This is a genomic window from Streptomyces sp. NPDC059454, assembly GCF_042749965.1.
Taxonomy (GTDB): Bacteria; Actinomycetota; Actinomycetes; order Streptomycetales; family Streptomycetaceae; genus Streptomyces.
On the sequence record NZ_JBHYVC010000009.1, the window covers coordinates 55,302 to 154,056 of the forward strand.

The following is a 98,755-nucleotide window of genomic DNA, read 5'->3' on the forward strand; positions in this document are numbered from 1 at the left end:
GAGGAGGTCGTCGCCGCCAAGATCTCCGGCGAGGCCCTGCCCGAGGTGCCCGAACCGGAGCGCGGCGTCGAGGTCCTGGACCTGACGACGGCCCTGGAGCGGAGCGTCCGCGCGGCCCGCGGTGAGCCGGAGGAGGCCGAGGTCAAGCGGTTGCCGCAGCGCAGGACGTCCCGCTCGTCCGCCAAGGGGACCGGCGGGAAGTCCACGTCGACGGTGGAGAAGAAGACGGTGTCCTCGGCGCGGAAGCCGACGTCGAAGGCGGGCCGGGCCGAGAAGAGGACGACGGTGAAGAGCACCGCCGGGAACACGGCCAAGAGCACGGCCAAGAGCGCGGCCGGGAAGAAACCCTCGAAGAAGACCCCGGCGACGAAGACGGCCTCCCGCAAACGCTCGGCCTGACCCGCCACGGAAGCCGCCCGCACGCCGGCGCCCCGAGGACGGCGCGCGGACCACCGGCTCCACCTGCGCCACCTGCGCCACCGGCCTCGGCACCCGGCGCGCCCGCACCGTCACCGTCGACCATCGGCCGTCGCGGTGGCGTGTGCGTCGACGCGGACCGCGTCCGCCACCCGGCCCCCGAGTCGGCATGCGCGAGACGTCACGAACCACCCGCCCATCGCCCTGTCTCCCCCGCCAGCTCCTCCGCGTACTCCGTCGGGGACGGATCGCTCGGCAACTGCGCGGGCACGGTGGTGTTCTTCTTCGCGCCCGGCCGGTCGGCGAACAGCGCCACGGCCAGGGTGAGCCGGGAGTCGTACCCGACGGACCAGACGGTGCGCCGGGTGATTCCACCACCGGCCCCGGCGGTGAGGAACACGCCGCTGCCCTCCTCCCCGTCGGCCCGGGCGGCGACGGGAACGGTCTGCCCGCCGAATCCCTGCCGCGCCCGGGCCGTCACCACGAACGCGTCCTTCTCGTCCAGCACCCGCCGGGTCTCCGGGCGCGCGGTGTGAACGGTCCGCCCCTCACGGGTGATCCGGTCCACCGTGCGGGGCTTCGCGTACACGCCGTCCGCCGCCACGGCCGCGTACGCCGAGGCCAGCCGCAGCGGCGTCGGCGCCGCGGACCCGTGCAGCCCGCGCAGCGGACCGCGGAGCCGTACGCCGGCGAACGGATCGAGCGCCGAGCCCGCCTCCACCGCCCCGCTCACCGCGTCGTTGAACGGCTGCCGGGCGTAGTCCGCCCCGCCGTACAGCACCCGTACCGCCCCGTCGCCCGGTTCGATCCCCACCACCGCCGTGTGCACCCGGACACCGCCGTCGCCGGAGCCCTTCGTCCGGTCCTTCACCGACTCGGCGGTGGCGTCCTGCAACGCCAGGTCGAAGGTGGTGTGCACGGTGTAACCGCCGCGCGCCAGCTGGTCCTCGGTGATTCCGAGCCGGCCGGCGGCCTCCTTCGCGGCCACGTCGATCAGATACTGCCGCTGCCCCTCCGTCCCGCCCGGCGGATAGAACCGGAACGCCGGGAAACGGGCGGCCGCCCGCTGCCCGCCGGTGATGCCGCCGCCGGCCTCCATCGCGTCGAGCACCCACTCCCACCGGTCCCGGAGCGTCGCCGTCACCTTCGGGTCGGAGCCCGCCTTCTCGTAGTACGAGGGGATGTTGACGATCGCCGCCAGCGCCGCGCCCTGGGAGACGGTGAGGTCCTCCGGTGCCACGTCGAAGTAGTTCCGGGCGGCGGCCCGGACACCGGCGGCGCCCCGGCCGAAGTACACGGTGTTGAGATAGCCCTCCAGGATCGCGTCCTTGTCGCGCGTACGGTCGAGCTTGACGGCGATCAACGCCTCACGCGCCTTGCGCGTCAGCGACCGCTCCGGGGTGAGCAGGGCGTTCTTCACGTACTGCTGCGTGATCGTGGAACCGCCCTGCGGGGCGCCGCCGGACACCGTGGCCCACACCGCGCGGGCGACGGCGCGCGGGGACACCCCGGTGTCCGTACGGAAGGACCGGTTCTCCGCGGCGATCACCGCGTCCTGGACGTGCCGGGGCACCTGGGACAGCGGCACCTCCTGCCGGTCGACCGGACCGCGCCGGCCCAGATAGGAGCCGTCGGCGTCGACGAAGACCGTGCTCTGCACGACGGTCTCGGGATGCGGTTCGGGAATGACGGTCAGCCTGTACGCGACCACGGCCCCGCCGCAGACGAGGACGACGAGCGTGAGGCAGGTGACGAGCAGCCGCCGCAGCAGGCGCCCGCGGTTGCGGCGGAGGCGGATGCGGAAGGGCACGCGGGGACGGTCCGGGGCCCTGCGCGGGAGCCGGCCGGCGATCGGAGGCAGCCTCATGAGCGCCACGCCCCGACGCGCACCGGCCGTGCTGCCACCGAGGGCCCGAGGTCCGACCGCACCAGGACGTCACCGGACGCGTCGTACACGGTGACGGTCCGACCACCGCCGGCCGCGGTTTCCGCCGGCGACGTCTTCGCGTACCACACGCCCCACCCCGGACTGCCCGCCAGCATCAGGACGTTCGCGGTGACCGTCCTGCCGCCGGTACGGATCTCGACGCGGGCGGGGTCGGCGGACAGGCCGTGGTACACACCGGACTGGAAGTACGTGCCGTCGTCGAGTTCCTCGCCCTGGACAAAGACGCCCGCCCCGGTGCGGTCGAGGTTTCCGTCGTTCACCGGGCGGAACCGGTTCGACGCCTGCGGGGAGGACCAGTGCTGCCCGTCCGGAGTCAGCCAGACGTCCACACCCGGGGCGACGGCCACCCGCTCCCCGGGGGAGACGATCCGCACCGGCCCGGGCGCCGGACCGTCCGGCGCCTCCGACGCCCCGGTGGCGTCGCCGCCCCCGAGGGGACCGGCGGCGAGGACGGCCGGCGGGGCGAGCAGCAGGGCGCACCCCGCGGCGAGGACTCCCGCCCGCCGTCGGCGCCGCAGCGCGCCCTCCCGCCGGATGCCGTCGAGCGGAACGGCCGACGGCACGAAACCGGCGAGCACCGCGGCGAACTCCGCCCGCCTGTCGCAGGCCCGGACGCGCTTCCCCTCGCGCCGCAGCACCGCGCGCACGGCCCCCGCCGAGCACCCCAGCACCTGCGCGATCTCGGCCGCGCCCAGCCCCTCCCCGTACCGCAGCACCAGGACGACCCGGCGGCGGCCGCCCGTACGGCCCGCCTGCCCGCGCCGGTACAGCCGGACCAGGGACCGTCGTACATGGAAGTCGACGTCGCCGCGCGGAATCCGCCGCCACCGCGCGCACACCCGCACCAGCGTGCGCCGCGCCAACTCCTCGGCGTCCGGCGCGCTTTCGGTGAGCAGCCGCGCGGTGACCACCAGCCGCGGCCAGCGGTCATGCGCGTACTTGGCGAAGTCACCCTCGCCGGGCCGCACTTGGGGCGGACACGCCGGGCGGAGAGGGGAGTACGCCACGTCCGTGACGGCGGGGCGATGGATCCCGGCACCCGTGTTCAACGTCTTCCTCCAGGGGTGTGCTTCGATGTGCGCGACCTGCGGAACCTGTACGCATGGCGGGGACGGCCGGGTTGCACGGGAAATCCGAGACACCGGTGGAGGGCATGACCGAGGAAGAGTTCGACGCTTTCTACGCGACCGCGTTCCCCCGTCTGACCGGGCAGTTGTACGCCTTCACCGGGGACCTCGGCGAGGCCCAGGACGTGGTGCAGGAGGCCTTCGTACGGGCCTGGGACCGGCGTCGGAAGCTGCTCGCCGACGAGGCGCCCGAGGCGTGGATACGCACCGTCGCCATGCGCCTCGCGGTGAGCCGCTGGCGCCGTGCGAGACGCTGGCTGGAACTGGTGCGGCGCACCCCGCCGCAGGAGACGACCCCCGGCCCGGGCCCCGACCGCACCGACCTGGTCACCGCACTGCGCCAACTGCCGGAGCAGCAGCGCATGGCGATCGTCCTGCACCACCTGTGCGACCTCAGCGTCGAACAGGTAGCCTCCGAGACCGGTGCGCCCGTGGGCACGGTCAAGGCCAGGCTGTCCCGGGGACGGGCGGCGCTGGCCAGACACCTGGCGGTGGACGAGGCCGAGGAGCCGGCCTGGAGGGAGGGTGGCCGTGTCGGATGAACTCGCCGATGCCTTGCGCGAGTTGGCCGCACAGCACGAGACCCCGCCGCGCGTCGGCGCCGCGGAGGTCCGCGCCCGCGCCGGACGCCGCTCCCGCCGCCGCAGGGCGGCCGCCGCGCTGGGCACGGTGGCCACGGCGGCCTGCGTGCTGGCGGCCGTCGCGTTCACCCCGCACACCGGGGAACCCGGCCGGAACGGCCGGACCCCGGCCGCGGCGCCGGACGCGGCGTCGGACGCCCCCACCCCGGCCCCGAGCACGGCGGCCCCGGTTCCCGCCTCCGCCGGCGTCCTGGACCTGGGCCGCCACACCCTCACGGTCGGCGAGCGCGTCCTGCGCGTCGACTCGCACTCCTTCCGTCAGTTCCCGCCCGGCAGTCGGATGACGGTGGTCGCCAAGGCCGACGGCAAGCTGCTGCGGCTCGAGAGCGGCACCAAGTCCGGCGCCGAGATCAAGGTCCCGTACCTGGTGGAGCTGCGCACCCCCGACCGGCAACCGGTCTACGCGGGTGCCCTCGCCTTCGACACCAAGGCGCTCGCCGCCCTCTCCGCCGGGACGGGCTGGCTGGGCATGAGTCCCACGGACGCGGAGTGGTTCTACACCCGGGCACGGACGGGCGACCGCATCGAGATCACGTCGACGGTCACTCCGGGCGCGACGGCGACGACCACCACGCCGACGGGGGCGGAGACCGCACCGACGGGGGCGGAGAGCGCGGCGACTTTGGGGACCGCGGACCACGTCGGGCCCCCGGCGGCCGGGGGAGGCACCGACGGCTGACCGCTCTGTCGACCGACCCCCGCCCACTGCCGTATGCGACCCCCTCGGCATCCACCTGGGATTTCTCCCTCCGGCGGTCCGGTGCGGCGGGAGTCCTGCTTTTCGGAGCGACCTGCTGCGCCGCGACCTGATCGAGCGTGACATCACGCTCACCTGCGTCTCCAACGAGGTCGGCGGTCCCTACGCGGGCAACGCCCGCCGGATCGGCGTACGCCTGTTCGGCCTGCTCATCGAGTGCGGAGTGGTGAAGAAGGCCGGCCTGGTCGGCACCCTCAACAACGCCGAGAACATCACGGTGTCCGCGCCCACCGACGACGCCTTCGCGAAGATCCCGAAGGACACCCTGGACAAGGTGCCGGCCGACAAGGTGCCGGCCGACAAGGAGCAGCTGACGAGCATCCTCACCTACCACGTGGTGAGCCAGAGGCTCGCCCCCGAGGACCTGGGGAACGGCTCCTTCGAAACCCCGCAGAAGTCGAAGCCGACGACGTCCGGCGCGGACGGGGACTACACCGTCAACGACTCCGCGAAGGTGGTCTGCGGCAACGTCAAGACCGCCGACGCGAACGTCCACATCATTGACACGGTCCTGATGCCGGCCTCCTGACGCCACACCGGGCCCGTCCCGGGCGCCACGCGGCAAGGCGCCCGGGACGGGCTTCCGCGCCGGACAGGGCGGTCCCCGGCGTCAGACCTTGATGACGGTGGCGCGTGTTCCGCAGAACGCGGTGATGTCCTCCGGGTCCGAGGTGAGCACGGTGACGGGCCCGGGAGCGGCCAGGGCGGTCGCGCTGAGCATCGCGTCAATGGCGTGCTTGTGGCCGTGCAGTCCGGCGTCGGCGAGCAGGGCGGCGGCGTGGCGGGCGATCGGCTCGGTGACGGGTTCGACGACGAGGCGGGAAAGGGTCCAATCCAGGGCGGGGCGGTTGATGCGAGGGTGAACGACCTCCACGAGCGTGGCCGTGGACGTGATCACTCGCAGGTCGTCGGCACGGGCGAGGGCGAGCCAGGCGGTGACCGCGCGGTCGCGAAGGACGGCCTTGGCGAGCCCTTCGCTGTCCAGCACCAGCGTGCCGCCCGGGACAGCGGGGGAGCGGCTCACGCGGCGGTCGCTCCGCCCGGCGTCTGCTGCTGCCGGGCCTGGTGGAGCTGATCGCGCAGGGCCAGGATCTCGTCCTCGGTGACGGGCCCGTGCTCGGCTTCGGCAACGGCGATGAGCTCGTTGAGATTGTCGCGTTCGATCTGACGGGTGACAGCGGCGGCGACATAGGCGGACAGCCCCGACGGGCCGCTGCGGGCCTTGGCCGCTTCGGCGATGTCACGCGGCATGGTGATCGAGTACTTGCCGGTAGGCTCACTCATGCCACTCATCCTACCTCTGATCCTCCCGGCTGGGCCGGAATGTCAGGCGGGCTGGTCCTTCGCCCACCACAGGAACGCGGCGGCGTGCTGCTGATTGGCGAACCCTTCGCCGACCAGGGAACGCAGCAGGTCGTTGCTCCAGAGGATGAGCCGCCCGAGGGTCCGGTCCACCGACTCCGGTGCCGGCAACTCCAGCCCGTAGACCTGCCGGGCGATCTCGCGCTTGCCGCCCGCCTCCGTCGTGTACTTGAGGATCGTCAGGAACCGCTCGGGCTCGACCACGCACAACACCCGAGTGAGCAGTGCCTCCTTGAACCCGGTCATGGCGAACGGCTTGGTCCCGGACAGCAGATGGTGCAGCCGGTCCCCGAGCGGCACCTCGTCGGGCCCGTGCAGGAGGTACGCGATCGTCTCGCGGGTCGCCTCCCCGGCGGCGGTGTCACCCATGGCGTTCCAGGCGGAGTTGAAGGTCGCCTGGTTGCCCGGGTGGGCGCCGACCTCGGAGTTGGCGAAGTCCTTCAGACGCCGCGGATCGCACGTGCGCAGCCCGTCGGGGGAGAAGATTTTCCGGTACTCCGCCCAGTAGGCCGCGACCCGGCGGTCGAAGTCCGGCCGCACGGCGAGGTACTGCTCCTTGAGCCGGGCCACGTGCTCCAGCCTGCCGGGTTCGACGTCCTCGGCCTTCGGGAAACGTGCCGCGAGCTCGTCGAAGGAGTGGGGCGCCCGTTCCTTCTTCGGGACGGCGGGCGTCACGTGCTCCCATTCGTAGCCGCACCGGTGCCTGACGACCCGGCCCCCGCCCTCCAAGCTCCGGACCACCTCGATGTCCTCGTCGTCGCTGCACAGCGGACACATGACCAGGGCCATGCCCACCCCCCTTCCACCGCGGAGCCCGGGCCCCGCCACAAGCCGACGTACTCCCACCGGAGGGCCACCCTTCCACATCCGGCCCGCGGCGGCCGTACCGCTTCCTCCCCCTCGACCGCCTCCGACGCGAGCCCGGACGAACGATCGCAGCCGTGCGAGGGTGCCGACGGGCCCCGCAGGACGCCCTCGCACGGCACCATGTGCCGTATGGCCGAGAACCGGATCGTGAACACCCACCAGTCCGAGGCGTGGAACGGCTACGAGGGCCGGCACTGGGCCGACCACCAGTCGCGCTACGACGCCCTCAACGACCCCGCCAACACCCCGCTCCTGTCCGCCGCCCGCATCCGGCAGACGGACGGCGTCCTGGACATCGGCTGCGGCAACGGACACCTGACCCGGCTGGCCGCCCGCACCGCGGACCACGCCGTCGGAGTCGACCTGTCCGCACCCATGCTGGAACGGGCCCGCGCGAGCACCGCCGCGGACCGCCTCGCCAACGTCTCCTACCTCCAGGCCGACGCCCAGGTGCACCCGTTCGAGCCCGCCGCCTTCGACGTCGCCCTGAGCCGCTTCGGCGTCATGTTCTTCGCCGACCCGGTCGCCGCGTTCGCGAACATCGGACGCGCCCTGCGGCCGGGCGGACGCCTGGCCTTCGTCTGCCCGCGGTCCGTCGACCGCATGGACCAGTCGGTGATCTTCGCGGCGGTGGCCGAGCACGTGCCCCTGCCCGACTTCTCCGAGAAGACGGAGACGGGCCCCGCCGCCTTCGCCGACCCGGCACGCACCACACGCGTCCTGAGCGACGCCGGTTACGACGCGATCACCATCACCCCGCTCGAAGTGCCGCAGGGGTGGGGCACGGACGCGGCCGACGCAGCCGCCTTCCTCTTCGGCTGGGGCCCGATGCGCCACTGGCTGCGCGACGCCGCCCCCGAGGACGTCGACCGCGCCCGCCGGGCCGCCACCGACGCCTTCCGCCCGTACGAGACGGAGGACGGCGTACGCCTCACGGCCCGCCACTGGCTGGTGACGGCGACCTGGCCGGGCAGCCCGGACACCCCGGGGCCCGCGTGACCCCGCCGGGCCGCGCTCCTGCGACTCCGGCCGGTCGTCCTTCCCGCACCGTCCCCCAGTGGCCCGGGGCAACGACGGTCTCGTGCGGGGGTTGAGCGCTGTGCGGTCAGTCGGAGAAGTGCGACGGCATGGGGCTGGTGCTGGACTTCTCCTGGCGCACGGGACCGGCCTGCGGCGGTTCGACGGACCTCGCTCTGCGCGTCCCTGACTCCGCCGTCCCCCTCACTGCACCCGAGCCGTCCCCGGCGACGACCACCCCGTGATGCGCTCGCGCCTCGGGCGTCACCTACACGTGACCGGGCTCACCCGCTTTCCAGCGGGTGAGCCCGGTCACCTCCGGCACCGCCGGACCACCGTCACGGACGGCGGCCGGCTGCCTCGGGCCGCGCCATACCCCTGTCCGGGACCGACTCCGGACCGTCGTCCGGGCCGAAGGCCCCGTCGTCCCCGAAGTCCGGGGCGTGGAAGGGACGTGTCGTCGGATGCGGCGCTGCCGCGGAAGCAGGGCGAGGCGCCCCTTCCAGGGCGGAGAACTGCGAGGTCAGATCGATGAGGAAACTCCCATTCGTTACGGGTCCCGGTGGGACCCGGAGTGCTGTGACCGGGCACAGCGGTCCTACAGCTTGGTCATCTTGGAGTAAGGGCTCAGAATCCGCCGTTCCTCCGAGCCGAAATTCACGACCGCGGCGATCCCCTCCTCGATACCGACGACCCGGCCGAGGCCGTACATGTCGTGTGTGACCTGATCACCCACGGCGAACTGCTTGGGAGGCAGCGTGACCGGGGCCTTGAAGGGGCTCGTGGGCAAATGGCGCTTGGGTGCAGCAGACTTTGTCATTGCCCCCAGTATGCGCCTGCCGTGTCCGGCTTGCTGCGGTCCTGCGACGCCTGAACCGTCACACTCCCACAACGTCGTCGACCGGCCGATCTCCGCGATCCGGTGAGTGCGAGCGGCGCTGGGGGCACTGACCTGCGGAAAGGCACGCAGGAACACGGGGAACGGGCCCCTTCCGACGTCGTCGCCCCGGCCCGGGACGGGAGCGGACCGGCGGGACACCAGGCACGAACGGCACGAAGGCCCGGCTGTCGCGGAGGCCGGCTGTCGCGGAGGCCGGTGTCGGGGACGCCCACCCGGACCGGCGGCTCCGGGCCCACCAGGGCCCCCTCTTGTCCGGGTGCCCGCCGACCGCCCGGGCCTTCCACCTGTGCCGAGGCGGCTGCGCGGGGCCGGCGGGGGATCTGCGACGAGCATGTACTTCGACATCGGTGACGAGGTGCTGTGGAACCCGTCCGTACGTCACCCGGCCGGGCGGGCCGTCAGCCGTCGGACGCGGGACGCCGTCCCGGAACGGTTCCGGCTCCACCACCACACGATCGAGAAGCCGGCGAGGAGGCCGAGGACGGGACGGGTGGTGCGGCGGCGGCCGGCCGGGGAACGGCCGGTGGGCCGGGGCCCGGCCGGTGTGCCGGGGAGCCCGCCCGGCGGCGTCGCGGGGGACGGCGCGGTCGTCGCGTCCGCTCCGGTGAGCTCTCGCGCGATGCGCCGCCACACCCGCTCCGGAGGCGCGGCCGGGAGGTCCGGCTCCTCGACCCGGCGAGCGGCGGTGACGACACGGGTCACCAGGCTCAGTTCCTCCCGGCACCGCTCGCACCCGGCGATGTGCCGCAGGGCGCCGGCGTCGTCGTCCGGGGCGCCGTTCCCCAGGGCCAGTTCCACCATGTGCGCGGGGTCCACGTGCGGCACCGTCACCCTCCCGTCCCTGTGCTCGGTCGCCGGCCCACCCGCCCTTCCCGCACCGGTACCGACTGGTGACCGTGCACGGACGCACTCACCGCGGTCCAGGCGGTTCAGCCGGTCAGCGGTTCCGCGGTGACGATCAGATTGGCCCGGTAGCCGCCTTCCTCGGGGACGAACGGAGGGGCACAGGTGATGAGAGTGAGGACCGGCGGGCCGCTTCTGCGGAACGCCGAGGGCGGAAGGGCGTCCTTCGGCACCGTGGAGCGCGCGGTGACGCGGTAGCGGGCCGGTTCGGCTCCGGCTCGCCGCACCTCCACCCGGTCTCCTGGCTTCACGTCGTAGAGCGACGCGAACGCGCCGAGGGCTCCGGTGTCGTCGTCCACATGTCCGACCAGTACCGACGACCCCCGGGCGCTGCCGGGCGCCGGTCCGAAGCGGTACCACCCCGCGACGCCCGGATCGGACGGAACGGTCATGTCGCCGGCGTCGGTGACCCCCACCGGCCGGACCCGGGCGTCAAGCCCCACGGCGCGGACCAGAACGCGCTGGGGAGGATGCGGTCGCTGCGCCCGGGACGGGGGACCCGACCGCGCCGGGCCCGCACCGGAGGGCCGGTCGGGCGCGGTGGCGTACGGGGCGTCGGGGCGGCCGAAGCCGGGTGGGGACGGTGCCTGCTCCGACGAAGCCACCCCGAGGAACCCGAGGGACCCGAGGGACCCGAGGGACCCGAGGGACCCGAGGGAGAGGACCGCCGCCGAGACGGCGGTCGCCACGGTGAGGCCGGTGAGCCGTCGTACCACGTCATCCACGCCGGCCCGCGGCCCGGCGGATCAGCAGGGCCCCCGCCAGGGCGGCCACGCCGGCCGGGGCCGCCCAGGCCGGCCACGGGTCGGAGGGGTTCGGGCCGACGGCCGCGCCGTTGCCGCCCGCGTGGACGGCGTTCGGTGCGGATTCCATGCCGCTGAGCGTCTGCGTGGCCAGGGCCAGGTTCTTGTCGTCCGCGCTGCCCCAGGCGTAGACGATGGTGCTCGCGCCTTCCTCGAGGTTCAGCTCGGCCGGGCCGATCGCCACGGTGTCGGTGCCGGCGAGCACCACGTCGGCCGGGACGGTGCCCGCGTCGACCACCGTGGTCTCCTCCCCGGGGTTCTCCAGCCCCTTGAAGACCGGCTGCCCGCCGGCCCGGACGTCCACGGCCGGCGCGGCGGCCACGTGACGCACGGTCAGCCCCGCCTTTCCGGCGTCGACTTCGGAGGTGTCGTTGACGAAGGCGGTCAGCCGGGGCTCGCCGTCGGCGGAGAGGTGCGCGGCGATCGTCGCGTTCGCTCCGGCCGGCACCTTGATCTCCTTCTCGACGGCCGGGGTGCCCTCGGGTCCCTGACCGGCTTCGAAGACCTGGATGTCGTAGGTGCCGGCGTCGAGGGGCTGCGGGTCGGTCACCGTTCCGGGCTCGAAGTCGCCGAGGAGCTCCTCGCCGTTGGCGTAGACGTCGGCGGTCAGTCCCGGGACGCCGTGGAAGACGGACACCATGGCCGTGTCGTCACCTCCCGCGGCGGGGACGGCCGCGGCGGGCGCGGTGACGGCGAGCGCGACGGCGCAGGCTCCGGCCGGCACGCAGAGCAGGAGGGGGATTCGGGAGTTCATGGGAGTCGTCCCTTCGTCGAGGTCGCGCCGGTTGCGCGGTCTCGTCAGTGGTTCGTGCGAGGGTGTCGGCGCGGATGCGCGCGGCAGGGCGTTTTTACGGCGGCTACGCGGCGTCGACGTCGGCGCGGCCCTGCTCGATCCCCTCCCTCAGCCGGTGGAGGCCGCGCCGGGTGTGGCTCTTCACGGTGCCCAGGGGCATGCCGGTGCGCTCGGCGATCTGGACCTGGGTCAGGTCCTCGTAGAAGGCCAGGCACAGCACCTCGCGCTGGCTCCGCGGCAGCCGGGACAGCACGTCGACGAGGAGCACCCGGTCCAGGACCTCGTCGGGGCGTCCTTCGCCGGGCCGCCGCTCGTCGGCGTCGTGGGCCACGGTGTCGATCAGGGTGAGGCGCCTGGTCCTGGCTGCCAGCGCGTCGACGATCTTGCGCCGGGTGATGCCGACGAGCCAGCTGCCGAGCGGCCCCTTCTCCGGGCGGTAACCCTCCCTTCCGCGCCAGGCGCCGAGGAACACCTGCTGGGTCACGTCCTCGGCCTCGTACGTGTCGCCGAGCGAGCGGGTGGCCATCGTGTGGACGAGCGAGCCCCAGCGCCGGTAGACGGCCGCGAACGCGTTCTCGTCGGCGGCGAGCAGTCCACGGGCGAGTTCGTCCTCGTACCCGGTCTCCCGCGTGACCGGCGGCGGGCGGACATCCGTATGTGGCGTGTTCGAGGTCATGACCTGTTCCTCCTGCCGTCCGCGCCGCGCGGGGGGAGGGCCGCCCGCGGAGCGGGTCGTGACGGCGTCCGGGCCGCTGTCACCTTCTCGTGCGTCCCAGTGTCGGGAGAGGAAACGACGCACACAACATGCGTCGTTTGTGCGTCGTAAGGTGGAAGGATGGACATGCGCGGGGACGACGACGACGATGACGACGGTGCGGGCGGGCGGCGCGGTGGCGGGCTGACCACCGGCGAGGTGGCGAGGCGGCTGGGCGTGGCCCCGACGACGATCCGTTCCTGGGACCGCCGCTACGGACTCGGACCCGCCGCCCGCGACGGCGGCCGGCACCGCCGCTGGACCGCCCGTGACCTGGCCCGGCTGGAGCGGATGTGCGCCCTGACGGCGACCGGACTGCCACCCGCCGAGGCCGCCCGGCTGGCTCTCGACGAGCCGGGAACGGACACGCCGCCCCGGGCGGAGGGCCCCGCCGCGGCCCCCCGGCCCCCGGCCCGCGGACGCGGCCGGGCCGGAACGGGTCTGCGGCTCGGCGACGTGCGCCAGGAGTGCAAGGGAGTCGCCCGTGCTGCCCTGCGCCTCGACGCCGCCGCCCTCGACGCACTGCTGAAGGCCGCGATCGAGGAACACGGCCTGGTCGCGGCCTGGACGGAGGTGATCGTGCCGACGCTGCAGGCGGTCGGCCGCAAGTGGGAGAGCTCGGGGGAGCGGTACGTCGAGGTCGAGCACTTCCTCTCCTGGCACGTCTCCGGCGCGCTGCGCCGCCACGCGCCCCCCGTACCGGCCGATCGCCCGGGCGCCGTCACCGTGCTCGCCTGCGTGCCCGCGGAGAACCACACGCTGCCGCTGGAGGTACTGGCCGCCGCACTGGCGGAACGGAACCTCCCGGTGCGGATGTTCGGCGGCGCGCTGCCCGTCGAGTCCCTCGTGGCCGCCGTGCGCAGGACCGGGCCGGCCGCGGTGGGACTGTGGGCCCAGTCACGGACCACGGCCAGCCGGCCGCTGGCCCAGCACGTCTCGGGGATCGAGTGGGGCGTGCGCGGAGCACGCAGGAAACCGCTCGTCCTGACGCTCGGCCCCGGCTGGGCGGGACAGACCGCACCGGGGCTGCCGCACCCCTCCGGCCTGGCGGAGGCCGTCACCGCGGTGGAGTCCGCCGTACGCGGCTGAGCCGGCACCGCCCGGCCCTGTTCAGTTCGGTCGCGACCGCGGGCGTGCTTGAAGCGCGCCGGCCCGTCGGCGAGGTCGATCAGCGGCTCCGGGTGCGCATAGGGCGGCGGTCCGAACGGCACCTTGATGTGGACCGACGATCTCGACGGCGCGGATGCCGGCGAGGCGGTTCACGTGCCGCATGGATTGTCATACTGTCCGACTAGCCTTCGGCGTATGGGGCTTGGCGACATCAGGTACGAAGACGTCATCGCGGCGACCGAAGAGTTCCGCCGTCTGGGCCGGGACACCTTCCTCCAGACGTACGGCTTCGGGCGAGCCAGGTCGTACGAGATGGTCCTGGACGGTCTTCGCTACGACTCGAAGGCCATCGTCGGTGTCGCCCACGGGCATGCCACCGGCGACTTCCTGAGCCCGAAGGACTTCAGTGGCGGTGCGGCCACGGTGGCGCGATGCCTGCGCGAGCTCGGTTTCGTGGTGGAGACCGGGGAGGCATCCCGCGACCGTGCCGCCCTGCTGGAGCGTCTCCGCAAACTCAAGGTCTCCCGCGGCCCCGGACACCCGGCCCCCAGCCGTCACCAGCCGCTGAGCCTCCTGTGGGCGATATCCCGCGAAGCCGACGAGCGGCCCCGCCTGACCCCGTGGCCACAGTTCCGGGACGAGGTCGGCCCGCTCCTGGTCGAGTTCGGCCTCCCCAACGCAAAGGCCACGCCGGAGTATCCGTTCTGGCATCTCCGGGGCAGCGGACTGTGGGAGGTCCAGGGCATACCGACCGAACTGACCGAAAAGATGCCGAAGGTGAGCATCCTCGACGCGCACCACCCGCAGGCCGGCTTCCCGGCGGAGACCGCCGATCTCCTCCGGGACCCGGTGACCCGCCTCCACGCCATCGCCACGATCTGCGAGACGTATCTAGAGGACGTCGACCGCCAAGCTCTCTTCGAGCGAATCGGCCTGGGCGGATACACCACAGCCGGCAGCCTGTTGAGCCTGCCGGAGGACGAGAGCGGCGGTGCCGACGTGGACGACGAGCACGGGCGGGCGACCGGCCCCGCACCGCGCCGTGACGCGACCCGCTCCGTCATCGTCCGCGACGAGGCCCTGGCCAGGAGGGTCAAGGAGCTCGAGGACAACCGGTGCCAGATCTGCGGCACGACGCTCCGTCACCTGAACCGCCCGTACAGCGAGGCGGCGCACATAAGAGGCCTGGGCAGACCCCACCACGGCCCCGACGAACTGCGGAACCTCCTGTGCCTGTGCGCCAACTGCCACGTCCTCTTCGACGGCTTGGAGATCTATGTCGACCCTGACGGCCTGGTCAGGGGAACGAGGGGCGACAGAGAACCCCGCCCCCTCCGCCGCGACACCAGACACCCGATGGACGAGGCGCACATCGGCTACCACCGCGATCTCTGCACCCTCAATGCTCCTAAGCCCACCGTCGGCTGACTCGGCCCAGGGCCGGAGCGCTGCGGGCCCTACAGCAGATGGTCGGCTTTACCGGCCTTGATGTCGGTGATGAGGGTGCGCAGGGCTTCGAGGGAGTCGGTGAGAGGGGTCTCCTCCTGACCGGCGACGGCTATGTACCCGTTGCCGTCGGCATCGGTACCGAGACGGAAGCAGGAGCTGCCCTCGGCGCAGAACGGGGCTTCCCAGGTGATGTCGGGCATTGACACTCCTCATAGTTGGCGTGAGATGTCGCGGACGAAGTCTCTGGACTGCTCTGGCGACAGAGCCAGACTTTCCAACAGATCGAGCTGCGCCCGGTATTTCGCCAACTGACCTTCGGCGTGGAGGAAGGTGGGCCCGTGGGAGCTGTCCATCTGCACCGTATCGAGCTGCGGAACGGGCCCTTCGATGTGGACGACCGTCTGCCCGGCACCAGGGAAGGCGCCGCGGGCGAAGGGCAGAACGAGCACGGTGACGTTGTCCCGCTCGGACACCTCCAGCAAGTACTCCAATTGGGCACGGGCCACGTCGGCACCACCGAACTGCATCCGGAGTGCGGCCTCGTGGATGACCGCGACGTACGGGACCGCCCTGTCGCCGGTGATCACCTGTTGGCGTTCGGCACGCAGCGCGAGTCGCAGAGCAACCTCGTGCTCGGGCAAGGCGGGAACCGCAGCCCGGAAGATGGCCATCGCCTGTTCCGAGGTCTGGAGCACGCCGGGCACATGGACGGTGTTAGCGCCGCGCATGCGCACGGCGTGGCTTTCCGTCTCCGCGATGTCCAGCAAGCCCTGCGGCAGAATGCCCCGGTAGCGCTCCCACCACCCCGTACTCGCCTGAGCCATCTCGACGAGCGCCTCGATGTACGTCTCATCGGTCACGTCACAGTTGCAGGCCAATGTGCGCAGACGGTCGGCGCTGATACCCCGGACTCCGGACTCGATGTTGGAGATCTTGCCCCGGTCCACACCCAGCAGGCCTGCCGCGAACTCTGCGGACATCCCTGACGCAGTACGGATGCGCCGTAGCTCACTTCCCAGCCGCTTCTGCCGTTCTGTGGGAGTCGTCCTCGGGGGCATCGGGGTTCCTTCCATCCGGCAGAGGTCGCTCAGCGGCACTCGAAGGCCGCCGTACCTCTCCGTGGTGAATTCTTTTGAGCGCGTGGAAAATTTACCACCGGCTGCTCTACTGTCAGTATCGCGCAAGCTACACACTGCAATGCCGGAAGCGCACCGCGCGAGCATGCCCGCCTGCCCTGGGACGGGTGTGCCCGCGACCAGGGCGGTAGGCCACCGGCGAGCCCCAAACCCCTCACGCAGCACTGGAGTTCGTCATGCCCGAGATCCCCCTGGTACCCGTCCACTGGCACTTCCCCGCCCACCCCGCCTCCGTACGGAGGGCCCGTCACGCCGTCGCCGAATCGCTGCCGCACGTCCTCCGCCCGCACCTGGGCGACGACCTGGGCCTGCTGACCTCCGAACTGGTCACCAACGCCATCCGCCACGGGGCCTGCCGGGAGGACGAGGAACTCATCGAACTCGTGCTGTGGCCCGCCGACGGCCACTACTGGCTCGCCGTCTCCGACCCCGGCACGGGCAAGCCTGTCCTGACCCACCCGGCCGCGGACTCCGAGAACGGCCGGGGCCTCCTCCTCGTCGACCACCTTGCCACCGCCTGGACCGTCCGCCCCCGCCCCACACGCGGAACCTCCGTGGTCGCAGGCTTCTCTTTCCGTCAAGGCGATTGACCCGGCGGAGCGTTCGGCCAAGCCGGTCGGGCAGCACGGCCCTACCCGCGCTGCCCGACCGGCTGACCCAACTCGACGGCGTCGAAGTCGCCGAGCAGCACGACCGCCGACCAGGCGGGTCACCGCGAGTGCACACCGCGGCGATGGCTGCGGATTGACGTCCTGGGGAGGGTGAGGCAATGGCGCCGATGCCCCAGCCCTTCCCAGCTCTGTGATGGATGAGCTGGGGAGGGGGAGTGGCTTACCGTCCGGTGCGGCTTCGGCGCGTGCTGTGGCTCACTCGGTGAGGTCGTCGGCGGTGAGCGGGGCGGAGTCCTTCTGGGGCTCCTGGTCGGTGACGCCCTCGGGGCGGTAGTAGCGGGTGGCGCTCGCGTACTCCTCGGTCTTGTCATACATGATCACGTAGCCGAGGAGGGCGGTGATTTGCCACGAGGGCGGTATGGCGGCTCCGGCCAGGCGAAGCGCCTGGTCTGCGGTGATCGCGCCGGCCGGGACCTCGACCATGATCTCCGCAGCCCGTGGGGGCTCCACGTAGCGGAAGAGATACGGCAGACCGTCCTTGATGCTCTTCAGGAACTTCCGCAGGCTCGTTGTCCCGGCTCGCACTCCCTCCACGGGAGCGGCGAGGTTGATTGGGTACTGGACGTCGAAGTGGTCCTTTTTCAGAACGGTCGTGTCCCGCTTGCTGCCGGGGTCCCTGCTGCCGAACCCGCTGTTGTTCCAGGGCAGACCGCCCCGCTCGTTCTTATAGTGGTTTATGAGCAGTTGTTCGGGGCCGAGGGCGTAGAAGTCGTCGTCCACGTAGAGGCAGCTGAACGTGACCTCGGCGAGGTCGATGTTGAGGCGGCCGCCGATCTTACGCAGGTGGTTGCGGAGCCGACCTGGCAGGCCCTTAGTCTTCTGGTCTGCCTTGCCCACGTAGACGATCTGACCGTTGACGTACAACTGGTAGACACCTGGGCGCTCCTCCAGCTTCGCGAGGTTCTCCTCGCTGAGTTGGGCGGTGCCCAGGTTGTTGAGGGCCTTGGCGAGCTGGTCGCCAAGCGCCCTGGTGATGCTGAGCCGGAAGTCGTCGTGGAACTCGCCGCGGCCGTCGACTCCGCTGATCCCCGCCATGTGGTGTTCTTTCCCCTGGTTCACGCTGGTCAGAGCGCATCCTATAATCCCCCCACGCATTCGATCACTCGTTCGAGTGAATGATCCTGGCTTGCTGATACTCCGCGGTACGATTCCGGCATGGACGACCAGGCAGAAGACACCAAGATCCCGAGCGACCGCAAGAGCGTGGAGCTGTTCGCGGGAGGCGGTGGCCTTGCCATGGCGGTCCATCGGGCGGGGTTCCGTCCAGTGCTGTTCAACGAGTTCAACAAGAGGGCCTGCGAGACCCTGGTGGCCAACGCTGGCAAGACCCTCGGTGACGACGGGCTTGTGGTGATCCAGGACACTCAGCCTGTTCCCCCGGCCCCGGGGGAACCCGCCCCTCTCTACCCCGGTGACGTGCGGGACCTGGACCTCACGAAGTTCGCCGGGGAGGTCGATGTCCTCGCCGGCGGTCCGCCCTGCCAGCCGTTCAGCGCTGGAGGGGTCGCCAAGGGCGACGAGGACAAGCGGAACATGTTTCCCGCTGTGTTCAAGGCCGTCCGTGACATGAGACCGAAGGTCGTCCTCTGCGAGAACGTCCGCGGGCTGCTGCGGGACTCCTTCAGCGACTACTTCGCGTACATCCTCAATGAGTTGCGGCTGCCTTTCGTCGAGCGCAAGGACTCTGACACCTGGCAGCGGCATAACCAGCAGCTGCTCGATCGGTTTGGGGCCTTGGGTGTGACCGTGGAGGACCCGAAGGCCGTCAGGGCGCGCAAGGGACCGCTCCCCGAGGACAAGGATCTCGGCGGCCTCACCGAGTACGACGACGATGACGAGCACTACCGAGTCCTGCACTTCGAGGTCAACGCCGCCGACTACGGGGTTCCCCAGGTGCGGAACCGCGTGATCATCGTGGCCTTCCGCGCCGACCTCGGCGTTGATGTGGTGAGGGACTTCCTACGCCGGGTCAGGCCGACCCACTCCGAGACCGCCCTCCACCGCTCCATGCTCGTTGACGGGAAGGGGTACTGGGCTCGCCACCCAGAGGTCCCCGACTACGTCAAGGCGCGTGTCAAGGCGCGACTGACCAAGGGGAACCTCGAGGCCGACGGCCGCGAGCCATGGCTGACGTTTCGCGACGCCATCAAGGGGTTCGGCGGGGATCCCGAGCTGCCTGCCCTCCCGGACGTGGACCTGCGTCGCCTGGAGGAGAAGCACGACTTCGGCGGAATGCTGTTCCCCAGCCACATCGGCTGGCCCGGCGCCAGGATCTACAAGGGCCACACCCCGAACGAGCTCGACCGCCCCGCCAAAACCGTCAAGGCGGGCGTGCACGGGGTCCCCGGCGGCGAGTCCGTCATGCTGCTCGACAAGCGGGTCCCCGACCCCACGTCCCCCGACGGATGGCGACACCTGCACCGGTACATGACCGTCCGGGAGACGGCCCGTGTCATGACTTTCCCCGACGAGTGGGTCGGGTCCGGTCCGCGCGGGGAACAGATGCGGCAGCTCGGCAACGCCGTCCCCGTCGCCCTCGGCCAGTTCTTCGCCAAGGCCATTAAGGACGCCCTGGACGCGGTTGGGAAGTAGCGAGATGAGACGGCCCACCGAGCACGCCGGGCAATGGAAGAACAGCCTTCCCCCCGAGCGTGCCTACAGACGCCGAGCTGGCTCCGCCGCCCCGACCGTCGAGCAGGATCGGGCCGCTGGAGGACGGGAACGGCGCTGCGTGGCCCTCGACGACGGCCGCTACGCCCGCGCCTCGGTCGCTCTTAAGCTGTATCGGCGGACCCGTCGCATCCGTGCCTACTTGCGCTGGTCCCAGGATGGATCGACACGGGAACGTTACGTGTGCGAGGTCGACCACCCCACGCGCCGGGAGAACCTGGCCGAGGCATGGAGGCGGGCCCACGAGATGGGCCTGGCCTGCGAGCAGCCCCTACCGGACAGCTCCAAGGCATCCTCCAACAGCGTCCGCGCGGTGATGCGCGCCAACCGTGGCAAGGACACAGGGCCGGAACTCGCCCTACGTAAAGAGCTCTACCACCGCGGCCTACGCTACCGGGTCGACGCTCGTCCCATCCCGGACATCAGGCGTAGGGCCGACCTGGTGTTTTTTGGCGCCCGCGTGGCGGTGTTCGTGGACGGCTGCTACTGGCACGGCTGCCCGGAGCACTACCGGCCCGCGACCAAGAATGCCAAGTTCTGGCGGGGGAAGATCAACGGCAACCGCGACAGGGACCGGCAGACAAATGAGATCCTGCGCGCTGCGGGCTGGAGGGTCATTCGGGTCTGGGAGCACGAGGCCCCGCGGACTGCGGCGGATGTGATCTCCGAGGTGGTGCGGACCCGTAGGCAACGGACGCCCGGAAGGCGGGGAGCACGCGAAGCACTGGCCGCCCCGGACCTTGGCTAGACGGCGCGGGGTGGTTGTGGCCTGTGTGGACCGACCGGCCCGCCGGGATGTTCCCAAAAGGAGCGCCACAGCGCCGCCGCGGACGGCTCTGCCCCTGCGACCTTCGATCACGGGCGAGCGCGCCACCCTCGATTGAGGATGGCGCGCCCTCACCTGCTGAGGCTGTCCTGCCCCAGCAGGGCGTGCCAGGTTTTCAGTGCGAGCGCTGGTGGCACCCGTATGTAGGGACAGAGGTCAGCCGGTTCCGGTCGGAGGCGAGGAGTCGGTCGTTGTCCGAGCCGGGCACGCGCTCCACGCGCAGCCATGGCTAACCTGGGCGGTCCCGTCGACAAGGTGGAGCAGCAGCAGGAGCACACACCCTTCCACGGTCTTCAACTCCAAGGCGTGGCGGCGGAGGCTGGAGATTTGGGCGGTACTCGTGCCACGCCGGACGACCAGGGGCGCATGGCCTGCTGCGGTGGCGAATGTCCGACTCATGGGTGCTTGACGGAGGCCAAGGCGCCAGGTCAGCCAAGAGCTGACCCGGACTCCGCTGCCCCGAAGGACGTCCCGGTCGATGGTGATTCGGGCGCCAAGAAAGTCACCTTCCACGGCCATGGTGGCTGGTTGGGCGGGTTCCTCCTCCTCTATCGGTCGTGCTCCCCGAGAGACGAGGTCGATAAGACCTTGGTCGGTCTCGCCGATCTGATCACTGAGCAGACACTGGGTGAGCCGCCAGGCACTGACCGGGTAGATCTCTCGTACCTTGGCGAAGAGCGCCGCTCTGGAGAGGGGGCCGAACTCGGTGACTACACCGACGAGGGCCTCGACGGCGTTCTTATAAGGCGTGATACGCAGGTGTGACCATTCGGACAGTGCCCAGGTACCTTCGGGGCGCAGCTGCGTGAACCGGTCGTCACGCCGCAGTGCCTCTCGCGCCGCGGCGGCGGTCGCCACTGACATGGGGCCGACGAGTTCTTCCACCGGACACGGATGACCGATGTTCAACAGCCACAGATACGCGGCATCTCGCCCCCGGGCCTGGCGCCGGACCCAGTGTCCTTCCGCGCTCCGAGTGACCCCGGACTGAGGGTGGGCCAGGATCTCGGCCGACGGAATCCCGCTGGGCACGCCCGCCTCCGCGGCCGCGTCGTCCAAGTCGGAGTCGAGCAAAGGGACCTTGGTTGTCAGATCCTTGAGCGCCTTGTCGAGAGCGTCCAGGCGCACGGTCCACCAGCCGCGAAGCGGCCCTGCCCAGGTACGTGGCGCGCCAAGGCCCGCTTCGGCCAACAGCAGCTCCACGGCGAGGTGGTCCTTCAAGTTCAGAGTCGCCGCGAAAGATGACCTTCGCACGGCGGGGCTCTCGCCCAGGGCGCGCACCGTGTCACGCCAGCCCTTACAGAGGATGTCCGCGAAACTCGCGAGTTGGCGCTGTGTCTCGGCCATGATCTGGCGAACCCTCTCCCGGCTCACCTTGAGATCATTTCCGATGTCCTCGAGGGTGCGGCCCTCCGCCCGACCCTCGGCTATGGTTCTGGCCCGCTCGTCGACCACGGTCTGCCACGCCCGAATCAACCACTCGTCATCGTCCATGACCTCTCCTACATCTCGTCGAAGTAGACGACCCGCACGCCGAGGAACTTGGCCAGACGCGCGTGCTCGGCCTTCTGCTCACGGGTGAGCGGGTTGAGGAAGGGGTCGACGACACAAATGGTCCAAGGGGCGGTCTCTCCGTTGGAGCGATCGAGAATGGCAGGCCACACCAGGTGTTTGAACTGGGACGCCTGACCGGTCACGAAGTGCAGTTCCTCGTCTTCCCGGTCAACTCGTCGAACGGTGGCCCGGATGGGCTTTAGCTTCTTGGAGCCCGAGACGATCTTCCATTCGTCGCCGAGCGACCTCTCGATGATCTCCTCAAGGGTCGCGGCCTGCTGCTGGACGTACTGGGCGTACTTGCCCAGGCCTCGACGCGACCGCTCGTACTCCTTCATCGGACCGTCTTTGATCCAAGGTCTGATATTCGCGGGTTGGCCCAGGAAGGTGATCAGCCGGCCTCCGATGTCGGGGTCATCCGTCCACTCCTGGTAGAGACGGGTCCGGTCGGCGTCCTGCAGGTGGGTCCAGCGCTTCCTGCCAGCGTGCTCGTAGAGGCGCGTGACCACAGCCGCCTCGATAGCGGTGGGGATCTTGTAGTCGGTCACAGAATTCCTTTCGGGGCGGGAAACTGGAGACGGACCTCGTCCGCCGCGGTCTCGAGGTCGGCGGCGTCCTGGATCCACATGTCCATGAGGGAACCGACGGTCTCGTCCTGGAACTCGATTCGCGAGACGTGCGGGAGCTCCAGGTGCTCGGCCTCTTGCGCCTCGAGAGTGCGTCTGAGGTTCAGCGCTGCGGCGGCGCGGCGGATGTCGGTAACGAAGTCCAGTACTTTCAGGGCTTTTTTGGTGGGGCTGAGCCGCAGCCCACGCCCCAGCTGCTGTACGAAGATTCTTCGGCTGTGAGTGACTCGGAGGAAGGCGATGAGGTTCACGTCGGGGACGTCGACACCCTCGTTGAACACGTCAACACAGGTGATGACGGGGACACGCCCCAGGCGGAACTCGTTCAGCAGGACGTTTCGGTGTCGTTTTGCCAGGCCACTGTGGAGATAGGATGCCTTGGCCCACGCGGGGTCGGAGACCGAGAGGAGCTTTGCCATGTGCTCGGCGTGTTCGATGGTCTGACAGAAGACGATCGCCCGGGGCTCGACTGTCTCCCGCCAGGCCGTACGGAGGTGCTCAATGATCTCTTCGTCCCGCTGAGGCAGGAAGAGCCGGCGGTTGAGATCCTTGATGGAGTATCCGTGCCGACTGATCTCCTTGACCGCGTCCCAGTCCACACCGTCCGCGTACAACTTGTAGTCCACGGCGGACAGGAAGCCGGCGGCCATACCCTTGGCGATACCCATCGTGAAGCTCGGGTAGCCGAAGCGAGCCGTGATGTCAAACTTGTCACCGCGCCAAGGGGTAGCCGTGACTCCGAACTTCTCCGCAGTCGCACACAGATCGAGGAGTTCCGCAAACCTGCCGGTCTCGGCGACGTGATGCGTCTCGTCGATCATGATGAGATCGGGACGGTAGCCGGCGCGGACGGCCGCCAGCGCGGATTCAACGGTCGCGACCACCACACCATCTAGGTTCCGGGGCTTGTTCTCCCCAGTGAGCAAGCGAGTCGGGACGCTCTTGGGGATGTGCCTCCAGAGCGCCTTCTCGAGTTGCTCGACGAGATCTCGCATATGGGCGACCACGAGGATCTTGGCGTCGAGGCGGGATTTGAGCAGGTTTCCGATGACCTCTCCTCCGACGACCGTCTTGCCGAGTCCGGTCGCGAGGACGAGCAGTGCCGAACCTTCGGCGGCCAGGTCGCGTTCGATGGCTTCCACGGCCCGCGCCTGGTAGTCGCGAAGATCGTAGGAGTTCGGTACATGGTCCGGCATGAGCTCACCGATGGCCGCGAGCGTGGCACCGTGCCATAGCGTGATGTCGATGCCAACTCCCGCGAGGGCACGGATACGCTCTTCGGTCGATACGTTGATGTCGGTGTTGGTGGCCAGGACGGCCTTGTCTGCCCGGTAGTGGGTGCGCGCCCGCTCAAGGTCGTCAACGCCGGCTTGGTCCGCAACGCCATGCGCCTTCCACTTGCTCTGGAACACCCACTGCTCACGGTCCCGCACGGCCAACAGGTCGGCACCGTGGTCATGGGCGCCGTCGACGACACGTACGTCATGGAAGCCCAAGTGCCAGAGTGTGCGCTCCAGGGCTTTGGTCAGCCCGGACGGACCGCCGTCCCGCAGTTCGGCCGGTGAGAGGAACGCGGCTGTCATTTCTCACCGGCCAGTTCGTCCGTGAGCAGGGTGACGCTGAGGCGGGCCCGCTGGAGCTGAAGGGCGGTGGCTTCACTCGCGAAGGTGCCGATGGTCGCCACGTCCGCGAGGTAGCCCGTGACCCGAGCCAGGCTGAGGGATCGAGCGGAAGGCGACTTCACCTCGCTGTACGGCCCCCGGAAGACGTGTCCGTCCAGAAAGGCCTCAGGCATTGTCTCCACCAACCGAACAAGACTCAGGGCGGGAAGGTACGAGACGAAACCGGCGTCCTGTCCGAGGCGCCCGATCTGGCCGACTTGACCGGCGGCGATCATGGACTCTTCGACGGAGGTCCGATCTTCCTCACTGAGGCAGTCATAGGCCCGTCCGAACTCACTAGATCGATGAAGCTCGTCGACCATGCGACGGCGGACCTCGGTCAGCAGGTCGCGCGCTTCCGCTCCCACGGTCGTACCGTCCAACGCGCTCTCCTTGAGGGAGGAGGCACGGATGGCGGCAAGCATCTGAGACGGACTCCATTCGGAACGGCCTCGAACCTTGAGGAGAGGGGCCAGCTCGACAAGAAGGATGTCGGCGTAGTCCGCTCCGAATCGCCGGAACACCTCATGGGAAGGGTCGACGAAAGCCATCAACTCGTTGCCGGCGCGCTGGTCCAAGAGAACCGGAACGGCCTTCCCTGAATCATCGAGAAGGGAACTGCCGCTCTTGAGCACCCGCGTTTCGACGTTCAGGTGACCAAGGTCGGGGTGGCCGTAGGGGCGGGTGAGGTGCGAGTGGCGCGTAGACGCGGCCTCGTAGCGAGCGAGGCGCTCGCTACGCGTCTCGGCCTTCGGCTCCTTCACCGTGGTAACCGTGCCGTCGCCGGTCATCGCGACACTGGCTAGCGAGGCGGCACCGGAGGACGGCGCGTTGACGGGAACCTTCAGTGCCTCCATCACCGCCCGCGCGTCTGGCTGGCTCGGGACGCTGGCCGCCGTCTTGGTCTCCACACCTCTGCTCTTGATCTCCTCATGCTCGAGGACCGCCTGCCACCAACGCTCGTCCGTCTGGAATTCGGGGTTGCCCTTCTGGAACTCCTGCCCCCAACGACGGGTGGCCTCATGGAGAGGCTTACGGCCATCCCCCGGGACGAGGCAGCGGAGACCGGCATCGTTACGCCGGAACCCCTTGTACAGCAGGGCGAGAGGGCTCTCGTTCTCCTCATAACCCAACGCCTGGGCCCTCTTCGGCTGCAGAGGGGCAACGCCTCGCAGTATCTCCACTGCGCTACGCCAGCTGCGGTCTGAGTACTCGAAGGCGTCCTTCTGGTAAGTGACGGGAACATGATCGAGGTGAATCTCCCCGATGATCCGACCGCCCTGATGGGCGAGTTCGACGGGGTACTCGGGGTCCTCGTTACCTTCGGCGCCATCCGGATTGTTCCAGGTGAACAGCTGCTTATCCCAACGCAGGATCTTGCGGCCGTTGCGAAGGAAGTCGATCCCGTAATCGGTCTTGTGCAGGTACCGCTGGATGCCCAGCCAGCCCCAGATTCGGCGTCGCCGGACAGTCAGCTTCGCGCTCCCGCAGTCGAAGCAGATGTCCCCCTGTGTGAGCTGCCACTGACCACAGTCGGAGCAGGCCACTCCATCCTGCAGCTTCTGGTCGATCTCGATGTAGGCGGGAACACGTTCCTTGCCGTTGTAAAGCACATAGCGATCATCACCCCAGCGGCAGTGACGAACCGGCTTGACCTTGGTCCCGCCGATGTACAGCTCGAACCCGCGCTCGGCCAGGATCCAGGAGTACACCGACCCGAGAGCATTCCTGAGAGCCGCACCGTTCCGACGCAGCCAGTCGGCCCGGGTCCGGTTCAGTCGATCGATGATGATCTTCGTGCCGTGCTGGGCGGGATGACTCTTCGGCTCGGTGATGTCCGTTGCCTCGAAGTCATCGCCGATCTGGTCCAGGTCGATCTCAACGCCGATCCATTCAGTGTCACCAGGACGGGTCGTCAGCACTCGGGTGCGCTTGCCGAGCCGGGCGGTGGCGACATTGAAGCCCATGCCGAACAGGCCGAGCTTGTCGTGCATGTCGTTGCCGGACCAACCGGCTCGGACCGCACGCTCCAAGCGCTCGTACGTCATGCCTCGACCGGTGTCCGTGATGACGAGTTCACCGCTGGCCGAGGAGGGCAGCGAGACACTCACCATGAAGCCGTCAGGCCACTCCGTTCCAGAATGGACGATTTCACTGAAGTCGTCGAAGGAGTTGTCGACAAGCTCGGCCACACACTGCCACTCGTCGAACTCGATCTCGCCCAGCATGCGCAGCACGCGAGCGGAAGGGGTGATCTTCACTCTGGTGGAACCCTCCTGATGTCTTGCACGCCGACGACCGTCACCGGCGTGCAAGGGCACGACGAAGCGGCCTGGCGCGGTGAGCCATGCGTAACCGCGAGAGTACCGCGTACCTCTGACACTTCGTCCACTACTTGCGGAGACGCCGATGTTCATGGGAGCGTCCCGGCGAAGAGTCTGCCCTGAGACCTCCATCCAGCGTGCGACCACCTACCTACACGAGGGCGGGGCACAGTACGACTCATCCCGTCCTTCGGAGGGAGGATCCTTCGCAACGAACCAAGTCTGGCGGGAACGCTGCTCGCCTTCCACTGGAGTCCCGGTGTCATACAGGGTGTCGTGGACTGTGAACGCCCCTACACGCCGGCTCGCCAACTGCCCCTCTAGCGGCGTCACTGGCCTGCGCTGGTTCGGTCGCCCGTTGCGCCGCGGGCGGCACGAAAGCTGGACACGGTCGCCCCCTCCGTATTGGCGGAGCTTTCCAAGGACTATTCGCCGACGCCATCAGGAGTTGATTCAGTGCAGATACCCCCGAGTTAACGAAGTTATTTCAGCGGTTGAGTCAATGCATCATTCACTAGCTTTCAAGGGGGGTATCGAGGTAGTTAGGTAAATTCCACAATAGTTCCGCAGTGGCGCGCTCCAGGGAGGGTGTGACGCCGATATCTGCTGCCCAAAACTAGGCTTGACCTGCTGGTATGCGGAAGGTGCCTACGGGTTGCCAGTACTGAAGAAGGACCACACGAACGAACCGGCGGCCTCAAACGAGATTCGTCAAGGAGGATGCCACCCAGGGAGACGGGGAGGCCGGTGACATGCCATCAAGTTGGCTTTGCGGGCCGCGTTTTCAAGGAAATGAGATGTAGCCCACAAACGCCCTGATTGCGTTGGCATTCAGGTAGCGAACTACTCCAAGATGCACCACAGACAGAGGGCCCGTCGGCTCACCCACTACAGCGCGCCGACGGGCCCAACAGCAGCCCCTACTAGAACGGAGCGTGCTTTGGACAGTACACAGAACCTGCCCTCACGGCCCCTTGTTCCGAGGGCGATCCTCGTCACCATCCTCGCCCTCGGGGCTGCGGATGTCGGGTTCGCCTGCGGCATCCTCGCTGGTACTGCGGGAGACTTCTCCTTCTTCGGTGCCGCCACCCTCGGGGCCACGGCGTTCGTGACGAGCCTGATGTCGGCCATCATCGTCATGAAATACGTCAGAGGGGACGACTAGGTTCTCAGCGAGGTGCCATTCGGCGTGTGTGTTTCCCCGGACGCCACGCCGTAGGCGGCCCGGAGCTGGGATCTCTCTGCGGCTGTCGAAACGGACCACTCCCGCGGTTCGGGAGCTCATTCACCTGATCTGCGGAAGTGATCCGTTTCGACAGCCGAGCCGCCCTCGAGTGGCCAGTGACACTGACTCGAAAAGGGGACGGGCCGGCCGGTGACCGCGAACCTCCGATGCTCAGGCAGCCCGTGCGGGCGGCAGCTGGTGCCGTAGGGCGGCTGCTTCGGTGAGGTTGGCCACCCCCGCCTCGACGTCGCGTCGACGGATACGGGCGAGTGTAAGGTTCCCAGCGCGATCGCGCGTGACTTCCGTCTGTCCCGTAACTTCTCCGCCGTGCCGGCCGTACGAGACGAGGCCGGACCGTGTGGTCGAGAGGACCCGGAGTCGTTTCATGTCCGATGAGATCAGGCTGCGCCCGGTGACCGGCGGAGATCTCGATCTGTTCGAGCGTGAGTTCAGTGGGCCGGAGAGGGCCGACCCGTACCAGTGGTTCGGCTTCACGTCGTCGGCCGGCCTGCGTCGGCGCTTCGCGGAGACCGGCCTGCTCGGCCCCGATGGCGGTGTGCTCTCCGCGGCGGAGGCGGGCAGGACGGTGGGCCGGGTCGAGTGGTTCGCCGGTACCTGGTACCTGGGGGCGGCCCGCCACGTCTACCTGCTGGAGTCTGGCGATCGGTCTGGTGCCCGCCGCGCAGGGCCGCGGTATGGGCACCCGGGCGCAGCGACTGCTGGCCGGGTACCTCTTCGATCACACCAGGGCCGAACGGCTTCAAGCCTGGACGGACTCCGCCAACCTCGCCGAGTAGCGCGCGTTGGAGAAGGCGGGCTTCGTCAGGGAGGGCGTGCTGCGCTCCGCGCAGTGGCGCGGCGGCCGGTGGCACGATCAGGTGATCTTCTCTATGCTCCGCGCGGAGCGGCCCGGCCCGGCATAAGGCCGCCGCCTCGGATGGCATCCGCCTGCACATACGCGAAGACCCCGTTCTCAGCGTTTCCGCTGATGACGGGGTCTTTAGGCACCTTCTTTGAGGTGCCCCCGGCAGGATTCGAACCTGCGCACACGGCTCCGGAGGCCGTTGCTCTATCCCCTGAGCTACGGGGGCGTGTCCGTCGCGGTGATCGCGGCGACGGGTAGAACATTACCAGCTCCCGGGGGGTGGTCATGAACCCGTTTTCGCAGCGGACGGCAGCCGGGCGGGGGCGGTCCGGAGTGCGGGGTGTCGCCCGTGCGGAGTGGAAGTGGGGAAACGCCGGACGCGGTGGCCGGTGGAGACCTACTCTCGAGTTGTGCCAGGGGCGTCGGGCCGGGTTCTTGTTGTGGACGACAACAAGGTCATCCGGCAGCTGATCAGGGTCAACCTCGAGCTGGAGGGCATCGAGGTCGTGACCGCGGCCGATGGTGCCGAGTGTCTGGAAGTCGTCCATCAGGTGCGGCCCGACCTCGTCACCCTCGATGTCGTCATGCCGCGGCTGGACGGGCTCCGGACGGCCGCCCGGCTGCGTACCGATCCCCGTACCGGTCATCTCCCGCTCGTCATCGTCAGTGCCTGCACCCAGTACGAGATCGAGAGCGGGCTCGACGTAGGGGTGGACGCGTTCCTCGCCAAGCCCTTTGATCCCGCGGAGCTCGTCCGGATCGTTCAGCGGTTGATCCTGAGTCCCCTCGGGCGCGTGCGCGGGCCCGGGGACGTCGAGCCTGCCGCCGGGCACGCCGGCGGGTGAGACCGAGGGCCGTCCACATCTCGGGATCGTGGCCCAACTCATTCGTCTACCCACCCCCCTCCTCCCCTACGCTTGTCCCGTGACCCCCGTCGAGCTCTCCCGCACCGTGCTGCACGCGGTGCGCCGTGCCGTCGACGAGGGGGAACTGAGGGTGGAGGCTCTGCCCGAGCGGGTTCGCGTCGCGCCTCCGGGGCCCGGGGGGTGCGGGGACTACGCGACCAATGTCGCCCTTCAGCTCGCGCGGCCGGCCGGGCAGCCGCCCCAGCGGGTCGCCGAGATTCTCCGGCCTCGTCTTCTGCGCGCCCCCGGCATCAGTGACGTCGTCGTCACCGGGCCCGGGTTCATCAACATCAGCCTCGCCGACGCGGAAGGGTCCGTCGGGCTTGTCCGTGAGGTTCTGCGGTGCGGTTCCCGGTACGGGCACGGTGCCGCCCTGGGCGGTCACACCGTCCGGCTGCGGCCGGCCCGTGAGGTGCGTGCCGTCGTTCAGGCCGAGGCTCTCGTCCGTATTCTCCGGGCGCAGGGTGCCGTGGTTCACATCGACGACCACGACCACGACCACGATCGCGACGGCATCGTCGTCCGGCCCGTTCCAGCGCCCGCCGATCCCTTCCGCCTCGGGCCCGACGCCGCCCGCTGGGCCCTGCTGTACCCCGCTCCGCACGACCGGCCCCGGATCGGCGACGAGCACCTGGTGCAGCGGGAGGGCAATCCGCTGTTCCGGGTCCGCTACGCCCATGCCCGCACCCGGGCGCTCCTCCGTAACGCCGCCGATCTCGGATTCGGGCCCGAGCCCGGTCCCGTGGCGGAGGCCCCGTCGTTGTTCCAGGTCCTCGCCGACCACCCCCGTGTCCTCGCGGCCGCCGCCACCCACCGTGCGCCCGACCGGCTCGCCCGGCACCTCGTCGCCGTCGCCGACGCCGTGCCGCCCCTGCTTCCCGCTGTGCTGCCCCTCGGCGACGAGAAACCCTCGGCCGCCCACCGTGCCCGGCTCGCGCTCGCCGACGCCGCCGGGACGGTGCTGGCCGGCGGCCTGTCCCTGCTCGGCATCGACGCACCCGATCACCTCTGAGAGAGCCCAGAGAGAAGACCATGAGCCGTTCCGCACACCCCGCCGGGCCCCGTCACGCCGATGTCCTCCCCGAGGGGCACTACTCCGCACCGCCCACCGACCTCAACGCCCTCGACCCCAAGGTGTGGGCCGAGACCGTCACGCGGGACACGGACGGTGTGCTCACCGTCGGCGGGATCGACGTCAAGCGGCTGGCCGAGGAGTACGGCACCCCCGCCTACGTCCTCGACGAGCAGGACTTCCGGGCCCGGGCGCGGGCCTGGCGCACCGCCTTCGGCGGCGACGCCGACGTGTTCTACGCCGGCAAGGCGTTCCTCTCCCGGGCCGTCGTGCGGTGGCTGGACGAGGAGGGGCTGAACCTCGACGTGTGTTCGGGTGGCGAGCTGGCCACCGCGCTGTCCGCCGGGATGCCCGCCGAGCGGATCGCCTTCCACGGCAACAACAAGTCCGTGGCGGAGATCCGGCGGGCCGTCGAGGCCGGGGTCGGGCGGATCGTGCTCGACTCGTTCCAGGAGATCGTCCGGGTCGCGCACATCGCGCAGGAGCTCGGCACGCGGCAGCGGGTGCAGATCCGCATCACCGTGGGCGTCGAGGCGCACACGCACGAGTTCATCGCCACCGCCCACGAGGACCAGAAGTTCGGCATCCCGCTGGCCGGGGGGCAGGCGGCGGAGGCCGTGCGGCGGGCCCTGAAGCTCGACGGGATCGAGCTCATCGGGATCCACTCCCACATCGGGTCGCAGATCTTCGACATGTCGGGGTTCGAGGTGGCCGCGCACCGGGTGGTGGGGCTGCTCAAGGACATCCGGGACGAGCACGGGGTCGAGCTGCCCGAGATCGACCTCGGGGGCGGGCTCGGGATCGCGTACACCAGCGACGACGACCCGCGCGAGCCGCACGAGATCGCCAAGGCGCTGACCGAGATCGTCACCCGGGAGTGCGAGGCCGCCCGGCTCGCCACGCCGCGCATCTCCGTGGAGCCGGGGCGCGCCGTCGTCGGACCCACCGCCTTCACGCTCTACGAGGTCGGCACCGTCAAGCCGCTGGACGGGCTGCGGACGTACGTCTCCGTGGACGGCGGGATGTCGGACAACATCCGCACCGCGCTGTACGACGCCGAGTACAGCGTCGTCCTGGCCTCCCGGGTGTCCGACGCCGAGCCGATGCTGTGCCGGGTCGTCGGCAAGCACTGCGAGAGCGGGGACATCGTGGTGAAGGACGCCTTCCTGCCGGGGGACCTGGCACCCGGTGACCTCATCGCCGTACCGGCGACGGGGGCGTACTGCCGGTCCATGGCCAGCAACTACAACCACGTCCTGCGTCCGCCCGTCGTCGCCGTCAGGGACGGCGAGGCGCGGGCGATCGTGCGGCGCGAGACGGAGGAGGATCTCCTCCGGCTCGATGTCGGATGAGCGGCGACGAGGGAAGACCGTGGCCGGGTGACGGAAGATCTTCCGTCACCCCGGTCGTGAAAATGAAATAGATGTCTCACGATCCGGACATAACGCAGAAAGTCCCGTCCGGTGAGTGAGACTGGTGCAACCGAGACGGTAATCAGGAAACGAGGTCGGATGATGCGTACGCGTCCGCTGAAGGTGGCGCTGCTGGGCTGTGGAGTGGTCGGCTCAGAGGTGGCGCGCATCATGACGACGCACGCCGACGACCTCGCCGCCCGGATCGGCGCTCCGGTGGAGCTGGCGGGCGTGGCCGTGCGGCGGCCGGACAAGGTGCGCGAGGGGATCGACCCGGCCCTGGTCACCACCGACGCCACCGCGCTCGTCAAACGCGGCGACCTCGACATCGTCGTGGAGGTCATCGGCGGGATCGAGCCGGCCCGCACGCTCATCACCACCGCCTTCGAGCACGGCGCGTCCGTCGTCTCCGCGAACAAGGCGCTGCTCGCCCAGGACGGCGCCGCGCTGCACGCCGCCGCCGAGGAGCACGGCAGGGACCTCTACTACGAGGCCGCCGTCGCCGGCGCCATCCCGCTGATCCGCCCGCTGCGCGAGTCGCTCGCCGGGGACAAGGTCAACCGGGTGCTCGGCATCGTCAACGGCACGACCAACTTCATCCTCGACAAGATGGACACCACCGGCGCCGGCTACCAGGAGGCCCTCGACGAGGCCACCGCGCTCGGATACGCCGAGGCCGACCCGACCGCCGACGTCGAGGGCTTCGACGCCGCCGCCAAGGCCGCCATCCTCGCCGGGATCGCCTTCCACACGCGGGTGCGCCTCGACGACGTGCACCGCGAGGGCATGACCGAGGTCACCGCCGCCGACTTCGCCTCCGCGAAGGAGATGGACTGCACCATCAAGCTGCTCGCCATCTGCGAGCGGGCCGAGGACGGTGCGTCGGTCACCGCGCGGGTGCATCCGGCGATGATCCCGCTCAGCCACCCGCTCGCCTCCGTGCGCGGCGCCTACAACGCCGTGTTCGTCGAGTCGGACGCCTCCGGGCAGCTGATGTTCTACGGGCCCGGTGCGGGCGGTGCGCCGACCGCCTCCGCCGTGCTCGGGGACCTGGTCGCCGTGGGGCGCAACCGGATCAGCGGGACCACCGGGCCCGGCGAGTCCGCGTACGCCGCGCTGCCCGTCTCCTCGATGGGCGAGGTCGTCACGCGCTACCACATCAGCCTCGACGTGGCCGACAAACCGGGTGTTCTCGCCCAGGTCGCGACCGTGTTCGCCGAGCACGGTGTCTCGATCGATACGGTTCGCCAGCAGGGCAAGGACGGTGAGGCCTCCCTCGTCGTCGTCACGCACCGTGCGTCCGACGCGGCCCTCGGCGGGACCGTCGAGGCGTTGCGCAAGCTCGACACCGTGCGCGGTGTCGCCAGCATCATGCGGGTTGAAGGAGAGTAACCAGCAATGACCCACCAGTGGCGCGGAATCATCGAGGAGTACCGGGACCGGCTGCCGGTCTCCGACACCACGCCGGTCGTGACGCTCCGTGAGGGCGGCACGCCGCTCGTGCCCGCGCAGGTGCTCTCCGAGCGCACGGGCTGCGAGGTGCACCTCAAGGTCGAAGGCGCGAACCCGACCGGGTCCTTCAAGGACCGCGGTATGACCATGGCGATCAGCAAGGCCAAGGAGGAGGGGGCGCAGGCCGTCATCTGCGCCTCCACCGGCAACACCTCCGCCTCCGCCGCCGCGTACGGCGTGCGCGCGGGCATGGTCTCCGCCGTGCTCGTGCCGCAGGGCAAGATCGCGCTCGGCAAGATGGGCCAGGCGCTGGTGCACGGGGCGAAGATCCTCCAGGTCGACGGCAACTTCGACGACTGCCTCACGCTGGCCCGCGCGCTGAGTGACAACTACCCGGTGGCGCTGGTCAATTCGGTCAATCCGGTGCGTATAGAGGGGCAGAAGACCGCCGCCTTCGAGATCGTGGACATGCTGGGCGACGCGCCCGACATCCATGTGCTGCCGGTGGGCAACGCGGGCAACATCACCGCGTACTGGAAGGGGTACAAGGAGTACGCCGCCGACGGGGTGAGCACGAGGACGCCGCGCATGTGGGGGTTCCAGGCCTCCGGCAGCGCGCCGATCGTGCGCGGCGAGGTCGTCAAGGACCCGTCGACCATCGCCACCGCCATCCGCATCGGCAACCCCGCCTCCTGGGACTTCGCGCTCGCCGCGCGGGACGAGTCCGGCGGCGCCATCGACGAGGTGACGGACCGTGAGATCCTGCGCGCCTACCGGCTGTTGGCCTCGCAGGAGGGCGTCTTCGTCGAGCCCGCGTCCGCCGCGTCGGTCGCCGGTCTGCTGAAGGCCGCCGAGCAGGGCAGGGTCGACCCGGGGCAGAAGATCGTGTGCACCGTCACCGGCAACGGTCTGAAGGACCCGGACTGGGCCGTCGCCGGCGCCCCGCAGCCGGTCACCGTCCCCGTGGACGCCGCGACCGCCGCCGAGCGGCTCGGCCTGGTCTAGCACAGGCAGCCGGACGCGACCGGGTCCGCACAGCGGGCGTAAGGACGCGTCCACCTGGGGAAGTTCCCCACAGGGGGTGCACAGGGGGCTTGCGACACGCATCGTGCGCCTCCTGTGCGCCCTATGTCGCCACTGAACCTTCCTTCGATAAGCTGTACTGAACCCGCCCGCCGCATATGCCGCGGTATCGCGGCGTCTCCGTGGTCCGGAAAGCGGCCCGGAGTGGCCCGGAGCGGCCCGGAAAGCTGTCGGCCACCCCGGTCGGCGGCGATCCCAGGGGTTTCGCACGCCCCCGTATGTCCCTCGCATGTCCATCGAATGTCATTCGACAGTCACGCAGCTCAAGGAGAGTCTTCGAGCGATGGCCGGTCCCGCGTTCCGCGCCGCCGCCGTCCGGGTGCGCGTCCCCGCCACCAGCGCCAACCTCGGCCCGGGCTTCGACGCCTTCGGCCTCGCGCTGGGGCTCTACGACGACGTGGTCGTCCGGGTGGCCGACTCCGGGCTGCACATCGACATCGCCGGTGAGGGCGGCGAGACCCTCCCGCGCGACGAGAGCCATCTGCTCGTGCGCTCCCTGCGCACCGCCTTCGACCTGCTCGGCGGACAGCCGCGCGGCCTGGAGATCGTCTGCGCCAACCGCATTCCGCACGGCCGCGGCCTGGGCTCCTCCTCCGCCGCCATCTGCGCCGGGATCGTCGCCGCCCGCGCCGTGACCATAGGCGCCGAGGCCAGGCTCGACGACACCGCGCTCCTCGAACTCGCCACCGAGATCGAGGGCCACCCCGACAACGTCGCGGCCTGCCTGCTGGGCGGTTTCGCCCTGTCCTGGATGGAGGGAGGCGCGGCCCGGGCGATCAGGATGGAGCCCGCCGATTCCATCGTTCCGGTGGTTTTCGTGCCCGGGAAGCCGGTCCTCACCGAGACCGCGCGCGGCCTGCTCCCGCGCACCGTGCCGCACGTCGACGCCGCCACCAACGCGGGCCGTGCGGCCCTGCTCGTCGAGGCCTTGACCAGGCGCCCCGAGCTGCTGCTGCCCGCCACCGAGGACCGACTGCACCAGGAGTACCGCGCCCCGGCCATGCCCGAGAGCGCCGCCCTGGTGGAGCGGCTGCGGGGGGACGGGATCCCCGCGGTGATCTCCGGCGCCGGACCCACGGTCATGGCGCTGGCCGACGCGGACACCGCCGACAAGGTCGAAGCGCTGGCCGGCACCGACTGGGCCGCCAATCGGCTCGGTCTCGACGTGCGGGGCGCGAGCGTGCTTCCGCTCGCCACCTGACACACGGTCGCCGGATTTGGAGAGGGGGAATGTTTGTTGGATCCGGTAGTGTTAATCTCAAGTCTGCACCCGACCCCACCATGGCGAGGTGCCTCGTGTCCCCGTCCGGGACAGACATTCTTCCGGGAGCCCCCCAAGCCGCACTGTGTTCTCTGTGACGTACGCGGGCAGTACATCGCACGCGGACATTGAACGGCCCGCGGGGCAGGCTTCGGAACCGGTGCGACCACGCCACGTGACACTGGGTGCCACGGCTCGGGGAAGCGCCATCACCAGATATCTCTTCCGCCGCTCAGGCGGACAACCGCCCCGGCACGGTTCACACAGCAAGGACCGATGCCGGACAGCACAACCGGTCGCCGAGCCAGACAGGCCGACGTCCGCTCCAGGGAAGGACCCTTCGTGAGCGACACCACCGATCTGATGGGCGCACGTGTCGAGGAGACCGCTGCCGCGCCCGCCACGGACGCCTCCGCGCCTGCCACCGGTGCCGGCTCCCGGCGGCGCCGCGGTACCGGCCTCGAGGGCATGGTGCTGGCCGAGCTGCAGCAGGTCGCATCCGGCCTCGGAATCAGGGGCACCGCGCGGATGCGCAAGAGCCAGCTGATCGAGGTCATCAAGGAGGCGCAGGCCGGCGGAGGCGCCGCCGCCCCGGCCAAGGCCGAGTCCGCCGAGACCAAGCCCAAGCGCCGCGCCACCTCCCGGACCCGTACGGGTGAGACCGCCGAGAAGAAGGCCGACGCCAAGGCCGAGCAGGTCGCTGCCGAGAAGGCCGCGGCCCAGCAGCAGATCGAGATCCCGGGCCAGCCCTCCCCGAAGGCCTCCGGCCAGCCCGAGCAGGCCGAGGAGACCGCCCCCACCGAGCGCCGCCGCCGTCGCGCCACCGCCGAGGCGGGCGCCCCGGCCGCCGCCGCGACCGAGACGGTCACCGCCGAGGCGAAGACCGAGCCCAAGGCCGAGACCCCGGCCCAGCAGCAGGGCGACGCCAAGGCCGACCACGACGGCGGCGAGGGCCGCCGCCGCGACCGCCGTGAGCGCGGCCGCGACCGCGGTGACCGTGGCGACCGCGGTGACCGTGGCGACCGCGGTGACCGTGGCGACCGCGGTGACCGTGGCGATCGTGGCGACCGTCGCAGCAAGGGCGACGACCAGCAGCAGAACCAGGGCGGCCAGGGCCGTCAGCAGAACCAGCAGAGTGGCGGCGGCCGTCAGGACGACGGTTACGACGACGACGGCGGCCGTCGTGGCCGTCGCGGGCGCTACCGCGACCGCCGTGGCCGTCGTGGCCGCGACGAGATGACCTCCGAGCCGCAGATCACCGACGACGACGTCCTGATCCCGGTCGCCGGCATCCTCGACATCCTCGACAACTACGCCTTCATCCGGACCTCCGGCTACCTGCCCGGTCCGAACGACGTGTACGTCTCCCTCGCCCAGGTCCGCAAGAACGGCCTGCGCAAGGGCGACCACGTCACCGGCGCGGTCCGCCAGCCCAAGGACGGCGAGCGGCGCGAGAAGTTCAACGCGCTGGTCCGCCTGGACTCCGTCAACGGCATGGCGCCCGAACACGGCCGCGGCCGCCCGGAGTTCAACAAGCTCACCCCGCTGTACCCGCAGGACCGCCTCCGCCTGGAGACGGACCCCGGCGTCCTCACCACCCGCATCATCGACCTCGTCGCGCCCATCGGCAAGGGCCAGCGCGGTCTGATCGTGGCCCCGCCGAAGACCGGCAAGACCATGATCATGCAGGCGATCGCCAACGCGATCACCCACAACAACCCCGAGTGCCACCTGATGGTCGTCCTGGTCGACGAGCGTCCGGAAGAGGTCACCGACATGCAGCGGTCGGTCAAGGGCGAGGTCATCTCCTCGACCTTCGACCGCCCGGCCGAGGACCACACCACGGTCGCCGAGCTCGCCATCGAGCGCGCCAAGCGCCTGGTGGAGCTGGGTCACGACGTCGTCGTGCTGCTCGACTCGATCACGCGTCTGGGCCGTGCGTACAACCTCGCCGCCCCGGCCTCCGGCCGCATCCTGTCCGGTGGTGTCGACTCGACCGCCCTGTACCCGCCGAAGCGCTTCTTCGGTGCGGCCCGGAACATCGAGGACGGCGGCTCGCTGACCATCCTCGCCACCGCCCTGGTGGACACCGGGTCCCGCATGGACGAGGTGATCTTCGAGGAGTTCAAGGGCACCGGCAACGCGGAGCTCAAGCTCGACCGGAAGCTCGCCGACAAGCGCATCTTCCCCGCGGTGGACGTCGACGCGTCCGGTACCCGTAAGGAAGAGATCCTGCTCGGCAACGAGGAGCTCGCCGTCGTCTGGAAGCTGCGCCGGGTGCTGCACGCCCTCGACCAGCAGCAGGCGGTCGAGCTGCTTCTCGACAAGATGAAGCAGACCAAGTCGAACGCCGAGTTCCTGATGCAGATCCAGAAGACGACGCCGACGCCGGGCAACGGCGACTGACGTCACGCCTTCCACCGAAAGGGCCGCTCCCGCCTGGGAGCGGCCCTTTCGCGTGCGGTGGGGGATGCGGTGGGAGGCGCGGCGAGAGCTTCGCCACGACGACGTCCGTCGAGTCCGGGACCGAGAAGTACGCCCCCTCCGGTCGCCCCGCAGGTCAGCGGGGCGTTCGCCGGCTCCGTGCGGAATCGCTCACACCCGGTCGCGCACAGGCCCGGCACAGCTCGCCGTGCCACCCTGTCCCGCGTTTCCCCGTCCGCCCCGACGGCGGGACGATGGGTGTCGTACGGCTGTGCAGGCCGGGCCTGACACCGAGTGCGGGGGTAACCGACCGAGGACGATCCGAGGAGCACATGTCTGCCGAGAGCACACCGGGCCACCGGGGCAGGGGGCGCCGGCGCACCACGCGTGACAAGCGGCACCGGGGCCTGAAGGCCGCCGCCTGGACCGCCGCCGGCATCGTCGTCCTCGGCGGTACCGGCGCCGGATACCTCTGCTTCAGGCTCAACGGCAACATCGCGAGCGTCGACATCGACCAGGTCCTCGGCACCGACCGGCCCGAGAAGGCGGACAACGGCTCCGAGAACGTCCTCGTCCTCGGCTCCGACACCCGCTCCGGCGGCAACGAGGAGCTGGGCGGCGGCGCCGACGACGGAACGGCCCGCTCCGACACGGCGATGATCGTGCACGTGCACGAGGGCCACAAGAAGGCGAGTGTGGTCTCCCTCCCGCGCGACACCGTCGTAGACCGCCCCGAGTGCACCGACACCGACGGCGGCACCCACCCCGCGGCGAGCGGCGTGATGTTCAACTCCGCCTACGCCACGGGCGGGGCGGCCTGCGCGGTGAAGACCGTGGAGTCGATCACCGACCTGCGCATGGACCACTACCTGGAGGTCGACTTCACCGGCTTCCGGAAGATCGTCGACGAACTCGGCGGTGTCGAGGTCACCACCGGCGAGGACATCGACGACCCCGACAGCCATCTGAAGCTGGAGGCCGGCACCCACCGGCTCGACGGCGAACAGGCACTCGGCCTGGTCCGCACCCGGCACGGCGTCGGCGACGGCTCCGACCTCGGCCGCATCCAGCTCCAGCAGGCCTTCGTCAGGGCCCTGGTGCGGCAGGTCGGGGAGATCGGCGTCTTTACCGACCCCGAGAAGCTGTACGGCCTCGCCGACACGGCCACCAAGGCCGTCACCACCGACTCCGGCCTCGGCTCGGTGAACTCCCTGATGTCCTTCGCGAACGGCCTGAAGAACATCACCCCGGCCAACATGCGCATGATCACCCTGCCCGTCCGGTACGACCCGGCGAACGGCAACCGGGTCCTGGTGGAAGAGGCCAGGGCCCGGCAGGTGTGGACCGCTCTGAAGAACGACAAGCCGATCTTCAAGGGCGCCACAGAAGGAACGGCCACCGGTGAAGCGAGGGGCGTGGTGACTTCCTGAGGGGCGCGGGGCTGTACCGATGTGCGGCTCCGCCGCGTGGGCGCGGCCGGCCCCCACCGGCCCGCGGGGAATACACGACGCGAACCCCCGGTTTTGGGTGATGGCCCCGGTCCTGGCAGACTGGTACGTCGGCCCCGGTTCACGCTCCCGCACCCCGCGGAGGCGACCCGGCGCCCTCCCGAACCTAGGAGACACCTTGAAGCGCGACATCCACCCCGAGTACGTCGAGACGCAGGTCAGCTGCACCTGCGGCGCGTCGTTCACCACCCGCAGCACGATCTCCGGCGGCGCCATCCGTGCCGAGGTCTGCTCCGAGTGCCACCCGTTCTACACGGGCAAGCAGAAGATCCTCGACACCGGTGGCCGTGTGGCCCGCTTCGAGGCCCGCTTCGGCAAGGCCGCCGGCACCAAGAAGTAGCGAGCCCCATACCGCCGGTCCACGGCCGCGCCCCCGCCCGGGGGCGGGCCGGGACCGGCGTTTTTGGTCGTCCGCCCTTCACCCCGTACCAGCAGGAGCCCATGATGTTCGAGGCCGTCGAGGAACTCGTCGCCGAGCACGCCGACCTGGAGAAGAAGCTCGCCGACCCGTCGGTCCACTCCGACCAGGCCAACGCGCGCAAGCTGAACAAGCGCTACGCCGAGCTCACCCCGATCGTCGCCACGTACCGCTCCTGGAAGCAGACGGGCGACGACGTGGAGACCGCGCGCGAACTGGGCGCCGACGACTCCGACTTCGCCGCCGAGGTCAAGGACCTGGAGCGGCAGCGCGAGGAGCTCACCGAGAAGCTCCGCCTGCTGCTGGTCCCGCGCGACCCCAGCGACGACAAGGACGTCATCCTCGAGATCAAGGCGGGCGCGGGCGGCGACGAGTCCGCCCTGTTCGCCGGCGACCTGCTGCGCATGTACCTGCGCTACGCCGAGCGCGTCGGCTGGAAGACCGAGATCATCGACGCCACCGAGTCCGAGCTGGGCGGCTACAAGGACGTCCAGGTCGCCGTGAAGACCAAGGGCGGCCAGGGCGCCACCGAGCCCGGCCAGGGCGTGTGGGCGCGGCTGAAGTACGAGGGCGGCGTGCACCGCGTGCAGCGCGTGCCGGCCACCGAGTCGCAGGGCCGTATCCACACCTCCGCGGCGGGCGTCCTGGTGACCCCCGAGGCGGAGGAGGTCGACGTCGAGATCAACCCGAACGACCTGCGCATCGACGTCTACCGGTCCTCCGGGCCCGGCGGGCAGTCCGTCAACACCACCGACTCCGCCGTGCGCATCACGCACCTTCCGACCGGAGTCGTCGCCTCCTGCCAGAACGAGAAGAGCCAGCTGCAGAACAAGGAGCAGGCACTGCGTATCCTGCGCTCCAGGCTCCTGGCGGCGGCGCAGGAGGAGGCGGAGCGGGAGGCCGCCGACGCCCGCCGCAGCCAGGTCCGCACCGTCGACCGCTCCGAGAAGATCCGCACGTACAACTTCCCGGAGAACCGCATCTCGGACCACCGCGTCGGCTTCAAGGCGTACAACCTGGACCAGGTCCTGGACGGCGACCTCGCCGCGGTGATCCAGGCCTGCGTCGACGCGGACTCGGCCGCCAAGCTCGCCGCCGCGTAAATCCCGTAGACAGCCCCGGAGGACCGTCGTGAACCTGCTGCTCGCCGAGGTGGCCCAGGCCACCCAGCGGCTCGCCGACGCCGGCGTGCCCTCGCCGCGCACCGACGCGGAGGAGCTCGCCGCGTTCGTGCACGGCGTCAAGCGCGGCGAGCTGCACGGTGTGAAGGACGCCGACTTCGACGCCCGGTACTGGGAGGTCATCGCCCGCCGCGAGGCCCGCGAGCCGCTCCAGCACATCACCGGGCGCGCCTACTTCCGCTACCTGGAGCTCCAGGTCGGGCCGGGGGTGTTCGTACCGCGGCCCGAGACCGAGTCGGTGGTCGGCTGGGCGATAGACGCCGTCCGCGCGATGGACGTCGTCGAGCCGTGCATCGTCGACCTGTGCACCGGCTCGGGCGCCATCGCGCTGGCGCTGGCGCAGGAGGTGCCGCGCTCGCGCGTGTACGCCGTGGAGCTGTCCGAGGACGCCCTGACGTGGACCCGCAAGAACATGGAGGGGTCCAGGGTCGAGCTGCGTCAGGGAGACGCCCTGACGGCCTTCCCGGACCTCGACGGCCAGGTCGACCTGGTCGTCTCCAACCCGCCGTACATCCCGCTCACCGAGTGGGAGTACGTCGCCCCGGAGGCCCGCGACTACGATCCCGACCTGTCCCTGTTCTCCGGTGAGGACGGACTCGACCTGATCCGCGGCCTGGAGCGCACCGCGCACCGGCTGCTGCGGCCCGGCGGGGTGGTCGTCGTCGAGCACGCCGACACCCAGGGCGGACAGGTGCCCTGGATCTTCGCCGAGGAACGGGGGTGGGCCGACGCGGCCGACCACCCCGACCTGAACAGGCGCCCCCGGTTCGCCACCGCCCGCAAGGCGCTGCCGTGAGCGTCCCGCATACTTCATCCCCCCAGCAGCACCCGTACGAGGAGGCCCGCTAGATGGCTCGGCGATACGACACCAACGACGCGACCGACCGCGCGACCGGTCTGCGCGAGGCCGCGTCCGCCGTCCGCCGGGGCGAGCTCGTGGTGCTGCCGACGGACACCGTGTACGGGATCGGCGCCGACGCGTTCACCTCGGAGGCCGTCGCCGACCTGCTGGAGGCCAAGGGCCGGGGCCGCAACATGCCCACGCCCGTCCTCATCGGCTCCCCGAACACCCTGCACGGCCTGGTCACGGACTTCTCCGAACTGGCCTGGGAGCTGGTCGACGCCTTCTGGCCGGGCGCGCTGACGCTGGTCGCCAGGCACCAGCCGTCGCTCCAGTGGGACCTCGGCGACACCCGGGGCACGGTCGCCGTGCGGATGCCGCTGCACCCGGTCGCCATCGAGCTGCTCACCGAGGTCGGGCCCATGGCCGTCTCGTCCGCCAACCTCACCGGTCACCCGGCGCCGGAGGACTGCGACGCCGCGCAGGAGATGCTCGGCGACTCCGTCTCCGTGTACCTGGACGGCGGTCCGACGCCCGGCAACGTGCCCTCTTCGATCGTCGACGTCACCCGGCCCGTGCCGGTGCTGCTGCGCGAGGGCGCGATCTCGCCGGAGGAACTGCGCAAGGTGGTACCCGACCTCGAGGTGGCGAATTGACGGCCCCTGAGTCGGGGCGTGGCATAGGCAACGGGGAATCCAGCGCGGAGATCACGACCACCTTCGGGTTCCCGCGCGACACCTTCCGCATCCTCCACGTCAGTACCGGAAACGTGTGCCGCTCGCCCATCACCGAGCGGCTGACCCGGCATTTCGTGAGCCAGCGGCTGGGGATCCTGGGTGGCGGGCTGATCGTGGAGAGCGCGGGCACCTGGGGGCACGAGGGCGCGTCCATGGAGGCCCACGCGGAGGCCGTGCTGGCGGAGTTCGGGGCGGACGCGTCGGGGTTCGTGGGACGTGAGCTGCTGGACGAGCATGTGATCCGGGCGGATCTGGTACTGACGGCCACGCGGGACCATCGGGCGCAGGTCATTTCGATGGGGCATTCGGCGGGGCTGCGGACGTTCACGCTGAAGGAGTTCACCCGGCTGGTCAACGCCATCGACCCGGCGACCCTGCCGCCCCTGGACGAGGGGCTGGTCATGCGCGCCCGGGCGCTGGTGCGGGCCGCGGCGGCGCTACGCGGGTGGCTTCTGGCGCCGACCGCCGAGGCGGACGAGGTGTACGACCCGTACGGGGCGCCGCTGACGTTCTTCCGGTCCATCGGGGACGAGATATTCGAGGCGCTGGATCCGGTGGTGACGGCGTTGACCGGGGTGCCTGCTCGGGCGTAGGCCGGTTGCCGCTGGGTGGGTTCACAGGGCCTCCGGCGTTGTTCCGCCGTGCCCACCCTCCCCCATTGCCCTGAAGGCAGGGGAGGCGCCCCCATCGCCCTGCGGAACGACTGCCCACAGCGACGCGAGGGCGGAACGACTGCCCACAGCGACGCGGGGTGCGGTAGCGGGGGCGTTTTCGGGGTGTACGGCCTACATTGGGCGGTATGACGGTCGGGCATGCCCTTGAGGCCGATGTGGTGCGGCGGCAGGATCCCGAGCTTGCCGATGTGCTGCTCGCGGAGCGGGAGCGGCAGTCGAGCACGCTCCAGCTGACCGCCGCCGAGAACTTCATGTCACCGGCCGTGCTGGCCGCCCTCGGCTCACCGCTGGCCAACAAGTACGCCGAGGGATACCCCGGCAACCGGCACCACGGCGGCTGCGAGGTCGTCGACGTCGCCGAGCGCCTCGCCGTGGAGCGGGCCACCGCGCTGTTCGGCGCCGAGCACGCCAACGTGCAGGCGCACTCCGGTTCGTCCGCCGTGCTCGCCGCGTACGCCGTCCTGCTGCGCCCGGGCGACACCGTCCTCGCCCTCGGCCTGCCGTACGGCGGACATCTCACCCACGGCTCGCCCGCCAACTTCTCCGGCCGCTGGTTCGACTTCGTCGGCTACGGAGTGGACGCGGAGAGCGGGCTCATCGACCACGACCAGGTCCGCGCCCTCGCCCGCGGTCACCGCCCCAAGGCGATCGTCTGCGGCTCCACCGCCTATCCGCGCCACGTCGACTACGCCTTCTTCCGCGAGGTCGCCGACGAGGTCGGCGCCTACCTCATCGCGGACGCCGCGCACCCCATCGGCCTGGTCGCCGGGGGAGTGGCGCCCAGTCCGGTGCCGTACGCGGACATCGTGTGCGCGACGACACACAAGGTGCTGCGGGGTCCGCGCGGCGGGATGATCCTGTGCGGCGGCGAACTGGCCGAGCGCGTCGACCGTGCCGTCTTCCCCTTCTCCCAGGGCGGCGCCCAGATGAACACCGTCGCGGCCAAGGCCGTCGCGTTCGGGGAGGCGGCGACACCGGCGTTCGCCGCGTACGCGCACCAGGTGGTCGCCAACGCGCGGGCCCTGGCCGCCGCGCTGGCCGCCGAGGGGCTGGGCGTCACCACCGGCGGCACGGACACCCACCTGATCACCACCGACCCGGCGCCGCTCGGCGTCGACGGACGCACCGCGCGCGGCCGGCTCGCGGCGGCCGGGCTCGTCCTGGACTGCTGTGCGCTTCCGCACGACGACGACCGCGGGCTGCGCCTGGGCACGGCGGCGGTGACCACGCAGGGCATGGGGACGAGGGAGATGACGTTCGTCGCGGGGCTGCTGGCGAGCGTCCTGCGGGGCGGCACCGAGCCCGCGCGGGCCCGGGAGGACGTACGGGAACTGGCCGCGGCGTTCCCGCCGTACCTCCACTGAGCGGGCCGGTTTCGGGGGAGGCGCCACGGACGCACAGTCACGCGTGCAACCATCGTCGCTACCCGGAAGTCCCCACTCGTATGCGCGCCTCGCTAGGGTGTGGGGCTGTGATGGCCAGCGAGACCTGTGGGGAAGCCCGTGCGTGAATACCTGCTGACGCTCTGCATCACGGCCGCGGTGACGTATCTGCTGACAGGGCCGGTACGGAAGTTCGCGATCGTGGCCGGGGCGATGCCGGAGATCCGGGCACGTGACGTGCACCGGGAACCCACTCCGCGGCTCGGCGGTATCGCCATGTTCTTCGGGCTGTGCGCGGGCCTGCTGACCGCCGACCACCTCACCAACCTCAACCAGCTCTTCGAGAAGTCCAACGAGCCCCGGGCGCTGCTCTCCGGGGCGGCGCTGATCTGGCTGATCGGTGTGCTGGACGACAAGTTCGAGATCGACGCGCTGATCAAGCTGGGCGGCCAGATGATCGCCGCGGGTGTGATGGTCATGCAGGGTCTGACGATCCTGTGGCTGCCGATCCCGGGCGTCGGGTCGGTGGCGCTCACCCAGTGGCAGGGCACGCTGCTCACGGTGGCGCTGGTCGTCATCACCATCAACGCGGTCAACTTCGTGGACGGCCTGGACGGTCTCGCGGCCGGCATGGTGTGCATCGCGGCGGCGGCGTTCTTCCTGTACGCCTACCGCATCTGGTACTCGTACGGCATCGAGGCGGCCGCCCCGGCGACGCTCTTCTCGGCGATCCTGATGGGCATGTGCCTGGGCTTCCTGCCGCACAACATGCACCCGGCGCGGATCTTCATGGGCGACTCCGGCTCGATGCTCATCGGGCTGGTGCTGGCCGCCGGTGCCATCTCCGTCACCGGGCAGGTCGACCCGGACGCGCTGAAGCTGTTCGCCGGTTCGGAGAAGGAGGCCGTGCACCAGACGGTGCCGGTCTACATCCCGCTGCTGCTGCCGCTGACCATCATCGCGGTGCCGGCCGCCGACCTGATCCTGGCGATCGTACGGCGCACCTGGCGGGGCCAGTCGCCGTTCGCGGCGGACCGGGGCCATCTGCACCACCGGCTGCTGGAGATCGGCCACTCGCACAGCCGGGCGGTGCTGATCATGTACTTCTGGTCGGCGCTGATCGCCTTCGGCGCGCTGACCTACTCCGTGAACTCGGCGTCGATGTGGATCGTGCTGAGCGTCGTCATCCTCTCCACGCTCGGCCTCATCCTGCTTCTGCTGCCCCGCTTCACCCCGCGGACCCCGCGCTGGGCGGAGGCCTTCGTGCCCCCGCGCTACCGCCGCCGGGCGGCCCCGGCCACCGCCCCGGGCGCGTCGGCCCCGGCCGACCCCGAGTCCACCGACGACGACCACCGCACCCCGGTCGCCGCGGGTGTCTCCGGCGTCAACGGCGCGACCGCCGTCGGCCCCCGCGCACGCCTGGCCGACCGGTCACGGTCAAGGTAAGAATCCGACTAGAGCATTGCCAAGTCGTGGTGCCCCGATGGGTCCCCGTTGGGGGTGGGAACCGCCCCAATACCAGACAAAAGGGCCAGGTTCTCGCTCAGACGCGCAGATTCACTCTCATGTGTGACGGCGAGCACACCAAGCAGGTAAAGACTGCATCAAATAGTTTGTGATACCGTTCACGAGAACCCCGGATAGAGCCGAAGGACCGCAGTGCGACGGTTCACCGGCGCGAGGAATTCACCCTCGGCCCGGGGGTCTACGCTCGTCCATGACGACACCCTGCCCCCTGTGAAAAGCGGAGTTGCCGCCATGCCGTCCAATGACGTCCGGATCCTGGCCCAGGCCGCCGTGCCCACGGCTGCCGCCGGCGCTGTCGCCGCCGTCGTCAGTGCGGTGGTCGCCGGTGGCGAGGGTGCGATCGGGGCGCTCGTCGCGACCGTGGTGGTGATCCTCTTCATGGGGGTCGGCCTCTATGTGCTGCAGCGCACCGCCAAAACGCTCCCGCACCTGTTCCAGGCCATGGGGCTGATGCTCTACGCGGCGCAGATCCTGCTGCTGTTCATCTTCGTCGCCGTGTTCCGGGACACCACGCTGTTCCACCCCAAGGCCTTCGCTCTCACGCTTGTCGGCACCACGCTCGTGTGGATCGCCGCACAGACGCGCGCGCACATGAAATCCAAGATCCTCTACGTCGAACCCGAGTCGACGACGGGCCAGAGGCCCGGAAGTTCGGGGCATTCGTCGTGAGGGGTAGGCCCGGGATAAAGAGGCCTCGGAACTCCTGCTATCGTCCGGTGCCAACTGCGGCATCGCGGGCGCGGGCATCCGAGCTGACGCCTGCTCAATCGCGAGGCGAGATGCCCCCCAGCCGCCCCCACATCCGTAACACCAGTCCCGTGCCGAACTGCGGCCGTGCGCCGCGCCGACACAACGAGGTTGCCGTACCTATGCGCCACGATGAAGGAGCCCGCGGTGAGTGCTGACCCGACGCAGGTGCTCGCCTTCGAGACCGACTGCCACCTCTTCGACGGTTGTGGCTTCCCGGCTCCGGGCCTGCACTCGTTCCTCTTCGAGCCGCTCTGGGGCAACGCAGACGGCAACGGCCTGTACTTCAACAAGCCGATGCTGCTCGCGCTGCTCGGTTCCATCGTCATCGTGGGCTTCTTCTGGGCCGCGTTCGCCCGGCCCAAGCTGGTCCCGGGCAAGCTCCAGATGATCGCCGAGGCCGGCTACGACTTCGTCCGCCGCGGCATCGTCTACGAGACGATCGGCAAGAAGGAGGGCGAGAAGTACGTCCCGCTCGCTGTCGCCCTCTTCTTCTTCATCTGGATGATGAACCTCTGGTCGATCATCCCGGTGGCGCAGTTCCCGGTGACGTCGATCATCGCCTACCCGATGGTGCTGGCGCTCATCGTCTACATCACCTGGGTCGCTCTGACGTTCAAGAGGCACGGGTTCGTCGGCTTCTTCAAGAACATCACGGGCTACGACAAGTCGCTCGGCGCGGTGCTGCCGCTGTCGATGACCATCGAGTTCTTCTCGAACCTGCTGGTCCGCCCCTTCACGCACGCCGTCCGGCTCTTCGCGAACATGTTCGCCGGCCACACCCTGCTGCTGCTCTTCACGATCGCCAGCTGGTACATGCTGAACGGCATCGGCATCGCCTACTCCGGCGTCTCGTTCGTGATGGTCATCATCATGACCGCCTTCGAGCTCTTCATCCAGGCTGTCCAGGCGTACGTGTTCGTGCTTCTGACCTGCAGCTACATCCAGGGTGCGCTCGCCGAGCACCACTGAGCACCCGCCCCGCTCCCGCAATCGTCCGGTGGCCAACCCCCACCGGTCCGTAAAGAGAAGGAAGAACTGGCATGTCCCAGACCCTCGCTGCTGTCGAAGGCCACATCGGCTCCATCGGTTACGGTCTCGCGGCCATCGGCCCCGGCGTCGGCATCGGCATCATCTTCGGTAACGGCACCCAGGCTCTCGCCCGTCAGCCCGAGGCCGCCGGCCTGATCCGCGCCAACCAGATCCTGGGCTTCGCCTTCTGTGAGGCGCTCGCCCTGATCGGTCTCGTCATGCCGTTCGTCTACTAGGACGAGCCCTGACGACCGACCCTTTCGACGAAAGGCACTGATGTGACATCCGCCCTGGTTTTCCTGGCGGCCGAGGGTGAGAAGGAGAACCCCCTCGTCCCGCCGTGGCCGGAAGTTGTCATCGGCCTCATCGCTTTCGTCATCGTCTTCGGTTTCCTCGCCAAGAAGCTCCTCCCGACCATCAACAAGGTCCTGGAAGAGCGTCGCGAGGCCATCGAGGGCGGTATCGAGAAGGCCGAGGCCGCGCAGACCGAGGCCCAGAGCGTCCTTGAGCAGTACAAGGCTCAGCTCGCCGAAGCCCGGCACGAGGCCGCGCGTCTGCGCCAGGAGGCGCAGGAGCAGGGCGCGACGCTCATCGCCGAGATGCGGGCCGAGGGCCAGCGTCAGCGCGAGGAGATCATCGCCGCCGGTCACGCGCAGATCGAGGCCGACCGCAAGGCCGCCGCGTCCGCGCTGCGCCAGGACGTCGGCAAGCTCGCCACCGACCTGGCCGGCAAGCTCGTCGGCGAGTCCCTCGAGGACCACGCCCGGCAGAGCCGCGTGATCGACCGCTTCCTCGACGAGCTCGACCAGAAGGCCGAGGCCGCGCGATGAACGGAGCGAGCCGCGAGGCCCTGGCAGCCGCACGTGAGCGTCTCGACGCGCTGACGGACTCCACGTCCGTCGACGCCGGCTCGCTCGCCGCAGAGCTGGCCGCCGTCACCGCGCTGCTCCACCGCGAGGTGTCGCTGCGTCGGGTCCTCACCGACCCGGCGCAGGCCGGTGAGGCCAAGGCCGACCTGGCCCGGCGCCTGCTCGGCTCGCAGGTGGGCGGCGCGACCGCCGACCTGGTGTCCGGCATGGTGCGTTCCCGCTGGTCGCAGTCCCGCGACCTGGTGGACGCGCTCGAGGAGCTGGCCGACGTGGCCGACCTCACCGCCGCCCAGAAGGCCGGCGCGCTCGACGACGTCGAGGACGAGCTGTTCCGGTTCGGCCGGATCGTCTCCTCCAACACCGAGCTGCGCGCCGCGCTGACCAGCCGGAGCGCCACCGTCTCCGCCAAGGGCGAGCTGCTGCGCAGCCTGCTCGGCGGACGGGCGAACGCGGCCACCGAGCGTCTGGTCACGCGTCTTGTGACCGCGCCGCGGGGACGTAGCCTGGAGTCGGGACTCGAGTCCCTGTCCAAGCTCGCCGCCGAGCGCCGCGACCGCATGGTGGCCGTCGTCACCTCCGCGGTGCCGCTGAGCGACCAGCAGAAGCAGCGCCTGGGCAACGTCCTCGCGAAGCTCTACGGCCGCCGGATGCACCTCAACCTCGACGTCGACCCCGGGGTCGTCGGCGGGATCCGGGTGCAGGTCGGTGACGAGGTCATCAACGGCTCCCTCGCGGACCGGCTCGAGGACGCCAGCCGCCGGCTGGCCGGCTGAGCAGCACACTTCTTCATAGCAGTACGTACTTACGGCCCTGGTTGGGCCGTGCAGAGGATTCACCTCGTATCGGGGGGAGTCCCCATACCCCCCAAGTGAAACTTCGGGCCCAACAAGGAGAGCAGGGAACTCAGATGGCGGAGCTCACGATCCGGCCGGAGGAGATCCGGGACGCGCTGGAGAACTTTGTCCAGTCGTACAAGCCGGACGCGGCCTCGCGCGAGGAGGTCGGTACGGTCACCGTTGCCGGCGACGGTATCGCGAAGGTCGAGGGCCTGCCCTCGGCCATGGCCAACGAGCTGCTGAAGTTCGAGGACGGCACCCTCGGCCTCGCCCTCAACCTCGAGGAGCGCGAGATCGGTGCCGTCGTCCTCGGTGAGTTCAGCGGCATCGAGGAGGGCCAGCCGGTCACCCGTACCGGCGAGGTGCTGTCCGTCGCCGTCGGCGAGGGCTACCTCGGCCGCGTGGTCGACCCGCTCGGCAACCCGATCGACGGCCTCGGCGAGATCGAGACCGAGGGCCGCCGCGCCCTCGAACTGCAGGCCCCCACGGTCATGCAGCGCAAGTCGGTGCACGAGCCGATGGAGACGGGCTACAAGGCCGTCGACGCCATGACCCCGATCGGCCGTGGTCAGCGCCAGCTGATCATCGGCGACCGCCAGACCGGCAAGACCGCCCTGGCCGTCGACACGATCATCAACCAGCGCGACAACTGGCGCACCGGCGACCCGAAGAAGCAGGTCCGCTGCATCTACGTCGCCATCGGCCAGAAGGGCTCCACCATCGCGTCGGTCCGCCGCGCGCTGGAGGAGAACGGCGCGCTGGAGTACACGACCATCGTCGCCGCCCCGGCGTCCGACCCGGCCGGCTTCAAGTACCTGGCGCCGTACACCGGTTCGGCCATCGGTCAGCAGTGGATGTACGAGGGCAAGCACGTCCTGATCATCTTCGACGACCTGTCGAAGCAGGCCGACGCCTACCGCGCCGTGTCCCTGCTGCTGCGCCGCCCGCCGGGCCGCGAGGCCTACCCGGGCGACGTCTTCTACCTGCACTCCCGCCTGCTGGAGCGCTGCGCGAAGCTCTCCGACGACATGGGCGCCGGCTCGATGACCGGTCTGCCGATCGTCGAGACCAAGGCCAACGACGTGTCGGCGTTCATCCCGACCAACGTCATCTCCATCACCGACGGCCAGTGCTTCCTGGAGTCGGACCTGTTCAACGCCGGTCAGCGCCCCGCGCTGAACGTCGGTATCTCCGTCTCCCGAGTCGGTGGTTCCGCGCAGCACAAGGCGATGCGCCAGGTCTCCGGCCGTCTGCGCGTGGACCTCGCCCAGTTCCGTGAGCTGGAGGCGTTCGCCGCCTTCGGTTCCGACCTGGACGCCGCGTCGAAGGCGCAGCTGGAGCGCGGTCAGCGCATGGTCGAGCTGCTGAAGCAGAACCAGTACGAGCCGATGGCCACCGAGGACCAGGTCGTCTCCGTCTGGGCCGGCACCACCGGCAAGATGGACGAGGTGCCGGTCGCCGACATCCGCCGCTTCGAGAAGGAGCTGCTGGAGTACCTGCACCGCAAGGAGCAGGGCCTGATGACCTCCATCAAGGAGGGCGCCAAGATGTCCGACGACACGATCCAGGCGATCGGCGACGCCGTGGCGGAGTTCAAGAAGCAGTTCGAGACGAGCGACGGCAAGCTGCTCGGCGAGGACGCCCCGTCCGCCGCCAAGTGACGTAAGGAAGGGACCTGACTCATGGGAGCTCAGCTCCGGGTCTACAAGCGTCGCATCCGATCCGTCACCGCGACCAAGAAGATCACCAAGGCGATGGAGATGATCGCCGCCTCGCGCGTCGTCAAGGCGCAGCGCAAGGTGGCGGCCTCCACGCCGTACGCACGGGAGCTCACCCGCGCGGTCACGGCGGTCGGAACCGGGTCGAACACCAAGCACCCGCTCACCACGGAGGCGGAGAACCCGGCCCGTGCCGCGGTCCTGCTCCTCACGAGTGACCGCGGTCTGGCCGGCGCCTTCAACTCCAACGCCATCAAGGCCGCGGAGCAGCTGACCGAGCGCCTGGAGCGCGAGGGCAAGCAGGTCGAGACGTACATCGTCGGCCGGCGCGGTGTCGCCCACTACAACTTCCGCGAGCGCAAGATCGCGGAGACGTTCACGGGCTTCACCGACGAGCCCTCGTACGCGGACGCCAAGAAGGTCGCGGCCCCGCTGATCGAGGCGCTCGAGACGGAGACGGCGGACGGCGGCGTGGACGAGCTCCACATCGTCTACACCGAGTTCGTGTCGATGATGACGCAGACGGCGGTCGACTCCCGGATGCTTCCGCTGCGCCTCGAAGAGGTCGCGGAGGAGACGTCCACCAAGGGCGAGATCCTGCCGCTGTACGACTTCGAGCCCTCGGCGGAGGACGTCCTCGACGCCCTGCTGCCGCGGTACGTCGAGAGCCGGATCTACAACGCGCTGCTCCAGTCGGCCGCTTCCAAGCACGCCGCCACGCGGCGCGCGATGAAGTCGGCCACCGACAACGCGGGCGAGCTGATCAACACGCTCTCCCGTCTTGCCAACGCGGCCCGCCAGGCCGAAATCACCCAGGAAATCAGCGAGATCGTCGGTGGCGCCAGTGCCCTGGCCGACGCGAACGCGGGGAGTGACAACTAATGACCACCACTGTTGAGACCGCGACGGCCACGGGCCGCGTCGCCCGGGTCATCGGTCCGGTCGTCGACGTGGAGTTCCCCGTCGACGCGATGCCGGAGATCTACAACGCGCTGCACGTCGAGGTCGCCGACCCGGCGAACGCGGGCGAGCTCAAGACGCTGACCCTGGAGGTCGCCCAGCACCTGGGTGACGGCCTGGTCCGCACCATCTCCATGCAGCCCACCGACGGTCTGGTCCGCCAGGCCCCGGTGACCGACACGGGCTCCGCCATCTCCGTGCCGGTCGGCGACTTCACCACCGGCAAGGTGTTCAACACCCTCGGTGAGGTGCTGAACAGCGACGAGCAGTACACGGGCGAGCGCTGGCCGATCCACCGCAAGGCGCCGAACTTCGACGAGCTCGAGTCGAAGACCGAGATGTTCGAGACCGGCGTCAAGGTCATCGACCTTCTCACCCCGTACGTCAAGGGTGGAAAGATCGGTCTGTTCGGCGGTGCCGGCGTCGGCAAGACGGTGCTCATCCAGGAGATGATCTACCGCGTCGCCAACAACCACGACGGTGTGTCGGTGTTCGCCGGTGTCGGTGAGCGCACCCGTGAGGGCAACGACCTCATCGACGAGATGAGCGAGTCGGGCGTCATCGACAAGACCGCCCTGGTCTTCGGCCAGATGGACGAGCCCCCGGGCACCCGTCTGCGCGTGGCGCTGGCCGGTCTGACCATGGCGGAGTACTTCCGCGATGTGCAGAAGCAGGACGTGCTGTTCTTCATCGACAACATCTTCCGCTTCACCCAGGCCGGTTCCGAGGTGTCGACCCTGCTCGGCCGTATGCCCTCCGCGGTGGGCTACCAGCCGAACCTGGCCGACGAGATGGGTCTCCTCCAGGAGCGCATCACCTCGACCCGTGGTCACTCGATCACCTCGATGCAGGCGATCTACGTCCCCGCGGACGACCTGACCGACCCGGCCCCGGCCACCACCTTCGCCCACCTCGACGCGACGACGGTGCTCTCCCGTCCGATCTCGGAGAAGGGCATCTACCCGGCCGTGGACCCGCTGGACTCGACGTCCCGCATCCTCGACCCGCGGTACATCGCGGCGGACCACTACAACGCCGCGATGCGCGTGAAGAACATCCTGCAGAAGTACAAGGACCTGCAGGACATCATCGCGATCCTCGGTATCGACGAGCTCGGCGAGGAGGACAAGCTCGTCGTCCACCGTGCCCGTCGCGTGGAGCGCTTCCTGTCCCAGAACACCCACGTCGCCAAGCAGTTCACCGGCGTCGACGGGTCGGACGTCCCGCTGGACGAGTCGATCGCGGCCTTCAACGCGATCTGCGACGGCGAGTACGACCACTTCCCGGAGCAGGCGTTCTTCATGTGCGGTGGCATCGAGGACCTGAAGAACAACGCCAAGGAGCTGGGCGTCTCCTGAGCCTCGTGCTCGGTGTGAGCCATCCGGCTCACCCTTGAGGGGGCGGGCGCGTCCCGCCCCCTCGTCCACGCCCCTTAGACTTGTAACCAACACCCGGCACAACCGCCGGGTGGTGACCCGAGGAGCCACCTTGGCTGCTGAGCTGCACGTCGCGCTGGTCGCGGCCGACCGAGAGGTCTGGTCCGGCGAGGCCACCCTGGTCGTCGCGCGCACCACGTCCGGCGACATCGGCGTCATGCCCGGTCACCAGCCGCTGCTCGGTGTGCTGGAGTCGGGCCCGGTGACCATTCGTACGCGTGAGGGCGGGACGGTCGTCGCCGCGGTGCACGGCGGTTTCATCTCGTTCGCGGACGACAAGCTGTCGCTGCTGGCCGAGATCGCCGAGCTGTCGGACGAGATCGACGTCCAGAGCGCGGAGCAGGAGCTCGCCCGCGCGAAGGCGGAGGACGACACCGAGGCCGAGCGCCGCGCTGATGTCCGTCTGCGGGCGGCGACGGCGGGGCGCTGATCCCGGCGCGGTGAGATGACGTCACTCAGCCGCGGCCGGCACCGGAGCGATCCGGAGCCGGTCGCGGCTGAGGCAGATCTGGATGATTTTTCCGTTCCGTTACCTAGGAGACGAGGAGGTCGGTGCCGATGGTCCTCGCTCTGACTGTGTGCGGAATCGTGGTGGCCCTCGTGCTGGTGGGGCTCTTCGTCTTCGGCCTGCGCCGCCGCCTCATCCAGCGTTCCGGCGGAACGTTCGACTGCAGCCTGCGCTGGGACGCGCCCGAGTCGGGCGACTCCGGCGGCAAGGGCTGGGCGTACGGGGTGGCACGTTACAACGGTGACCGGGTCGAGTGGTTCCGGGTGTTCTCCTACGCGCCCCGTCCACGCCGCGTCCTGGAGCGTTCCGCGATCGAGGTGGCCGGCCGCCGGCTGCCCGAGGGCGAGGAGGAGCTGGCGCTGCTGACGGACTACGTGGTCCTCGCCTGTCTGCACCGGGGGACTCGACTCGAGCTCGCGATGACGGAGGACGCGCTGACCGGCTTCCTCGCGTGGCTCGAGGCGGCCCCGCCCGGACAGCGGGTGAACGTGGCGTAGCCGCGTCCGCCCTCCCCCGGACGAAGGCCGGAGGAGGGCGGAGGTTGTCGCGTGGTACCGCTGGAGAGTTACTTCAGGCCGCTGTCGATGGCGGTCACCAGTTCACCGTTCGTGGTGTCACCGCTGAACTCCCAGAAGAAGGCACCGCCCAGGCCCTGGTTCTTGGCCCAGGACATCTTCGTGCCGATGGTGGCCGGAGTGTCGTAGGACCACCAGTTGGTGCCGCAGTGCGCGTACGCCGTGCCGGCGATGGTGCCGGTGGCCGGGCAGGAGTTCTTCAGGACCTTGTAGTCCTCGATGCCCGCCTCATAGGTACCGGGGGCCGCGCCGGTCGCCGAGCCGCCGGGGGCGGACTGGGTGACGCCGGTCCAGCCGCGGCCGTAGAAGCCGATGCCGAGCAGCAGCTTGCTCGCCGGGACGCCCTTCGCCTTCAGCTTCGCGATGGCGGCGGCCGAGTTGAAGCCCTCCTGGGGGATGCCGTTGTACGACGTCAGCGGCGAGTGGGGGGCCGTGGGGCCGTCCTTGTCGAAGGCGCCGAAGTAGTCGTACGTCATCACGTTGTACCAGTCGAGGTACTGCGCGGCGCCGCCGTAGTCGGCCGCGTCGAGCTTGCCGCCGTTCGAACCGTCGGCGGTGATGGCGGCGGTGACCAGGTAGTCCTTGCCGAACTCGGCGCGCAGGGCCTGGGAGAGGTTCTTGAAGGCCGCCGGGCCGCTGGTGTCACAGGTGAGACCGCAGGCGTTCGGGTACTCCCAGTCGATGTCGATGCCGTCGAAGACATCGGCCCAGCGCGGGTCCTCCACGACCTGCTTGCAGGACTTGGCGAACGCGGCCGCGTTCTGCGCGGCCTGGCCGAAGCCGCCGGAGTAGGTCCAGCCGCCGAAGGAGTACAGCACCTTGATGTGCGGGTACTTCGCCTTCAGCTGGCGCAGCTGGTTGAAGTTGCCGCGCAGCGGCTGGTCCCAGGTGTCGGCGGTGCCGCTGACGGACTGGTCGGCGGTGTAGGCCTTGTCGTAGGCGGCGTAGGTGTCGTCGACGGTGCACTGGCCGTTCTTGACGTTGCCGAACGCGTAGTTGATGTGGGTGATCTTGGCGGCCGTACCGGACGTCACCAGGTTCTTGACGTGGTAGTTGCGGCCGTAGACGCCCCACTCGGTGAAGTAGCCGAGCTTGACCTTGTCGCCGGTGGGCGGCTCCTCGGTGTTGCCGGTGGTGCGGACCTTCACCGCGCCACTGGCCGGGCCGGTCTGGTCGGCGGTGTCACGGGCCTGCACGGTGTACGAGTAGTCGGTGCCCTTGCTGAGGCCGGTGTTCGTGTACGAGGTGCCCGTCACGGTGGCGACCTTGGCGCCGTCGCGGAGCACGTCGTAGTTCTTGACGCCCTTGTCGTCGGTCGCCGCCGACCAGGACAGCTTCACCGAGGTGTCGGTGATGTCGGAGGCGGTGGGGGTGCCGGGCGCGGACGGGGCCGCGTCACCGGGGACCTCCGGGCCGCCGTCGCAGCTGCCGCCGTTGAGCTTGCAGCCGGCGGGGGCGCCGGAGCCGCTGCCGTTGAAGCCGAAGGAGACCGAAGCGCCGGGGGCGAGGGTGCCGTTCCAGCCGAGGTTCTTGGCGGTCCAGTGGTCACCGGAGTTGGTGACGGTGGCGTCCCAGGCGGAGGTGACCTTGGTGCCGGAGGGGAAGTCCCACTCGACGGTCCAGGAGCTGAGGCTCGTGGTGCCGGTGTTCTTCACCGTCCACTTGCCCTCGAAGCCGGAGCCCCAGTCCTGGGTCTTGGCGTAGGTGGCGGTCGCCGAGGTCGCGGCCTGGGCGGGGCTCGCGAGGGCGACGAGGCCGGAGAGGGGGAGCAGCAGGGTCGCGAACCCTGCGGCGGCTCTGTGTCTGAAGCGCATGCTGCGCCTCCTTATGGGGGAGAAGCCGTCGGGGGTGTGACTGAGCCATCACACCCGCAGTGCCGTGAGAATAGAAAGGTCTGGACCACCGGTCAATAGGTCTGGACCACCTGTCCTCGCCGTCCCCCTGTGCTTCCGCTAGATTCCCAACTCTTGTGCCAGCACCGCCGCTTGTACCCGGCTGCGCAGCTCCAGCTTGCCCAGCAGACGGCTGACGTGCGTCTTCACCGTCGCCTCCGCCATGTCGAGACGGACCGCGATGTCGGCGTTGGACAGCCCTTCGCCGACACAGGACAGCACCTCGCGTTCGCGCCGGGTGAGAGCGTCCAGCACCGCCGGATCGGGGGTCACCCGGCGGGCGGGCTTCGCGGCGAACTCCGCGATCAGCCGCCGGGTGACGGCCGGGGCGACGATGCCCTCCCCGCGCGCCACCGTGCGCACCGCCGTGATGAGGTCCTTCGCCTCCGTGTTCTTCAGCAGGAACCCGGCCGCCCCGGCCCGGAGCGCCCCGAACACGTACTCGTCGAGGTCGAAGGTGGTCAGCACCAGCACATCGGCGAGCCCCTCCCCGACCACCTGCCGGGTCGCGGACACCCCGTCCAGGCGTGGCATCTGCACGTCCATCAGCACCAGGTCGGGGCGGAGTTCACGGGCGAGGACCACCGCCCGCTCGCCGTCGCCCGCCTCGCCGACCACCTCGATGTCGGGCGCACTGCGCAGGATCAGCACCAGTCCGGCGCGGACGGCGGACTGGTCCTCGGCGACCAGGACCCGGATCATTCCATCTCTCCTTGGGCGATGTCGGTGACGGGAAGCGAGGCGCGTACGACCCACAGCTTGCCGTCCGGGCCGCTCTCCGGTGCCGCCTCGAACGTGCCGTCCAGCAGGGCCACCCGCTCCCGCATGCCGACGAGCCCGGCCCCCGAGCCCGGCGCGCGCGGGGTGTCCCGGCCGCCGTACGGGCTGGCCACCCGGATGTCGAGGCCGCCGTCGAGGCGGCGCAGCCGCACGGCGACCTTCCCCGGCGCGGCATGCTTCAGCGCGTTCGTCAGCGACTCCTGCACGATCCTGTACGCGGCGAGCTCGACCGGTGCGGGCACGGAGTCGTAGGTGGCGTCGAGGGCGACGTCCAGCCCGTTGGCGCGGGCGCCCTCGACCAGGGCGCCGAGGCTGTCGAGCGTGGGGGTCGCGGCCGGTTCCCGGTCGTCGTCCCCGTCCCGCAGGATGCCGATGAGCCGTCGCATCTCGGACAGTCCCTGGACGCTGTTCTCCCGGATGACGGTGAGCGCCTCGCGGGAGGTCCTCTCGTCCTCCAGGGAGAGCGCGGCCGTGGAGTGGATGGCGATCGCGGAGAGGTGGTTGGCGACCATGTCGTGCAACTCCCGAGCCATCCGGGCGCGTTCCGCGGTCACCGCCTGGGTGCGGTCCATCTCCGCCAGCAGCGCGGTCTGTTCGGCGCGCAGCCGAGCCGCGTCGGCGGCGTCGCGGTGGTTGCGCACGATGAGGCCGGTCGACGCGGGCGCGAACGACACGACGCCGACCGCCACCCCGATCAGCAGCGCCTCGGGCACCCGCCACACGACGTACGGCACCAGCGATGCGGCGATGCTGATCAACCCGGTGATCCAAGGGATGCGACGGGCGGAGGCGGGCGTGCCGTACAGGACGGCGGCGTACATCAGGTCGGTGTACATCAGGAGGGTGGCGATGCTGCCCTGGGTGAGGGTGTCCGTGGTCAGGGCGGCCGTGCCGGTCAGTACGGCGGTGCGCGGGGCGGCCCTGCGCAGCAACTCGCAGCAGGCCATCACGAACAGCGGCAGCAGGATCGGCCAGCGGCCGTCGAACAGCACGATCGGCTCGTCGGCCGGCCGGGTGCCCAGCCCTATGCCCCACAGCAACAGTCCGCCGAGCAGTCCGGCGAGCGCGACCCACACGTCGAAGCGGCGGGGGCGGGGCAGTCGTACGGCCATGGCACCATCCAACACGCTGCGCGCACCCGGCGCCTGATCCCCGCGGACGGTCCTGGACTGCATCTTTCGATGTACCGCGAGTTCATCGGCGGCGACGACGAAGCGGGCCGCTTCGCACGGGAGCCTGAAGGGGTGAACGAAGGGAGTGCGTCGTGGTCGTCGCTCTGATCATCGCCTGCGAGGTCGGATTCTGGGTCCTGCTGGTCCTCGGGCTGGCCGCCCGCTACCTGCTGAAGTGGCGCCGCACCAGTGTGTTCCTGCTGCTGTGCGAGCCGGTCCTGGAACTGGTGCTGTTCGCCGTGACGGCGATCGACCTGAGGAACGGCGCCGAGCCGGGCTGGGAGCACGGTCTGGCCGCGCTGTACATCGGCTACACGGTCGCGTACGGCCACTACACGATCCGCTGGCTCGACGGCCACGCCGCCCACCGCCTGGGCGGCGGCCCGCCGCCGGTGAAGCCCCCGCGCTACGGCAGGGCCCGGGCCGCGCACGAGGGCCGGCTGTGGCTGCGCACGCTGCTGGGCGCGGCCGTGGCGTGCGCACTGCTCCAGGGAGCGGTCTGGTACGTCGGCGACGAGGGTGACGTCTCCTCCCTGCGCGCCTTCCAGTGGGTGGCGATCAGGGCCGCCGCCATCCACGGCCTGGTGGCCCTCGGCTACCTGATCTGGCCGAAGAAGGCCCCGGCCGGGACGCGGGAGGTCACGACCGGGCGGCAGAAGGAGGAGGCACCCCGGTGAACCGGGCGTCGAAGAACCTGCTGGAGGGTGCGGTCACCCTGCTGGTCGGGTCGGCCCTGTGGCTGTTCACCGGGGACGTGGAGGTCCCCGTGGTCACCTTGACCAAGGTCGGCGTCGTGCTGATGTGTGTCGGCGGCGCGCAGACCGCGTGGGGCCTGTACCGGGCCGCGCGCCGGCCGGCCTAGCGTTCCCCGCCCGGCACCCACAGCACGTCCCCGGTCTCCTTGTTCGCGATGCGGGCCAGGATGAACAGCAGGTCGGAGAGCCGGTTGAGGTAGGTGGCGGTGAGGGGGTTCATGGTGTCGCCGTGGACCTCCAGGGCCGCCCAGGTGGAGCGCTCGGCCCGGCGTACGACCGTGCAGGCCTGGTGGAGGAGGGCCGCGCCCGCCGTACCGCCGGGCAGGATGAAGGAGCGGAGCTTCTCCAGCCGCTCGTTGAAGCGGTCGCAGTCCGCCTCCAGCCGGTCGACGTAGAACTGCTCCACCCGCAGCGGCGGGTACTCGGGGTTCTCCGCCACCGGCGTCGACAGGTCGGCGCCCACGTCGAACAGGTCGTTCTGGACACGGGTGAGGACCTCGACGACCTCCTCCTCCAGACCGCCCAGCGCGATCGCGGTGCCGATCACCGCGTTCGCCTCGTTGGCGTCGGCGTAGGCGGAGATCCGCAGATCGGTCTTGGCGACCCGGCTCATGTCACCGAGGTTCGTGGTGCCCTTGTCGCCGGTCCGGGTGTAGATACGCGTCAGGTTGACCATGGGGCCAGCCTAGTTACGCTCCGGCCGTGCGGCAGGCGGGCGGAGCCTTCCACTGCAACAACTGCCGTCCTCTCCCCCAGCACAAGTGCGGAGACTGCGGCCGCACGGACCGTAGTCTCGCGTCCTGGCCAGCTGGCCCTCTCTGCCCCGCCTGCCATGGACGCCGACGCCGCAATCCGGCACCCTGCACTCTCTGCGGCACCACCCGGGTCCTTGTGGGACCGAATGAAGCCGGCGGCGAAGCATGCGGGCCCTGCTGGGGCATCGACGTCGACTTCACCTGCCAACGCTGCGCCTACCCCGGCGACATCTACGCCGACGGGCGCTGCACGCGATGCGTCGCCAGTGACCGGGTCCGCGATCTCCTCAGCGGCGAAAACGGACAGCTTGTACCCCAACTCGTCCCGCTGGCAGAGGCACTCATCTCGGCCACCTCCCCTCGCTCCGTCATCAACTGGCTGAGCCGAAGCGGCGGCCGGCTGCCGGCGAACCCGGTCGCGGGACAGGCTGAGATCACTCATGATCTGCTGGACGACCTTCCTCAGGACCACGACACACGCGCGGTCCGAAACCTCCTGATCACCACACAAGTTTTGCCCAGCCGCGACGAGTTCCCGGCGCGCCCGGAGATCTGGCTCCGCCAGGCCCTCGAACCTCTCCCCTCCCACCACCTTCGGATCATCCGCCCCTTCGCCGAGTGGGCCATCGTGCGCGATGCCCGACGTAGATCCTTCCGCAGCCGCCATCGCGAATCCTCAGCGACCGCGGACCGAGGAGAGATCCGAACGGCCATCGAGTTCATGGTCCGGCTAGACGCTAGCGACCTCGCCTTGTCGAACCTGGCACAGTCCCGGTTCGACCTATGGCTCGTCACAGCCTCACCGACCCGCCGCAAGGCAGTCGGCGCATTCATACGCTGGACCAACGCCCGCCGACTGACACGCCAGCTTGAAGCCCCCACGCGGCCCCGAGCGCAACGGCCGTGTTCCACGACGACGCCGAACACCACGACCAACTTCTTCGGTGCCTCACTGACCAGGATCTCCCTCGCGACGTCCGCATCGCAGGAGCCTTCGTCCGCCTCTATGCCCTACCCGTGACCCGAATCGTTCACCTCACGACGGACTGCTTCAAGCGCGACCAGGACGGCGCCTACATCACGTTCGACAAGGCCCCCGTCCTGCTGCCCCCGACTCCGGCCCGCCTCATCGACCAGCAGATCGCCAATCCCGTGACGCGATCCATGTCGCAACCGGCTCCCGGCAGCGGACCAGCGTTCCTCTTCCCCGGACCCTTGGCACATCAGCCTCGACGCCCGCAGGGCCTGGCAACGCAGCTCCTTGAACTCGGGTTGCCGACCCTCGCGGCCCACAACACGGCGATGATCGCCATCACTGCTGATCTCCCACCGATCGTCACCAGCGACCTCTTCGGCGTCCACGTCAACACCGCCGTCGAGTGGTCCGTACTGGCGCAGGACAGCTGGGCGGACTACCTGGCAGCCCGGAAAGCCACCGAATAGCGCACGGCCGGAACGCTGCCGCTTCATCAGTAGACCAGGCCGCCGTCGACGCGTTCCGCGCGATGCTCACCGCCCGCAAGAACCCGCGGCCCTGAACGCCGCGCTGCGACCAGGACGTCGCCGTATTCGCCGGCCACTAACTTGACCTTGACACGGTGACAAGGTTTTCACTTGGGCTCAGGAGGTGGTCCCGATCAACACGACCGACGTAACCCCGCAGAACACCCGTGTGACCAACGCCCTGGGCGCCGAGGACTCGTCGGTCCGGCTTCAGACGGCCCTGGCGGTCGGCTCGAACCCCGACCCCGTGTTTCTGGAGACGCTCGTCGAGCGGTGCGCGGTCGAGCCGGACTTCTTCGTACGAGACATGCTGTCCTGGGCGCTGACCCGCCTCCCGCCGGAGACCACCCTGCCCCGGATCCGCCATGAGCTCGACTCCGAGCGCACCCAGGCTCGCAGCCAGGCGCTGCACACACTCTCCAAGATCGGCGACAAGAGCACGTGGGCCTGGGTCACCCGCGACATGTTGCGGGACGCCGACGACGAGGTCGCGCGGACCGCGTGGCGCGTCGCGGTCGTCCTCGTGCCCGAGGGCGAGGAGAAGGACCTGGCCGACGAACTGGTTCTGCAACTCGGCCGTGGCGACCGCACTGTGCAGCTGAGTCTTAGCCGGGCCTTGGCCGACCTCGGTGACGTGATCAGGTCGGCCCTGGAGAGGGCCGCAGAGAGTTCCGACCCGGCGGTGGCGGCGCACGCCCGTGCCACCGAGTTGCTCCGGCAGAACCCGGAGACCGGTTTCGACGTGGCCCTCGACGAGGCGAAGCGCGTGGTCGCACTCGGTCCGGAACGAGCCGCTGCCGCCGCGCCGGCAGGCACCGAAACCTCGGAGGCCGCCGAGCCCGCGGAGACGACCGAGTCGATGGAGGCCGCGAAGGCTGCAGAGGCATCGGAGGTCGGGGATTGCTGATCGGCGATGTGGCCCGCCGCTCCGGGGTGAGCACCCGGATGCTCCGGCACTACGACGCCCTGGGGTTGGTGCGGCCCACGGGCCGCACTGCCGGCGGCTACCGCGAGTACTCCGCCGAGGATGTCCGCAGGATCTTCCATGTGGAGAGCCTGCGGTCCCTCGGGCTCTCGCTCAAGCAGATCGGGCGCGCGCTGGAGGACCCGGCCTTCACGCCGTCCGCCCTGGTCAGCGACCTCATCCGGCGGACTGAGGACCGCCTGGTGCGGGAACAGGAGCTGCTCGAGCGGCTCCGTGCGATCGACGCGTCGGCGCCCACCGACTGGCAGGGAGTGCTGCGCATCGTCGCACTCATGCGGGAACTCAACTCGCCCAGCGCCGCGCGCAGACAGCAGGCCGTCCTGGCCCGGCAGGAGGACGCGTCGGTACCCGCCGACCTGCTGGCTGGGGCGGTCCTGACCGAATCAGACCCGCACGTCGCAGGCGCCCTGCGCTGGGCGCTCGCCCGATCGGGCGGCGACGGTGTGGCGACACTGTACGCCGGCACGCACTCGGGGGACGCTGACATCCGGCGGCGCGCGGTGCTGGCGATCGCCGAGCTGCCGGATGCTCCGGGTGCTACCGCGGTGCTCGCGGACGCCCTCGGGGACCCGGACACGACGGTGCGCAGGCACGCTGCTCTGGCCCTGGGCAGGCAGGGCGTGGCCGCGGCCGTGCCCACACTCGTCAGCATGGTGGTGGAGGGCTCCAACGACGTGGACGCGGCGGAGGTTCTGGGAACGTTGTCCCTGGACCCCCGGTGCACGGACTGGATCACGACCGCCCTGGTCGACGAACTGGCCGCGTCCACCGCGGACCCCGTGACACGGATCCGCCTTACCCAGGCGCTGGTCGAGCTCGCGGGAACCACCGCGCAGGAGGTCCTGCGCCGACTGGCCCACGACGACGACAGCGCTGTCGCCCTCGTCGCCTCAGCCCTTGTCGGAGTTCTCAAAGAGAGGCCCCTCGAGGACCAAGCTGACGAGCATTCCTGAAAGCGCGATCTGAACGAGGCATCAGCCATGGCCTCTCAAGGCGCTTCACGAGAGGCTCGCCTGGGAGGCAGAAGGTGTCACGGGCATAGCTGGACGGCAGTGTGTGCACACCGCAGGTGCGTCTCGGCCCGGGAATCACCGGGTGAGCGCCTCGGCCACCCGGACGCTGGCGGAGGGTCGGTACTCATACGTCGATCCTCCGGGCGGCCGAATAGCGCAGCTCCGGAAAACTGCCCCTTCACCCGTACAGCCGGTCCGCGAGCGCGTCCGCCTCGTCGAGGTAGTGGGTGGTCAGGAACACGGTGGTGCCGTGCTTGTCGCGCAGCCGCCGCACCAGGTCCCAGAGGCCGGCGCGGCTGCCGGGGTCGAGACCGGTCGTCGGCTCGTCCAGGAACAGCACCTTCGGGCGGTGGGTGAGCGCCATCGCGATGTCCAGACGGCGCCGCTGGCCGCCGGAGAGCGCGGCGCACTTGCGGTCGAGCAGCCCGGTGAGGTCCAGGTCGCGGGCCAGCTCCTCGGCGCGCTCGACGGCCCGCGCCGTGCCGAGCCGGTACAGGCGGCCCTGGGTGACCAGTTCCTCCCGCACCGTGATCTGCGGATCGACCCCGCCGGACTGGGCCACGTAGCCGCAGGCCCGTCGCACCCCGGCCGGGTCGGTCGCCAGGTCGTGTCCTGCGACGGTGGCCGCGCCGCCGGTGGGGGCGAGCAGGGTGGTGAGCATCCGCAGGGTGGTGGTCTTGCCGGCGCCGTTGGGGCCGAGGAAGCCGAGGATCTCGCCCTCGCGGACGGTGAGGTCGATACCGCGCACGGCGTCCACCGGGCCGCGCCTGGTCTGGAAGGTACGGGCCAGTCCGGCCGTACTGATGATTGCCATGACCCCAGAAAAACAGAGTCATTGAAATTTTGCAATAACACCAAATTTTCATGAAGTCCAATGATCTTCGGGTCGACCTACGATGAGGGCATGGCAGAGGGGCTCAGGGAGCGGAAGAAGCGCGAGACCAGGCAGCGGATCTCGGACATCGCCACCGGGCTCTTCCTGGAGCACGGCTTCGTGACCGTGACGATGGCGGAGGTGGCGGACGCCGCCGATGTGTCCGTGAACACGGTCTACAACTACTTCCCCGCCAAGGAGGACCTCTTCTTCGACCGCTCCAAGGGGGTCGTCGACCAGCTCGCCCGCTGGGTCCGCGCCCGGGACGCGGGGGAGTCGGCCGCCCGCGCCGTCCTGCGCGAACTGCGCGCCGACATCGAGGCGGTGTCGCCCCGGGTCGGCCTGATGGAGGGCTACGACCGCTTCATGCGGGTCATCCACGACTCCCCGCAGCTGCGCTCCCGGCTGTGGAGCCTGCAGCAGGAGGTCCAGGACAACCTGGAGGCGGCGCTCCGCGAGGAGACGGACGCCGCCCCCGACGACCCGCTGCCGGGCCTGGTGGCCGGCCAGATCTGCTGGATCCACGGCACCGTGTTCGTCACCATCGGCCGGGAGATGATGAAGGGCCGCGCGCCGGCCGAGGTGTCGCGCGAGGTGCTCGGACTGGTCGACGACATCGAGGAGCTGCTGAGCGACCGGGTGCTCGGTTACGCGGCGCGCGGCTGAACCGGGCTACGCCGGAGGGGGCGTGTGCAGGACGCACAGCAGGCCCCGCGCGCGGGTGCCGTCCGGCAGCTCCCACGCGCCGGCGACATGACCCGCCGCCCCCGGCCCGGGAAGCGGCGTGCCGTCCGGGGCGGGCAGCAGGGTGCGCAGGACCCGCAGGGCCGTGCCGTCCGGCGCGGACAGCTCGGTGTGCTCCGGGGTGTCCTCGACGGCGGCGAACTCCGCCGGGACCGGGGTCTCGCCCGCGCAGGCGCGGGTGACCTCCTGGTCGGGGGTGCCGCTGACGCTCTGGGCCTGGGCCCGCACGCGGCCCTCGACCAGTGCCGCCAACTCGGCGACGGCCACCGGGTCGTGGCAGCCGTCGTAGACCCAGCGCCGCCCGAGGACACCGTGCTCCGCGGTGCCGACGAGGGCGTGCTCCGCTCCGTCGAGCGGAGCGCCCCGGTAGGTGAGCGGCACCAGATAGGCGGCCGGCCCGGTGCCGGAGGAGTCGGTCACCACCATGAACTCGATGCCGACCTCCCCCTTCGGGTCGTCGAGCCGGAAACCGCCGGCCCTGGCCAACTGCGGTCCCTCCGCGTCCCCGTGGTACCAGGGGCGCGAGGGCAGCCAGGCGGCCAGCAGTTCCAGCTTGGTCGGCTCGAGGGTGGTGCGGTGGATCACGGCCATGCCGAGGTTCTCCTCCGTCGATCGGACACCGGCCCCCACACCCTCGCATCCGCCGCCCGCGCGGTGACCGCCTTTCCGCCGAGTCGCCGGGCCCGTCGGGGGAGACGTGACAGGGGTCTCATCAGGTGAGACGTGAAACGCGTTACTAAGTCGCTCACACGGCCCCCCGCGCCCGCTAATGTCCGCCCGTAGAGAACAACGACAGCGCGTATCAGGGGAGTCGCACAGTGGCACGCAAGCTCGCCGTCATCGGGGCCGGCCTCATGGGATCCGGCATCGCCCAGGTCTCCGCCCAGGCGGGCTGGGACGTCGTCCTGCGGGACGTCACCGACGAGGCGCTCACGCGCGGCACCGACGGGATCAAGGCGTCGTACGACAAGTTCGTGAGCAAGGGCAGGCTGGAGGCGCACGACGCCGACGCCGCCCTCGCCCGGATCACCGCGACCACCGACCTGGACGCCTGCGCGGACGCGGACGTCGTGGTCGAGGCGGTGTTCGAGAAGCTCGAGGTCAAGCACGAGATCTTCCGCACGCTCGACAGGATCGTGCGCGAGGACGCCGTCCTCGCCTCCAACACCTCCGCCATCCCGATCACCAAGATCGCGGCCGTGACGGAGCGCCCGGAGCGGGTCGTCGGCACCCACTTCTTCTCGCCGGTCCCGATGATGCAGCTGTGCGAACTGGTCCGCGGCTACAAGACCAGCGACGAAACCCTCGCCAGGGCGCGGGAGTTCGCCGAGTCGGTCGGCAAGACCTGCATCGTCGTCAACCGCGACGTCGCCGGCTTCGTCACCACCCGCCTCATCTGCGCCCTCGTCGCCGAGGCCGCCAAGCTCCACGAGTCGGGCGTGGCGAGCGCCGAGGACATCGACCTGGCCTGCAGGCTGGGCTTCGGCCACGCCATGGGACCGCTGGCCACCGCCGACCTGACCGGCGTCGACATCCTGCTGCACGCCACGGACAACATCTACACCGAGTCCCAGGACGAGAAGTTCGCCGCTCCCGAGCTGATGCGCCGGATGGTTGACGCCGGTGACATCGGCCGCAAGAGCGGGCAGGGCTTCTACGAGCACTGACACCGCGCACTCGCCCCGACACGCATCACACGCCGGGGTGAATTCGGTATCGGTTCGCTCACAGGCAGCAACCTCGGACGCCGCCGCGCAGTCAGAGGTTGCATCACCGGCCATCAGAAGACGCGGAGCACGAGACGTCACACGGGGAGCGCATATGTACATCAGGGGCGACCACGCCGAGCTGGTCGTCGGGGGCCGCCTCGACGTCCGCAGCGCGGCGGACGCCCGTACGGTCCTGCACTCGGCCGTCGACGACGGAGCCGGCGACCTGGTGCTGGACCTGTCCGATCTGGACTCCTGGGACGCCACCGGACTCGGTGTGATCATGGGGGCCCACCGACGGGCCGGCCGTTGCGGCCGGCGCCTGGTGCTGCGGGACGTGCCGCCGCAGATGCAGCGCCTGCTGGTGGCCACCCGGCTGCACCGGATCCTGGCGATCGAGGGGGGCATCGGGGTGGACACACTGCCTCGTGTATGAGGGCGTACGGGTGCGGGACGGGCGATCCCCCGAGGACCCGGACCGACCTCGGCGAACCGTGCGACGCGCACAATCCTCACGAGACTGTGACGTCTCGGGCCGCGCGGTACCCCGGACTGTCGTAGATACTGAGCGAAGGTTTAGGGTTCGGCTGCCTGCTGCCCTGTAAACCCTGAGCGGGCCCGGACCAGAAGCGACAGCGCGGTGTGCGGCGAGGCCGGGAGGGGCTTCCACCACACGACGCTTTTGGGGGGCTAGGACCTATGGACCCGAACAACCCGGGACCCGAGGAGTACGGCCACGAGGGAGGGGGAGCCTCCCGGTCATGGGGGTCCCCCCGTTCGGGCGAAGCCGGGAGCGGGGGAGAACTCGGGACCGGGGGAGGCTCGGCGTCGCGCCAGCGTCCGCCCCGGGAATCCCTCACGTCCGACTTCGGACAGCACGCGCCCGTGCTCGCCCGCACGGTGCAGCTCGTCTCCGGCGACTTCCTGCTGACCGTCAACCCCGTCGACGGCAGCGAGATCGAGCCCTGCCCGCCCGCCGAACGGCCGGCCCGCCCCGTGAAGCTCACCGAGGCCGAGCGCGCCGGGGCCGAGCGGACCGCCAGGCCGCCCGTCCCGCCGGGGCCCGCGCAGCTTCCGCTGCCGCTGCTGGCCCGTCAGGACGAGCGCGAGAAGCTGGTCCGGCTGCTGGCCCGCGGCCGCTCCGTGCGCCTCACCGGCCCGGCCGGCTCCGGCCGCACCCGGCTCCTCGACATCGTCGCCGAGGACTGCGCGGACCTCGCCCCCGACGGCGTCGTCCGGCTGAACGGCCACCGCCGCTCGGCCGACGACCTGCTGTACGACCTCTTCTGCGCCGTCCACAACGCCCCGCTGCACCGCCCGGACCGGGACGAACTCGCCGACCGCGTCCGCGAGATCGGCGCCGTCGTCGTCCTCGACGACCTGGAGTTCGGCGGCGCCGCCCTCGACGGGCTGCTGGACGCCACCCCCGAGTGCGCCTTCCTGCTCGGCGTCACCCCGGACGTGCCCGAGCCGTCCGCCGACGCCGGCATCGAGGAGGTCGCCCTCCCCGGTCTCGACCGCGCGGCCGGTCTCGACCTGCTCGAGCACGCCGTCGGCCGGGCCCTCACCGAGGACGAGTCGAACTGGGCCGGCGACCTCTGGTTCGAGTCCGAGGGCCTGCCGCTGCGCTTCGTCCAGGCCGGTGCCCTGCTACGGCAGCGCGACCGGCTGCGGGCCGGCGCCGGCGCCGTCGACGAGTTCGGCGTCTTCGAGGACGTACGGCCCGACGAGGCCTCCTACGACCCCGCGGACGGCGAGGAGGTGCCGCTGCCCTCGCTCGGCGAGGCCGCCGCACCCGCCCCGCTGCTCGCCTCCCGGCTCAGCGCCTCCGCCCGCGCCACCCTGCGGTTCGCCGTCGCGCTCGGCGGCGAGGTGCCCCACCAGGCGCATCTGCCCGCCCTGGTGGGCGACACCCACGCCGACGCCGCGCTCGGCGAGCTGGCCGCCTGCGGACTGGTCTCCCCGGCCGGCTCCCGCTACCGGCTCGCCGCCGGGGTGCCGGCCCAGCTGGAGGCCGCCGGGTACGCCGACGAGGCCGAGGACCGGGCCCGTGCCGCCGCCCAGCACTACGCCTGGTGGACCGGGCACCCCTCGGTCACCCCGGAGCGGGTCTGCGCCGAGGCCGACGCGGTGCTCGCCGCGCTGTCGCCGCTCACCGCGGCCACCACCGAGGGCGAGCGGAGCACGGCCGTACAGCTGGCCCGTACCGCCGCGCCCGCGTTCGCCTCGGGCCTGTACTGGAGCGCCTGGGAGAAGGCGCTGCGGGCCGGTGCGGAGGCCGCCCGGCTCGCGGGGGACGTGGCGGAACAGGCCTACTTCCACCACGAGCTCGGCATCCACGCGCTGTGCGCCGGACAGTTCGACCGGGCGCGCGCCGAACTGGAGGCGTCCATCGGGCTGCGCGGCGCCCTCGCCGACAAGCGCGGCACCGTCGCCGGACGCAGGGCGCTGGCCCTGGTCGCCGACCGCTCCGGAACCCCGCTGACGATCGTGCCGACCGCGGAGGAGGAGGTGCCCGAGGCCCACTACGAGGAGTCGGCCCCACCGCCCCGCGGGGTGCCGACGGCGTTCCCGGAGCTCCAGCCGCCCTCCGACACCGCCCTGGTCGTCCACCGCACGGTGCCGTCGCCGGCCGCGCCGTCGGCCAAGCCGGGCGGCGGTCTCAAGGGACTGGCCAAGCGCAACCTGGTGGCGGCCGGCGCGGGCGCGCTGCTCGTCGCCGTGCTGGGCACGGTGGTCACGCTGGGCGCCACGTCGGAGAACGACGCCGGCACCCCGTCCGAGAACGTCGGCGTCAACCCCTCCGCCAGCCAGGGCGTCGACGAGGGCAGCCTCGGCGCCGACCGGGCGGCGAAGGAGGGCGACGGCGACACCGGCGAGGCCACCGGCCGGCCGACCGACCCGGGCCCGGACGGCACCCTGGGCACCTCCGACGACCCGACGCCCACGGCCAGTCCGTCCGGGGAGCCGTCGGACGACGAGAGCAGGACGACGAAGCCGGGTGAGCCGTCGAAGTCGGCCTCGCCGAGCTCGAAGCCGACCGGGACGTCGAAGCCGCCGGCGTCGTCCGAGTCGCCGACCGGGCCCTCGACTCCGCCGACGCCGACGGAGACCGAGACCACGCCGGAGCCGACCGAGACCGAGACCACGCCCCCGGAGGAGCCGTCCACCACCGACTCCGCGAGCGGCTCCGTCTCCTCCTCACCCGTGGAGACGAGCGCGAGCGCCCCGCAGAGCAGCGGCGCGGGCACGCCCGGCAGCTCGGAACAGGTGATCTGACCCGTGGACACGACCGAGGGCCGGGTTCCCGACGGAACCCGGCCCTCGGTCCGTGCCGGCGCGGCTCAGAACAGCCGCAGCTTGTCGTCCTCGATGCCGCGCATCGCGTCGTAGTCGAGGACCTGGCAGCCGATGCCCCGGTCGGTCGCGAGGACCCGGGCCTGCGGCTTGATCTCCTGCGCGGCGAAGACGCCCCGCACCGGGGCGAGATGGGGATCGCGGTTCAGCAGCTCCAGATAGCGTGTGAGCTGCTCCACGCCGTCGATCTCGCCGCGCCGCTTGATCTCCACCGCGACGGTCCGCCCCTCGGCGTCCCGGCACAGGATGTCGACCGGGCCGATCGCCGTCATGTACTCGCGGCGGATGAGGGTGTAGCCCTCGCCGAGGATCTCGATGCGGTCGGCGAGCAGTTCCTGGAGGTGTGCTTCCACGCCGTCCTTGATCAGGCCGGGATCGACGCCCAGTTCGTGCGAGGAGTCGTGGAGGATCTCCTCCATCGTGATGATGAGCTTCTCGCCCGCCTTGTTGACGACGGTCCAGACGCCCTCCTCGTCCCCGGTGCCCTCCTTCAGCGTGCAGGGCGGCGACATCCAGTTCAGGGGCTTGTAGGCCCGGTCGTCGGCGTGGATCGAGACGCTGCCGTCCGCCTTGACCAGGATCAGACGGGGTGCCGACGGCAGGTGCGCGGTGAGCCGCCCGGCGTAGTCCACGGAGCAGCGGGCAATGACGAGACGCATGGTCGGCAACGCTACTCGACCGGCCCGCCCCGGCGCGATTCGTCGTCACACAGGACCCTCGAAGCCCACATGACGCGTCCTGAATCTCCAGGAAAACGCGTGTTTCGACGATGGCCGATTACCGGCCCACAGGAAGTCCCGCATCCGGGCATTCGCCTGGTGCCGTCACCGTCCGTTGCCTACGGTATTGAACGGGAGGTCGCGGACTGTGTACGCAGCGTGTCCGATATTGCGCACTCCCTTATCTGTCAGGCAACCCCTGATCGTTGGGGGTGCGAGAGGAGAACCCATGTCGCTCGACGTCTCACCGGCCCTACTCGAACAGGCCGAGCGAGGCGAGGTCGACGAAGCTGAATTCGTCGACTGCGTCCGGACCTCCCTGCCCTTCGCATGGGAGATGATCAGCTCCCTGGTGGCACAGCTGAAGGTGGACGGCGGAGCCTTCGCCGACAACCAGACGCCCCCGCCGGACGAGCAGGCACGCGGTCAGCTGCTGCGTGCGCTCGCGAGTGACGCGATACGCGGCGCGCTGCAACGCCACTTCGGTGTACGGCTGGCCTTCCAGAACTGCCACCGCGTGGCCGTGTTCCCGCTCGACTCCTCGGTCGACGAGAGGCTCGCCCGCTTCACCTCGGTGCGCGCTCAGCTGCTGAACCAGTCGCCGGAACTGCGCGACTGCTGACGCGCTCCGTCGTTCGCTTGCCGCTCCGTACGCGGGAGGTGCGGTGCTACCGGGGCGGCAAGCCTTCGTGGAACCCCCGGCTCGGTCAGCCGAGTTGGGGGAGGACCTCGGCTCCGAGCCGCCGTACGTTCTCCTCGGTCGCCGCCAGGTCGCCGGAGCCCTCGACGAGCAGGGCGAAGCGGGAGATGCCGGTCCGCTCGCTGGTCGCGGCGAGCCGGTCGGCGCACAGCCGCGGGGGGCCCACCGGGTGCAGTCCGCAGAGGAGTTCGGTGTACGCCAGCGGGTCGCGCATCCGGCGCTGCCGCCCGTCCACCGTGACATGGGCCTCAAGACCCTGTTTCAGCCAGCCGGGCATCGCCTTCATCAGGGTCTCCGCCGCGTCCGTGCGCCGGTCCGCGATCTGGCAGACACCGGCCGAGACATGGGCCGCGCGGTGGATCTCCCGGGCCGGCCGCCCGCAGGCGCGCGCGTGCTGCCGCCACAGGGCGGCCATCTCGGCCTTCTCCTCGTCCCCGATGTGCATGCCGAGCAGCATCGGCAGCCCGCGCTCGGCGGCCAGCCGTACGCTCGCCGGGGAGGTGCAGGCGACCACGACCTCCGGTCCCTCGGCCTCGTGCAGGGCCTCCGACGGGCGGGGGACGACGGGCACTTCGCGGAAGCGGAACCGCTCGCCGTCGGCCCCGACGGACGGTTCGCGCAGCCAGCGCACCAGCAGATCGAGTGATTCCGGGAAGCCCTTCTCGTACGCCTCGAGACCGGCCCCGAACACCTCCAGGTCGACCCACGGCCCGCCGCGCCCGAGGCCCAGCGAGAACCGGCCGCCGCTCGTGATGTGCAGCAGCGCGGCCTGTTCGCCGAGGGCCACGGGGTGGGTGGTGGGCAGCACGCTGACCGCCGTGCCGACCCGCAGCCGGCGGGTGCGGCCGAGCAGTAACGCGGCCAGGGTGACGGCCGACGGGCAGGTGCCGTAGGGCACGAAGTGGTGCTCGGCCAGCCAGACCGCGTCGAGCCCCGCCTCCTCGGCCACCTCGGCCGAGCGGACCGCGCGGTGCAGCGCCTCACCCTCGCCCTGCCCGGGGAACTGGGCGGCCAACACGAAACTTCCCACACGCATTGCTTTCCTGCTTCCTTGGCTCCGACGCGGAGCTCCCCACAGGGCATAACCGCCCGACACGTGCCGAGGACACGGCTGGGCGAGGGATTTTGCGGATTGTCTGCAGAATCGGCTGCTCGTGCGGGGGTGCCGCATCACCACGGAGGGGACTTGTGATGATTGGTGCCGTACGGATACCCCTGCGCGCGCCGCGTAGGCTGGAGGCGGCCCCCAGCATCCCGTACAGCCCCGTGAGGTGTCCTGTGTCCCCGCGTCGCAACCGACCCAAGGGAGCCGGTTCGTCCGGCCGGAGCGCCGAGGACGACCGCTCCGGCCGCTACGGCGGCTGGCAGTCGACGGAGAGCTGGCAGGACGAGGAGTGGAGCGTACGGCACGTGGCGGGCGCCAGTGCCCAGGGCAAGGCCTACCGGTGCCCCGGCTGCGACCAGTTGATCCCGGGCGGGGTGCCGCACGTGGTGGCCTGGCCGGAGCACTCGGGCGTCGACGAGCGCCGGCACTGGCACAGGGCGTGCTGGAACGCCAGGGACCGCCGCACCACGCGGGTGCGGCGGTCCCGTAACGCGCCGAAGTTCTGAACGCCGTCAGACGTCCCGCTTCTGCAGCAGGGTGAAGGCGCCGCCGAGCGCGGCGGCCGTGACGGCCAGCATGATCCACAGCGGGTCCCAGCCCGACGGACCGGACTCGCTCAGCGAGTTGGCGTAGAAGATGCTCATCTGGTTCGGGATGGAGTACTCGAACAGCGCCTGCTGCACGTCCGCCAGCGAGGACGAGAACATGAACAGCGCGATCACCAGCGGGGCGAGCACGGCACCGATCATGACGGTGATGGCGCCCGCCGAGTGCCGGATGATCGACCCGATCGCCAGCGACAGCGTGCCGAGCAGCGCCACGTACAGCGAGACGCCGACCGTGCCCTTCAGCCACTCCTCGCCGGTGGGCTCCTTGGCGTTGTACCCCTCCAGCAGCGCCACGTGCAGGAAACCGATCAGCGTCGCGCACACCAGGGTCACCACGAAGGCGAGCAGGAAGAACACCGCGGTCTTCGCCAGGAGCACCCGTCCGCGCGAGGGACAGGCGACCATCGTGGTGCGGATCATGCCGGTGCCGTACTCCGACGCCGTGGTCAGCACGCCCAGCGTGATGAGGCACATGCTGCCGAGCAGCAGCCCGAAGAAGCCGAGGGACAGCGGGCTCTCGCCGCCCATGTCGGGGTCGGCGTTCGAGACCACCAGGCCGGTCAGCAGGCCGACGCCGACCACGAGCAGCACGAACACGCCCAGCGTCCACATGGTCGAGCGCACGGACTTGATCTTCGTCCACTCGGAGGCGAGCGCGTGCCCGAGGTGCGTACGGACCACGGGGATCGGCGAGGTGTAGTTGGGGTACGGGGAATCGGACACCGCCTGCCAGTCGGGTGCGGCGGCCTGCGGCATCGGGGGCGGGGGCGTGCTCATCGGGCGTCCTCGGGCTTGGTCAGGTCGGCGGCGGGAGCGGTCGGGGCTGCGGCGGGCGCCGCCGCCGGAGCCGGGCCGGGCGGCGCCTGGGGCGCCTGCGGGGCGGGCTGCGCGTACGGGTTGGGCGCGGGGGCTCCCGGGGCGCTGTAGGGGCCCGCGGGGGCCTGCACGGGCGCGCCCTGCGGCGCGGCGAAGGGCTGCTGCCCGCCCTGCTGGGGCGGCGGCGGGGCGTACCAGCCGGGCTGGCCCTGTCCCGGAACCGGCACCGGCGGCTGCGCGCCGGGCGGCAGCGGCTGCTGGAGCCCGGCCTTCTGGTCGGTGGTCGAGCGGTAGTCGACGGCGCCCTGCGTCATCCGCATGTACGCCTCCTCCAGCGAGGCCTGGTGCGGCGACAGCTCCCACAGCCGTACGTCGGCCTCGTGGGCGATGTCGCTGATGCGCGGCAGCGCCAGTCCCGTCACCCGCAGCGCGCCGTCCTGCTCGGGCAGCACGTGGCCGCCGGCCTCGGTGATCGCGGAGGAGAGCTTCTCGCGCTGCTGCGGCTCGGTGTCGGGGGTGCGCACGCGCGCGAAGTCGGCGGAGTTGGCGGAGATGAAGTCCGTGACGCTCATGTCGGCGAGCAGCTGCCCGCGCCCGATGACGATGAGGTGGTCGGCGGTCAGCGCCATCTCGCTCATCAGGTGCGAGGAGACGAACACCGTACGGCCCTCGGCGGCCAGCGCCTTCATCAGGTTGCGCACCCAGTGGATGCCCTCGGGGTCGAGGCCGTTGACCGGCTCGTCGAACAGCAGCACCTGGGGGTCGCCGAGCAGCGCGGCGGCGATGCCGAGCCGCTGGCCCATGCCCAGCGAGAAGTCCTTGGACCGCCTGCGCGCCACGTCGTGCAGGCCCACCACGCCCAGCACCTCGTCCACCCGCCGGGCCGGGATGCCCGACAGCTGGGCCAGGCTCAGCAGGTGGCTGCGGGCGGACCGGCCGCCGTGCACCGCCTTCGCGTCCAGCAGCGCGCCGACCTGACGGGGGGCGTTGGGCAGGTCGCGGTACGGGTAGCCGCCGATCGTGACCCGTCCCGCGGTGGGGTTGTCCAGACCGAGGATCATCCGCATCGTCGTCGACTTGCCCGAGCCGTTGGGGCCCAGGAACCCGGTGACGGCGCCGGGACGCACCTGGAAGGAGAGGTTGTACACAGCGGTCTTGTCGCCGTACCGCTTGGTCAGGCCGACTGCCTCGATCATGCTCCGCACCCATCGAAAGGTTCAGGACAGCGGGGCACACGCCCCCGTAAGGGTTAGGAGCTTATCGAGGCGCTGACGGTTCCGCTCAAGCCGAGGTAAAAACCGGTCCCGCGCGGTCACTCACTGCGCGTCGCGCCTCTTCAGCAGGACATAGCCGCCGACGACCGCCGCGAGCACCCACAGCGCCATGATCCCGAGGCCGCCCCAGGGCCCGTACGGGGTGTCGTCGTCGAGGGGCTGCACCACCTGCATGATCCTGCTGCCCGCCTGGTCGGGCAGGAACCGGCCGACCTTCTCCGTGGCGTCGACGTTGCCGAGGATGTTGGAGATGAGGAAGAAGAACGGCATCAGGATGCCCAGCGACAGCATGGGGGAGCGCAGCATCGCGGCGACGCCCATCGAGAACAGCGCGATCAGCGTCATGTAGAGGCCGCCGCCGATGACCGCCCGCAGCACCCCGTCGTCCCCGATCGACGCCTTGTGCTCGCCGAGCATCGCCTGGCCCAGGAAGAACGTGGCGAAGCTCGTCGCCATGGAGACGGCCAGGGCGAGCGCGGTGGCGACCGCCAGCTTGCTCAGCAGGAACGTGCCGCGCCGGGGGACGGCCGCCAGCGAGGCGCGGATCATGCTGGTGCTGTACTCGTTCGACACCACCAGCACCCCGAACACGATCATCGCGAGCTGGCCGAGGCTCATCCCGGCGAAGCTGATGAACGTCGGGTCGAAGGAGAGCCGGTCCCGTGCGCCCATGGTCTCGAACTCGTTCTTCGACAGTGCCGAGATCAGCATGCCGAGCGCGATGGTGACGACCACCGCCAGGGAGAGCGTCCACACGGTGGACGCCACCGACCGGATCTTGGTCCACTCGGACCGGACGACCTGCGCTGCCGCCATGCTCAGCCCTTCTTCCAGCCGTCGCCCCACTGCCGCGGGGGCGCGGGGGCGTCGGTGTGCGCGTGGTACTCCACCGACTCCGCGGTCAACCGCATGAACGCCTCCTCCAGGGAGGCCTGCTGCGGGCTCAGCTCGTGCAGCACCAGCTGGTGCCGGGCCGCCAGCTCCCCGATGTACTCGGCCTTGGAGCCGTCCACCTCCAGCGCCCCGTCGCCGCTCTCCACGGCGGTGACCCCGGCCTGGCGCAGTACGTCGAGCAGCCGCTCGCGCTGCGGGCCGCGAACCCGGACGTACGAACGGGAGTTGTGCTCGATGAACTCGGCCATGGAGGTGTCGGCGAGCAGCCGGCCCTGGCCGATGACGACGAGGTGGTCGGCGGTCAGCGCCATCTCGCTCATCAGGTGGGAGGAGACGAAGACCGTACGGCCCTGGGCGGCGAGCGATTTCATCAGCGTGCGGATCCAGTGGATGCCCTCGGGGTCGAGCCCGTTGACCGGCTCGTCGAACATCAGGATCCGCGGGTCGCCGAGCAGCGCGGCGGCGATGCCGAGCCGCTGGCCCATGCCGAGCGAGAACCCCTTGGCCTTCTTCCGCGCCACCGCCGTCAGCCCGACCGCGTCCAGCACCTCGTGCACCCGCCGCTGCGGGAGGCCGTTGCTCTGCGCCAGGCACAGCAGATGGTGGTAGGCGCTGCGGCCCGGATGCACGCCCTTGGCCTCCAGCAGGGCGCCGATGCACGTCAGCGGGTCCTTGAGCCGGTCGTAGTGCGTGCCGTCGATCCGCACGTCCCCGGCGGTCGGGTGGTCCAGGCCGAGGATCATCCGCATGGTGGTCGACTTGCCGGCGCCGTTCGGACCGAGGAAGCCCGTGACGATGCCCGGTCTGACGGTGAAGGTCAGATCCTTGACCGCGACCTTCTCGCCGTACCGCTTGGTCAGCCCCTCGAGCTCGATCATGCGGCCACGCTAGAACGGGACAAAGCCCTCTGCCACCTCAGTGGCAGAGGGCTTCGCCGATACGCCGGTCGCCGTTACCGGGACTGCTGGGCCGGGACCCCGCGGGAGATCGGCTCGTCCTCCGTGGCGGGCGCACTGGTCGCGGCCACCGCGGCACCGGTGAGCGTGGCGAGCATCTCGCGGACGTTCGTCAGCTGGGCGTTGATCGAGTCGCGGCGGTTGGTCAGCGCCGCCAGCTCGCGCTCGGATTCCGAACGGATCCGGTCGGCCTTGGCGTTGGCGTCGGCCACGATGTCCTCCGCCTGACGCTGGGCCGTCTCCACCGTCTGGCGGGCGCGGCGCTCGGCGTCGGTGCGCAGCTTCTCGGCCTCCAGGCGGAGCTGCTCCGCGCGGTGCTCGATCTCCGCGAGGCGCTTCTCGGCCTTCTGCTGCCGCGACGCCAGGTCGCGCTCGGACTGCTCGCGGCGCTTGGCGAGGTTCGTCTCGAAGTCGGCGGCGGCCTGCGCGGCCTTGGCGCGGGTCTCCTCGAAGAGGGCGTCCGCCTCCTCCCGCTTGGACTGCGCGTCCTTCTGCGCCTCGGAACGCAGCTGGGACGCGTCGCCCTGGGCCTTCTCGACGATCCGGGCGCCCTCGTCCTCCGCCTTCGACTTGCGCTCGGCGGCGTACGACTCGGCGTCGTTGCGCACCTGCTGGGCGGCCGACTCGGCGAGCTCGCGGTGCTGCTCCGCCGCGCGCCGGGCCTCCTCGCGCAGGTCCTTCGCCTCCTCCTCGGCGAGGCGGAGGATCTTCTCCACGCGCGCGCCGAGACCCGCGTACGACGGCTCGGCGTCGTTGACCTGGGCCTGGGCGTTCTGCGTCTCGAGGTGGAGCTCTTCGATGCGCTTTTCCAGAGCGGTGATGCGGGCGAGAGCGCTGTCACGGTCGGAGACGAGCTTGGAGATACGTTCGTCCACCTGAGCGCGGTCGTACCCACGCCGCACAAGCTCGAAGCCGTAGGGGGAAGTGTCGCTCATGGGGTTCCTGTCGAATGAGACCGGTGAGGTGATAGATGGAATCCTAGGGGCCGAAGCGCTGTGTCATCGAGCGGATGCACGTTTGATACGGAGAATGACACCCCTTTTGAGTGGCTCGCCGTCGGAAGGCTTGCCAATGTCATGGTCAAAGCCCTCACCGTACAGGGGATTTCATCCGCTTTGGCGGCTATTCCGATGACTTGCCACTCGTACGGGTAGCGCCGGCCGCGGCCCCCGCCTTGACCCCGCTGTCCTTGGCGCCCCCCGGCGCCTCGAAGGACTCCAGCGCCTCCAGCACGTCCTGCACGCGGGAGATCTCGGCGTTGATGTCCTCGCGGCGCCGCACCAGCACCTCCAGCTCGCGCTTGCCCTCCTCGACCGTGCGCCGTGCCTCCCGGACCGCCTCGGCCTTCAGCTCCTCGGCCTCCTTCACCAGGCTGGCCTTCTTCTGCTCCGCCTCCTTCAGCAGGGCCTCGGCCTTCTTCACGGCGGCGATCCGCACCTTGCCGGCCTCGGAGTTGGCCTCGGAGACGATCTCCTTGGCCTTCGCCTCCGCCTTGGCGAGCTGCTCCTCGGCGGCCTTGATGAGCGCGTCGCAGCGGTCGCCCGTCGACCTCATCGTCTCCGCCGCCTCACGGCGGGCCCGCTCGTGCAGTTCCTCGATCTCACTCGTGATCCGGTCGCGCAGCTCCTCCGCGCGCTCCCTGATCTGCGTCGCGTCCCGGCGCGCGCCGACCAGCAGCTCGTCCGCGTCCGTACGGGACTTCTCCACCCGGGTGTTGCCCTCGACGGTCGCCTCGGAGACGATCCGCTCGGCCTCGCTGCGGGCCGCGCCGACCATCGTGTCCGCCTGCGCCTCGGCGTCCGCCGTCGTCTTCAGCGCCTGCTGCTGCGCCTCGGTGAGCAGCTTGTCCGCCTCGGCGGTGGTCTCCGTGATGAGCGTGTCCACCTGCTCGGCCGCCTCGGAACGCCGCTTGTTGGCGTCCTTGCGGGCCTCGTCCAGCGTCCGCTCCGCCTCCCCGCGCGCGGCGGACACCATCCGCTCGGCCTCCGACTCCGCGTCGGCCTTGACCCGCTCGGACTCCCGGCGGATCCGCTCCGCGTGCGCCTGCGCCGACCCGACCGTCTCCGCGGCCTCGGCCCGCAGCCGCTCCGCGTCCCCGGTGGCGTCCGAGATCAGCTTCTCCGCCTTGGACACCGACTCCGACCGCACCCGCTCGGCCTCGGCGACCGTCTCCGTGCGCAGCCGGTCGGTCTCCGCGATCGTCTCGTCGGTGAGCCGCTCGGCCTCGCTGCGGGCCTCGGTGATGAGGGTGTCCGCCTGCGTCGCCGCGTCCGAACGGATCCGGTTGGCGTCCTCACGGGCGTCCGCCCGGGTGCGCGCCGCGGCCTGTTCCGCCTCGGCGATCGCGTCCGACGCCTCCGTACGCACCCGCTGGGCGTACTCGGACACGTCCGTACGGATCCGGTCGGCCTCCGTGATGGCCTCGGACACCGTCCGTTCGGCCAGCGCCTTCGCGGCCTCCGTCTCCTCCCGCGCCTCGTGCCGCAGCCGGCCCGCGTCCTCACTCGCCCGCTCCCGCTCCGCGTAGGCGTCGGCGCGGACCCGGTCCGCCTCCTCCTCGGCCTCGCGACGGGTGCGCTCCGCCACGTGCTCGGCGGCGCTGCGCAGCCCGGCGATCTCCTCCTGGGCCTGCTCGTGCAGCCCCGCGACGGAGTCCCGTACCTGCTGGGCGTGGAGCTCGGCCGCCGACACCATCTCGGTGGCGCGCCGGTCGGCCTCCTCGACCAGCCGTACGGCCTCGGCCTGCGCCTCCTCCACACGGGTGCGCGCCGACGCCAGCAGCTCCTCGCTCTGCTCGCGGGCCCGCTCGCGCTCCTGGCCGGCCTCCTGCCGGGCCGCACCGAGGAGTTCCTCGGCCTCGCGGCGCCGCCGGGCGGCCTCCTCCTGCGCGGCGGCCAGCGTCTCCGACGCCTCCGCGGAGATCCGCTCGGCGGCGGCCTGCGCCTCCGCGCGCATCCGGTCGGCGCTGTCCTGCGCCTCCGACTTCAGCCGCTCCGCCTCGGCCGCGGCCTCCGACCGCAGCCGTACGGCGACGGACTCGCCCTCCGCGCGGGACGCCGACGCGTCCGCGGCGGCCTCGTCCCGCAGCCGCTCGGCCTCCGTCTCCGCCTGCTGCCGCAGCGTACGGATCCGCTCGGCGGCCTCCGCGCGCAGCCGCTCGGTCTCCTCGGACGCCTCCCGGCGGATCCGGGCGGCCTCCTCACGCGCGTCGCTCAGCGCCTGCTCGGCGGCGGCGAGCCGCTCCTCGGCCTCCGTGTGCAGCCGCGTCAGCTCCCCGGCGGCCTCCGCGCGGCGGGCCTCCACCGCCCGCTCGGTCTCCTCGCGCAGCTCCCGCGCGGCCCGCTCGGCGTCCTCCTTGAGCGCGTCGGCCTGCTCGACGACCTCCGCGCGGTGCCGCTCGGCCTCCTGGCGGGTGCGCTCCAGCGTCTCCTCGGCCTGCCGGCGCAGCGTCGTGGCGCGCTCGATGGCCTCGGTGCGGACCTTCTCACTGTCCGTCTGCGCGATGGAGCGCAGTTCGTCGGCGTCCGCCTTCGCCTTGGCGAGCAGCTCCTCGGCGGACTTCGCCGCCTCCTCGATCTGCGCCACGGCCTCCTTGCGGGCCTCCGCGCGGATCCTCTCGCCCTCGGCGACCGCGTCGGCGCGCAGCTGCTCGGCCTCGCCGCGCAGCCGGCGGGCCTCCTCCTGCAGCTCGACCGTCTTGGCGCGGTACTCCTTGGTGTCGTCCTTCGCCGCACCCTTGAGCTGCTCGGAGATGTCGTGCGCCTCGGCGCGCAGCCGGTCCGCCTCGGCCTCGGCCTCCCGGCGGATCCGCTCCGCCTCCTCGGTCGCCGCCCTGGTGGTCCGCTTGGCCTCCTCCGACGCCTTGTTGAGCACGTCCTCTGCGGTCCTGGCCGCCTTGGACAGCTGCGTCGCGGACTCCTCCGCGGTGATCGTGCGGGCCTTCTCGGCGGCCTCGGCGACGATCTTCTCGGCCTCCGCGCGGGCGTCCGCGACCAACTGCTCGGCGTCCGCCTTGGTGGACTCCGCCTCCTTGGTGGCCTCGCTGACCAGCCGCGCCACCTGCTCCTTGGCGGTCCGCGTACGGGTCTCGTTGGCGGACTCGGCGGAGGCGAGCGCCTTCGCGGCGGACTCCTTCGCCTCGGCGAGCACCTTCTCCGCCTCGGCACGGGCCTCGCGCAGCGCGGACTCCGCCTGCGACATCCGCTCCTCGGCCGACCTGCTGAGCTCCTGTGCCCGACGGCGCGCGGACTCCGACTCGGTGGCCGTGGACGTCCGCAGCTGCTCGGCGTGGTCGGTGGCCTCCTGGGCCTGTGTGGAGGCGGCGTTCAGCAGCCGCTCGGCGTCCGCGCGGGCCCGGCGCAGGATCTGCTCGGCCTCCGCGCGGGCCGCCTCGGCGTCGCTCTGCAGCCGCTGGCGGGCCTCGGCGGTCAGCCGCTCGGCCTCCGCCCGGGCGGCCGCCAGGGCCTGCTCGGACTCGGCCCGGGACTCGTCCAGCAGCCGGCGGGCCTGCTGCTCGGTGCGGGCGCGCAACTGCTCCGCCCACGCCACGTTCTCGTTGACGTGCGACTCGACGGTCTGCCGGCGCTCCGCCAGCTCCTGGTCGAGCTGCTGGCGCCGCGTCACCGCCTCCTGGTGCAGCTCCGCCTGGAGCCGGGCCGCCTGCTCCGCGTGCTCCTGGAGGATCCGCTGGGTCTGCGCCCGCGCCTGGCTCAGCTCCCGCTCGGCGTCCGCGCGGAGCTGGTCGGCCTGCAGCTGCGCGTTGCGCAGCAACTGCTCGGCCTGGTAGCCGATGTCGCCGCCGTCGTACGCGGGCCGGGACATGATGGTGCGCCGCGCCTCGTGCAGCTTGGCGCGCAGCACCTCGACCTGGTAGCCGAGGTCATCGGCGTGCTGGATCGCCTTTTCCCGCTCGGTCTTCAGCCGCTTCATCTCGGCTTCGAACCGAGAGAGGTGGTCGACGTCAGCCGCCGGCTCTCGCTCCTGGCTCTCGTAGCCCCGCACTGCGCGGTCCCATCCGTCCCCTGGTCGCAAGTCTGGCCGGGCTCCGTCCATCCGCCGGACGTGCCCCCCGGGGAATGGTGTCAGATCAACGGCGGAGCATGGGCTGCTGCCCCGCGCCCGCCCCCCGAAACCCGGACCCCGGCGATCCCGCCGCCGAAGACGGCGGGACTCGGTCACCACGCATCGAGCGGCGACCGGACCCAACCCTACCGGCCCTTATGTACGTGGGTCAGTGCTCGGACGACTCAACGGGCGCGGAAGTGACCAGTTCTGTCAGTACGCCGTGGCAGTCCTTGGGGTGCAGGAAGGTGATTCGTGACCCCATGGAGCCGCGCCGGGGCTCTTCGTACAGAACGCGTACGCCCTTGTCCTTGATGTCCGCGGCCTCCGCGTCCACATCCGCCGTACCGAAAGCGATGTGGTGGACGCCCTCGCCGTTCTTCGCCAGCCACTTGGCGACGGTGGAGTCCTCCCGGGTCGGCTCGAGCAGCTGCAGGTAGGAGGCCCCGCCGTCGGAGGTCTCGTTGATCTTGAGCATGGCCTCACGCACGCCCTGCTCCTCGTTGACCTCGGAGTGGAACACCTCGAACCCGTAGGTGGTCCGGTAGAACTCCACGGTCGCGTCCAGGTCGAAACAGGCGATCCCGATGTGGTCGATTCGCGTCAGCATGGATTCAGTGCAGCGCTCCCGCGATGGTTACGCAACGTGCGCGCGATCACACCGAAAGGACGATGACGTGGTCCACCGCACGTCAGTACATTCGAAGTAAACCCTCGTTCACTCCTCGGCTGTGCAGCCGGAAGGGGATCGCAGCTCATGTCTTCCGAAACTTCCGCACCATCCGCAACGAACGGCACGACCTCCGTCATCGTCGCGGGCGCCCGCACCCCGATGGGTCGGCTGCTCGGTTCACTGAAGTCCTTCTCCGGAGCCGACCTCGGCGGCTTCGCGATCAAGGCCGCCCTCGACCGTGCGGGGATCGGCGGCGACCAGGTCCAGTACGTGATCATGGGCCAGGTGCTCCAGGCCGGCGCGGGCCAGATCCCGGCCCGCCAGGCCGCCGTCAAGGCCGGCATCCCGATGAGCGTCCCGGCGCTCACCGTCAACAAGGTGTGTCTGTCGGGCCTGGACGCCATCGCGCTCGCGGACCAGCTGATCCGGGCCGGCGAGTTCGACGTGATCGTCGCCGGCGGCCAGGAGTCCATGACCAACGCCCCGCACCTGCTGCCGAAGTCCCGCGAGGGCTTCAAGTACGGCGCGGTGGAGATGCTCGACGCCATGGCGTACGACGGTCTGACCGACTCCTTCGAGAACATCGCCATGGGCGAGTCCACCGAGAAGCACAACACCCGCCTCGGCATCGCCCGCCCCGAGCAGGACGAGATCGCCGCCCTCTCCCACCAGCGGGCCGCCGCCGCACAGAAGAACGGCGTCTACGAGGCCGAGATCACCCCGGTCGAGATCCCGCAGCGCAAGGGCGACCCGGTCCTGTTCAGCAAGGACGAGGGCATCCGCGGCGACACCACCGCCGAGTCCCTCGGCAGGCTGCGCCCGGCGTTCGCCAAGGACGGCACCATCACCGCGGGCTCGTCCTCGCAGATCTCGGACGGCGCGGCGGCCGTGGTCGTGATGAGCAAGGCCAAGGCGCAGGAACTGGGCCTGGAGTGGATCGCCGAGATCGGCGCCCACGGCAACGTGGCCGGACCCGACAACTCCCTCCAGTCGCAGCCCTCCAACGCGATCCGCCACGCCCTGAAGAAGGAAGGGCTGGAGGTCTCCGACCTCGACCTCATCGAGATCAACGAGGCCTTCGCCGCGGTCGCCGTGCAGTCAATGAAGGATCTGGGCGTTTCCACCGAAAAGGTGAACGTCAACGGCGGCGCCATCGCGCTGGGTCACCCGATCGGGATGTCCGGCGCACGGCTCGTGCTGCACCTCGCCCTGGAACTGAAGCGGCGCGGCGGCGGCGTCGGCGCGGCGGCGCTGTGCGGCGGCGGCGGCCAGGGTGACGCGCTGATCGTGCGGGTCCCCAAGGCCTGAGCCGGGTCTCCTCGCAGGTTTGCTGATTTCCCTCTCGTGAACGGAGCTGTGATGCAGGACGTCTCCTCGCTGGTCGCCCGGGCCAGGGAAGGCAGGCCACGGGCCGTGGCCAGGCTGATCTCCCTGGTGGAGGGGGCGTCCCCGCAGCTCAGGGAGGTCATGGCGGCCCTCGCGCCGCTGACCGGGAACGCGTACGTGGTGGGCCTCACCGGTTCCCCGGGCGTCGGCAAGTCGACGTCCACCTCGGCCCTGGTGACCGCGTACCGCAAACAGGGCAAGCGGGTCGGCGTCCTGGCCGTCGACCCGTCCTCCCCCTTCTCGGGCGGCGCCCTGCTCGGGGACCGCGTCCGCATGTCGGAGCACGCCTCCGACCCCGGCGTCTACATCCGTTCCATGGCCACGCGCGGTCACCTCGGCGGCCTCGCGTGGGCCGCCCCGCAGGCCATCCGCGTCCTGGACGCGGCCGGCTGCGACGTGGTCCTGGTCGAGACGGTGGGCGTGGGCCAGTCGGAGGTGGAGATCGCCTCCCAGGCCGACACGTCCGTGGTGCTGCTGGCCCCCGGCATGGGCGACGGCATCCAGGCGGCGAAGGCCGGAATCCTGGAGATCGGCGACGTCTACGTCGTCAACAAGGCCGACCGCGACGGCGCCGACGCCACCGCCCGCGAGCTGAACCACATGCTCGGCCTCGGCGAGTCCCGCGCCCCGGGCGACTGGCGCCCCCCGATCGTCAAGACGGTCGCCGCCCGCGCGGAGGGCGTCGACGAGGTCGTCGAGGCCCTGGAGAAGCACCGCGCGTGGATGGAGGAACACGGCGTCCTGACGAGCCGCCGCCTGGCCCGCGCCTCCCGCGAGGTCGAGACCATCGCGGTCACGGCCCTCCGCGAACGCATCGGCGACCTCCACGGCGACCGCCGCCTGGACGCGCTGGCGGAACGGATCATCGCCGGGGACCTCGACCCGTACCGGGCGGCGGACGAACTGGTGGCGGGCCTGACGCGGGGCTGACTCCAGTCGTCAGAGATCGTCGGGCAGGAGCCGGAAGGCGGGTTCTCCGGTGAGTGGCCGCATCATGCGGAAATGGCCGTCCGTGGTGAAGAGGGAGGTCGTCCGGAAGGCCGCCGCCAGCGCCACGTTCATCGCGTCCGCCAGTCCCGCTCCTGCCCCGCCGTCGGTGTCGGCGTACCCGCGCATCACCGCCATGGCCGCCCTCAGGTGCGGCCCGGTCTCGGGAATCTCGAACCGGCGGGCTTCCGTCTGCCCCGCGATGAAGTCCAGCGCGTTCATGGCCGCCCGGGCACCGACTCGTGACGTCAGCAAGTAGTCCAGCTCCGTGAGCACCATGGGTGACACCACGAGGTGACCCATACGGGCCAGAGCTTCGCGGTGAGCGGCGTGGCGGGGGTCCTTCGGGGTGAACAACCGGTACAGAGCATTGGTATCGGCGATCGCGACCGGGAAGTCAGCCATCGGTCTCCCCGGCCGTCACTCCGCCCATACCGCGCAGCGTCGCGTCGATCTCGTCATCGTCGAGCACCGGACCACCCAGGTCGGGGATGTCCAGGTCGCCCATGGGGTCGGTGCGGAACGGGTACGCGGGGCGGCCCGTCGGCGTGCCCCGGGGGACGATGTCCCCTATGGGCACGCCGTCCTTGGTGATGGTCACCGTCTCCCCGGCCGCCACGCGGGCCAGGACGCGTGATGTCTGCTGATTGAGCTCCCTGAGCGGGACCTCGGCGTCGTCACTCATCCCTCTAGCGTACTACTCGTTCTACATGGCGGGACTCTGCTCAGTCGTCGTCCGAGTCGTCACGGTCCGCCGTGACCTTGCCGCTGCCCAGGTCGACCCGCCAGTCCCGCTCGTCCTCGCCGGAGGTGCGGGTCTCGGCCTCCCAGCCCTTGTCATCGTCGTCGTCGAGGTCCACCGACGTCACCGTTCCCTTGGCGGCCGCCGCCTTCGCGGCCTCCTCGGCCGTCACCGCCGTGCCCTTCAGAGCGGCCCGCACCTCGGCGGCGTCGTCCTCGTCGTCCTTCTGGGCGCCCAGGACCTTGCCGGTGCCCGGGTCGACGCGCACGCTGTGCCAGGTGTCCCCGCCGCCGAGGACGTCGACCTCCCAGACCGCCTTGCCGCCGTCGTCGTCATCGTCCAGCTCGGCGGAGACGGCCGTGCCCGGCCTGTGCTTCAACGCGGCGGCGATGGCGTCGGCGGCGGTCACCCCACCGGAGGAGGCGACGCGGGCGGCGTCGTCGTCACCGTCGCTGTGGTCGTCCTGGTCGTCCTGGTCGTCCTGGGCGTCGGCGTCCGCACGTCCCCGGTCGTCGTCGCGCCCGTCGTCGTCCGCCGCCCGGTTCTCCGTGGACCGCGTCGTCGGCGCGTCGTCCCCCGAGACCGCGAGGGCCGTGGCCGTACCGCCCCCGACCAGGGCCGCGGCCGTGACGACGGCGATCACGATGTTGCGCTTCATGCTGGTTCCTCCCGAGCTGCTTCGTTTTCGGCGCCTTCAATCTCGCCGACCGACGCTGAGCGGAACCTGAAGCCGCCTGAAGGGATCTTCAGCTTCGTTTTGCGACCCTTACGGCATGCGCCCGCCCGTCTCCCACCACCACCCTGCCGGAGGCGCTTCGCGCCGCCCCTTTCGATTGCTGATCGTCGAGGACGAAAAACGCCTCGCCCTCTCCCTCGCCAAGGGGCTGACCGCCGAGGGCTACGTCGTGGACGTCGTCCACGACGGCCGGGAGGGGCTGCACCGGGCCACGGAGGGGACGTACGACCTCCTCGTCCTCGACATCATGCTGCCCGGCCTGAACGGCTACCGCGTCTGCGCCGCCCTGCGCGCCGCCGGCCACGACGTGCCGATCCTGATGCTCACGGCCAAGGACGGCGAGTACGACGAGGCCGAGGGCCTGGACACGGGCGCCGACGACTACCTCACCAAGCCGTTCTCGTACGTCGTCCTCGTCGCCCGGATCAAGGCGCTGCTGCGCCGCCGGCCGGCCGCCGGGGCCTCCCCGGTCCATGTGCACGGCGACCTGAAGGTGGACACCGCCGCCCGCCGGGTCTTCCTGGACGAGGACGAAGTGGCCCTGACCACGAAGGAGTTCTCGGTGCTCGAGCACCTGGTGCTGCGGGCCGGTGAGGTGGTCTCCAAGGCCGACATCCTCGAACACGTCTGGGACTTCGCCTACGACGGGGACCCCAACATCGTCGAGGTGTACATCAGCGCCCTGCGCCGCAAACTGCGCCCCGGACTCATCCGCACCGTGCGCGGCGCCGGTTACCGGCTGGAGACGGCGCCGTGAGCCGGCTCTTCGGTTCGGTCCGCGCACGGGCGACGCTCGGCGCCACCCTCGTGGTCGCCGTCGCCCTCGTGGCGGCCGGGACCGCCGTACTGCTGTCGCTGCGCTCCAACCTGACCGCCGAGGCGGGCACCCAGGCGGAACGCTCCGCACGGGCGGTCGCCTCCGAACTCGCCGCCCGGACGCCGTACGGCGAACTGTCGGGACTGGACGGCGACGACGGCCCGGTGCAGGCCGTCGACGAGGAGGGCCGGCTGGTAGCCGCCAGCGAGGACCTGGAGCGGATCACCGGCACCGCGACGACCGACGTGACGCCGCAGTCACCGAAGCCGGACGATGACGACGACGACTCCGATTCCGACGAGTCCCTCGACCCCGGTGAGATCGCCCACGAGACCACCTTCAGCAACGGCTCCGCCACGATCGACGGCGACACCGAGGACTACCGCTTCGCCGCCGTGGAGGTCGAGACCCCCGACCACGGCCGCCTCACCGTCCACGCGGGCGCCCCCCTGGCCGCCGAACACAGCGCCGTGCGGACCGCGCTGACCGTGATGCTCATCGGCTTCCCGCTGCTCCTGGTGGTCGTCGCCGCGGTGACCTGGCTGGTCACCGGCCGGGCGTTGCGCCCGGTGGAGGGCATCCGCGGCGAGATGGCCGCGATCACCGCCTCCGAGGACCTCGCCCGCCGCGTCCCCGAACCGGCCACCCACGACGAGATCGCCCGTCTCGCCCGCACCACCAACGAGACGCTGGCCGCGCTGGAGGCGTCCGTGGAGCGGCAGCGGCGGTTCGTCGCCGACGCCTCGCACGAGCTGCGCAGCCCGATCGCGTCCCTGCGCACTCAGTTGGAGGTGGCCGCCGCCCACCCCGAGCTGCTCGACCTGGACGGTGCCGTCGAGGACACCGTGCGGCTCCAGCACCTCGCCGCCGATCTGCTGCTGCTCGCCCGGCTGGACGCGGGGGAGCGGCCCGCCGACGCCCGGGTCGACCTGTCCGCGCTGGCCCGCGAGGAGGCCGCGGGACGTACGGGCGTGACGGTGGACGCGGAGCCGGCGGAGGTGACCGGATCCCGGGGGCAACTGGCGCGCGTGCTCGCCAACCTGCTGGACAACGGCCGGCGGCACGCCCGCGAGCGGGTCACCGTGACCGTACGGCGGGAGGGTGACTGGGCGGTCCTCGGCGTGGCCGACGACGGCGAGGGGGTGGCCGAGGCCGACCGGGAGCGGATCTTCCAGCGGTTCGTACGGCTGGACGCCGCCCGCAGCCGCGACGACGGTGGCGCGGGGCTGGGACTGGCGATCGCGAGGGACGTCGCCGTACGGCACGGCGGGACGCTCACGGCGGGTGCGGCGCCGGCCGGCGGAGCCCTCTTCGAACTCCGCCTGCCGCTCGCCGGGTGAGACCGGGAGCGGGTCAGTGACGTCCCCGCTGCCCGCGCAGGTGCTCCGCGATGGGCTTGAGGGCCTTGTCGAGTTCGGTGAGGGCCTCGGGGGAGAGCAGGTCGATGAAGTGCCGGCGCACGGACGCCACATGATGGGGCGCGACCTTCTGCATGGTCTCCATGCCGTGGTCGGTGAGGACCGCGTAGAGCCCGCGGCGGTCGGACTCGCAGTTCTCCCGCCGGACCAGGTCCGCGTTCTCCATGCGGGTGATCTGGTGCGAGAGGCGGCTCTTGGACTGCATGGTCGCGGAGGCGAGGTCGCTCATCCGCATCCGCCGGTCCTCCGACTCGGACAGGTTCACCAGGATCTCGTAGTCGTTCATCGTCAGGCCGAACGGCTGCAGATCCTTCTCGAGCTGGTACGTCAACAGCCTGTTGACCTCCAGGTGGGTGCGCCAGGCGCACTGCTCCGCATTGGTCAGCCAGCGGGTGGCCGTCTCGGTCTCCATGAATGAAGTCTACCTAAGGAAGTTGAATGGCGAACTAATAAGGCTTCCGTGTGACACCGTGCGCAGGCGTTCGATGTCACACCCCGCACATTACCGCTCACAGCCCGAAGCGACGCTGGAGGTCTCCCAGCTGTCCGGGAAGGCGCGGTGTGCCCGCCCCCTGTCCGTGGCCTCCGGGAACCCCGCCCCCGGGCACTCCCGGCTCATGCGGAGTCACCCCCGTGGCCTGCTCCGCCATCAGCGCCTCGGACGACTGGAGCAGCACCGTGCCCGCCCCCGCGAACTCGAACTGGTGCTCCTCGCCGGAGGCCCCGCCGAGGCCCGTCATCGCACGTAGACCGCCCATCAGGCCGGTCATGTAGCCGTGGTCGTAGTGGTGGCACGGGGAGGGGCAGTCCGCCCATCCGACCAGCGCCTGCGGATCCACCCGGAGGGGAGGTTCCATGAACACCACCGGACCGTTGGAGGCGGCCACGAACTTTCCGGTTCCGATCAGCGTGAGGAAACCCGGCACGATCGACTGCTTCAGCGACAGAGTTGGCTGAAAAGCTAGGAGGTTGCCCGAGCGAATGGTCAGGTTGCCGTCCTCGAGATCGTACGAATTCACGTCGAAGGCCCGGTCGGCGAGGAGCATCTTGCCCGATCCCTCCGCCACCACCCAGTCGCTCGCGTGCAGAGGCGAATGGAACGACGTACGGACAAGTCGGTCGAGTCGCCCGTGCCCGATGCCGTTGAACTCGATCGAACCGTAGTAGGCGATCATCTTCCCCTTCTGCATGAACCACTGGGTGCCCTTGAGCTCCACGCAGAAGGTGTAGTGATCGACGTTGTCGTCGGCCGGCAGCGTCGCCGGGTCGAAGACCGTGGGCCCCGCGCCGCCCGGGGTTCCGTAGGTGCTCACAGCTTCTCCTCCGAGGCCTGCACGTACACGGCACCGCTGCCGCTCAGCTCCAGCTGGAACGCCTCGCCGGAGCCGCGGCCCACCATGTCCCGCCAGCCGAGGGCCGTGGACAGCTTGTTGCGGACGTCGCCGTGGTGGGCGACGTAGGCCTGCGGGTCGACGTGCACCGGCCGCTGCGGGGTGATCGGGACCTCGATGACCCCTCCGTGGGCCATCACGGCGACGGAGCCGTGCCCCTTGAGCGAGGTCGTGAACAGACCCTGCCCGGAGACCTGCCCCCGGACCATGCCCATCACCCCGCCCTGCGAGCCGAGGAACACCGTGCCCTGCTCCAGCGTGCCCTCGAAGGCCAGCAGCCGGTCGGCCTCGACGTACAGCGTGTCCCCGGTGAGGTCGATCACCTGGATGTGGTGGCCGCCGTGCCCGAACAGCACGGTGCCGCTGCCCTCGACGGTCATCAGGGGGGTGTCCTCGTCGGCCACCCGCCGGCCGATCATCGACATCACCCCGCCCTGGCCCCCGGCCCTGTTCGGGGTGAAGCTCACTTCCCCCTTGTACGCGAGCATCGCGCCGCGCTGACTGAACAGCCGCTGCCCCGGCGACACCGTCGCCTCGATCATCTTCGCGTTGATCTCCCGGAAGCCCATGTCACACGTCCCCCGCGATCGTGTTCCGCTCGCTGGGCTGCACGTAGACCAGCCCGTCGCCCTCGAACCGGATCTGGAAGGCCTCGCCGCCGCCCTCCCCGAGCAGGGTGCGGAAGGTCACACCCGACTGGAAGGACTGCCGCAGGTTCCCCTGGTGGGCCACGTAGGCGCCCGGGTCGACCGTCAGCGGGTACTGCGGGCTGACCCGGAGCAGCACCGCCGGCCCGTCCGACAGGAGCGCCGCCTGGCCGTGTCCCTCGATCGTGGTCGTGAACAGCCCGTTGCCCTGGGAGGCCCCGCGCGCGCCCGTGAAGCTCGTCCCGGTGCGCAGGCCCCCGTCGGTCGCCAGCAGGTTGCTGGACTCCACGTACAGCTTGTCCCCTTGCAGACCCACCAGACTGATCTCGGAGGCACGGTCCGCGAAGAAGCAGGTCCCGTGCCCTTTCACCTCCATCAACGTCATCTGCTCACCCGTGAGCCGCCGGGTCACCATCCCCCTCAGGCCCTCACCACCACCGCTGAGCTTCTTGAAGGCCATGTCACCGTCGTACGCGACCATGGAGCCGTTCTTCGCCTTCACGGCATCCCCGGTCATGTCGACGGCGAGCACCTTGCTGCTCTGAAGTCGGAACATCGCCACCCCTGCGACGGTAGCCGCACCTTCGCCCCCGCCGACAGATCCCGAAGGTGGAGTCGGACCCCGAACGGCCCCCTACGGGACCCCCTCCGGTGATCGCGGACGGCGTTTGCCACAATGGCGTGACGCTTGTGCGTACGTTCACAAGCCGTTCGACCCGTAGACGCCGACGTCTCTCCCACCGAAGGTGACCCGTGGACATCAAGACCGCCTCCGCCCTCCGCCGCCTCCGCCTGGTCTCGGGCCCCGAAGCGATCTCGTTCCTGCTGCTGCTCGTCTGCTCGGTCCTGAAGCGGACCACGGACTTCAACGCCGTCCCGGTGATGGGCGCGGTCCACGGCTTCCTCTTCGTCCTCTACGTGCTCTTCTGGGCCGACGCCTGGAACCGCGCCAAGTGGTCGCTGGGGACCGCCGCCTTCTACTTCCTGATGTCGGTCCTGCCGACCGGCGGCTTCTTCGCCGACCGCCGGCTCAAGCGCGAGGCCGAGGACGCGGTGATCGCCTCCCGCGCCCGCAGCGAGAAGGCCGTGGGCGCGTGATCGTCGCCTTCTCGGTGACACCCCTCGGCGTCGGCGAGGACGTGGGGGAGTACGTCGCCGACGCCGTGCGGGTGGTCCGCGAGTCCGGCCTGCCGAACCGCACCGACGCCATGTTCACCTCCGTGGAAGGCGAGTGGGACGAGGTCATGGACGTGGTGAAGCGCGCCGTGGCCGCGGTGGAGGCACGCGCGCCGCGCGTCTCCCTGGTCCTCAAGGCGGACCTCCGCCCGGGCGTGGAGGACGGACTCACGTCCAAGGTGGAGACGGTCGAACGTCACCTGGCGCAGCCCGGCGGATGACCGCGGACCGAGGGGCGAGACGGGGGCTGACCAACATATGACCGGCCGGTAGGGTCTGGTCCGTGCCGAAGCCGCTCAGTCTCTCGTTCGATCCCATCGCCCGCGCCGACGAGCTCTGGAAGCAGCGCTGGGGAAACGTGCCGTCGATGGCCGCGATCACCTCGATCATGCGGGCGCAGCAGATCCTGCTGGCCGAGGTGGACGCGGTGGTCAAGCCGTACGGGCTCACGTTCGCGCGGTACGAGGCGCTGGTGCTGCTGACCTTCTCCAAGTCCGGTGAGCTGCCGATGTCCAAGATCGGCGAGCGGCTCATGGTGCACCCCACGTCGGTGACGAACACCGTGGACCGCCTGGTGCGGTCCGGTCTGGTGGACAAGCGCCCCAATCCCAACGACGGCCGCGGCACCCTCGCGACCATCACCGGCAAGGGCCGCGAGGTGGTCGAGTCCGCCACCCGCGACCTGATGGCCATGGACTTCGGTCTGGGCGCGTACGACGCCGAGGAGTGCGCCGAACTCTTCGCCATGCTCCGCCCGCTGCGGCTCGCGGCGGGGGACTTCGCGGAGGACTGAGGACCGCCGCGGCGGTCGAGCGGTCCGGACTCCGGACAGCGCGCCTACCGGGGCGGGGTCGGTGTGTCGTGGGTCCGGTACATGGCCTGTACGTCGAGCGCCAGCTGGACCGTCGGCCCGACGACGGCGATGCCGCGGGCGAGCATCGAACGCCAGTTGAGGGTGAAGTCCTCGCGGTGCAGTTCGGCCTTGGCGAGGGCGGCGCAGCGCAGCTCCTGCTCGTAGCCGCCGTTCACGGTGCCGAGGTACTCGGTGTCGAGGCCCACCGAGCGACTGGTGCCGTGCATCGTGAGGGTGCCGTGCACGGTCCACTTGGAGCCGCCGTGGTAGGCGAACCGCGTGCTGGTGAAGTCGATGTACGGATAGTTCTCGACGTCGAGGAAGTCGGCCGACCGCAGGTGGTTGTCGCGGGTCTGGTTGCCCGTCGTGATGCTGGAGGCGTCGATGCGTACCGAGACCCGGGAGTCGCTCATGTCCTCCGCGATCCGGATGCCGCCGTCGAACCGGGTGAAGCGGCCGTGGACATGGGCCATGCCCACGTGCTTGGCGATGAACCGGATCGCGGTGTGCGGAGGGTCGAACACCCAGGCGCCGGTGGGCGGCAGCTCCAGTTGGCGTCCGGGCGTCAGCGTGACGCGTGCGGGGGCGAGAGCCACCCCGGCGGCTATGTCGACGGTCTCGCGTACGGGTGCCAGGCCCTCCGCCGCCAGCATCACGCTGTACCTGCCCGGGGGCAGGGCCGCCATGTAGTAGCCGTACGGGTCGGTGATGCCGCGGGCCGCGACGCGGTGGCTGTCCAGCGCGGTCACCGTGACCTCGACCGCGCCCAGCGGCTGCCCCATGACGTCGACGGCCTCGCAGCCGAACGCCCCCGCGCCGGCCGGCAGGGGGACCGAGAGGCCCGGCGCGGCGTCGGAGGCGCCGTGCGGGCGCAGGCGTCGCAGCAGTCCGAGGACCATGGTGTTCACCTTTCTTCACGCGTGCTTCCGCCCGACCCGTACAGCACCCGCACAGCACACGGCGTTCGCGGCTGCCAACAGAACGGGGAACGGGCCGTCGGTACGAAGGGGCGGCCTGTGGTTGATCATAAAACCATTGGAGGGGGAGAGCGGCTGCTCCCGGCGTCGGCACGGGCGCCTGGCGATGTCGGGCAAGCCATCGAGGAGGCGGCGTTATGCAGGACGATGTGCTGATTTGTGGCGGCATTGCTTTGCAATGACGCTCCGGCAAACGGCGGAGAACGCATCGCGCTGTTCATGCGCCACTCGCGATTTCGGTGCACATTGCACACGATCCGCGCACACGTCGCCGGACGCGTCCTGGGCGGGAGGGCTCCGGAGGAGGGACCGACCCCTGGCGAGATCTCCCGGAACGGCCCGTTACGCTCGACTCCATGAAGAAGAGCGTGCTGACCCGCTACCGGATCATGGCCTACGTCACCGGTGTCCTCCTCGTCGCGCTGACCTTTGGCATGATCGGCAAGTACGTGCTCGACATGGGCGGCGCGGCCGACTTCACGCAGGTGGTCAGCATCGCCCACGGATGGCTGTACGTCGTCTACCTGGTCTTCGCCTTCGACCTCGGTTCCAAGGCGAAGTGGCCGGTCAAGAAGCAGCTGTGGGTGCTGCTCGCCGGGACCGTCCCCACCGCCGCGTTCTTCGTGGAGCGCAGGATCAGCCGTGAGCTGGAGGGCAAGGTCGCGGACGGGGAACCCGCGGTCGCGTAACGCGTCCCACCGCCGTACGGAGCAGCGTGCGGCGGTCTCCCATCGACATTTACTTGGACGTCCTAGTAAATTCGGAGTATGGACGCTGACGCCATCGAGGAGGGCCGCCGACGCTGGCAGGCCCGGTACGACGCCGCTCGCAAGCGCGACGCGGATTTCACCACGCTCTCCGGCGATCCCGTGGAGCCGGTGTACGGGCCCCGGACCGGGGACACCTATGAGGGGTTCGAGCGGATCGGCTGGCCGGGGGAGTACCCCTTCACCCGCGGGCTGTATCCGACCGGCTACCGGGGGCGGACGTGGACCATCCGGCAGTTCGCCGGGTTCGGGAACGCCGAGCAGACCAACGAGCGCTACAAGATGATCCTCGGCAACGGCGGGGGCGGGCTCTCCGTCGCCTTCGACATGCCGACGCTCATGGGCCGCGACTCCGACGACCCGCGCTCCCTGGGCGAGGTCGGCCACTGCGGGGTGGCGATCGACTCGGCCGCCGACATGGAGGTGCTGTTCCGGGACATCCCGCTCGGGGAGGTGACGACCTCCATGACGATCAGCGGGCCCGCCGTGCCCGTCTTCTGCATGTACCTCGTCGCCGCCGAGCGCCAGGGCGTCGACCCCGCCGTGCTCAACGGCACGCTGCAGACGGACATCTTCAAGGAGTACATCGCGCAGAAGGAGTGGCTCTTCCAGCCCGAGCCGCACCTGCGCCTCATCGGCGACCTGATGGAGCACTGCGCGGCCGGCATCCCCGCCTACAAGCCGCTCTCCGTCTCCGGCTACCACATCCGCGAGGCCGGGTCGACGGCCGCGCAGGAGCTGGCGTACACGCTCGCGGACGGCTTCGGGTACGTGGAGCTGGGGCTGTCGCGCGGCCTTGACGTCGACGTCTTCGCCCCCGGCCTGTCCTTCTTCTTCGACGCGCACGTCGACTTCTTCGAGGAGATCGCCAAGTTCCGCGCGGCCCGGCGGATCTGGGCGCGCTGGATGCGCGACGTCTACGGCGCGAAGAGCGACAAGGCGCAGTGGCTGCGCTTCCACACCCAGACCGCCGGTGTCTCGCTGACCGCGCAGCAGCCCTACAACAACGTCGTACGGACCGCCGTGGAGGCGCTGGCCGCGGTACTCGGCGGGACCAACTCGCTGCACACCAACGCCCTCGACGAGACCCTCGCACTGCCCAGCGAGCAGGCCGCCGAGATCGCCCTGCGCACCCAGCAGGTGCTGATGGAGGAGACCGGCGTCGGCAACGTCGCGGACCCGCTGGGCGGTTCCTGGTACGTCGAGCAGCTCACCGACCGCATCGAGGCGGACGCCGAGAAGATCTTCGAGCAGATCAAGGAGCGGGGCCTGCGCGCCCACCCGGACGGCAGGCACCCGATCGGGCCGATCACCTCCGGCATCCTGCGCGGCATCGAGGACGGCTGGTTCACCGGCGAGATCGCCGAGTCGGCGTTCCGCTACCAGCAGGCGCTGGAGAAGGGCGACAAGCGGGTCGTCGGCGTCAACGTGCACACCGGGTCCGTCACCGGCGACCTGGAGATCCTGCGGGTCAGCCACGAGGTGGAGCGCGAGCAGGTGCGACTCCTCGGCGAGCGCAGGGCCGCCCGCGACGACGCGAAGGTGCGCGGCGCGCTCGACGCCATGGTCGCGGCCGCGCGCTCCGGCGCCAACATGATCGAGCCGATGTTGGACGCCGTACGCGCGGAGGCGACGCTCGGCGAGATCTGCGGCGTCCTGCGGGACGAGTGGGGCGTGTACACGGAGCCCGCCGGGTTCTAGACCCGACGCCACTCCGTCACGACGGTGGGGGCGGCCGCCCCCACCGTCGTGACGCCGGTCGGAGGGTTTCCGGGCGGGGAGCCGGTGTCCTGCTCCGGGACCGCGCGGAAGGGAGATCGCCGTGGTCCGGGGTCCTGATCCGGGCCACGGCGACGTCCGTGCCGGGGGCCGGGTCAGCGGCGGGTGATCTCCACGGTCACCTCGGCGGAGGCCGCGGTGTGCCAGGGGTCACCGGCGTACGTCACGCCGTACCTCACCTGACCGAGTCTGGTCGGCGTGTCGGTCACGGCGAAGGTGCCGTCGGCCGCCACGGTGACGGTGCCCAGCGAGGTGCCTTCCGGAGCGGCGGCGTCGTAGCGCTTCACCGCGACGGTGGTGCCGGGAGCGAAGGCGGCCGCCGGAGCCAGGGTGCCGGTGACGGTCAGCTGCCGGTACCACCTGCTGGTCGGGGGCGCCTGGAGGGCAAGGGTGGTCTGCACGGTGGTGGCGACCTGCCGCGCATGGAACCGGAGTCCCATGACGCCGGTCTGCTGTGTCACGGCGAAGACCCGGCTCCCGTCCGGCGCCCAGGCCAGCCCCTCCTCCACCAGCCTCTCGGTGTCACCGCCCAGCTCGACCGCGGTCAGCGGAGCGGGAGCCCCCGGCGCGTAGAAGGACAGGTCCGGCACGTCGACGCTGTTGTTGGAGGTTCCTCCGGCCACCGTGCCGTCGGGTGCGACGGCGACGGCCAGGGGAGAGGGCGAAACCGCGGGGGTTCCCTGGTCCGAGAGGTCGTCGAGGCGGAAGGCCCGGTAGCCGGGCGATATGAGGGCGGCCACGACGACGCTCCGGCCGTCGGGTGTCACGTCCAGGTCCCGCAGACCGTTCATCTCGGTCCCGGAGAAGACCCGTCGGGCGGTCACCTCGGGTGATCCGCTGCCCACGTCGTACACCGTGAGGGTGTTGACGTTGGGGTTGCCCGTGCCGGCCACCAGCACATCGGGGTCGGCGGGAGAGGCGACGAGCTCCGCCCCCCAGTCCAGTGAACCGTCCAGACCGAGCCCGACCACCGGCTCGGCACCGGACACGTCGACCGACCCGAGGTCCCCGCCGGAGCCGTATCCGAACCACAGCTTCCCGCCCGCGAAAGCCAGGCTCCACGGGGCGGTGTCCTCGCCCACGAAGTACCGCGCGGTCTCCGTCAGCGTCGCGGTGTCGTACGCGACGATGGTGTCGATGTCCCGCGCGGCCACGTAGAGGGTCCGGGAGTCGGGCGAGAGGGCCAGCCCGCCGGCGCCCGGCAGGCCGTCCAGCCAGGTGCTGTTCCCGCCGTCGTAGTCCGTCACCACGACCCGGCCGTCCGCTCCCGCGGGCATGCTGAGGAAGACCTGCCGGTTGCTCCCGTCGACCTCCATGTCGGCGAGGGAGTACAACGGCAGCGGCACACCGCCCGCCGCGAACGCCGGGGCGGCTCCCGGAACGGTCAGCAGCAGCGAACCGAGGGCTGCGGTGAGCGTGGTGCCCAGCGCCCGTCTGAGTATGCGCAAGGTAGTGCCCTTCTGTGTCCCATGAATCACGGCGGCACACCGGTTGGACGACCGGAGGGGACGGCGCGGGGCGCCGTCCGCCAGGATTCTGCGGCGCGGAGTCCCTTGAATCACGGCGGCGCACCGGTTGGACGACCGGAGGGGACGGCGCGGAGCCAGGAATTCGGAACGCCGTATCCGCGGCCCGGCGCGCGTCCCCGACCGGTTCCGCGCGTGCCGCGGTGATCCGGTCCGCACGGCGGGGCGGCACGGACCCCGTCCATGGAGCCCCGCCCGGCCGGCCGGTTCCCCTTTCCGGCGAGAGGGTCACCCCCCCGGCCT

At 70.5% G+C, this 98,755-nt stretch carries 98 protein-coding genes, 1 tRNA gene and 2 pseudogenes (1 of these 101 running past the window's edge); 59 read left to right on the forward strand and 42 right to left on the reverse strand.

Annotated elements, in window-relative coordinates; genetic code table 11:
- Nucleotides 1-399, forward strand: the end of a protein-coding gene (locus tag ACFXAE_RS08980) for a Ku protein (RefSeq protein ID WP_384710288.1). It extends 645 nt beyond the left edge of the window; only the last 399 of its 1,044 coding nucleotides appear in the window; the start codon falls outside the window, past its left edge; the stop codon is at nt 397-399.
- Nucleotides 400-598: 199 nt separating this feature from the next.
- Here ACFXAE_RS08980 and ACFXAE_RS08985 read toward each other — a convergent pair whose 3' ends face one another.
- Both ACFXAE_RS08985 and ACFXAE_RS08990 read right to left on the reverse strand, forming a co-directional pair.
- Nucleotides 599-2,284: a transglycosylase domain-containing protein gene (locus ACFXAE_RS08985; RefSeq protein ID WP_384710291.1), complete on the reverse strand. Its 1,686-nt coding sequence runs from the start codon at nt 2,282-2,284 to the stop codon at nt 599-601.
- A complete protein-coding gene (locus tag ACFXAE_RS08990; RefSeq protein ID WP_384710294.1) occupies nt 2,281-3,414 on the reverse strand; it encodes a sigma factor-like helix-turn-helix DNA-binding protein in 1,134 nt (377 codons plus the stop codon). The genes ACFXAE_RS08985 and ACFXAE_RS08990 overlap by 4 nt, the downstream gene beginning before the upstream one ends.
- 104 nt (nt 3,415-3,518) lie before the next feature.
- On the opposite strand from ACFXAE_RS08990, the gene ACFXAE_RS08995 reads away from it, so the two are divergent.
- The 3 genes and pseudogenes from ACFXAE_RS08995 to ACFXAE_RS09005 form a co-directional block, all read left to right on the forward strand.
- Nucleotides 3,519-4,034, forward strand: coding sequence for a SigE family RNA polymerase sigma factor (locus ACFXAE_RS08995; protein ID WP_384710297.1), 516 nt, complete (start codon nt 3,519-3,521; stop codon nt 4,032-4,034).
- Nucleotides 4,024-4,812, forward strand: coding sequence for a hypothetical protein (locus ACFXAE_RS09000; RefSeq protein ID WP_384710300.1), 789 nt, complete (start codon nt 4,024-4,026; stop codon nt 4,810-4,812). Before ACFXAE_RS08995 ends, ACFXAE_RS09000 begins: the two co-directional genes overlap by 11 nt.
- Before the next feature lie 244 nt (nt 4,813-5,056).
- Nucleotides 5,057-5,419, forward strand: a pseudogene (locus tag ACFXAE_RS09005) (fasciclin domain-containing protein); the annotation flags it as partial.
- Between the two features lie 81 nt (nt 5,420-5,500).
- Here ACFXAE_RS09005 and ACFXAE_RS09010 read toward each other — a convergent pair.
- Genes ACFXAE_RS09010 through ACFXAE_RS09020 form a run of 3 tightly spaced genes read right to left on the reverse strand, consistent with a single transcriptional unit; the run spans nt 5,501 to nt 7,041 of the window.
- Entirely contained in the window at nt 5,501-5,914 is a 414-nt protein-coding gene (locus tag ACFXAE_RS09010) for a DNA-binding protein (RefSeq protein ID WP_384710302.1), read from the reverse strand.
- A complete protein-coding gene (locus ACFXAE_RS09015) occupies nt 5,911-6,174 on the reverse strand; it encodes a CopG family transcriptional regulator (protein ID WP_384710305.1) in 264 nt (87 codons plus the stop codon). The genes ACFXAE_RS09010 and ACFXAE_RS09015 overlap by 4 nt, the downstream gene beginning before the upstream one ends.
- Nucleotides 6,175-6,216: 42 nt before the next feature.
- Complete coding sequence (locus ACFXAE_RS09020) at nt 6,217-7,041, reverse strand: hypothetical protein (protein WP_384710308.1); 825 nt, start codon at nt 7,039-7,041, stop codon at nt 6,217-6,219.
- Between the two features lie 207 nt (nt 7,042-7,248).
- Here ACFXAE_RS09020 and ACFXAE_RS09025 point away from each other — a divergent pair, with 207 nt between their 5' ends.
- On the forward strand, nt 7,249-8,118 hold the full coding sequence (locus ACFXAE_RS09025; protein WP_384710311.1) for a class I SAM-dependent methyltransferase: 870 nt from the start codon (nt 7,249-7,251) through the stop codon (nt 8,116-8,118).
- A gap of 128 nt (nt 8,119-8,246) precedes the next feature.
- A complete protein-coding gene (locus ACFXAE_RS09030) occupies nt 8,247-8,381 on the forward strand; it encodes a hypothetical protein (protein WP_384710314.1) in 135 nt (44 codons plus the stop codon).
- A 353-nt stretch (nt 8,382-8,734) separates the two neighbouring features.
- Here the strand turns inward: ACFXAE_RS09030 and ACFXAE_RS09035 are convergent, their stop codons facing one another.
- From ACFXAE_RS09035 to ACFXAE_RS09055, 5 genes are all read right to left on the reverse strand, one after another.
- A complete protein-coding gene (locus ACFXAE_RS09035) occupies nt 8,735-8,956 on the reverse strand; it encodes a CarD family transcriptional regulator (protein ID WP_384710317.1) in 222 nt (73 codons plus the stop codon).
- A gap of 459 nt (nt 8,957-9,415) precedes the next feature.
- A complete protein-coding gene (locus ACFXAE_RS09040; protein ID WP_384710320.1) occupies nt 9,416-9,853 on the reverse strand; it encodes a hypothetical protein in 438 nt (145 codons plus the stop codon).
- Nucleotides 9,854-9,966: 113 nt separating this feature from the next.
- Nucleotides 9,967-10,383: a class F sortase gene (locus ACFXAE_RS09045; protein ID WP_384710323.1), complete on the reverse strand. Its 417-nt coding sequence runs from the start codon at nt 10,381-10,383 to the stop codon at nt 9,967-9,969.
- 274 nt (nt 10,384-10,657) lie between these two features.
- Entirely contained in the window at nt 10,658-11,497 is an 840-nt protein-coding gene (locus tag ACFXAE_RS09050) for a DUF4397 domain-containing protein (RefSeq protein WP_384710326.1), read from the reverse strand.
- 103 nt (nt 11,498-11,600) lie between these two features.
- Entirely contained in the window at nt 11,601-12,212 is a 612-nt protein-coding gene (locus tag ACFXAE_RS09055; RefSeq protein WP_384710329.1) for a sigma-70 family RNA polymerase sigma factor, read from the reverse strand.
- A gap of 159 nt (nt 12,213-12,371) precedes the next feature.
- Here ACFXAE_RS09055 and ACFXAE_RS09060 point away from each other — a divergent pair, with 159 nt between their 5' ends.
- Together ACFXAE_RS09060 and ACFXAE_RS09065 are read left to right on the forward strand one after the other, a co-directional pair.
- Nucleotides 12,372-13,379: a MerR family transcriptional regulator gene (locus tag ACFXAE_RS09060; RefSeq protein ID WP_384710332.1), complete on the forward strand. Its 1,008-nt coding sequence runs from the start codon at nt 12,372-12,374 to the stop codon at nt 13,377-13,379.
- Nucleotides 13,380-13,595: 216 nt separating this feature from the next.
- Entirely contained in the window at nt 13,596-14,828 is a 1,233-nt protein-coding gene (locus ACFXAE_RS09065; RefSeq protein WP_384710335.1) for an HNH endonuclease, read from the forward strand.
- 29 nt (nt 14,829-14,857) lie between these two features.
- Here the strand turns inward: ACFXAE_RS09065 and ACFXAE_RS09070 are convergent, their stop codons facing one another.
- The gene (locus ACFXAE_RS09070) at nt 14,858-15,049 is read right to left on the reverse strand and encodes a hypothetical protein (protein WP_384710338.1); all 192 of its coding nucleotides are present in this window, start codon (nt 15,047-15,049) and stop codon (nt 14,858-14,860) included.
- A gap of 9 nt (nt 15,050-15,058) precedes the next feature.
- Entirely contained in the window at nt 15,059-15,907 is an 849-nt protein-coding gene (locus tag ACFXAE_RS09075) for a helix-turn-helix domain-containing protein (protein ID WP_384710341.1), read from the reverse strand.
- A 254-nt stretch (nt 15,908-16,161) separates the two neighbouring features.
- On the opposite strand from ACFXAE_RS09075, the gene ACFXAE_RS09080 reads away from it, so the two are divergent.
- On the forward strand, nt 16,162-16,575 hold the full coding sequence (locus ACFXAE_RS09080; protein WP_384710344.1) for an ATP-binding protein: 414 nt from the start codon (nt 16,162-16,164) through the stop codon (nt 16,573-16,575).
- 276 nt (nt 16,576-16,851) lie between these two features.
- On the opposite strand, the gene ACFXAE_RS09085 is transcribed toward ACFXAE_RS09080, so the two are convergent.
- Nucleotides 16,852-17,691, reverse strand: a complete 840-nt coding sequence (locus ACFXAE_RS09085) for a GIY-YIG nuclease family protein (RefSeq protein ID WP_384710347.1) — start codon at nt 17,689-17,691, stop codon at nt 16,852-16,854.
- Between the two features lie 120 nt (nt 17,692-17,811).
- Between ACFXAE_RS09085 and ACFXAE_RS09090 the strand changes: the two genes are divergently transcribed.
- Both ACFXAE_RS09090 and ACFXAE_RS09095 read left to right on the forward strand, forming a co-directional pair.
- Entirely contained in the window at nt 17,812-19,248 is a 1,437-nt protein-coding gene (locus tag ACFXAE_RS09090) for a DNA cytosine methyltransferase (protein WP_384710350.1), read from the forward strand.
- A gap of 139 nt (nt 19,249-19,387) precedes the next feature.
- Complete coding sequence (locus tag ACFXAE_RS09095) at nt 19,388-20,074, forward strand: very short patch repair endonuclease (protein ID WP_384710353.1); 687 nt, start codon at nt 19,388-19,390, stop codon at nt 20,072-20,074.
- A gap of 234 nt (nt 20,075-20,308) precedes the next feature.
- On the opposite strand, the gene ACFXAE_RS09100 is transcribed toward ACFXAE_RS09095, so the two are convergent.
- The 4 genes from ACFXAE_RS09100 to ACFXAE_RS09115 are packed head-to-tail and all read right to left on the reverse strand — an operon-like array spanning nt 20,309 to nt 26,254.
- A complete protein-coding gene (locus ACFXAE_RS09100; protein WP_384710355.1) occupies nt 20,309-21,646 on the reverse strand; it encodes a sigma factor-like helix-turn-helix DNA-binding protein in 1,338 nt (445 codons plus the stop codon).
- A gap of 8 nt (nt 21,647-21,654) precedes the next feature.
- The gene (locus tag ACFXAE_RS09105; protein ID WP_384710358.1) at nt 21,655-22,254 is read right to left on the reverse strand and encodes a hypothetical protein; all 600 of its coding nucleotides are present in this window, start codon (nt 22,252-22,254) and stop codon (nt 21,655-21,657) included.
- A complete protein-coding gene (locus tag ACFXAE_RS09110; RefSeq protein ID WP_384710361.1) occupies nt 22,251-23,915 on the reverse strand; it encodes a DEAD/DEAH box helicase family protein in 1,665 nt (554 codons plus the stop codon). The genes ACFXAE_RS09105 and ACFXAE_RS09110 overlap by 4 nt, the downstream gene beginning before the upstream one ends.
- Nucleotides 23,912-26,254, reverse strand: a complete 2,343-nt coding sequence (locus ACFXAE_RS09115) for an ATP-binding protein (RefSeq protein ID WP_384710364.1) — start codon at nt 26,252-26,254, stop codon at nt 23,912-23,914. The genes ACFXAE_RS09110 and ACFXAE_RS09115 overlap by 4 nt, the downstream gene beginning before the upstream one ends.
- A 1,003-nt stretch (nt 26,255-27,257) precedes the next feature.
- On the opposite strand from ACFXAE_RS09115, the gene ACFXAE_RS09120 reads away from it, so the two are divergent.
- Entirely contained in the window at nt 27,258-27,482 is a 225-nt protein-coding gene (locus ACFXAE_RS09120; protein WP_384710367.1) for a hypothetical protein, read from the forward strand.
- Nucleotides 27,483-28,213: 731 nt separating this feature from the next.
- Nucleotides 28,214-28,339: a hypothetical protein gene (locus tag ACFXAE_RS09125; protein ID WP_384710370.1), complete on the forward strand. Its 126-nt coding sequence runs from the start codon at nt 28,214-28,216 to the stop codon at nt 28,337-28,339.
- 222 nt (nt 28,340-28,561) lie between these two features.
- Here the strand turns inward: ACFXAE_RS09125 and ACFXAE_RS09130 are convergent.
- Nucleotides 28,562-28,633 (reverse strand) — tRNA-Arg (locus ACFXAE_RS09130).
- 136 nt (nt 28,634-28,769) lie between these two features.
- On the opposite strand from ACFXAE_RS09130, the gene ACFXAE_RS09135 reads away from it, so the two are divergent.
- The 25 genes from ACFXAE_RS09135 (at nt 28,770) to ACFXAE_RS09255 (ending at nt 54,887) form a co-directional block, all read left to right on the forward strand.
- Entirely contained in the window at nt 28,770-29,252 is a 483-nt protein-coding gene (locus tag ACFXAE_RS09135; RefSeq protein WP_384710373.1) for a response regulator, read from the forward strand.
- 79 nt (nt 29,253-29,331) lie between these two features.
- Nucleotides 29,332-30,324 carry an ArgS-related anticodon-binding protein NrtL gene (gene nrtL / locus ACFXAE_RS09140; protein ID WP_384710376.1) on the forward strand — a complete coding sequence of 331 codons (993 nt, stop codon included), beginning with the start codon at nt 29,332-29,334 and terminating at the stop codon, nt 30,322-30,324.
- Between the two features lie 20 nt (nt 30,325-30,344).
- Complete coding sequence (lysA, locus tag ACFXAE_RS09145; protein WP_384710378.1) at nt 30,345-31,736, forward strand: diaminopimelate decarboxylase; 1,392 nt, start codon at nt 30,345-30,347, stop codon at nt 31,734-31,736.
- A 159-nt stretch (nt 31,737-31,895) separates the two neighbouring features.
- On the forward strand, nt 31,896-33,188 hold the full coding sequence (locus ACFXAE_RS09150) for a homoserine dehydrogenase (protein WP_384710381.1): 1,293 nt from the start codon (nt 31,896-31,898) through the stop codon (nt 33,186-33,188).
- Between the two features lie 6 nt (nt 33,189-33,194).
- Complete coding sequence (gene thrC, locus ACFXAE_RS09155) at nt 33,195-34,253, forward strand: threonine synthase (protein ID WP_384710384.1); 1,059 nt, start codon at nt 33,195-33,197, stop codon at nt 34,251-34,253.
- A gap of 361 nt (nt 34,254-34,614) precedes the next feature.
- Nucleotides 34,615-35,532, forward strand: coding sequence for a homoserine kinase (gene thrB / locus ACFXAE_RS09160; RefSeq protein ID WP_384710387.1), 918 nt, complete (start codon nt 34,615-34,617; stop codon nt 35,530-35,532).
- Nucleotides 35,533-35,934: 402 nt separating this feature from the next.
- Nucleotides 35,935-37,998 carry a transcription termination factor Rho gene (rho, locus tag ACFXAE_RS09165; RefSeq protein WP_384710390.1) on the forward strand — a complete coding sequence of 688 codons (2,064 nt, stop codon included), beginning with the start codon at nt 35,935-35,937 and terminating at the stop codon, nt 37,996-37,998.
- 350 nt (nt 37,999-38,348) lie between these two features.
- Nucleotides 38,349-39,446 (forward strand): LCP family protein, encoded by a 1,098-nt coding sequence (locus ACFXAE_RS09170; RefSeq protein WP_384710393.1) that lies wholly within the window; start codon nt 38,349-38,351, stop codon nt 39,444-39,446.
- Between the two features lie 196 nt (nt 39,447-39,642).
- Complete coding sequence (gene rpmE, locus ACFXAE_RS09175; protein ID WP_384710396.1) at nt 39,643-39,864, forward strand: 50S ribosomal protein L31; 222 nt, start codon at nt 39,643-39,645, stop codon at nt 39,862-39,864.
- Between the two features lie 104 nt (nt 39,865-39,968).
- Complete coding sequence (gene prfA / locus ACFXAE_RS09180; RefSeq protein WP_384710614.1) at nt 39,969-41,045, forward strand: peptide chain release factor 1; 1,077 nt, start codon at nt 39,969-39,971, stop codon at nt 41,043-41,045.
- A gap of 28 nt (nt 41,046-41,073) precedes the next feature.
- On the forward strand, nt 41,074-41,919 hold the full coding sequence (gene prmC / locus ACFXAE_RS09185; RefSeq protein WP_384710399.1) for a peptide chain release factor N(5)-glutamine methyltransferase: 846 nt from the start codon (nt 41,074-41,076) through the stop codon (nt 41,917-41,919).
- A 53-nt stretch (nt 41,920-41,972) separates the two neighbouring features.
- Nucleotides 41,973-42,620 (forward strand): L-threonylcarbamoyladenylate synthase, encoded by a 648-nt coding sequence (locus ACFXAE_RS09190; RefSeq protein WP_384710402.1) that lies wholly within the window; start codon nt 41,973-41,975, stop codon nt 42,618-42,620.
- Nucleotides 42,617-43,294 carry a protein-tyrosine-phosphatase gene (locus tag ACFXAE_RS09195; RefSeq protein WP_384710404.1) on the forward strand — a complete coding sequence of 226 codons (678 nt, stop codon included), beginning with the start codon at nt 42,617-42,619 and terminating at the stop codon, nt 43,292-43,294. Before ACFXAE_RS09190 ends, ACFXAE_RS09195 begins: the two co-directional genes overlap by 4 nt.
- A gap of 206 nt (nt 43,295-43,500) precedes the next feature.
- On the forward strand, nt 43,501-44,739 hold the full coding sequence (gene glyA, locus ACFXAE_RS09200) for a serine hydroxymethyltransferase (protein ID WP_384710407.1): 1,239 nt from the start codon (nt 43,501-43,503) through the stop codon (nt 44,737-44,739).
- Between the two features lie 138 nt (nt 44,740-44,877).
- Entirely contained in the window at nt 44,878-46,203 is a 1,326-nt protein-coding gene (locus ACFXAE_RS09205) for an MraY family glycosyltransferase (protein ID WP_384710410.1), read from the forward strand.
- Between the two features lie 312 nt (nt 46,204-46,515).
- Complete coding sequence (locus ACFXAE_RS09210) at nt 46,516-46,953, forward strand: hypothetical protein (RefSeq protein ID WP_384710413.1); 438 nt, start codon at nt 46,516-46,518, stop codon at nt 46,951-46,953.
- A 210-nt stretch (nt 46,954-47,163) separates the two neighbouring features.
- Nucleotides 47,164-48,003 (forward strand): F0F1 ATP synthase subunit A, encoded by an 840-nt coding sequence (gene atpB, locus ACFXAE_RS09215; RefSeq protein ID WP_384710416.1) that lies wholly within the window; start codon nt 47,164-47,166, stop codon nt 48,001-48,003.
- A gap of 71 nt (nt 48,004-48,074) precedes the next feature.
- Nucleotides 48,075-48,299, forward strand: coding sequence for an ATP synthase F0 subunit C (atpE, locus tag ACFXAE_RS09220; protein WP_085575073.1), 225 nt, complete (start codon nt 48,075-48,077; stop codon nt 48,297-48,299).
- Between the two features lie 42 nt (nt 48,300-48,341).
- A complete protein-coding gene (locus ACFXAE_RS09225) occupies nt 48,342-48,893 on the forward strand; it encodes a F0F1 ATP synthase subunit B (protein WP_107486432.1) in 552 nt (183 codons plus the stop codon).
- Nucleotides 48,890-49,705, forward strand: coding sequence for a F0F1 ATP synthase subunit delta (locus tag ACFXAE_RS09230; protein WP_384710420.1), 816 nt, complete (start codon nt 48,890-48,892; stop codon nt 49,703-49,705). Before ACFXAE_RS09225 ends, ACFXAE_RS09230 begins: the two co-directional genes overlap by 4 nt.
- A 134-nt stretch (nt 49,706-49,839) precedes the next feature.
- The gene (gene atpA, locus ACFXAE_RS09235; protein WP_384710423.1) at nt 49,840-51,429 is read left to right on the forward strand and encodes a F0F1 ATP synthase subunit alpha; all 1,590 of its coding nucleotides are present in this window, start codon (nt 49,840-49,842) and stop codon (nt 51,427-51,429) included.
- A 21-nt stretch (nt 51,430-51,450) separates the two neighbouring features.
- Nucleotides 51,451-52,368 carry a F0F1 ATP synthase subunit gamma gene (locus ACFXAE_RS09240; protein WP_384710426.1) on the forward strand — a complete coding sequence of 306 codons (918 nt, stop codon included), beginning with the start codon at nt 51,451-51,453 and terminating at the stop codon, nt 52,366-52,368.
- Nucleotides 52,368-53,804, forward strand: a complete 1,437-nt coding sequence (atpD, locus tag ACFXAE_RS09245) for a F0F1 ATP synthase subunit beta (protein WP_384710429.1) — start codon at nt 52,368-52,370, stop codon at nt 53,802-53,804. The genes ACFXAE_RS09240 and atpD overlap by 1 nt, the downstream gene beginning before the upstream one ends.
- Nucleotides 53,805-53,934: 130 nt before the next feature.
- Nucleotides 53,935-54,312 carry a F0F1 ATP synthase subunit epsilon gene (locus tag ACFXAE_RS09250; RefSeq protein WP_037935965.1) on the forward strand — a complete coding sequence of 126 codons (378 nt, stop codon included), beginning with the start codon at nt 53,935-53,937 and terminating at the stop codon, nt 54,310-54,312.
- A gap of 128 nt (nt 54,313-54,440) precedes the next feature.
- Entirely contained in the window at nt 54,441-54,887 is a 447-nt protein-coding gene (locus ACFXAE_RS09255) for a DUF2550 domain-containing protein (RefSeq protein WP_384710433.1), read from the forward strand.
- 68 nt (nt 54,888-54,955) lie between these two features.
- Here the strand turns inward: ACFXAE_RS09255 and ACFXAE_RS09260 are convergent, their stop codons facing one another.
- The 3 genes from ACFXAE_RS09260 to ACFXAE_RS09270 all read right to left on the reverse strand — a co-directional run bounded on the left by ACFXAE_RS09260 (nt 54,956) and on the right by ACFXAE_RS09270 (nt 58,749).
- The gene (locus ACFXAE_RS09260) at nt 54,956-56,779 is read right to left on the reverse strand and encodes a glycosyl hydrolase family 18 protein (RefSeq protein ID WP_384710436.1); all 1,824 of its coding nucleotides are present in this window, start codon (nt 56,777-56,779) and stop codon (nt 54,956-54,958) included.
- 138 nt (nt 56,780-56,917) lie between these two features.
- Nucleotides 56,918-57,559, reverse strand: coding sequence for a response regulator (locus ACFXAE_RS09265; protein ID WP_384710439.1), 642 nt, complete (start codon nt 57,557-57,559; stop codon nt 56,918-56,920).
- Nucleotides 57,556-58,749 (reverse strand): sensor histidine kinase, encoded by a 1,194-nt coding sequence (locus ACFXAE_RS09270; protein ID WP_384710442.1) that lies wholly within the window; start codon nt 58,747-58,749, stop codon nt 57,556-57,558. Before ACFXAE_RS09270 ends, ACFXAE_RS09265 begins: the two co-directional genes overlap by 4 nt.
- A 152-nt stretch (nt 58,750-58,901) precedes the next feature.
- On the opposite strand from ACFXAE_RS09270, the gene ACFXAE_RS09275 reads away from it, so the two are divergent.
- Nucleotides 58,902-59,486 (forward strand): hypothetical protein, encoded by a 585-nt coding sequence (locus ACFXAE_RS09275; RefSeq protein ID WP_384710444.1) that lies wholly within the window; start codon nt 58,902-58,904, stop codon nt 59,484-59,486.
- Nucleotides 59,483-59,671, forward strand: coding sequence for a DUF5708 family protein (locus ACFXAE_RS09280; RefSeq protein ID WP_384710447.1), 189 nt, complete (start codon nt 59,483-59,485; stop codon nt 59,669-59,671). The genes ACFXAE_RS09275 and ACFXAE_RS09280 overlap by 4 nt, the downstream gene beginning before the upstream one ends.
- Here the strand turns inward: ACFXAE_RS09280 and ACFXAE_RS09285 are convergent.
- Entirely contained in the window at nt 59,668-60,240 is a 573-nt protein-coding gene (locus ACFXAE_RS09285; protein ID WP_384710450.1) for a cob(I)yrinic acid a,c-diamide adenosyltransferase, read from the reverse strand. The two genes, ACFXAE_RS09280 and ACFXAE_RS09285, sit on opposite strands and share 4 nt — an antisense overlap.
- A gap of 215 nt (nt 60,241-60,455) precedes the next feature.
- Between ACFXAE_RS09285 and ACFXAE_RS09290 the strand changes: the two genes are divergently transcribed.
- The 4 genes from ACFXAE_RS09290 (at nt 60,456) to ACFXAE_RS09305 (ending at nt 63,760) form a co-directional block, all read left to right on the forward strand.
- The gene (locus ACFXAE_RS09290; protein ID WP_384710453.1) at nt 60,456-61,340 is read left to right on the forward strand and encodes a hypothetical protein; all 885 of its coding nucleotides are present in this window, start codon (nt 60,456-60,458) and stop codon (nt 61,338-61,340) included.
- The gene (locus ACFXAE_RS09295; RefSeq protein WP_384710456.1) at nt 61,337-61,762 is read left to right on the forward strand and encodes a hypothetical protein; all 426 of its coding nucleotides are present in this window, start codon (nt 61,337-61,339) and stop codon (nt 61,760-61,762) included. Before ACFXAE_RS09290 ends, ACFXAE_RS09295 begins: the two co-directional genes overlap by 4 nt.
- 229 nt (nt 61,763-61,991) lie before the next feature.
- The gene (locus ACFXAE_RS09300; RefSeq protein WP_384710458.1) at nt 61,992-62,729 is read left to right on the forward strand and encodes a HEAT repeat domain-containing protein; all 738 of its coding nucleotides are present in this window, start codon (nt 61,992-61,994) and stop codon (nt 62,727-62,729) included.
- Complete coding sequence (locus ACFXAE_RS09305; protein ID WP_384710461.1) at nt 62,723-63,760, forward strand: MerR family transcriptional regulator; 1,038 nt, start codon at nt 62,723-62,725, stop codon at nt 63,758-63,760. Before ACFXAE_RS09300 ends, ACFXAE_RS09305 begins: the two co-directional genes overlap by 7 nt.
- 247 nt (nt 63,761-64,007) lie before the next feature.
- On the opposite strand, the pseudogene ACFXAE_RS09310 reads toward ACFXAE_RS09305, so the two are convergent.
- Nucleotides 64,008-64,634: pseudogene (locus tag ACFXAE_RS09310) on the reverse strand (ATP-binding cassette domain-containing protein); the annotation flags it as partial.
- 90 nt (nt 64,635-64,724) lie between these two features.
- Here ACFXAE_RS09310 and ACFXAE_RS09315 point away from each other — a divergent pair.
- On the forward strand, nt 64,725-65,360 hold the full coding sequence (locus ACFXAE_RS09315; protein ID WP_384710463.1) for a TetR/AcrR family transcriptional regulator: 636 nt from the start codon (nt 64,725-64,727) through the stop codon (nt 65,358-65,360).
- A gap of 6 nt (nt 65,361-65,366) precedes the next feature.
- Here ACFXAE_RS09315 and ACFXAE_RS09320 read toward each other — a convergent pair whose 3' ends face one another.
- Complete coding sequence (locus ACFXAE_RS09320; protein WP_384710466.1) at nt 65,367-66,029, reverse strand: 1,4-alpha-glucan branching protein; 663 nt, start codon at nt 66,027-66,029, stop codon at nt 65,367-65,369.
- Between the two features lie 227 nt (nt 66,030-66,256).
- Here ACFXAE_RS09320 and ACFXAE_RS09325 point away from each other — a divergent pair, with 227 nt between their 5' ends.
- The 3 genes from ACFXAE_RS09325 to ACFXAE_RS09335 all read left to right on the forward strand — a co-directional run bounded on the left by ACFXAE_RS09325 (nt 66,257) and on the right by ACFXAE_RS09335 (nt 70,426).
- Nucleotides 66,257-67,105: a 3-hydroxyacyl-CoA dehydrogenase family protein gene (locus ACFXAE_RS09325; RefSeq protein ID WP_384710469.1), complete on the forward strand. Its 849-nt coding sequence runs from the start codon at nt 66,257-66,259 to the stop codon at nt 67,103-67,105.
- 154 nt (nt 67,106-67,259) lie between these two features.
- Nucleotides 67,260-67,583 (forward strand): STAS domain-containing protein, encoded by a 324-nt coding sequence (locus ACFXAE_RS09330; RefSeq protein WP_030223853.1) that lies wholly within the window; start codon nt 67,260-67,262, stop codon nt 67,581-67,583.
- A gap of 263 nt (nt 67,584-67,846) precedes the next feature.
- The gene (locus ACFXAE_RS09335; RefSeq protein ID WP_384710472.1) at nt 67,847-70,426 is read left to right on the forward strand and encodes an ATP-binding protein; all 2,580 of its coding nucleotides are present in this window, start codon (nt 67,847-67,849) and stop codon (nt 70,424-70,426) included.
- A 65-nt stretch (nt 70,427-70,491) separates the two neighbouring features.
- Here ACFXAE_RS09335 and nucS read toward each other — a convergent pair whose 3' ends face one another.
- Nucleotides 70,492-71,163 carry an endonuclease NucS gene (nucS, locus tag ACFXAE_RS09340; protein ID WP_073932513.1) on the reverse strand — a complete coding sequence of 224 codons (672 nt, stop codon included), beginning with the start codon at nt 71,161-71,163 and terminating at the stop codon, nt 70,492-70,494.
- 289 nt (nt 71,164-71,452) lie between these two features.
- Between nucS and ACFXAE_RS09345 the strand changes: the two genes are divergently transcribed.
- A complete protein-coding gene (locus ACFXAE_RS09345) occupies nt 71,453-71,845 on the forward strand; it encodes an SCO5389 family protein (protein WP_384710475.1) in 393 nt (130 codons plus the stop codon).
- 85 nt (nt 71,846-71,930) lie between these two features.
- Here the strand turns inward: ACFXAE_RS09345 and ACFXAE_RS09350 are convergent, their stop codons facing one another.
- Nucleotides 71,931-72,959, reverse strand: a complete 1,029-nt coding sequence (locus tag ACFXAE_RS09350) for an LLM class flavin-dependent oxidoreductase (protein WP_384710478.1) — start codon at nt 72,957-72,959, stop codon at nt 71,931-71,933.
- A gap of 242 nt (nt 72,960-73,201) precedes the next feature.
- On the opposite strand from ACFXAE_RS09350, the gene ACFXAE_RS09355 reads away from it, so the two are divergent.
- A complete protein-coding gene (locus ACFXAE_RS09355) occupies nt 73,202-73,534 on the forward strand; it encodes an ATP/GTP-binding protein (protein ID WP_384710481.1) in 333 nt (110 codons plus the stop codon).
- A 6-nt stretch (nt 73,535-73,540) separates the two neighbouring features.
- Here ACFXAE_RS09355 and ACFXAE_RS09360 read toward each other — a convergent pair whose 3' ends face one another.
- The 7 genes from ACFXAE_RS09360 to mce all read right to left on the reverse strand — a co-directional run bounded on the left by ACFXAE_RS09360 (nt 73,541) and on the right by mce (nt 83,247).
- Entirely contained in the window at nt 73,541-74,413 is an 873-nt protein-coding gene (locus ACFXAE_RS09360; protein WP_384710484.1) for an ABC transporter permease subunit, read from the reverse strand.
- Complete coding sequence (locus tag ACFXAE_RS09365; protein ID WP_384710487.1) at nt 74,410-75,648, reverse strand: ABC transporter ATP-binding protein; 1,239 nt, start codon at nt 75,646-75,648, stop codon at nt 74,410-74,412. The genes ACFXAE_RS09360 and ACFXAE_RS09365 overlap by 4 nt, the downstream gene beginning before the upstream one ends.
- A gap of 120 nt (nt 75,649-75,768) precedes the next feature.
- Nucleotides 75,769-76,542, reverse strand: coding sequence for an ABC transporter permease (locus tag ACFXAE_RS09370; RefSeq protein ID WP_384710490.1), 774 nt, complete (start codon nt 76,540-76,542; stop codon nt 75,769-75,771).
- A 2-nt stretch (nt 76,543-76,544) separates the two neighbouring features.
- A complete protein-coding gene (locus ACFXAE_RS09375) occupies nt 76,545-77,498 on the reverse strand; it encodes an ABC transporter ATP-binding protein (protein ID WP_384710493.1) in 954 nt (317 codons plus the stop codon).
- A gap of 74 nt (nt 77,499-77,572) precedes the next feature.
- Complete coding sequence (locus ACFXAE_RS09380; RefSeq protein WP_384710496.1) at nt 77,573-78,511, reverse strand: cellulose-binding protein; 939 nt, start codon at nt 78,509-78,511, stop codon at nt 77,573-77,575.
- Nucleotides 78,512-78,698: 187 nt separating this feature from the next.
- Nucleotides 78,699-82,577 carry a polarized growth protein Scy gene (gene scy / locus ACFXAE_RS09385; protein ID WP_384710499.1) on the reverse strand — a complete coding sequence of 1,293 codons (3,879 nt, stop codon included), beginning with the start codon at nt 82,575-82,577 and terminating at the stop codon, nt 78,699-78,701.
- Between the two features lie 229 nt (nt 82,578-82,806).
- The gene (gene mce / locus ACFXAE_RS09390) at nt 82,807-83,247 is read right to left on the reverse strand and encodes a methylmalonyl-CoA epimerase (protein WP_384710502.1); all 441 of its coding nucleotides are present in this window, start codon (nt 83,245-83,247) and stop codon (nt 82,807-82,809) included.
- Nucleotides 83,248-83,394: 147 nt separating this feature from the next.
- On the opposite strand from mce, the gene ACFXAE_RS09395 reads away from it, so the two are divergent.
- Complete coding sequence (locus ACFXAE_RS09395) at nt 83,395-84,618, forward strand: acetyl-CoA C-acetyltransferase (protein WP_384710505.1); 1,224 nt, start codon at nt 83,395-83,397, stop codon at nt 84,616-84,618.
- 51 nt (nt 84,619-84,669) lie between these two features.
- Nucleotides 84,670-85,626, forward strand: a complete 957-nt coding sequence (meaB, locus tag ACFXAE_RS09400) for a methylmalonyl Co-A mutase-associated GTPase MeaB (protein WP_384710508.1) — start codon at nt 84,670-84,672, stop codon at nt 85,624-85,626.
- Nucleotides 85,627-85,635: 9 nt separating this feature from the next.
- Here the strand turns inward: meaB and ACFXAE_RS09405 are convergent, their stop codons facing one another.
- From ACFXAE_RS09405 to ACFXAE_RS09415, 3 genes are read right to left on the reverse strand one after another with little or no spacing between them, the layout of a single operon-like run.
- Nucleotides 85,636-86,088, reverse strand: coding sequence for a PIN domain-containing protein (locus ACFXAE_RS09405; RefSeq protein WP_384710511.1), 453 nt, complete (start codon nt 86,086-86,088; stop codon nt 85,636-85,638).
- On the reverse strand, nt 86,081-86,368 hold the full coding sequence (locus ACFXAE_RS09410; protein ID WP_384710514.1) for a type II toxin-antitoxin system Phd/YefM family antitoxin: 288 nt from the start codon (nt 86,366-86,368) through the stop codon (nt 86,081-86,083). Before ACFXAE_RS09410 ends, ACFXAE_RS09405 begins: the two co-directional genes overlap by 8 nt.
- Nucleotides 86,369-86,408: 40 nt before the next feature.
- Nucleotides 86,409-87,083 (reverse strand): PepSY domain-containing protein, encoded by a 675-nt coding sequence (locus ACFXAE_RS09415; protein ID WP_384710517.1) that lies wholly within the window; start codon nt 87,081-87,083, stop codon nt 86,409-86,411.
- A 115-nt stretch (nt 87,084-87,198) separates the two neighbouring features.
- On the opposite strand from ACFXAE_RS09415, the gene ACFXAE_RS09420 reads away from it, so the two are divergent.
- Together ACFXAE_RS09420 and ACFXAE_RS09425 are read left to right on the forward strand one after the other, a co-directional pair.
- The gene (locus tag ACFXAE_RS09420; protein WP_384710520.1) at nt 87,199-87,918 is read left to right on the forward strand and encodes a response regulator transcription factor; all 720 of its coding nucleotides are present in this window, start codon (nt 87,199-87,201) and stop codon (nt 87,916-87,918) included.
- The gene (locus tag ACFXAE_RS09425) at nt 87,915-89,318 is read left to right on the forward strand and encodes an ATP-binding protein (RefSeq protein WP_384710523.1); all 1,404 of its coding nucleotides are present in this window, start codon (nt 87,915-87,917) and stop codon (nt 89,316-89,318) included. Before ACFXAE_RS09420 ends, ACFXAE_RS09425 begins: the two co-directional genes overlap by 4 nt.
- A 13-nt stretch (nt 89,319-89,331) precedes the next feature.
- On the opposite strand, the gene ACFXAE_RS09430 is transcribed toward ACFXAE_RS09425, so the two are convergent.
- The 4 genes from ACFXAE_RS09430 to ACFXAE_RS09445 form a co-directional block, all read right to left on the reverse strand.
- Nucleotides 89,332-89,808 (reverse strand): MarR family winged helix-turn-helix transcriptional regulator, encoded by a 477-nt coding sequence (locus ACFXAE_RS09430; RefSeq protein WP_085571453.1) that lies wholly within the window; start codon nt 89,806-89,808, stop codon nt 89,332-89,334.
- A 97-nt stretch (nt 89,809-89,905) separates the two neighbouring features.
- Complete coding sequence (locus tag ACFXAE_RS09435) at nt 89,906-90,709, reverse strand: AIM24 family protein (protein WP_384710526.1); 804 nt, start codon at nt 90,707-90,709, stop codon at nt 89,906-89,908.
- Nucleotides 90,706-91,356: an AIM24 family protein gene (locus tag ACFXAE_RS09440; RefSeq protein ID WP_384710529.1), complete on the reverse strand. Its 651-nt coding sequence runs from the start codon at nt 91,354-91,356 to the stop codon at nt 90,706-90,708. The genes ACFXAE_RS09435 and ACFXAE_RS09440 overlap by 4 nt, the downstream gene beginning before the upstream one ends.
- A 1-nt stretch (nt 91,357) precedes the next feature.
- Nucleotides 91,358-91,990, reverse strand: coding sequence for an AIM24 family protein (locus tag ACFXAE_RS09445; protein ID WP_384710532.1), 633 nt, complete (start codon nt 91,988-91,990; stop codon nt 91,358-91,360).
- A gap of 197 nt (nt 91,991-92,187) precedes the next feature.
- On the opposite strand from ACFXAE_RS09445, the gene ACFXAE_RS09450 reads away from it, so the two are divergent.
- The 3 genes from ACFXAE_RS09450 (at nt 92,188) to ACFXAE_RS09460 (ending at nt 93,403) form a co-directional block, all read left to right on the forward strand.
- Complete coding sequence (locus ACFXAE_RS09450) at nt 92,188-92,532, forward strand: DUF3817 domain-containing protein (RefSeq protein WP_384710535.1); 345 nt, start codon at nt 92,188-92,190, stop codon at nt 92,530-92,532.
- Nucleotides 92,529-92,831, forward strand: a complete 303-nt coding sequence (locus ACFXAE_RS09455) for an MTH1187 family thiamine-binding protein (protein ID WP_384710537.1) — start codon at nt 92,529-92,531, stop codon at nt 92,829-92,831. The genes ACFXAE_RS09450 and ACFXAE_RS09455 overlap by 4 nt, the downstream gene beginning before the upstream one ends.
- A gap of 62 nt (nt 92,832-92,893) precedes the next feature.
- Nucleotides 92,894-93,403 (forward strand): MarR family winged helix-turn-helix transcriptional regulator, encoded by a 510-nt coding sequence (locus ACFXAE_RS09460; protein ID WP_384710540.1) that lies wholly within the window; start codon nt 92,894-92,896, stop codon nt 93,401-93,403.
- A 44-nt stretch (nt 93,404-93,447) separates the two neighbouring features.
- On the opposite strand, the gene ACFXAE_RS09465 is transcribed toward ACFXAE_RS09460, so the two are convergent.
- Nucleotides 93,448-94,362 carry a YceI family protein gene (locus ACFXAE_RS09465; RefSeq protein ID WP_384710543.1) on the reverse strand — a complete coding sequence of 305 codons (915 nt, stop codon included), beginning with the start codon at nt 94,360-94,362 and terminating at the stop codon, nt 93,448-93,450.
- Between the two features lie 434 nt (nt 94,363-94,796).
- Between ACFXAE_RS09465 and ACFXAE_RS09470 the strand changes: the two genes are divergently transcribed.
- Nucleotides 94,797-95,129, forward strand: a complete 333-nt coding sequence (locus ACFXAE_RS09470) for a DUF3817 domain-containing protein (protein WP_384710546.1) — start codon at nt 94,797-94,799, stop codon at nt 95,127-95,129.
- A 78-nt stretch (nt 95,130-95,207) separates the two neighbouring features.
- Nucleotides 95,208-96,908 (forward strand): methylmalonyl-CoA mutase, encoded by a 1,701-nt coding sequence (locus ACFXAE_RS09475; protein WP_384710549.1) that lies wholly within the window; start codon nt 95,208-95,210, stop codon nt 96,906-96,908.
- Between the two features lie 173 nt (nt 96,909-97,081).
- On the opposite strand, the gene ACFXAE_RS09480 is transcribed toward ACFXAE_RS09475, so the two are convergent.
- Complete coding sequence (locus tag ACFXAE_RS09480; RefSeq protein ID WP_384710551.1) at nt 97,082-98,434, reverse strand: hypothetical protein; 1,353 nt, start codon at nt 98,432-98,434, stop codon at nt 97,082-97,084.
- Between the last annotated feature and the right edge of the window lie 321 nt (nt 98,435-98,755).

Excerpts from the sequence above, each read along its gene's own strand:
- ACFXAE_RS08985 (WP_384710291.1), bottom strand. The coding sequence starts at position 2,284 with ATGAGGCTGCCTCCGATCGCCGGCCGGCTCCCGCGCAGGGCCCCGGAC.
- ACFXAE_RS08995 (WP_384710297.1), top strand. The coding sequence starts at position 3,519 with ATGACCGAGGAAGAGTTCGACGCTTTCTACGCGACCGCGTTCCCCCGT.
- ACFXAE_RS09015 (WP_384710305.1), bottom strand. The coding sequence starts at position 6,174 with ATGAGTGAGCCTACCGGCAAGTACTCGATCACCATGCCGCGTGACATC.
- ACFXAE_RS09020 (WP_384710308.1), bottom strand. The coding sequence starts at position 7,041 with ATGGCCCTGGTCATGTGTCCGCTGTGCAGCGACGACGAGGACATCGAG.
- ACFXAE_RS09025 (WP_384710311.1), top strand. The coding sequence starts at position 7,249 with ATGGCCGAGAACCGGATCGTGAACACCCACCAGTCCGAGGCGTGGAAC.
- ACFXAE_RS09030 (WP_384710314.1), top strand. The coding sequence starts at position 8,247 with ATGGGGCTGGTGCTGGACTTCTCCTGGCGCACGGGACCGGCCTGCGGC.
- ACFXAE_RS09035 (WP_384710317.1), bottom strand. The coding sequence starts at position 8,956 with ATGACAAAGTCTGCTGCACCCAAGCGCCATTTGCCCACGAGCCCCTTC.
- ACFXAE_RS09050 (WP_384710326.1), bottom strand. The coding sequence starts at position 11,497 with ATGAACTCCCGAATCCCCCTCCTGCTCTGCGTGCCGGCCGGAGCCTGC.
- ACFXAE_RS09055 (WP_384710329.1), bottom strand. The coding sequence starts at position 12,212 with ATGACCTCGAACACGCCACATACGGATGTCCGCCCGCCGCCGGTCACG.
- ACFXAE_RS09060 (WP_384710332.1), top strand. The coding sequence starts at position 12,372 with ATGGACATGCGCGGGGACGACGACGACGATGACGACGGTGCGGGCGGG.
- ACFXAE_RS09065 (WP_384710335.1), top strand. The coding sequence starts at position 13,596 with ATGGGGCTTGGCGACATCAGGTACGAAGACGTCATCGCGGCGACCGAA.
- ACFXAE_RS09070 (WP_384710338.1), bottom strand. The coding sequence starts at position 15,049 with ATGCCCGACATCACCTGGGAAGCCCCGTTCTGCGCCGAGGGCAGCTCC.
- ACFXAE_RS09075 (WP_384710341.1), bottom strand. The coding sequence starts at position 15,907 with ATGCCCCCGAGGACGACTCCCACAGAACGGCAGAAGCGGCTGGGAAGT.
- ACFXAE_RS09080 (WP_384710344.1), top strand. The coding sequence starts at position 16,162 with ATGCCCGAGATCCCCCTGGTACCCGTCCACTGGCACTTCCCCGCCCAC.
- ACFXAE_RS09085 (WP_384710347.1), bottom strand. The coding sequence starts at position 17,691 with ATGGCGGGGATCAGCGGAGTCGACGGCCGCGGCGAGTTCCACGACGAC.
- ACFXAE_RS09090 (WP_384710350.1), top strand. The coding sequence starts at position 17,812 with ATGGACGACCAGGCAGAAGACACCAAGATCCCGAGCGACCGCAAGAGC.
- ACFXAE_RS09100 (WP_384710355.1), bottom strand. The coding sequence starts at position 21,646 with ATGGACGATGACGAGTGGTTGATTCGGGCGTGGCAGACCGTGGTCGAC.
- ACFXAE_RS09110 (WP_384710361.1), bottom strand. The coding sequence starts at position 23,915 with ATGACAGCCGCGTTCCTCTCACCGGCCGAACTGCGGGACGGCGGTCCG.
- lysA (WP_384710378.1), top strand. The coding sequence starts at position 30,345 with ATGAGCCGTTCCGCACACCCCGCCGGGCCCCGTCACGCCGATGTCCTC.
- ACFXAE_RS09150 (WP_384710381.1), top strand. The coding sequence starts at position 31,896 with ATGATGCGTACGCGTCCGCTGAAGGTGGCGCTGCTGGGCTGTGGAGTG.
- thrC (WP_384710384.1), top strand. The coding sequence starts at position 33,195 with ATGACCCACCAGTGGCGCGGAATCATCGAGGAGTACCGGGACCGGCTG.
- thrB (WP_384710387.1), top strand. The coding sequence starts at position 34,615 with ATGGCCGGTCCCGCGTTCCGCGCCGCCGCCGTCCGGGTGCGCGTCCCC.
- ACFXAE_RS09170 (WP_384710393.1), top strand. The coding sequence starts at position 38,349 with ATGTCTGCCGAGAGCACACCGGGCCACCGGGGCAGGGGGCGCCGGCGC.
- prfA (WP_384710614.1), top strand. The coding sequence starts at position 39,969 with ATGTTCGAGGCCGTCGAGGAACTCGTCGCCGAGCACGCCGACCTGGAG.
- ACFXAE_RS09190 (WP_384710402.1), top strand. The coding sequence starts at position 41,973 with ATGGCTCGGCGATACGACACCAACGACGCGACCGACCGCGCGACCGGT.
- glyA (WP_384710407.1), top strand. The coding sequence starts at position 43,501 with ATGACGGTCGGGCATGCCCTTGAGGCCGATGTGGTGCGGCGGCAGGAT.
- ACFXAE_RS09210 (WP_384710413.1), top strand. The coding sequence starts at position 46,516 with ATGCCGTCCAATGACGTCCGGATCCTGGCCCAGGCCGCCGTGCCCACG.
- atpB (WP_384710416.1), top strand. The coding sequence starts at position 47,164 with ATGAAGGAGCCCGCGGTGAGTGCTGACCCGACGCAGGTGCTCGCCTTC.
- atpE (WP_085575073.1), top strand. The coding sequence starts at position 48,075 with ATGTCCCAGACCCTCGCTGCTGTCGAAGGCCACATCGGCTCCATCGGT.
- ACFXAE_RS09230 (WP_384710420.1), top strand. The coding sequence starts at position 48,890 with ATGAACGGAGCGAGCCGCGAGGCCCTGGCAGCCGCACGTGAGCGTCTC.
- atpA (WP_384710423.1), top strand. The coding sequence starts at position 49,840 with ATGGCGGAGCTCACGATCCGGCCGGAGGAGATCCGGGACGCGCTGGAG.
- ACFXAE_RS09240 (WP_384710426.1), top strand. The coding sequence starts at position 51,451 with ATGGGAGCTCAGCTCCGGGTCTACAAGCGTCGCATCCGATCCGTCACC.
- atpD (WP_384710429.1), top strand. The coding sequence starts at position 52,368 with ATGACCACCACTGTTGAGACCGCGACGGCCACGGGCCGCGTCGCCCGG.
- ACFXAE_RS09255 (WP_384710433.1), top strand. The coding sequence starts at position 54,441 with ATGGTCCTCGCTCTGACTGTGTGCGGAATCGTGGTGGCCCTCGTGCTG.
- ACFXAE_RS09260 (WP_384710436.1), bottom strand. The coding sequence starts at position 56,779 with ATGCGCTTCAGACACAGAGCCGCCGCAGGGTTCGCGACCCTGCTGCTC.
- ACFXAE_RS09265 (WP_384710439.1), bottom strand. The coding sequence starts at position 57,559 with ATGATCCGGGTCCTGGTCGCCGAGGACCAGTCCGCCGTCCGCGCCGGA.
- ACFXAE_RS09270 (WP_384710442.1), bottom strand. The coding sequence starts at position 58,749 with ATGGCCGTACGACTGCCCCGCCCCCGCCGCTTCGACGTGTGGGTCGCG.
- ACFXAE_RS09285 (WP_384710450.1), bottom strand. The coding sequence starts at position 60,240 with ATGGTCAACCTGACGCGTATCTACACCCGGACCGGCGACAAGGGCACC.
- ACFXAE_RS09315 (WP_384710463.1), top strand. The coding sequence starts at position 64,725 with ATGGCAGAGGGGCTCAGGGAGCGGAAGAAGCGCGAGACCAGGCAGCGG.
- ACFXAE_RS09320 (WP_384710466.1), bottom strand. The coding sequence starts at position 66,029 with ATGGCCGTGATCCACCGCACCACCCTCGAGCCGACCAAGCTGGAACTG.
- ACFXAE_RS09330 (WP_030223853.1), top strand. The coding sequence starts at position 67,260 with ATGTACATCAGGGGCGACCACGCCGAGCTGGTCGTCGGGGGCCGCCTC.
- ACFXAE_RS09335 (WP_384710472.1), top strand. The coding sequence starts at position 67,847 with ATGGACCCGAACAACCCGGGACCCGAGGAGTACGGCCACGAGGGAGGG.
- nucS (WP_073932513.1), bottom strand. The coding sequence starts at position 71,163 with ATGCGTCTCGTCATTGCCCGCTGCTCCGTGGACTACGCCGGGCGGCTC.
- ACFXAE_RS09345 (WP_384710475.1), top strand. The coding sequence starts at position 71,453 with ATGTCGCTCGACGTCTCACCGGCCCTACTCGAACAGGCCGAGCGAGGC.
- ACFXAE_RS09350 (WP_384710478.1), bottom strand. The coding sequence starts at position 72,959 with ATGCGTGTGGGAAGTTTCGTGTTGGCCGCCCAGTTCCCCGGGCAGGGC.
- ACFXAE_RS09360 (WP_384710484.1), bottom strand. The coding sequence starts at position 74,413 with ATGAGCACGCCCCCGCCCCCGATGCCGCAGGCCGCCGCACCCGACTGG.
- ACFXAE_RS09365 (WP_384710487.1), bottom strand. The coding sequence starts at position 75,648 with ATGATCGAGGCAGTCGGCCTGACCAAGCGGTACGGCGACAAGACCGCT.
- ACFXAE_RS09370 (WP_384710490.1), bottom strand. The coding sequence starts at position 76,542 with ATGGCGGCAGCGCAGGTCGTCCGGTCCGAGTGGACCAAGATCCGGTCG.
- ACFXAE_RS09375 (WP_384710493.1), bottom strand. The coding sequence starts at position 77,498 with ATGATCGAGCTCGAGGGGCTGACCAAGCGGTACGGCGAGAAGGTCGCG.
- ACFXAE_RS09380 (WP_384710496.1), bottom strand. The coding sequence starts at position 78,511 with ATGAGCGACACTTCCCCCTACGGCTTCGAGCTTGTGCGGCGTGGGTAC.
- mce (WP_384710502.1), bottom strand. The coding sequence starts at position 83,247 with ATGCTGACGCGAATCGACCACATCGGGATCGCCTGTTTCGACCTGGAC.
- ACFXAE_RS09395 (WP_384710505.1), top strand. The coding sequence starts at position 83,395 with ATGTCTTCCGAAACTTCCGCACCATCCGCAACGAACGGCACGACCTCC.
- meaB (WP_384710508.1), top strand. The coding sequence starts at position 84,670 with ATGCAGGACGTCTCCTCGCTGGTCGCCCGGGCCAGGGAAGGCAGGCCA.
- ACFXAE_RS09405 (WP_384710511.1), bottom strand. The coding sequence starts at position 86,088 with ATGGCTGACTTCCCGGTCGCGATCGCCGATACCAATGCTCTGTACCGG.
- ACFXAE_RS09410 (WP_384710514.1), bottom strand. The coding sequence starts at position 86,368 with ATGAGTGACGACGCCGAGGTCCCGCTCAGGGAGCTCAATCAGCAGACA.
- ACFXAE_RS09415 (WP_384710517.1), bottom strand. The coding sequence starts at position 87,083 with ATGAAGCGCAACATCGTGATCGCCGTCGTCACGGCCGCGGCCCTGGTC.
- ACFXAE_RS09420 (WP_384710520.1), top strand. The coding sequence starts at position 87,199 with ATGCGCCCGCCCGTCTCCCACCACCACCCTGCCGGAGGCGCTTCGCGC.
- ACFXAE_RS09430 (WP_085571453.1), bottom strand. The coding sequence starts at position 89,808 with ATGGAGACCGAGACGGCCACCCGCTGGCTGACCAATGCGGAGCAGTGC.
- ACFXAE_RS09440 (WP_384710529.1), bottom strand. The coding sequence starts at position 91,356 with ATGGGCTTCCGGGAGATCAACGCGAAGATGATCGAGGCGACGGTGTCG.
- ACFXAE_RS09445 (WP_384710532.1), bottom strand. The coding sequence starts at position 91,990 with ATGTTCCGACTTCAGAGCAGCAAGGTGCTCGCCGTCGACATGACCGGG.
- ACFXAE_RS09465 (WP_384710543.1), bottom strand. The coding sequence starts at position 94,362 with ATGGTCCTCGGACTGCTGCGACGCCTGCGCCCGCACGGCGCCTCCGAC.
- ACFXAE_RS09470 (WP_384710546.1), top strand. The coding sequence starts at position 94,797 with ATGAAGAAGAGCGTGCTGACCCGCTACCGGATCATGGCCTACGTCACC.
- ACFXAE_RS09475 (WP_384710549.1), top strand. The coding sequence starts at position 95,208 with ATGGACGCTGACGCCATCGAGGAGGGCCGCCGACGCTGGCAGGCCCGG.